This window comes from Variovorax paradoxus (assembly GCF_902712855.1).
GTDB lineage: Bacteria > Pseudomonadota > Gammaproteobacteria > Burkholderiales > Burkholderiaceae_C > Variovorax > Variovorax paradoxus_Q.
This window is the reverse complement of the sequence record NZ_LR743508.1, coordinates 282,725-396,023: the sequence shown is the minus strand read 5'-3', so window position 1 is coordinate 396,023 and position 113,299 is coordinate 282,725. Positions and strand designations below refer to the sequence as shown.

Genomic DNA, 113,299 nt, shown 5'->3' with positions numbered 1-113,299 from the left:
CCTTCCGACTTCAGCAGCATCGGCATGCCCAGCAGGTGGCGGTAGCGCTGGCGTTCGTAGATGTTGGCCTCGCGGAGTGCGGCGATGCGGTCCTCGAGCATCGCGCGCGAGTCGGCGTAGACGATGCCGGCAGGCAGGCCCTCGCGCTCGTTCTCGACATGGGTGATGCGGTAGTGGCAGTCTTCGGTGAAGAAGGCGGGCCACTGCTCGAGCGCATCGCTGTCGATGGCGTCGGCATAGGCGGCGTTGAAGGCGCACAGCGCCAGCAGGTCGATCATGGTGGGTCTCTTCTCTTTTCTGCTCTGGCGGCTCAGGCGCCCATGTGCCGGCGGTAGGCCTTCCAGAAGCCGCGCACCGAGGCCTCGGTGGCTCGCCCCTCGCCCGATGCGGCGCTGTCGCCGCCCATCTCGACGACGGCCTCGTGGTCGGCCGCGCCGGCGATGCCGCGCTGCACGAAGCCGCCGACCGCGCCGTCTTCCATCGAGATGAAGCCGGCCGGCCCCACGAGGTTCGACTGCTTCAGGCGCACCTTGCGCTGCTCGGGGATGTCGTCGGTGTAGCCGATGTAGGTCCAGTTGAGCTCGGTGCGCGCCGTGCCCTTGGGCAGCACCTGCCGGACCGCCAGGCAGTTCTGGATCTGCTGCAGCACGAAGCCGGGGAACACCGACAGGATCTGCAGCGTCACGCCGTCGTCGTACTCCTTGAAGCCCGCGAGCACGCTCGGGTCCTTCAGGCGGTAGCGGTCGTTGTCGGAGCGCAGCGCCTGCTCCTTGTACGAGGCGTCCTTTTCCGCGGCCGCGTCGATCATCGAATAGCTCACGTGATGGCCGCCGGTCTCGTCGACGATCACGCCGCCCTTCTGCGACAGGCGATTGAGCTCGAAGGTGGTGAAGAACAGGTGCAGCAGGCTCGCGTGATAGCTGTCCTTCACGTTCTCCACGTACAGCTTCCAGTTGTTGGGCAGCGCCTGCGTGAAACGGCCGATGACCTCCACCGGCTTGTGCAGCACGCGCTCGATGCGCTGGCAGATCTCGTCGCCCAGGTACTCCTCGATGGAGGGCACGTCCTCGCTGAAGCTGCCGAACACCAGGCCGCAGAACGTGGCGATGCGCAGCTTGCGCGGGCCATGCGCTTCCTTGCAGAAGCTCGCCGGCATGCCGCCCTGGCCCTTCACGCCCTTTTCGAAGGCGACGCCCGTCAGGTCGCCCTGGCGGTTGTAGCTCCACGCGTGGTAGACGCACTGGAAGTTGTCGGTGCGCCCGGACTTCTCGAGTGCGATGAGCGCGCCGCGGTGCGCGCAGCGGTTCTCGAACGCATAGATCTCGCCGTCGTCGTCGCGCACCGCCACCACGGGCGTCTCGCCGGCGAAGGTGGTGCGGTAGCTGCCGCTGTCGGGCAGCTCGGCCTCGAGGCAGAGGTAGTTCCATACCTCGCCGCGGAAGATGCGCGCCTGCTCGTCGCCGGCGAGCTGCGCGTCGCTGTAGACCGCGAACGGGATGCGCGTCAGGCCGGGGCCGGACCAGTGGACCGGGTGGGTGGGGATGTCGTTGTTCGTCATGGCTGTGGCACTTGCTGTCGTGCTTCGATCTGGGTGTGTCGGCGTGGCGTTCACTCGAGCGTGACCTTCGCGCTCTGGATCACCTTGTTCCACTTGACCGTCTCGGCCTGGATGAACTGGCCGGTGCGCGCGCTGTCCCAGCCGCGCGGCTCGGCGCCCTGTTCGGCGAACTTCTGCTTCACGTCAGGCAGTGCGAGCGCGCCTGCCATGGCCTTCTGCGTCGCGTCGACGATGCTGGCGGGCGTGCCGGGCGGTGCCACCACCGCGAACCACGTGACCGCGTTCATGTCGGGCATCTTCTGCTCGGCGAAGGTCGGCACGTTCGGCAACGCCTTCGAGCGCTGCTCGTCGGCCACCGCGAGGATGCGGACCTTGCCGGTGCGCTCGAACTGCAGCGACGAGGAGATGTTGTCGAAGAACACGTCGACCTGCCCGCCGATCAGGTCGACCAGCGCGGGCGCCGTGCCCTTGTACGGCACGTGCGTCATCGTCGTGCCCGTGAGCTGCATGAACAGGCTCGCCGTGAGGTGCGAGGTGGTGCCGTTGCCCTGCGAGGCGAAGCTCACCTTGCCCGGGTTGGCCTTCACGTAGGCGATGAACTCGGCCACGTTGTGCACCGGCAGCTTCGGGTTGACCACCAGCACGTTGGGCACGGTGGCCAGCACCGTCACCGGCACCCAGCGCGCGGGGTCGAAGCCGAGCTTCCTGTAGAGGTGCTGGTTGATCGCAATGGGCGCGGGCGGCGAGGCCAGCAGCGTCTTGCCGTCGGGCTCGGCACGGTAGACCACGTCGGCGCCGATGTTGCCGCCGGCGCCGGTGCGGTTCTCCACCACCACGCCGCCGGGGTAGAGGTCGCGCAGCTTGTCGGCCACCACGCGCGGCAGGATGTCGGCAGTGCCGCCGGCCGGGAAGGGCACGACGAGGCGTGCGATCTTGTTGTCGTTCTGTGCCTGGGCCGACGTGTGGCCGAGCAGGCAGGCGCAGGCGATCAGCGCCAGCATGCGCCGCGCAGTGTGTGGGAACATGTTCTGTCTCCGGGTTCTTCGTGCTTCGAGGGAACTTCAGTGTCCCTTTGCATGCCGGGCACAACAAGCTAGATTTGCGCAATGCGCAAAAACCGAGACCCCGCTCCCAGTGAAGAGGCTGCCGTTCCCGACAAGAATTTCGTGGCCTCGCTGCAGAAGGGCCTCGACGTGCTGACCTGCTTCGGCCGGCAGCACAGCCGCGTCACCGTGTCGGAGGTCGCGCGGATCACGCAGAGTTCGCCCGCGTCGGCGCGGCGATCCCTGCTCACGCTGCAGGCGCTGGGCTATCTCGACAGCGACGGCAAGCGCTACTGGATGCTGCCCAAGGCGCTGCTGGTCGCGCACGCGTACCTGTCGTCGCGGCCCATGCCGTCGATGGCGCAGCCGCTGCTCGACGCCTTGTCGGAGCGCACGCGCGAGTCGGCCTCGCTGGGCATGCTGCTGGACGACGACGCGATCATCATCGCGCGCTCCACGGCGCGGCGCAGCCTGAGCATCGGGCTGGGCATCGGCTCGCGCCTGCCGGCCTACTGCGCGGCGCTCGGGCGCGTGCTGCTCGCCGGGCTGCCGCCCGACGAGGCCGAGCGCCGCGTGCGCGCGATGCAGCGCCCGAGCCTCACGGCGCGCACCGTTACCGATGCGCGCGAAGTGATCGCGCTGGTCGACCGCTGCCGCGAGGAAGGCCATGCGAGCAGCGACGGCGAGCTCGAACTCGGCGTGCGCTCGATGGCCGTGCCGGTGTTCGACCGCTCGGGCAACGTGATGGCGGCGATGAGCATCGCGGTGCGCGCCGAGCGCATGACGCTGGCCGAAGTGCGCGACACCTTCCTGCCGGCGTTGCGCAAGGCGAGCGGCAGCCTCGCGCGGCTGCAGGCAGGGTGAGGAAGAGGGCGCACAGGGCAGCGCCGGTGCAACGGCGCGTGGCCCGGCCGGCAGCATCGCGGCGCCATCACGGTGCCATAGGCGAGAATCGCGCGATGGCTCAAGGCAAGCGAATCTCCGTGGACATTGGCGAGGACGCCCTTCGCGCAATCAAGGAAATGGGCGCCGCTGCGAAGCAGGCGCGCATGGCCGCCGGCGAAGGGCAGGCCGCTGCCGCGGCGCGTCTCGGCGTCCACGTGCAGACGGTCGGGCGCATCGAGTCGGGCGAGCCCGGCGTGGCCATCGGCCATGTGATCGGCATGCTGGCGCTCTACGGCATCGCGACCGAACTGCGGCGCCCCGGCACATAGCAGCAGGAGCAGCAGGCTGCGCCGGCACCGCGGCTGCGGTGCGCGCCGCGCCCCGCGCCTGCGCTGTCGAATGGCGGCAACCTAGCCTTGCGCTGGGTGTCGTCCTACCCGCTTCGCGTTCCCGCCTCCCTACATTGAGTGCCATGGAGACGCGCGGTGCGGCTCCTCCATCATCCGATTCGAAAAGAGAGGCTTCTCATGAAACAACATCTTCTGGTTCTCGCCATTGCATCCAGCTGCTTCGCCATGAGCGCGGCCAACGCCATGACCAAGGACGAATACAAGGTTGCCAAGGAAAAGATCTCGGCCGACTACAAGGTCGCCAAGGCCAAGTGCGACACCATGAAGGACAACGCGAAGGACGTGTGCGAGAAGGAAGCCAAGGGCGTGGAGAACGTCGCCAAGGCCCAGCTCGAACAGGACTACAAGCCCTCGGCCGGCCACGCCAAGAAGGTTGCCGAAGAGACCGCCACCATGAACTACGAAGTCGCCAAGGAAAAGTGCGACGACCAGTCGGGCGATGCCAAGAGCGCCTGCGTGAACCAGGCCAAGGCCGACCACGACAAGGCCAAGGCCGACATCAAGGCCATGAAGGGTTGAGCCCCTGGGCTCGAGGAAAAGCGCCGCAAGGCGCTTTTTTTTCGCCCCGCCGCAGCCGCCGGCTGCGTGACGGCGAAATCCCGCCTCCTCATGTCAAAAGACAGGGCGCTGCGGGCCAAGTTGTGGCAAGGATGACGCCCTCGGAGGATTTGTGGGAGACGGCCTACGTCAAAAAGCGCCGTTCGGCATTTGCGGCGTGCCTTCGCCGGTGCATGGCACGGCTACGATCCCCGGGTAAGCACAGCGCGCGGCCAGGCCTTGCCGATTTGTTCGCGTCGCCTCGTCGCTCACATGAACGACTCCAAAAAACCGAAGAGGAATCCAATGAGCAACGACTACCAGGCCCTGCTGGCCACGCTGCGTGAAGAGGAAAGTCGCGTCGTCGACGGCTGGCTGGACGAAGCACACGTCAGCGAGCCCGGCGCGCGGCGCAGCGCCCAGGTCGAGGCGGCCGAAGTGGTGCGCCAGCTGGGCGACGGGCTGCGTGCCGACGCCGACCCGTCACGCCTCGACGCCCCGGTGTGGGCTCCGCTGCGCGAGACCTTGGCCAACCTCTCGCGCACGCGAGCGGCCAAGGGCCAATCCGCAGCCGACACGAGCGTGTTCGTGCTGTCCCTGAAGAGGCCGTTGTTCGAGGCCATCCAGCGCCGCCTGGGCAGCGACCCCGCTGCCATGGGCAGCGCGATGTGGGCGCTGTCGACCCTGGTCGACAAGCTGGCGCAGCACACGGTCGGCATCTACCAGCTCGCGCGCGAGGAAATCATCCGCCGCCAGCAGGAGGAGCTGCTCGAGCTGTCCACCCCGGTCGTGAAGCTGTGGGACGGCGTGCTCGCGGTGCCGATGATCGGCGTGCTCGACAGCGGCCGCACGCAGATGGTCATGGAGGCACTGCTGCAGAAGATCGTGGAAACCGGCTCGGAGCTCGCGATCATCGACATCACCGGCGTGCCGACCGTCGACACCCTGGTGGCACAGCACCTGCTGAAGACGGTCACGGCCATCCGCCTCATGGGCGCGGACTGCATCATCAGCGGCATCCGCCCGCAGATTGCGCAGACCATCGTGCACCTGGGCATCGACCTGCAGGGTGTGCGCACCAAGGCCACGCTGGCCGACGCCCTGGCCCTGGCGCTGCAGCAGACCGGCTGGCGCGTGACGCGCGGCCCCGTCGCCACGGCCGAAAAGTAAGCGCGACGCCATGGACCGCATTCCCATTCTTCGCATGGGCGAGACCCTGCTGGTGACCATCCAGGTCGACATGCAGGACCAGACCGCCCTCACGTTGCAGGACGACCTGGCCAACCGCATCGCCGCCACGGGCGCCTCGGGCGTGATGATCGACATCTCGGCGCTCGAGATCGTCGACTCCTTCGTCGGCCGCATGCTCACCAGCATCTCGGGCATCGCGCGCATCCTCTCGGCCACCACGGTGGTGGTCGGCATGCAGCCCGCAGTGGCCATCACGCTGGTCGAACTCGGGCTCTCGCTGGAAGGCGTGCAGACTGCGCTCAACGTCGAACGCGGCATGGAACTCCTGCGGCGCGCCCGCCAGGAGAACATCCTTGGCCGTTGAACAAACCGGCGTGCTGCCGCTGCTCAACGAGCAGAACATCGTCGCGAGCCGGCAGATGGTGCGTGCGCTGTGCCAGGACCTGAAGCTGTCGCTGGTCGACCAGACGAAGATGATCACGGCCGCCAGCGAGCTGTCGCGCAACACGCTGATCCACGGCGGGGGCGGTCGCATGCGCTGGGAGTTCGCCGAACGCAACGGGCGGCGCGGCCTGGTGCTGCACTTCGAGGACGAAGGCCCCGGCATCGCCGACCTCGCGCTCGCGCTCACGGACGGCTGGACCAGCGGCTCCGGCATGGGCCTCGGCTTGCCGGGCAGCAAGCGGCTCGTCAACGAGTTCGACATCTCGTCGAGCCCGGGCGCGGGCACCCGAGTGAGCATCACCAAGTGGAAATGACCACCTTCACGGGCTGGACTCACAAGGCCTTCGCGATGGACGACGCCAGCCGCGTCGGCGAGGCGCGCCGGCATGCGGCGCAGGCGGTGGCCGAAATGGGCTGGAGCGAGGTCGATGCCGGCCGGCTGGCGCTGGTGGTGACCGAACTGGGCACCAACCTGCAGCGTCATGCGCGGGGCGGCCGCCTGCTGATCGCCGTGCGCCCGCAGTCGAGCGAGGTCGAGGTGCTTTCCATCGACGACGGTCCCGGCATCCCCGACCTGGCGCTGGCGATGCAGGACGGCCATTCGTCCGGCAGCACGCCCGGCACCGGGCTGGGGGCGGTGCGCCGGCTGGCCGACGACTTCGATGTCCATTCATCGATGCCGGACGGCACGGTGGGCGTGGCGCGCGTGCGCGCGAAGAACGCCGCCGCGCAGCCGGCTTCCATCTTCCAGGTGGGCGCCGTCTGCCTGCCGGCGCCCCACGAGTCGGTGAGCGGCGACGGCTGGGCCTATGCCTTCCACGGCGACCTGGCCACCGTGCTGCTGGCCGATGGCCTGGGCCACGGGCCCGACGCGGCCAAGGCAGCGGATGCCGCGATCGGCGCGTTTGTCCGGGCGCCGGAAGACGACGTGCGCGAGACGGTGCAGCGGGTGCACCGCGAACTGCAGACCACGCGCGGTGCGGCGGTGTGCGCGCTGCGCATCGATGCGGCGGGCGCGACCGTCAGCTACAGCGGCGCTGGCAACATCGTGGGACGCGTGGTGTCGGGCGTGTTCGACAAGTCGATCATCACCCAGCACGGCACCGCAGGCATGCAGATCCGCAAGCCCGAGAGCGCTTCGCTCGAGTGGCCGGACCACGCGCTGGTGGTGCTGCACAGCGACGGCATCGAGACCCGCTGGACGCTCGATCGCATCCGCCCGCTGCTGCAGCGGGATCCCACGCTGGTAGCCGCCGTGCTTTTGCGCGACCATACGCGGCACCGCGACGATGCGACCGTCGTGGTGATCCGCCGAAAGGAATAACCGATGAACAGTCCCGTCGCCATGACCGACCGGGAAGACGCGCTGGCCGCAAGCCGACGCGAGGTGGAGGAACTGCGCGCGGAGCTCGAGGAAACGAACCGCGGCGTGGTCGCGCTGTATGCCGAACTCGATGCCCAGGCCGAGCAGCTCAGGAAGGCCACCGAACTCAAGAGCCGCTTCCTGGCCTACATGAGCCACGAGTTCCGCACGCCCATCAGCGCGATCCGCAGTGTGGCCCGGCTGCTCAGCGACCGCGTGGACGGCCCGCTGACGCCCGAGCAGTCAAAGCAGGTGGGCTTCGTCGACACCACGGCGACCGAACTGGCCGACATGGTCGACGACCTGCTCGACCTCGCCAAGATCGAGGCGGGGCGCGTCGAGATCTCCCCGGCCTGGTTCGAGATGGTCGACCTGTTCTCGGCACTGCGCGGCATGTTCCGTCCGGTGCTGCACAACCCGTCCACCGCGCTGATCTTCGAGGAGCCCGAAGGGCTGCCCAAGCTCTACACGGACGACCGCAAGCTGTCGCAGATCCTGCGCAACTTCGTCTCCAACGCGCTCAAGTTCACGCCGCAGGGCGAAGTCCGCGTCTCCGCCACGCGCAGCGGCGAGCATGCGGTGAGGTTCTCGGTGTCGGACACCGGCATCGGCATCGCCCCCGAGCACCACGCCGCGGTGTTCGACGACTTCTCCCAGGTCGATTCGCCGGTGCAGAAGCGCCTTCGCGGCACCGGCCTCGGCCTGTCGCTGAGCCGCCAGCTCGCGACGCTGCTCGGCGGGCACGTGGAGGTGGCGAGCGAACTGGGCAAGGGTTCGGTGTTTTCCGTGACGCTGCCCGTTCTGGTTCCGACGCAGGACCCGGCCGGGCCGGAGTGACCATGCCGACCGAGCCGCTGATCAGCACCACGATCGACCGGTCGCGCCACACCGTGCTGGTGGTGGACGACAACCCGACCACGCGATACACCACGGCGCGCGTGATCCGCGCGGCGGGCTTCGAGACCTGCGAGGCCGCGACCGGCGGCGAAGCGCTGGCGCTCGCCTCGCGCCAGGTCTCTGCGGTGGTGCTCGACGTGCACCTGCCCGACTTCAGCGGCTTCGAGGTGTGCCGCGAACTGCGCCTGAAACCCGAGACCGCCACGCTGCCCGTGGTGCACCTGTCGGCCACCTTCGTGCGCAACGAGGACAAGGTGGCCGGCCTCAATGCCGGCGCCGACGCCTACCTGGTCCATCCGGTCGAGCCGCCGGTTCTCGTCGCCACGTTGCAGGCGCTGATCCGCGCGCGCATGGCCGAGGAGAAGCAGCGCAACAGCGAAGCGCGCTTCCGCGCCATCTACGACCACGCACCCACCGGCATGGCGCTGATCGACGCCGAGGGCCGCTTCGCCGACGTCAACCCCGCCATGGTCGCCATGCTGGGCCAGTCGCGCGACGCGCTGATCGGCCAGCCGGTGAGCGCATTCGCACCCGACGAGTGGACGGCCTTCGTGCTGAGCCACACCTCCGGGGCGCAGCCGCCGGCTTCTTCATGGAAGGGCGAGTTCCCGCTGCTGCGGCAGGACGGCTCCTGGATCCGGCTCGAGTGGACCATGTCGGCGCACATCGAGCCGGGTCTGCGCGTGGGCATCGCGCTCGACGTGTCCGAGCGCTTCGAGCTCGAGGCGCGCCGGCGCGAGGTGCTGGAGCGCGAGCAGGCGGCGCGCGCCGCGGCCGAGCGCCTGAGCCGCACCAAGGACGACTTCGTGGCCGTGCTCTCGCACGAGCTGCGCAACCCGCTCAATGCCATCGGCGGGTGGGTGCATGTGCTCAAGGTCGGCAACCGCACGCCGGAGCAGATGGAGAAGGGCCTGAACGCCATCGACCGCAGCGTGAAGGCGCAGACACGGCTCATCGCCGACATCCTGGACGTGTCGCGCATCAGCTCGGGCAAGCTGCGGCTGCACCGCGAGTGGAGCGAGCCGCGCGCGCTGGTGAGCGCCGCCATCGAGGCGCTGGCGGCGCCGGCGGCTGCGAAGCGGCTGAGCATCGTGTTCGACCAGGGCCAGGTCGATCCGCCCGCCTGGCTCGACGCCACGCGCTTCCAGCAGATCGTGTGGAACCTGCTGTCGAACGCCATCAAGTTCTCCAGCGAGGCGGGGCGCATCCTCGTCGAGCTGCACCGCGAGGGCGACCTGCTCGACCTGACCGTGCAGGACTTCGGGCGTGGCATCAGCTCCGACTTCCTGCAGCACCTGTTCGACCGTTTCTCGCAGAGCGACTCGCCCGACAACCGCTTCCATGGCGGCCTGGGGCTGGGCCTGTCGATCGTCAGGAACCTGGCCGAGCTGCACGGCGGCAGCGTGTCGGCGCACAGCGCGGGCGAAGGGCACGGTGCCACGCTGCGCGTGGTGCTCGGCGTGGTGCCTTCGGGCGAAGCGCCCCTCGTGCTGCTCGACACGGACGATGCACGCCCCGCGGGGGCCTTGCTGTCGTCTTCGGCGTCCGCCGACCGTGTGCTGGCCGGGCTCGACGTGATGGTGATCGAGGACAACGCCGATGCGAGCGAGATCATGGCGGTCGTGCTGTCCGACGCCGGCGCCACCGTGCGCCTGGGCGTCGACTACGACGAGGCGCTGCATCTGTTCGAGCAGAAATGGCCCGACGTGCTGATCAGCGACATCGGGCTGCCGGGGCGCGACGGCTACGAACTGATCCGCGAGGTGCGGCAGCGCGAACGCGCGCGGGGCAAGCCGCGGCTGTTCTGCGTGGCGCACACCGCCTTCACGCGGCCGCAGGACCATGCCAGGGCCACCGAGGCCGGCTTCGACGCCCACCTGGGCAAGCCGCTGCAGCCCCATGCGCTGCTCGCACTGATCTGCGGCCGGCCGGCGGCGCCAACGCAAGGCTGACCTTCGCTTCACCGCGACTCGCGCGCGGCCGCTCACACCGGCTCCGTAGGCGCCCCGTGGCCGTCACGCGAGTCCGTCGACCTCGCGTCGCAAGGCGCGGGCATGCCCCGGCCGCAAAGGCCGACAGACCCTGCGGGCTTGTCTTTTTCCCGAAGATCCCAACGTTCGACACTCCCTCCACCGGTTCAAAAGGAGAAAACCGCATGCCCGACTACCGCAAGACGCCCGAAGCCATTGCCGCACTGTCCCGGGAACAGTTCCTCGTGACGCAGGAAGGCGCAACCGAGCGCCCCGGAACCGGCGAGTACCTCGACAACGAGGAGCCCGGCATCTACGTCGACATCGTCTCCGGCGAGCCGCTGTTCGCGTCGTCCGACAAGTTCGAATCGGGCTGCGGCTGGCCCAGCTTCACCAAGCCGATCGTGCCGGCGCATGTCAACGAGCTGCGCGACACTTCGCACGGCATGATCCGCACCGAGGTGCGCTCGGCGCACGGCGACAGCCACCTGGGCCACGTCTTCCCCGACGGCCCTTCGGACCGCGGCGGACTGCGCTACTGCATCAACTCCGCATCGCTGCGTTTCATTCACCGCGACGACATGGCCGCGCAAGGCTATGGCGCCTACATCGACCAAGTGGAGGACATCAAGTGACTCAAGAAACCGCAATCCTGGCCGGCGGCTGCTTCTGGGGCATGCAGGACCTCATCCGCAAGTACGACGGCGTGATCTCCACGCGTGTGGGCTACTCGGGCGGCGACGTGCCCAATGCCACCTATCGCAACCACGGCACGCACGCCGAAGCCATCGAGATCGTGTTCGACCCGGCGAAGATCAGCTACCGCAAGCTGCTCGAGTTCTTCTTCCAGATCCATGATCCGAGCACGCGCAACCGCCAGGGCAACGACGTGGGCCTGAGCTACCGCTCGGCCATCTTCTACACGAGCGACGAGCAGAAGCGCGTGGCCGAGGACACCATCGCCGACGTGGACGCCTCGGGCCTCTGGCCCGCCAAGGTGGTCACCGAGCTCGCGCCGGCAGGTGCCTTCTGGCAGGCCGAGCCGGAGCACCAGGACTACCTGGAGCGCATTCCCAACGGCTACACCTGCCACTTCATCCGGCCCGACTGGAAGCTGCCCGTTCGCGCGGGATCGACGCAGTAGGCCGGCTGCGCGAGCAGCGGCCTTGCAGCGCGGCCTTCAGGCGACGGGGCCGCGCTTTCATCGCGAGCGGGCACGGACGGCAGGGGCTGTTACGCGACGGCCGGAGACGTTCCCGAGCCTCGCCGATCGTCGGCGATCCTGCCGGTGCCGGGTCGCCGGAATGAAGCGAAGGAGCGCCGCTACGGCGCCAGCTCGAACATCCGCAGCGGTGCGTCCAGCGACAGCGCGCGGCGCGCCGCCTGCTCGCCGGCGGCGTCGAGCGTCACGAGCAATGCGATCTCGCCTGCGATGCTGGTCGCGATCGGCAGGCCGTCGCGGTAGAGCACACGCGAGCCCGCCACGCGCGGCACCCTGGGGCCGTGCACGATGGTGCCGAGCAGGTTGGCCGGGTCACTGGCCGCCAGCGTGACCAGCGCGCCGTCGCCCGGCTGCCGGCGCACCTGCCGCATCGACGCGACCGCCTCCGGCAGCGCGAACTGCTCGCCCGATACACCCGCAATGAAGCGGCCGCCGCGGATCTCGCCGCGCGCCTCGAGCCGCCGGCATATGCGCACCAGGTCGCGCCACGGTGGCAGCCATGCGGCCTCGCGCTCCAGCAAGCGCCAGCAGATCACGCCGTAGCGGCGCAGCAGCACATGCACGACCTGTTCGATGGTGTCGGGCGTATCCGCCGGTTTCGCCGCGGCCGAAGCCGGCGGTCGCACCAGCGTCCAGCGGCCCGCGTCCTCGATGCCGAAGAGCGGGGTGCGACGGCGGCGCCGCGTGTCGGCCGAGGCGCGCTTCGATGCCGGTACCAGCAGCGCGCGCAGTCCGGCATAGCTGTCGCAGCGGGCGCGGCCCTTGGCCACGAGTTCGGTCAGTGCCTCCTCGATCTCGACCGGCAGCAGGCGCGTGCCCTGCGCGATCTCGTCGAAGAAGCAGGCGCCGTGCTGCGCCAGGTGCGCGGCCACGCGCCCGGCGCGCGAGCCGAGGCTGTCGTCGTCGGCCGGCGGCGGCGCTAGCGCGGTCCACAGCGCGGCACTGCGGCGCGGCAGCAGCACGACCGGCGTGGCACGCAGCGACAGGCTGCCCGCGCCCTTGCGTCCCTCGGCGGCATGGGGCCGCAGCCGGGTCCACAGCACGCGTCCCGCGGTGCACAGGTCGTCGAGCCAGGCGCCGGCGTAGTCGGTCACGCGCGCGGGCAGCAGTTCGGCCTCCCACAGCGGCGCCGGCGCCTCGTAGCCTTCGAGCTGCGACAGGATGCCCGCAAGCGCCTCGGGCCCGCGCACGCGCGCGGCCGGGCCGATGTGCTGCCACTCGAAGAGAAAGCGCACGAAGTCGCGCGGCTCGACCGGCTCGATCTCGTGCCGCAGCCGCTTGAGCGTGTAGCGGTGGATGCGCGCCAGCAAGTGGCGCTCGCACCATTCGATCTCTGCCGTGCCGGGCGTGAAGCGTCCGCGCAGCACGCTGCCTTCGGTCTGCAAGGCGACCAGCGCGCCCTCGGCATCGGCAACGGACAGGCGCAGCGGCGCGGCCAGTTGCGCCACGGTGACCGGGCCGAGGCCGCCCAGCCGGGAGCGCAGCAGTTCGCGCAGCGCGGCGTCGCGGTCGGCCGGGCGCTCGGCATCGGCAGGTGCGGCGACGACCGGCTGCAGCGGCGTGTCGGGAAAGACGGCCTGCAGCAGCGGCAACCGTTCGGCGGCCACCCACAGGCCGCCTGCGGCCTTGCGGCCCCGGGCCCGGTCATCGAGCGGCAGTCGCGTGGCGCGCCCGGCCTTCGCCAAAGCCGCGAGCCATTTCTTCCAGTCGGGCTGCGGCGCAACCTCCTCGTCGCTCACCGCGCCGAGCATGCCCAGCGCCTCGTGCATCTCGTCGGCGCTGCGCGGCTGCGGCCAGGCTTCCTCGCGCACGCTGGCAATGGCGTCGGCATCGAGTTGCCCGATGTCGTCCGCGCTCTCGGGGTCGGTGTAACGGCGGTTCTGCACGGCCTGCGTGCGGCGCTCTTCCAGCGGCGCATCGTCGAGGAACGCATAGGGGCGCGCGCTGAGCGCCTCCATGGCGAGCGGCGACGGCGCGGGAAGATCGCGCGCGATCACCTTCACCTCGCCGGCCTCCATGCGCCGCAGCAGCGCGAGCCAGCCGTCGGCGTCCATCGCGTCGTGCAGGCAGTCGTCGAGCGTCTGCGCCACCAGCGGATGTTCCGGCACCTCGCGCTCGCCGGCGATGTTCTCGGCGCACGCCACCTGGTCGGGGAACACCGCCGCGAGCAGGTCTTCGGAGCGCATGCGCTGCAGTTGCGGTGCCACCTTGCGCCCGCCGCTGAAGCGCGGCAGCGCGAGCGCGGTGGTGGCATTCCAGCGCCAGCGCACGCCGAACAGCGGCGCATCGAGCAGGGCCTGCACCAGCACGTGCAGCGCCGAGGCCGAATGCAGGTAGCGCGCCACTTCGTCGAGCGCGAAGCTGTGGCTGGTGGACAGCGACAGCACGATCGCATCTTCGGTGGCCGCCGCCTGCAGCTCGAAGTTGAAGGTGCGGCAGAAGCGCTTGCGCAGCGCCAGGCCCCACGCGCGGTTGAGCCGGCTGCCGAAGGGCGAATGGATCACCAGCTGCATGCCGCCCGAGGCGTCGAAGAAGCGCTCCATGACCAGCGTGCGCTGCGTCGGCAGCGCGCCGAGCACCGCGTGCGCATGCGCGAGATGCTCGACGATCTGGCGCGCGGCCTCGGCGTCGAGACCGATGCCTGCCGTGAGCAGCGCCGTCGCGGCATCGCGGCCGCCCTCCTTCAGCGCCTGCGCCACGTCCTCGCGCAGGCGTGCCACGCCGGACGACAGCTCGTCGCTGCGGCCCGGCGCCTCGCCGAGCCAGAACGGGATGTTGGGAGCCGCACCGTGCGCGTCTTCCACGCGCACGCGGCCCGGCTCGATCTTCAGGATGCGGTAGCTGGTGTTGCCCAGCTGGAACACGTCGCCGGCCAGGCTCTCCACCGCGAAGTCCTCGTTGACCGTGCCGATCCTGTCCGCCTGCGGCTCGAGCATCACGGTGTAGTCGCCGGTTTCGGGAATGGTGCCGCCGGAGGTCAGCGCCGTCATGCGCGCGCCCTTGCGTTCGCGCAGCAGGTGGTTCACCGCGTCGCGGTGCACGTAGCCTGCGCGCTGGCCCTGGCGCGTGGTGAAGCCTTCGGCCACCATGCGCACCACTTCCATGAAGCGCTCGTGCGTGAGTTGCGCATAGGGCCAGGCGCGGCGCACCAGCGCGAAGAGTTCGTCTTCATGCCATTCGCGGCAGGCCGTCTCGGCCACGATCTGCTGCGCCAGCACGTCCAGCGGCGCGGGCAGAACGCGAAGCGCGTCGAGTTCGCCGCGCCGGATGCAGTCGAGCAGGGCCGCGCACTCGACCAGCTCGTCGCGCGACTGCGCGAAGAGCCGTGCCTTCGGCACGCCGCCCACGGCATGCCCCGAGCGGCCTGCGCGCTGCAGGAAGGTGGCGATGGCGCGCGGCGATCCGAGCTGGCACACCAGGTCGACGTCGCCGATGTCGAGGCCGAGTTCCAGCGAGGCGGTGGCCACCAGCACCTTGAGTTCGCCGCGCTTGAGCCGCTGCTCGGCGTCGAGCCGGGTTTCCTTCGACAGGCTGCCGTGGTGCGCGGCCACCGCCTCCTTGCCGAGGATGTCGCCCAGGTGCCGCGCCGCGCGCTCCGCCATGCGGCGGGTGTTGACGAACACCAGCGTGGTCTTGTGCAGCCACACCAGCTCCGCCACGCGCGCGTACACCTGCGTCCACTGGTCGTTCGACATCACCGCTTCGAGCGGCGTCGGCGGAAGCTCGAGCGCCAGGTCGCGCTGCTTGGCGTAGCCGATGTCGACGATGGCGCACTCGGCCGTGCCGTCGGACCGCAGCGCCCCCGCACCCACCAGGAAGCGCGCCACTTCGTCGATGGGCTTCTGGGTGGCCGACAGGCCGATGCGCACCGGCCGCGTGCCGCCATGCACCTCGCACAGCGCCTGCAGCCGCTCCAGCGACAGCGCCAGGTGGCTGCCGCGCTTGCTCGCGGCGATCGCGTGGATCTCGTCGACGATCACGCTGCGCACGGTCGAGAGCATCTTGCGGCCCGACGCCGAACCCAGCAGCACGTAGAGCGACTCCGGCGTGGTCACCAGGATGTGCGGCGGGCGCCGCAGGCTCTGCTGGCGCTCGCGCTGCGGCGTGTCGCCGGTGCGCACGGCGGTGCGGATCTCGACGTCCGGCAGACCGAGCGTCGCAAGCTCGGCGCGGATGCCGGCGAGCGGCGCATCGAGGTTGAGCCGGATGTCGTTCGACAGCGCCTTCAGCGGCGACACATACACCACGACCGTTTCATCCGGTAACCCTTCCGGCGAAAGGCCGCGACGGAACAGGTCGTCCAGCGCCGCCATGAAGGCGGTGAGCGTCTTGCCCGAACCGGTGGGTGCGGCCACCAGCGTGTCGCGCCCGCTGCGGACCGCCGGCCAGGCTTCTGCCTGGGCGGACGTGGGCCCGGCGAAGGTCCGGGAGAACCAGTGCGCCACGGCGGGGTGGAAGAGGGCGAGGGGGTGGGGGCGCTGACGTGCACGGCTTCATCAGATCGGGATTCGTCGGGCAATGTCAAGCCTGCGCGAGCGCCTTGCCGACGCTGCCTCGGCCTACACGAACTTCATGCGTGGCCCGACAGTGCAACGCAGGCTTGTTTTCGCCAATGGTCGCTTCATGATCAGTTGTTTATTTTTTTGAAGGACCTTGATGGCAGACGACGCAGAAATCTCCAACCATCCCTCCCGGCCGACCGCTGGCGCCGACGAGGCTGCAGCCGACGACGCGAACGCGGACAAGGCTTATGCACGCAATGCGGTCAACCAGACCGGCCGGAAGATCATGAGCTTCGAGGACCGGGCCGCCGAGTGGCATGCCGCCTGCTCGAAACGCATTGCGGCCGACCCGGTGAAGTCGGTGTTGCTGGCTGCTGCCGGCGGTGCCCTGCTGGCGGGCCTGCTGCTGGCGTTCGACCGCTCCGGGTGCCGCTGGCCATGACGGATGTCCCCAGCCCGGAGGAAAGGCTGGCACTGTCGCGCGCTGCGCTGCTGGCGGCGATGGGCTACCGCAGCACCGGCGCGCCATCCGGCCCGCAGCTCGTTCGCATTGCGAAGGCACGCAGCCGCAGCGCCGCGCATGCCGACGCCCCCGCTTCCGAAGGCCTCGGCAGCTTTGTCGGGAAAGTGGAAGCCAAGGTCGAACGCAGCGTGCTGGGGCGCTGGTGGCGCCGCAGCCATCTCAGTACCGCTGTGGAGCTGGGCACGCCCTTCCTGCAGGAATACGCCGCCAGGCACCCGGCCAAGCTGATGGCCGGCGCCGCGGGCGTGGGCTCGCTGGTGGTTCTGGTGAAGCCATGGCGGCTGCTGTCGGTGGGCATGGTCGTCGGCCTGCTCGTGCGCAGCACCAACCTGGCCGGCATCCTGACGGACTACCTGGTGCCGCAGCTCGGGGACACCGACGGGCCGCGGGACGATTTCCTCGACCGGCCGCCCGCCTGAGGTGTTGAGGCGCGGTACCGGCCTGGCGCTGTGCGTCGCGCTCGCAGCGGGCGCCTGGGCCGTCCACACCGGCGCGATCGGGATTTCCGAACGCTGGAACCCCTGGGCGCCGCTCGATGCTGCAGCGCCGCCCGATTGGCTGACGGGCTTCAGGCTCGCACGGGCGCGCCGCGAGCCGGCACTGTGCCTGGCGGCACTCGCGCGCACCGGCATGCAGTACGACCGGCTGCCCGACCGTGCGACCGGCGAGGGCTGCGGCTTCGAGAACGCGGTGCGGCTGCGCGACGCCGGCGTGCGCCTGAGCCCGGCGCCTTCGCTGAGCTGCCCGATGGCGCTGTCGTTCTTCATGTGGGAGACGCATTCGCTACAGCCGGCCGCCCGGCAACGCTTCGGCCAGCCGGTGGCCGCGGTCGAGCACCTGGGCAGCTACGCGTGCCGCAACATCAATCGCGGCGAGGGCGCGACACCGGGCGCGTCGCGAAGCCGGCATGCGACCGCCGACGCACTCGACGTGTCGGGCCTCGTGCTGGCAGACGGCCGGCGCATCACCGTGTCGCGCGACTGGCCGCGCGCCGATGCCCCGACGCCAGGCGGCGAGGCCGCCGGATTGCTGCGCGATGCGCATGCCGGCGCCTGCCGATTCTTCGACGGGGTGCTGGGTCCGGACTACAACGCCGCACACCGCGACCACTTTCATCTGGAGACCGGCGGATACAGCATGTGCCGCTAGCCTGCCGACGGGACGGGACAGCGGTTACCGGGTCAGCGGCTCGGCCGGCTCGACGTGCCCGTGCTGGCCGCAGCCTTCATCGCATGACGCGTGACGGCCCGCGGTGTCGCCGTCGAGCAGATCGCGTGGCGGATTCGTTGAGGGATTGGCAGTGAAGCGGTGCGCAAAGCGATCTTTCAGCAGACCGATTGCGCGCTCGTAGTAAAGCAGTGTCGGCTCGAACTTTCCAGCGACAGGTCGAGCCTGCGGGTGACGCAGGCGAAAGCAGGCGATCCCGCCGATATCGAAACGCCAGAGAGCCCTTGGTACCAGTCGCAGGCTGTCGCTGCGCACCGGGAAAGCCGCCTTGATGGCGCGGTCGTACCCGTGCCCGCTGCCGAACAGGATGACGTCGGGCTTGAGAAGATCGACCTCGTAGCGCAGGACCCTGCAGGAGAACTCGCGCAACTGCGCGGAATGGTCGATCGAGTTGCGGCTGTCGCTGCGGCCCCGAGGCCAGTCCATCTTCATCAGGTTCGCCCAGACAATCGACTTCCGCGTTCCTCCTGCCAGTTCGAGCGCGATGTGGTCGAGCGACTTGAGGAACGCGCCTTGCCCGCCCGTCACGTCCATTTGCTGTCGATAGCGTCCCAGCAGGTCGGCGATGGTTGCCTTGCCTGCGTAGTAATCGCGCAGGCGCCCGTACCAGCCGTTCGTTTCCTTGCCGACGAACATCACCTTCAGCGGTGCGTCCAGATATTCCTGCGAGATGCAGAGCAGGTGCGGCAGGGAGAGTTGCTCGAGATGCTCCGGAAGAAATCCGGCCTCGGCCAGCGCGGATTCGTAGAAGGCATTCAGCTGGCGTTGGATGTTTTCAAGCGGGCTCAAGGGAGGCTCTCGTGGTGCGAGGCAGTATTGTGGGCGGTCGGCGTGGCGCCACGGCCGGCAGGTGCCGGGCGCACACCTGGCGTCGGACAGGCCGGCAAGGCGAGGCATGCGCGACGTCTTCTGCTATTTCGACAACGACATGAATGTGCACGCGCCACGCGATGCAGCGCGCCTTGCAGTACGACTGGGCGGTGCGGCGCGGCCCGTTCCTACAGCGCAGGACGCACGACGGACTTAAGGTGGCAGCCGCCCGATGTCCATCCACGCACCACGCTCCACATCGCCATGAAGCGCACCGCCCGTCTTTCTCTGCGCCGCATCGCCGTCCACGTGGACGAGCCGCGGCCCGGCAAGTTCGAGTGGGTGCTGAACGAGGCACTGTCGCCATCGTCCGAGTCGTGGACCCCGCTGGACCGCGCGAAACGGCCCGTGGACAGTTACCGGAAGGCCATGGCCTTGGGGCTTCTGGCGCTGCAGGCGCTGGTCGACGACCTCGATGCGGGCCCGCGCGCGGCGCAGGAGGACGGGTTGCAGCACGAGGACGAGGACAACGACGATGCGCCGGCCGCACGCGGCAGCCGGCGCGCACAGGACGGCAAGGCCGCGACCCCTGGCCGACGCACCGCATTCGGCTTCGGGCTGATCGGTTGAACGGCGGCTAGGCACCCGTACGGCAACGCAAACCACATACGAAGGAGCCGCTCATGGCTGCAGGCAGGACACTCTGGAAAGGCGCGATCACCTTCGGGCTGGTGCACATCCCGGTCGGGCTGCACACCGCGAGCATCGAGCAGGGCGTGGATTTCGACTGGCTCGACAAGCGCAGCATGGACCCGGTGGGCTACAAGCGCATCAACAAGCGCACCGGCAAGGAGATCGACAAGGACAACATCGTGAAGGGCGTCGAGTACGAGGACGGCAAGTACGTCGTCATCTCGCCCGACGAGATCGAGGCCGTCTACCCGCGCACAACGCAGACGATCGAGATCCAGCGCTTCATCGATGCCGACGAGATCCCGTTCGTCTACCTCGAGCGGCCTTACTATGTGGCGCCGATCAACAAGGGCCAGAAGGTCTACGCGCTGCTGCGCGAGGTGCTGGTCAAGACCGGCAAGGTCGGCCTGGCCAAGGTGGTGATCGCGACCAAGCAGCACCTGGCGGTGCTGGTGCCTTCCGGGCAGGCGCTGGTGCTCAACCTCATGCGATGGGGCGACGAGGTGAAGCCGCTCGAGGGGCTCGACCTTCCCGCGGCCGGTGTGAAGGGCGCCCGCATCACGAGCGCCGAGATGAAGATGGCCGAGCAGCTGGTGAAGGACATGTCGGGCAAGTGGTCGCCCGGCGACTTCAAGGACGAATTCAAGCACGCGGTGATGAAGATCGTCGACAGGAAGGTGAAGGCCGGCGACACCGAGACCGTGATCGAGCCCGAGGAAGAAGCACCGAGCGAAAGCGCCGAGGTGATCGACCTGACCGAACTGCTCAAGCGCAGCCTGAAGGGCGGAGGCGCTTCGAAGGCGGGCGCCAAGAAGAAGGCGCCCGCGCGCAAGGCGGCGGCAAAGTCCGCAACCCGGTCCGCACGCAAGACCACGGCCGCCGACAAGGAAAGAAAGGCCGCCTGAGCGCAGCCGGCACTGCTGGCAAGCTGTGCATCACCCCCTGCAAGGTCGAACGACATGCGTGCACGGCCATCACCACCGAACGAGAGCGAAGCGCATCGCGATCTCCACCGCTACACGCTTGAAAGCGTGAACCGCCTGCTCGGACTGTCGCGCCATGCGGTGCGCAGGCTGGTGCAGCTCGGCTTCGTCACGCCGGCGCGGGGCGCGCGCAATGCCTACCTGTTCTCCTTCCAGGACATGGTGGTGCTGCGTTCGGCACACAACCTGCACGCAGCGCGCATTCCGGTGCGGCAGATCCTGAGGTCGCTGTCGGCCCTGCGGCGCACGCTGCCGCGGACGCCGCCATCCGACGGGTTGCGCGTCGTTGCCGCGGGCAGCCGGGTCGCGGTCCAGCAGGGCGAGCGCCGGTGGGAGCCGGACACCGGGCAGATGGTGCTCGACCTTGCCATCGGCACGCCGCAAGGAGGCGTTCGTCTCCTGTCTCCGGCCAGTGCGCAGGAGCGCTTCTCGCTGGCTGAGTCGCTCGAGCAGGACCAGCCGGCAGCGGCGGAGGCTGCCTATCGCGAGGCGATCCGCCTGGACGACCGCTTCGCGCCCGCTTACCTGAACCTCGGATTCCTGCTGTGTGAATCGGACAGGTGCGACGATGCGGCCGCGCTGTACGACCAAGGGGTGCGGCGGTGCCCCGACGAGCCGCTCATGCACTACAACCATGCGGTCGCGCTCGACAACCTGGGCCGCTCGCACGAGGCGTTGGCGGCCTACGAACGCAGCATGGCGCTCGATCCGGCCCTGGCCGACGCGCACCAGAACGCCGCGCTGCTCTATGCGGAGGTCGGCGAGAAGCAGTTGGCCATCAGGCACTTCAATGCGTACCGGCGCCTGCGCGGGCGTCATCCGGCTGCATGAGCTGGCGCCGATGGGGCACTCGCGGTACCTGTCGGGGCTTCGCGCAACGCCTGCAACGGTTGCAGGAAGGCTTGCTTCATGCATCGGGTGTGTGGGCTGGCCCGCGGCGTGCGCGTGAGATGGGCCCGACAGCGGCTGCGTGCCCGTTCCGACATCGGTGATGTACCCCGCGGCCGGCAGCCTTCATGCCGGCGGGCTGCACGCCACGCGCAGGCTGCAGCGCGCCATCGGCGTGATCTACCGGCCGCAGACCGAACGCCAGAGCCATTGCTTTCATGTGGACCTGCCGCGCGCCAGTTCGACGCGCCGGAGACCTTTCCTTCGGGCACCTGAGCCGGGGCTTGCCGATTGCAGCGGAATCCGCAGGAATGAATTGCGCGGCACGCCGGTTCACACCGCGCCGGTGCGCTTCCATAGTCGGGGCTTCGAAACGAACGCGGAGCGCACGATGCTGCCGTCACCTTTCTACGACGAGGTTCCTCAGGACATCGGTGGCAACGAAGTGTGGGCGCGGGCCCATGCGTCCGGCCACGAAGAAGCCGGCAACGCGGCGCGCGCGCTGCTGGAACGCCTGCTGTCGCTGCTGTCGCTGCTTCGTGCCGGTGGGGCGCGCGTTACTGCAGGTTGGGGTCGTCCCGCAACGCTTCGACAGCCATGTCGATGAAGGCACGCACCCTGTGCGTCGCATGGCGGCCTTCGCGGTGCACCACGTGGATGGGCATGGCGGTGCGCTCGAAGTCTTCCAGCAGCAGCACGAGGGTGCCTTCGCGCACAGCCTGCGCAACCTGGTAGAGCGGCAGACGCGTGATGCCCAAGCCGGCGGCGGCGGACTCGGCCGCGGCCTCGTTCGTCGTGGTGCTGAGCCGGGGCTGCAGGCGGATCGTCACGGGCTTGCCGCCGTCGCGAAAACGCCAGTCGGGTGCCGGCGTGATGCCGGTGGCGAAGATGGTGACGTGCTGCAAGAGATCCTCGGGGCGCTGCGGCGCGCCGTGCTGCCGCAGGTAGTCCGGCGACGCGCACAGCACTTGCCGCACCCGACCGACCCGGACCGCCTGCAGTGAGGAGTCGGGCAGTTCGCCGAGCCGAACCGCCACGTCCACGCCTTCGTCCACGAGGTTGACCATGCGGTCGATGAACCAGCAGTTGACGTCGACCTTGGGGAACTGCGCCAGGTAGCGGCGCACGATCGGCGCGACGTACATGCGGCCGAAATTCGACGACGAGGTCACGGTGAGCAGGCCCTTGGGCGCGGCATGCGCGCCCGCCGCCGTGCCCTCAGCCTCCTCGATGTCGGCCAGGATGCGGCGGCAGTTGTCCGCATAGGTCGTTCCCGCCTCGGTGACCCGGACGAAGCGCGTGGTGCGCGTGAGCAGGCGCACGCCCAGGCGTTCCTCGAGCTCGCCGACGGCGCGCGTGACGACCGAGGGCGAGACGTTGAGCCGGCGCGCGGCGGACGCGAAGCCGCCGGTCTCGACGACCGCCAGGAATGCCGCCATGGCCTGTATCCGATCCATCGATGAGCCTCTTGCGCCGTTGCGGGCCGCGGCGCCTGCATGCCCGGTCCGGTGTGTTTGTTGATGTTTCGAGAATGGTGACTTGCAGCCGGCAGGGATTCTAGAGGCGGGCGATACGAGGGAGCATCGGCTCCACGGACGGGGCATCACCCGTCCGGCACACCATCAAGGAATCTTTCATGAAGCTCTACCACCATCCTCTTTCCGGCCACTCGCACCGCGCACGCCTGTTCCTCAGCCTTGCCGGCGTGAAGCACGACCTGGTCGAGGTCGACCTCGCCGCCGGCGCGCACAAGAAGCCCGAGTTCCTCGCGCTGAACCCCTTCGGGCAGGTGCCGGTGCTCGACGACGACGGCACCATCGTGACCGACTCGAACGCCATCCTCGTCTACCTCGCGAAGAAGCTGGGCCGGGACGACTGGCTGCCGCAGGACCCGGTCGCCTCGGCGGCGGTGCAGAAGTGGCTGAGCGTGGCCGCCGGGCAGATCGCCTACGGGCCTGCCGCCGCGCGGCTCATCACCGTGTTCGGCGCCGGCTTCAGGCCGGAGGAAGTCATCGGCCGTGCGCACGCGATCCTGGCGGTGATCGAGGCGCAGCTCGCGGGCCGCAGCTTCATCGTCGCCGAGAAGCCCACCGTGGCGGACGTGGCGCTGTACAGCTACATCGCCCGCGCGCCCGAAGGCAACGTCGACCTGCAGGCCTATCCGAACGTGCGCGCCTGGCTCGCACGGATCGAGGCCCTGCCCGGCTTCGTCGAGTTCGGCAGGACACCGGTCGGCCTGGCGGCCTGACCGCATCCACGGCCCCGAGGGGCCGATGAACGACAACCCTTGCGCGCGAGAGCCCCATGAACACCCTGTCCAACGACACCGCGGATTCGCCCTGGCACGCCGGCGAGCTCGCCATCCAGGAAAGCATCGGCGTGGTGCGCGTCATGGACAAGCCGGGGCGCATGTACGTCAGGAAGTTCCTGCTCGACCAGCACCGCACGTTCTACCCGCTGCTGCACTTCATCGTGCTCGGCGCGGTCGACCCGCAGGGCGATGCGTGGGCCACGGTGCGCGCGGGCGAACCGGGGTTCCTGCAGTCGCCCGACCCGGCGACGCTCAGCGTCGGCACGCCGCGCGATGCGGCCGACCCGGCCGAGCGCGGCATGGAGGACGGCGACGCGATCGGCGTGCTCGGCATCGACCTGATGACGCGCCGGCGCAACCGGATGAACGGCAACCTGAGCCGCAGCGGCGACGGTGCGTTCGACATCGGCGTGGTGCAGAGCTTCGGCAACTGCCCGCGCTACATCCAGAACCGGAACTTCTCGTTCGCACGCGAACCGGCCCTGCCTTCGAGCGTGCCTGCGATCGAGCTCGATGCGCTCGACGCGCGGGCACGCGAACTGATCGAGCGGGCCGACACCTTCTATGTGGCGTCGTACGTGGATGGCGAGGACGGCACGCGGCAGGTCGACGTGTCGCACCGCGGCGGCAAGCCGGGCTTCGTGCGCATCGGCAGCGACGGCGTGCTGACCATTCCCGATTTCTCGGGCAACCTGTTCTTCATGACGCTGGGCAATTTCCTGCTCAACCCGAAGGCGGGCATGCTGTTCATCGACTCGGAGACGGGCGACATGCTGCAGATGACCGGCGAGGCGAAGGTCATCCTCGATTCGCCGGAGATCGCGGCCTTCGAAGGCGCGGAGCGGCTGTGGACATTCAAGCCGCGCCGCGTGGTGCATCGCCCCGACGGGCTGCCGCTGCGCTGGCGCATGACGCCCGACGGCTGGGCGCCCAACCTGCTCATGACCGGCAGCTGGGACGACGCCGAACGGCGCCTCGCGGCGAAGGCGCTGGCACAGCGCTGGCGGCCTTTCCGGGTGACGCGCACGGTGGAAGAGAGCAGTTCGGTGCGCTCGCTCTACCTGTCGCCCGACGACGGCGTCGCGACGATTCCGCCGCTCGCGGGCCAGCACCTGCCGGTCCGCATGACGCTGCCCGACAGCGTGGAGGCGCTGACCCGCACCTACACGCTGTCGCTGGCACCGTCGGACGGCGAGTACCGCATCAGCGTGAAGAAGGACGGCAAGGCCTCGCAGCACCTGCACACCCTGGCCGAGGGAGACATGCTCGAGGTGCGGGCACCGGCCGGCAGCTTCACGGTGGACGCCTCGCAGCGTCGGCCGGTGGTGCTGCTTGCCGCGGGCATCGGCATCACGCCGATGCTGGCCATGCTGCGTCACCTGGTGCATGAGGGAAAGCGCACACGGATCTTGCGGCCGATCTGGCTGTTCCAGTCGGCGCGCACCCTCGCGGAGCGCCCGTTCGACAAGGAGATCGCCTCGCTGGTCGAGGCCGGCAACGGCGGCGTGCGGTGGGTGCGCACGCTCAGCCAGCCCGGCACGGCGGAGATCGGCCGCGACTACGACAAGGAAGGCCGCATCGACATCGAGCTGCTCAAGGCCACGCTGCCGTTCGGCGACCACGATTTCTATCTCTGCGGTCCTCAGGCTTTCATGCAGGCGACCTACGATGGCCTGCGCGAACTGAACGTTGCCGACGGGCGCATCCATGCCGAGGCCTTCGGCCCTTCGTCGCTCCAGCGTTCGGCCGGTGCCGGTACCGGTGAGGCCGCAGAGGTCGCGCTGGCGCCCGTGGCGACCGAGTCGGTGCGCGTCGTGTTCACCGAGTCGGGCAAGGAAGGGCGCTGGAACCCCGGCGACGGCTCGCTGCTCGAGGTGGCGGAGGCGCGCGGCCTGTCGCCTTCGTTCGGCTGCCGGGGCGGAAGTTGCGGCAGCTGCAGGACGCGTGTGCTCGAGGGCGAGGTGACCTATGCGACGAAGCCGTCGTTCACGGTGGAGGCCGGCGAGGCGCTGATCTGCTGCGCGATGCCGGCCCAGGGGCCGCTGCAGCTGGCGCTCTAGCTTTGCTCGCCCTGCGCCCATTCCCTCGCGATGTCGTCGAGGCTGTGCTGTCCCAGCGCCGGCGCGGGCGCGCGGATGCTGCCGGGGGTGCGCGAGAAGCCGGTCGGTATGCCCAGCATCCGCAGCGCGCCTTCGGTCGGATGCGCATGCGGCTGCACCAGCCCGCTCTCTCGCAGGTGCGGGTCGGCCACCACGGCTTCCATCGACAGCACCTCGGAATGCGGGATGTCGGCATCGGCCAGCAGGGCGAGCCACTGCGCGGTGGTGCGCTGACGCACCAGGTCGGCGAGCATGCCGTAGAGCGCATGGATGTTGCGGCTGCGTTGCGCCGGTTCCATGTATCGCGGGTCTTCGGCCACCTCGGGCCGGCCCGCGAGCCGGAAGAAGCGTTGCCACTGCGCGGTGGTGTAGGGCAGCAGCGCGATGAAGCCGTCCTGCGTGCGGTAGGGACGCCTTGCGCTCGAGAGCAGGCGTTCGTAGCCCATCGGTCCCTCGGGCGGCTCGAACGTGTGGCCGGCGAGGTGCTCGACCAGGGTGAAGGCGGCGAGAGTCTCGAACATCGGCACCTCGATGGCCTGCCCGAGGCCCGAGCGCTCGCGCTCGTACAGCGCCATCGCCACCGCATAGGCCACCGTGAGGCCTGCGGTCTTGTCGGCCACGATGGTGTTCACGTAGGCGGGGTGGCCGGTGTCCGGATGGGCCTGCACGGCTGCGAGGCCGCTCATGGCCTGGATGATGTCGTCGAACGCAGGCCGGCCCGCATAGCGGCCCTTTTCGGAGAAGCCGACCGCTGCGCAATAGACGAGGCGGGGGTTGAGCGGACGCAGCGTGGCGTCGTCGAGGCCGAGGCGCGCCATCGACTTCGGCCGCACGTTCGACACGAACACGTCGGCATGTCGCACCAGGCCGCGCAGCCGCTCGGCGTCGGCCGGCGACTTCAGGTCGAGCACCACGCTGCGCTTGTTGCGGTTGAGGTTCAAGAAGGGCGCCCCCATGCCCGGGTGCCGCGCCGGCGCGACGTGGCGGAACACGTCGCCGTCCTTCGGCTCGATCTTGATCACGTCGGCGCCCATGTCGCCCATGATCTGCGTGGCGTACGGACCCATCGCGACCGAGGTCAGGTCGATCACGCGGATGCCTTGCAGCGGGCCGCTCATTGCACGTTCTCGCCGGCCGGCGCCGAGAGCACGCGCACCGCGCGTTCCACGCCAGGGCCGTAGGCGATGCCGCTGGCGCTCATCGCAGCCTCCATGCCCGCCAGGCAGCCGAGCACCATCGGCGCGTTGAGGTCGCCGAGGTGGCCGATGCGGAAGATCCGGCCCGCGAGGTTGCCGAGACCGCCCGCGATGCCCACCTGGAAGCGCTCGCGCGCCAGCGTGCGCAACGCTTCGGGGTCGATGCCTTCGCGCACCGCGATGGTGGTGACTGAGACCGAGCGCGACTTCGCATCGCGCACATGGAAGGCCACGTCGCCGCGCTCGCTCCAGCCCTCCACCGCGGCCTGCACCGCAGCGGCAAGACGGCGGTGGCGTGCGATGACCTGCGCAAGCCCTTCTTCGAACACCAGGTCGAGCGCCGCCTTCAGGCCCATCAGCAGGCTTTGCGGCGGCGTGCCGCAGAACTTGCGGTAGCTCAGGTCGCTCCTGCGGCGCAGCCAGTCCCAGTAGACGCGCGGCGTCGTGTTGGCTTCGGCGACGCGCATGGCCTTCTCGTTCACGGCCACGAAGCTCAGGCCCGGCGGCACCATCAGCGCCTTCTGCGAAGCGCCGATGGCCACGTCCACGCGCAATGCATCCATGTCGAACGGCGCCGCCGCCAGCGAGGCCACCACGTCGACCACGAGCAGCGCGGGATGCGATGCGGCGTCGATCGCGTCGCGGAAGGCCTGCATGTCGCTGGTCACGCCGCTGCCGGTGTCGGTGTGCACCGCGAACACCGCGGCGATCTCGTGTGCGGTGTCGGCACGCAGCAGCGCTTCCACCGCGCCGGCGTCGGCCGCGCGGCCCACCTCGCAGGCGGTGCGCAGCACGCGCACGCCCAGCCCTTCGGCATGCAGCGCCCAGGCTTCCGAGAAGGTGCCGCTGCCGGCGACCACCACGCACCCGCCCGGCGCCACCAGGTTGCACACGGTGGCCTCCCAGGCCCCATGGCCGTTGGCCGCATACATGAAGACATCGGAATGCCGCGCGCCGAACACGCGCCGCAGGCCGTTCTCGCAATCGGCGATGAGGGTGTCGAGCGCAGGGTCGCCGAGTTCGAGCGGCTGGATGCCCATGGCGTTGACCACCTGGGCCGGAAGCCGCGTCGGGCCGGGGGCATGGAGGAATGGCGTGCCGGGTATGCGAAGTGAGGAGGAGGAAGAGGGGTTCAAGGCGATCGTCCCGAAAAGGTCGCGGCGGTGCCGCGGAAAAGAAGAAGTGCTTCGCGCGCATCTGCGCACGAAGCTTGCTTAAATAAATCGAATGGCAATTTTCATGTATCGCTAAAAGATACTTATCGCGGATGATGCACCAGAATGAAGCCGCACGACGACGGGTTTCTACTGATGAAGTTCGCATTGCTCCGCCCGAACAAAAATGGGAATATATCTGAATGCAATATTTAAAGATCGCAATGCAATACTCAAACAACGAGAGCCGAGCATGAGCAGCATCGAGCCGAACGATTACGACAAGCTCGACGGTGTGGCCATGGCCCAGTTGCTGGCCGATGGCGAAACCACGTCGCAAGCGCTGATGGCCTGCGCCATCGACGCCGCACGCCGCAACGCCGATCTCAACGCCCTGACCTACGAGCGCTGCGACGAATCGCTGGCGCTGGCGCGCGACTGGCAGCCGCGCGGCGTGTTCCGCGGCATTCCGTTCCTGCTGAAGGACTCGGGCCTCGCGTCGACGCGCTTTCCGTCGAGCATCGGCTCGCGGCTGCTCGACGACACCACCTACACCGTCGACGCCACGCTGACCGGCCGCTTCGAGCAGGCCGGGCTGATTTCCTTCGCGCGCTCGACCGTCTCCGAGCTCTGCATGGGTCCTTCGACCGAGGCGGTGCGCAACGGCGGACCCACCTTCAACCCGTGGGACCGCAGCCGTTCGGTCGGCGGTTCGAGCGGCGGCGCGGCCGTGGCCGTGGCCGCGGGCATCGTGCCGGTGGCGCACGGCAGCGACGGCGGCGGCTCGATCCGCCTGCCGGCCGCCTGCTGCGGGGTGTACGGCCTGAAGCCCTCGCGCGGCCGCGTGCCTATGGGCCCCTTCCGCAACGAGGGCTGGGGTGGCATGGCCGTCGACGGCGTATTGACGCGCACGGTGCGCGACACCGCTGCCGCCATGGACGCCATCAGCGGCTACGAGCCGGGTGCGCCCTACGGCGCGCCGCCCAAGGCCGGCAGCTATCTGGAGCTGATCGGCCGCGCGCCCGAGCGTCCGCTGCGCATCGGCGTGTGGCGACAGGCGTGGAACGGCATCGCCATCGCGCCCGAATGCCTGGCGGCCGTCGACCGCACCGTGGCGCTGTGCCGCGACCTGGGCCACGAGATCGTCGAGGTGCCGCTGCCCGACATCGACTACGAAGCCTTCGTGCGCGCACACGGCACCGTGCTGGCCTCGAACATCGTGCTGGCGGTCGACACGCGCGTGAAGCTGCGGGGCAGGGCGCTCGCGGCCGACGACATCGAAGAGGTCATTCGCGACGGCTACGCGGTGGGCAAGGGCATTGCCGCCACCCAGTACGTGGAAGCCATCCAGCGCTTCCATGCCATCGGCCGCGCCTTCGAGGCCGCCATGCGCGGCTGCGACATCGCGATCAGCACCACGCTCACGCAACTGCCCGTGATGCTCGGCGAACTCGCGCTCACCGGCGGCTTCTGGGACTTCCGCACCAAGGTGTCGCGCTACGCCACCTTCCTGGCCGTCATCAACGCCTCCGGCCAGCCGGCAGCGACGCTGCCGATGAACCGCACCGCCGAGGGCGTGCCCATCGGCACGCAGCTCATCGGGCACTTCGGCCGCGAAGACCAGGTGCTGGCGCTGTCCGCCCAGCTCGAGCGCGCGGCGCCGTGGGCTTCGGTGCGCCCGGCCGCGCGCGGCTGAACCCTTCACCTCCCGATTCATTCACCTCGACACCCCAAGGAACCACATGAAGAAGAACCTGTTTCTCGCAGCGATCGCCCTGTGCGCGGCCATGGCCTTGCCGGCCGTGCCGTCCTTCGCCAAGGACGTCAAGGACGACGTGACCGTGAAGGTCGTCATGCATGCGCCGCTGCGCGTGCTCGACCCCATCTTCACCAACGCCTACATCACCCGCAACCACGGCTACCTGGTGTTCGACACGCTTTTCTCGCTGGACAGCGAAGGCAAGCCGCAGCCGCAGATGGTCAACACCTTCAAGCTGTCGCCTGACAAGCTCACCTACACCTTCACGCTGCGCCCCGGCCTGAAGTTCCACGACGGCTCGCCCGTCACCTCGGACGACGTGATCGCCTCGCTGCAGCGCTGGGCCGCGCGCGACGCGCTCGGCACGCGCCTGATGGCCGTCACCGAGAAGATGGCCGCGGTCGATGCGAACACCTTCACGCTGCAGCTGAAGAAGCCCTACGGCCTGGTGCTCGACTCGCTGGCCAAGCCCGGCTCGCCGGTGCCTTTCATCATGCCCAAGCGGCTGGCCGCCACCTCGCCGAACGAGGCCATCACCGAGATGGTCGGCTCGGGCCCGTACAAGTTCGTGCAGGGCGACTTCCAGCCCGGCGTGAAGGCCACCTACGTGAAGTTCGCCGACTACGTGCCGCGCAACGAGCCGGCGAGCAACTTCGCCGGCGGCAAGGTCGTGAACATCGACCGCCTCGAGGTGGTGAACATCGCCGACGGCCAGACGGCAGTGAACGCGATGCGCAACGGCGAGATCGACTTCATCGAGAACGTCGCGCCCGACCTGCTCTCGCAGCTCGACGGCGCGAAGGGCGTCATGACGGCCCCCAAGAGCCGCGAGACCAACATGTACACGCTGCGCATGAACTGGATGCAGCCGCCGTTCGACAACGTGAAGGTGCGCCGCGCCGCCATGGCCGCGCTCTACCAGCTCGACTACCTCGACGCTTCCATCGGCGATCCCAAGCGCTACCGCGTGTGCGGCGCGGTGCTCACCTGCTCGTCGCCCTACAAGTCGGACGAAGGCGCCACGCAGATCCACAAGCCCGACCTCGCCAAGGCGAAGCAGATGCTCAAGGAGAGCGGCTACAAGGGCGAGAAGGTGGTGGTGCTGCACTCGACCGACGTGCGCAGCCTGGTCAACATCGCGCCCATCACCGCGCAGGCGCTGCGCAGCATCGGCATGAACGTCGACATGCAGGCCATGGACTTCACCACGCTGCTGGCGCGCCGCACCAAGAAGGACCCGGTCGACAAGGGTGGCTGGAGCATCTTCCAGTCGAGCATCGTGGTGCTCGACCTGATCAACCCGGTGGTCAATCCGAACCTCGACGGCCGCGGCGAAGCGGGCTACCCCGGCTGGACCAAGGACGACACCATGGAAGGCCTGCGCGACCAGTTCGCCAGCGAGACCGACGCGGCCAAGCGCGCGCAGATCGCGCAGGCCATCCAGAAGCGCGCCTACGACCAGGTGTTCTACGTGCCGCTGGGTGAAATCATCGAGTACAAGGCCTTCGACGCGAAGATGGGCAAGCTGGTGGACGCGCAGCTGCCCCTGTTCTGGTCGAGCAAGTGACGTGCTGAGCCTCGTCTTCAAGCGCCTGCTCGCCGCCGTGCCGGTGGTGCTGATCGTGGCCACGGTGGTGTTCCTGCTGCTGCGCATGGCGCCCGGCGACCCGGCACGGGTCATCGCCGGCGACATGGCCAGCGAGGAAACCATCGCGCAGATCCGCACCAACCTCGGCCTCGACAGGCCGCTGCCCACGCAGTACGCACTGGCCATGGGCGCTATGGCGCAGGGCGACCTCGGCACCTCGATCGTGTCGAAGAAGCCGGTGTCCGCGCTCATCGGCGCGCGCATCGGCCCCACGGCGGCGCTCGCGCTCACCTCGCTGCTGCTCACGGTGCTGCTGGCCATTCCGCTGGGCGTGCTGTCGGCGTGGTGGCATCGCCGCGCGTTCGACCGCGCGACCATGGCGCTGACCGTGCTCGCCTTCTCGGTGCCCGCCTTCGTGGTGGGCTACCTGCTGATCCTGGTGTTCTCGGTCACGCTCAACTGGTTCCCGGTGCAGGGCTACGCGCCGCTGGCCGACGGCGTCGGCGGCTTCCTGTACCGGCTCGTGCTGCCGAGCCTCACGCTGGCCACGGTGTTCGTCGCGCTCATCACGCGCATCACGCGCGCCAGCATGCTCGACGTGCTGGGCGAGGACTTCGTGCGCACCGCGCGCGCCAAGGGCGCGCCCGAGCGCTACGTGCTGTTCCGCCATGCGCTGCGCAACGCGGCCGCGCCCATCGTCACGGTGGTCGGCGTGGCCGTCACCACGCTGATCAGCGGCGTGGTGGTCACCGAGACCATCTTCAACATCCCCGGCGTGGGCAGCCTCATCGTCGACGCCGTGCTCGCGCGCGACTACCCCGTGGTGCAGGGAACGATCCTGTTCTTCTCCTTCATCTACGTGTTCGTGAACCTTGCCATCGACCTGATCTATGTGCTGCTCGACCCCCGCATCCGCTACTGACACGGAACGACCATGCCGGCCGCTGTGACGAATCCTCCTTCCTCCCCCTCTTCACCGGCGCCCGCGCCTTCGCGGCTGCGCGCCGCGGCGCGGGTGCTGCTGCACGACCGCGTGATGCTGGTGTCGCTGCTCCTGTTGCTGCTGCTGATCGCGGTGTCGGTGTTCGCGCCGGTGCTGGCCTCGCACGACCCGGCGGCGATCGCGCCGCGCGACCGCCTGCAGGGCGCGTCGGCCGCGCACTGGCTCGGCACCGACTCGCTCGGGCGCGACCTGTTCTCGCGCATCGTCTACGGTGGGCGGCTGTCGATCTCGCTGGCCCTGCTGGTCAGCGTGAGCTCGGTGGCGGTGGGCCTGCTGTTCGGCATCGTGGCGGGCTTCTTCCGCCGGCTCGACGCCTTCATCATGCGGCTCATGGACGGCGTCATGGCCATCCCGGGGCTGCTGCTGGCCATCGCCATGGTGGCGCTGGGCGGCGCGCAGATCTCGACCATGGTGCTGGCCATTGCCATTCCCGAGGTGCCGCGCATCGCGCGCCTGGTGCGCAGCGTGGTGCTGTCGGTGCGCGAGGAGCCCTATGTGGAAGCCTCGTTCGGCATGGGCTCGTCGACCTTGCGCGTGCTCGTGTGGCACATATTGCCGAGCACCATCAACCCGCTCGTGGTGCAGGCCACCTTCGTGTGCGCGGCGGCCATCCTCACCGAGGCGGTGCTGGGCTTCCTGGGCCTGGGCTTTCCGCCCGAGGTGCCGAGCCTGGGCAGCATCATTGCCGAGGGCCGGCCGTACTTCCAGCGCGCGCCCTGGATCATTCTCTTTCCCGGCGCGTTCCTCGCGCTGCTGATCCTGGCCATCAACATGTTCGGCGACGCCCTGCGCGACCGGCTCGACCCGCGCCTCGCGCGCAAAGGCAGGAACTGATGCCCGACCACACACCCAACCCTTCCGCGCCCATCCTGGAAGTGCGCAACCTGCACGTGCGCCTGCCGGGCACCAGCGACCGCATCTACGCGGCGCAGGACATCAGCCTCACCGTGGCGCGCAAGGAGATCGTCTGCATCGTCGGCGAGTCCGGCTCGGGCAAGTCGGTGACCGCCGGCGCCGTGATGGGCCTGCTGCCCGAGGAAGTGCTCACGCTGGAGCGCGGGCAGATCCTGCTCGAAGGCAAGGACATCACGCACACCTCGCGTGCCGGGCTGCGCGCGCTGCGCGGCGACCGCATGGCGATGATCTTCCAGGAGCCCATGACCGCGCTGAACCCGCTGATGCGCGTGGGCGACCAGGTCGCCGAGGTCTTCGAGTTCCACCAGCCTTCGCTCGGCGCGGCCGAGGTGGCGAAGCGCGTGCTGGCCTTGCTCGTCGACGTGAAGCTGCCGTCGCCCGAGACGCTTCGCAGCGCCTACCCGCACCAGCTCTCGGGCGGCCAGCGCCAGCGCGTGATGATCGCCATGGCGCTGGCCATGAAGCCCGCGCTGATCATTGCCGACGAGCCCACCACCGCGCTCGACGTGACCTCGCAGGCACAGGTGCTGCGCCTGCTCAACGAGCTGCGCGACAGGCACGACAACGGCGTGCTGTTCATCACGCACGATTTCGACGTGGTCGCCGAAATCGCCGACCGCGTGATCGTGATGCAGCACGGCCGCATCGTCGAAAGCGGCACCGCGCGGGAAGTGCTGCGCAACCCGCAGCAGCCGTACACGCGCAAGCTGCTGGCCGCGGTACCGCGCGGCGAGTTCGGTGCCGACGCGCACGAGAAGGGCGCCGGCACCGTGCTCGAGGTGAAGGACCTTGCCCTGCGCTACGAGACCGCGAGCTTCTTCGCCTCGCGCCGCCGCGTGGTGAATGCGCTCGACGGCGTCTCGCTCTCGCTCGCGCGCGGCGAGACGCTCGGCGTGGTGGGCGAGTCGGGCTCGGGCAAGACCACGCTGGGCCGCTGCCTGGCGCACATGGCCGCGCCCACCGGCGGACAGGTGCTGCTCGACGGCATCGACGTGACGCACCTCTCGCGCTCGCAATGGCGTGCCCACTGCAAGCGGGTGCAGATGATCTTCCAGGACCCGTTCCGCTCGTTCAACCCGCGCATGAGGATCGGCAGCTCGCTCGCCGAAGGACCGATGAACTACGGCGAGACCCGCGCCGAGGTCGAGGCCCGCATGCTGCGAATGCTCGCGCTGGTGCAGCTCGACGCGAGCGCGCTGCAGCGCTTTCCGCACGAGTTCTCGGGCGGCCAGCGGCAGCGCCTGTCGATCGCGCGCGCGCTCATGATGGAGCCCGAGGTTCTGATCGCCGACGAGGCGGTATCGGCGCTCGACGTATCGGTGCAGGCGCAGATTCTCGACCTGCTGGAGGAGATCCGCGCGCGGCTCGGCCTGAGCATCGTCTTCATCACGCACGACCTGCGCGTGGCCGCGCGCCTGTGCCACCGCATCGCGGTGATGCAGCGCGGCAAGGTGGTCGAACTGGGCACGGCCCGCCAGGTGTTCGGGCAGCCCACTGCCGCCTACACCCGCGAGCTGCTGTCGGCGATCCCCGGGCAGAAGCCGCAGGTGGCCGAGGAGGCGCTGGCATGACGCGCATTGCACTCATCAGCCAGTCGGCCAATCTCGCGTACTTCGCGCCGCTGGTGCAGGCCGCCGCGCCCGAACTCGACGTGGTGGTGTGGCCCGACCCGGCCTTTCGCGAGGCCGAGGTCGCGATGTGCTGGAACGCGCCGCCCGGCGTGTACGCGCAGATGCCGAGGCTGCGGCTGGTGCACAGCATCGCCGCCGGCGTGGACAACGTGGTGGCCGGGCAGGACCTTCGCGGCCTTCCCGTGTGCCGCGTGGTCGACCCCAAACTGGCCGACGGCATGGTGCAGTACGTGCTGTGGTCCGTGCTGCACTTCCATCGCAGGATCGACGTGGCCATGGCCAACCAGCGCAACCGCGTCTGGCAACGCCCGCTGCAGACGCCGGCCGCCGATTGCCGCGTCGGCCTCATGGGGCTCGGCAAGCTGGGCGGCGCCATTGCGCGCAGCCTGCTGGGCCTGGGCTACGCGGTGAACGGCTGGTCGCGCAGCGCGCACGACATCGAAGGCGCGGCGATGTTCAGCGGCGCCGAGGCCTTCGACGACTTTCTCGGCAAGACCGACGTGCTGGTCTGCGTGCTGCCGCTCACCGACGCCACGCGCGGCATCCTCGGCAAGCGCACCTTCGACGCACTGCCGCGCGGCGCGGCCGTCGTCAATTGCGGGCGCGGCGAGCACCTGGTCGCGTCCGACCTGCTCGCGGCGCTCGACAGCGGCCAGCTGCGCGGCGCGGTGCTCGATGTGTTCGCGAGCGAGCCGCTGCCGCAGGACGACCCGCTGTGGCAGGCCCCCGGCGTGGTCGTCACGCCGCACATGGCGACCATGGCGTCGTCCGCCGTGGTGGCGCAGCAGGTGGCGGACAACGTGCGCCGGCTCGAGGCCGGCCAGCCTCTTCACAACGCGGTCGACATGAGCCGCGGCTACTGAACCCTTTCATCCTTTTTCCCCTGATTCCGCTGGAGACCCCATGAGTTTCGAAGACCCCGCCATTTCCGTTCCCATTCCGACCCGTTCGCCACTGGACCCGCAGGTCGAGCAGTTCGTGCGCGCCATGGACGCCGACGCCGGCAAGTTCGGCCGCCGCGAGACGCTGTCGATCGCCGAAGCGCGCGAGATCGCCGAGACGGTGCGCAAGCGTTGGGTCGCCGGAGGCCCGGAGATGGCCCGCAGCGTGGAGCACTCGGTGCCCACCCGCCATGGCGACGTGCGCGTGCGCGCCCACTACCCCGCGCAACGTGACTTGAAGGGCGTGTTCGTCTACCTGCACGGCGGCGGCTTCGTGCTCGGCAGCCTCGACACGCACGACCGCGTGATGCGCGAGTACGCGCAGCGCGCGGGCATCGTGGTCATCGGCGTGCACTACACCCGCGCGCCCGACGCCAAGTTCCCGCGCCCGATGCAGGAGTGCGCAGACGTGCTGCGCTGGGTGGCCGCCAACGGCGCGCTGCTCGACGTCGATGCCACGCAGCTGTTCGTGGGCGGCGACTCGGCCGGTGCCAATTTCTCGATGGGCGCGAGCATCGAGCTGCGCGACCGCGGCGAGAAGATCCTGAAGGGCATCGTGCTGAACTACGGCAGCGTCAGCAGCAACCTGTACCGCAATTCGGTCATCCAGTACGGCGGCGGCGACTACGGCCTCTCGCTCATGAGCATGATGTGGTTCCGCGCGATGCACGTGGCCACCGGCGCCGACCTGACCGACCCGCGCGTCGACATCCTGCGCGCCGACCTGCGCAGCCTGCCGCCCACGTGGATGGTGGTGGCCGAGTGCGACCCGGTGCACGACGACATGGTCGAGCTCGGCGAGATGATGCGCGCGGTCGGCAACGACGTGCGCATGAAGGTCTACCGCGGTGCCGCGCACAGCTTCCTGGAAGCGGTGTCCATCTCCGACCTGGCGGTCGAGGCCTTCGAGGACACCGCGCGCTGGCTGCGCGAGCGTTCGGCCGCCGTCGCGAACTGAGGGCGCGCCATGTTCGTACAACCGGCCTACGCCGAGACCGACATCGCCGCGCTGCATGCCGGCATGCGCGCCTGGAGCTTCGCCACGCTGGTCACGCAGGGCGCGAGCGGCATCCAGTCGTCGCTGCTGCCGTTCCTGGTCGACACCGCGACGACGGAGCACGCGCCCTTCGGCACGCTCGTCACGCACCTGCCGCGCCACGACCCGCTCTACCAGGACCTGCTGCAAGCCGCCGAAGTGCTGGTGATCTTCCAGGGCCCGCACGCCTTCGTGTCGCCGAGCTGGTACTGCAACCAGATGACCTTCCCGACCTGGAACTACACGCTGGTGCAGGCGCGCGGCAAGCCCGTCGTGACCGAGGACCAGGACAAGGTGATGGCCGTGCTGCGCCGCACCGTCGCGCACTACGACACGCCGCTGGGCGGCAGCTGGGACTTCGAGAAGATTCCCATGTCGCATACCGGCTCGCGCCTGCGCGTCATTGCCACGCTCGAGATCCCGATCACCTCGCTGACGGGGAAAATGAAGCTCAACCAGGACAAGTCCGTCGAAGACCGTCTCGGCGTCATCGCCGCGCTCGAGGCGCAGGGCGATGCACAAAGCATCGACATGGCCCGCCTGATCCGCGCGCAGAGCGACATGCGCGAGGCCCTCGCAGCCCTTGCAGCCCCATCGCTGGAAAGCACCTCATGAACCTTGCCGACATCCCTCTCCAGAGCACGACCGACGCCGTCCAGGCCGCAGCCGCAGCGCCCGCATCCACCGAAGCCCAGGTGCGCGAAGACCTCGCTGCGCTCTACAGGCTGGTGGCGCACTTCAAAATGACCGACCTCATCGACACCCACATCAGCGCGCGCGTGCCGGGGCCGGAGAACCATTTCCTCATCAACCGCTACGGCGTGCTCTTCCACGAGATGCGCCCGCAGGACCTGGTGAAGATCGACATCGACGGCAGGCCCGTGGACCCCGGCGATCCCGAGACCACCAACCGCGTGAACGCGGCGGGCTTCACCATCCATTCCGCGGTGCACATGGCGCGCCACGACCTGGCCTGCGTGATCCACACGCACACCGCCGACGGCATCGCGGTGGCCTGCCGCGCCAAGGGCCTGCTGCCGATCACGCAGCATGCGCTGCGCTTCTACGACCGGCTCGGCTACCACGACTACGAGGGCATCGCCGTCGACCTGCAGGAGCGCGAAAGGCTGGTGGCCGACCTCGGACCGCACAAGGCGATGATCCTGCGCAACCACGGCCTGCTGGCCGCCGGCACGACCATTCCCGAGGCCTTCGTGAACATCTACTTCCTGGAGCGCGCGTGCCAGGCGCAGGTCAAGGCGACCTCGGGCGGCGACGAGCTGGTCTATCCGTCGGCAGAGGTGTGCGAGCGCACCGCGCGCCAGTTCGAGCGGCCCACCGCCATGGCCTACTGCAACCGCGTGTGGGCGGCTGCATTGCGTCTGCTCTGAGGCAGGCGCATCGCGCTCAGGACAGGCCGGCCTTGCCGCTGAGCGCCTTGGTGGCGCTCATCAGCATCGGTGCGAAGCGCTTGGCGAAGGCGTCGGCGCTCCAGTCGGCGAGCGAGCCCGAGATGTCGATGGCGGCGATCGGGCGGTTCTCGTTGTCGAGCACCGCACTCGCCAGGCTGATCTCGCCGAGCATGCTTTCTTCCGACGCGATGGCATAGCCGTCGATCGCGCTCTTCGCGATCATTTCGCGGATCTGCGCATGGTCGGTCACGGTGCGCGAGGTGAGCGGCGTGGCGGTCGTCCGCGCGAGGATGCCGTCGACCTCCTCGGCGGGCAGGTGCGACATGATCGACCGGCCGCTCGCGGTGTGGATGGTGGCCAGCCGGCGGCCGATGAGCGTGGTGGTGTAGGTCTGGCGCTTGGTCTGGCGGCGCAGCGCGAAGATGATGGTGAGGTCGTCGAAAAGGCTCAGTTCCACGCGCTCGCCCGATTCGCGCTGCACGTCGACGATGAGCGGCGTGGCGCGCTCCAGCAGCGGCACGCTGCGCAGGTAGTCGAAGGTGCGCTCCAGGATCTTCTTGCCCAGCACGAAACCGCGCCCGTTGATGCCGCGCTCTAGATAGCCCAGCGTGACCAGCGTGTAGGCCATGCGCTGCGCCGCGCTGCGGTCCATCTCGCAGTGCTCGGCGATGTCGTTGAGGCTGAGCGGCGACGGGTGGTCGGCGAAGCACTCGAGCACCTTCATGCCCTTGGCGAGAGACTGGATGTAGAGCGTGTCGGAGCGGGCTGTCATTGCGTTGGCATTGGCGGGGGCGCCGTGGGAAGCGGAAGGCAAAGGATAGCGTAAAAGTATTGCATCGCAATGCTTGTAGTGCGACTAACGATATGTATTTTGCCTTGGTCCACGCCGGAGCCCCCTGGGCCGGTCACGCCCCTTCGACGAACCGCAGGTCCCGCTCGGCGCCGTCGCCCAGCGCCTCGAGCGCGGCCTGGTAGTCGGGGCTGTCGTGGGCGGCCTTGGCCTGCTCGAGGCTGTCGAACTCGATCAGCACCACGCGCTGCAGCACCCCGGCTTCATAGACCTCGGCAGGCATGCCCCGCGCCAGGAAGCGCCCGCCGCCGGAGGTGATGGCCGGGCCGGCGAGCTTGGCGTAGGCGGCGAGTTTTTCCGGGTCGTGGATGGCGCGGTACGCACTGACCCAATAGGCTTTTGCCATGGTGATTTCCTTCAGTCTGGTGGATGAACAAAGCGCTTGCAACGGCTCGGGGCAGGCAATGAAATGCCGCCACCGGGCGGCCGCTTCGCCCGGATTCTGCCGGACCGCGCGATCGGCTGCACGAGCCCGCTGGTGCGGCTTTCCAGCCCCGGCGGCCACCCGCCGCACCGGCGTTCCGGTGCGGTGCCAGCCGGCAGCGAGCTGCTCAGTCGATCAACCGGAGCGCCGACTCCCAGGCCATCTGCGCGTGCGCCAGCCCTTCCTCGCGGTTGAACTGCGCGGCGGTGCGCTCGCACACGGCCGCGGATGGCAGGCTCAGCTTGCGTCCGCCGCTCAGGGCCTTCACCTGCGCCTGGCAGGCGCGCTCCAGGAAGTAGATGTTCATGAAAGCCTCGGCGATGGTGCGTCCCGCGGCCAGCAGGCCGTGGTTGCGCAGGATCATCGCGCGGTGGCTGCCCAGGCTCGCCACCAGCCGGTCGCGTTCGTCGAGGTCGAGCGCGATGCCTTCGTAGTCGTGGTAGCCGAGGTGGCCGTAGAACTTCAGCGCGTGCTGGCTGATGGGCAGCAGCCCTTCTTCCATGCACGACACCGCAATGCCGTCGGCGGTGTGCGTATGGATGACGCACGCGAGGTCGTGGCGCGCCATGTGCACGGCGGAGTGGATGGTGAAGCCGGCGGCGTTCACGCGCTCCGATGCGTCGGACGCGTTCACGGCCTTGCCGCTCGGATCGATCTTCACCAGGTCGCCCGGCTGCATCTCGTGGAAGAGCACGCCGTAGCGGTTGATCAGGAAATGGTCGGGCGTGCCCGGCAGGCGCGCGCTGATGTGCGTGTCGACCAGGTCCGTCATGCGGAAGTGCGCGATCAGGCGGTAGAGCGCCGCCAGGTCGTGCCGCGTGCGCGCTTCGGCCTCGGCGATGGCTTCGGGGGACATTGTCTCGTTGGTGTTCGTCATGCGTGTGGTGCGGCCTCGAGGCCGGGTTGTTGCCGGATCAGTTCCGCCACGGCCAGGCTCTGCGCATCGCCCTGGCGCTCCAGCGCCGCGATCACGCCGAGCCGGTCGGCCACGGACTTGTCCTGGTTGAGCTTCATCTTTCCCTCGATGCGCGCGATGGGAATGCGCACCGCTGCAATCGCCTTCAGGCGCAGCGCGGTGTAGTCGGCCGGCACGCCGGGCAACGACCACTCGCCGCCCAGCGGCGTGTCGTAGGTGGCCACCGTGCGCTGCAGCACCGCGTGGATCGCATCGGCGTCCTCCACGACCTGCGGCGCGCCGTGCACGTGGATGGCCGTGTAGTTCCAGGTGGGAAAGGTCATGCGGTTCTCGTACCAGCTCGGCGAGATGAAAGCATGCGGACCCTGGAAGATCACCAGCGCGGGCGCGCCCGCCTTCAGGTCGCGGAACTGCGCGTTGCCGCGTGCCAGGTGCGTGGTCAGAAGCCCGTGCGGGCCCTCGTCGTCGACCAGGAAGGGCAGGTGCGTGGCGTTGATGCCGTTCTCGCCGTGCGTCACGAGCGTGGCGAAGCTCCATTCGCGCATGCGCGCGCGCAGAAGCGCCTCGTCCTGCTCGGCGTAGGCCGGTGGCGTGTACATCGGTGCGGTCCTCAGGCGTGGCGCTGCAGCCAGGCCACGGTGTCGTCGAAGGCCTCGCCGGCCACGTCCGCGATGGCCACGGCTTCGAGAAAGCTGTGCACCGTGCCCTTGTAGACCTTGGATTCGAGGTCGACGCCGGCGGCCTTCATCTTCCCGACCATGTCGATGTTGTCGTCGTACAGCACGTCGCATTCGGTGATGACCATGAAGACCGGCGGAATGCCGCGCAGTTCGGCGGCCAGCAGGTTCATGCGCGGATCGGTGAAGTCTTCGGCGCGGCGCAGGTAGTTGCGATAGAACCAGACCATCATGTGCAGCGACAGGCCGTAGTCGCCCGCGCCGTAGCGCACCACGGAATCGCGGTACAGGTTGGTGCTGAATCCGGTGTAGTTGAGCACCATGCCCTTGATCGGGCTCGCGCCGTGGTCGCGGAAGTGCAGGCAGGTGTTCAGCGAGAGGTTGCCGCCCGCCGAGTCGCCGCCGATGAAGAACTGCGCCGGATCGAAGCCGATCTCGGCCGCGTTCGCTTGCAGCCAGTTCACGGCGTCCACGCATTCCTCGATCGGCTGCGGGAAGCGGGCCTCCGGCGCGCGCGTGTAGTTGATGCCGACCACCACGATGCCGGCGCGCCCGGCGTACTCGCGCATGATCCGGTCGTGCGTGTCCGTGCTGAACAGCACGAAGCCCCCGCCGTGGATGTACAGGAAGGCCCCCGGCATCCTGATTTCGGCCGGGTAGTGGATGCGCATCTCGATCTCGCCGTGACGCGTGGGAATCCTGCGGTTCACGGTGCGCGCCATCTTCGGTCCGCCTTCGGTCCAGGGGGCGCGCACCTTCTCGGCGATGTCGCGGCCCTGGCTCATCGGGACGGTGTCGCGGCGCGGATACTGCGAGGCGTCGGCCGCCATGCGCTGCACGAACTCGCGGACCTGCGGGTCCAGCGGCGCGGGCGCGGCGCCTTCCAGCGAGGCGGCGAAGAGGGGATCGATCTGGGTCATGGTGCGTGGCCTGTTGGTCATGAAGAAGAAGGAGGCGAAGAGGGGAGTGGAGCAGCGCGCGCTCAGTAGCCGCGTGCCATGTCCACCTGGTTGAAGAGCGGCTCACCGGTGCGAAGCTGCGCCACGTTGCGTGCGATCTGCGAGGCCACCACGTCGAAGGCGGCCATGGTTGCCATGTGGGGCGTCACGACCACGCCGGGCGCGTTCCACAAGGGGTTGTCGGGTGGCAGCGGCTCCTGCTCGAACACGTCGATCACCGCGCCGCGCAGCCGGCCGCTGTCGATCGCCGCCAGCAGGTCGGCCTCGACCAGGTGTTCGCCGCGTCCGCAGTGGATGAGCGCGCCGCCCTCCGGCATGGCGGCGAAGGTGCGTGCGTTCAGGATGCCGCGCGTCTGCGGTGTCAGCGGCAGCAGGCACACCAGCACGTCGACCTGGGAAAGGAAGGGCTCGAAACCTTCCTCGCCGCTGAACACTTCCACGTCGGGAATCTCGCGGGCCGAGCGCGCCCATCCGCTCACCGTGTAGCCCAGCCGCGGCAGGAACGAGGCGATGTGCCCGCCGAGCTCGCCGAGGCCCATCAGCCCCACGTTGCATGACGAGGCGGGTGTCTGCAGCGGGCGCTTCCACTCGCGTGCGCGCTGGCTGGCCATGGCCTGGTCGATCTTGCGGTGGAAGTGCAGCACGCCCCACAGCACGAACTGCAGCATGCCGTCAGCCAGCAGCGGGTCGACCACGCGGCACACCGGCAGGCCGCGCAGGTCCTGCCCGGCCACCACGTTGTCGACGCCGGCCGCGATGCTGTGCACCAGCCTCAGGTTGGGCATGCGTTCGTAGATGCCGGGCGGCGACTGCCAGCAGGCGGCCACCTCGGCGTCGAGGCAGCGCGGGTCGGGCCAGGTGGCGATGTCGAGCGTCGGGTCCGCGGCCAGAAGCAGCGGGCGCAGGAAGTCCAGGTTGGCGGAACGGCTCAGGAGGGCGACAGTGGTCATGACTCGGCGAGAAGGTGCAGCGCCAGCGCGTGGTACGCCGGAAGGGTGGTCGGGTCGAGGCCGGCATTGCCGGCCCTGGGGTGGGAGGCGAAGCGTGCGATGGTCATCTCCGCCACGGGATCGATGTAGATCCCCTGGCCGTGGATGCCGCGCGCGCAATACGCGCCGTGGGCGTTGTGCGTGACCCACCACATGTGCCGGTAGCTCCAGCCCGGCAGCAGCGCGTAGCCCGCGTGCGCGAAGTGCGCAGGGCTGCCGCCGCGGCGGATGTCCTCGATGGCGGCCTCGGGCACGATGCGCCGTCCGTTGTAGAAGCCGTTGCAGCGCATTACCTCGCCGAAGCGCGCCATGTCGCGCAGCGTGCCGTTGAAGGCGCCGCCCGCGCCCGCGAGGCGCTTGCCGTCCACGCCGAAGTAGGCGTCGTGCTCGGCGCCCATCGGGCCCCAGAGGCGTTCCTCGACCAGCCTTTCCAGCGGCTGGCCGGTCACGTTGCACAGGATCCAGGCCAGCACCTCGGTGTTGACCGTCTTGTAGGCGAAGGCTTCGCCGTGCCAGTCGTTGCGCTGCACGGTGCAGACGAACGCCCGGATGCCGGCGGGGTCGATCACGCCGGGTTCGCGCGGCAGCTGTCCCGCCGCGCGCAGGTACGACCAGACCTCGGCGCCGGGGCGCGTGTAGTCCTCGTCGTATTCGAGCGCGGTGGTCATGTCCATGGTCTGGCGCACGGTGGCGTTGCCCCAGGCGCTGGCCTCGAGCTCGGGCACGTAGGCCGTCACCAGCGCGTCGGGGTCGATGCGCCCGGCCACCATCTCCGCCGCGGCCAGCGTGCCGACCAGCGACTTGGTGACCGACATGCACACATGCGGCGTGTGCGCGCGCAGCGGGCCGTCGTAGTGCTCGTAGACGATGCGGCCCTTGTGCAGCACCACGATGCCGTCGGTGTGGTTGGCCGAGAGCGACTGGCGCCAGCTCATGGGCGCGGAGCCGCCCAGCGGCGTGAAGGCGACCGTGTCGATGTCGTCGCGCAGCGCGCGCGGCAGAGCGCTCGGCGGGCCCTCGCCGCGCCACACCTGCGTGGTGGGCACGCCGGTGCGCAAGGCGCAGAAGCGTTCGCGCACGCGGGCTTCAGACCAGGCCTCGGGGTCTTCGACGCGTCGTGGCGCACCCATGCGCCAGCCGAGTTCGGGATGGCCTGGCGTCATGCTGCGAACTTGTGTTCGAAGAAATCGAGGCCCGGCATCGCGCCGAGCAGCTGGCGCGTGTATTCGTGCTGCGGGGCGCTGAAGAGCTGCCCCGGCGCGCCGCGCTCCACGATCTGGCCCTTGCGCATCACCACCACCGAGTTCGAGATCTCGGCCGCCACGCGCAGGTCGTGCGTGATGAACATCATGGTCAGGCCCAGCTCGGCCTTCAGTTCGGCCAGCAGCGCCAGCACCTGCGCCTGGATCGACACGTCGAGCGCGGACACCGCCTCGTCGGCGATCAGCAGGCGCGGCTTCAGCGCCAGCGCCCGCGCGATCGAGATGCGCTGGCGCTGGCCGCCCGAGAACTCGTGCGGAAAGCGGTTGACGGCCGAAGCCCCCAGGCCTACGCGGTCGAGCAGCGCTGCCGCGGACTTCAGCGCATCGGCGCGCGGCGTGCCGAAGATCATCGGGCCGCGCGCGATGGCGTCGCCCACCTTCTGGCGCGGGTTCAGCGAGGCGAACGGGTCTTGGAAGATGATCTGCACCTGCCGGCGGTACTCGCGCAGCGCGGCTGCGTTCTGCGTGAGCACCGGCTGGCCGGCGAACGTGATGGCGCCGCTGTCGGGCTCGATCAGCCGCATCACCATGCGCCCGAGCGTGGACTTGCCGGAGCCCGACTCGCCCACCACCGACACCGTCTCGCCTTCCTCGATGGCGAGATCGATGCCGTCGGCGGCCACCACCGTGCGCGGCGGCGCGAACATGCCCGACTTCGACACGAAGGTCTTGCGCAGCTGCTCGATCTTCAGCAGCGGCTCGGTCTTCGCCGCGCTGCGGGGCGTGCTGCGTGCATGGCGGCCCGGCACCGCGTTGATGAGCGCGCGCGTGTACTCGTGCTGCGGGTTGCGCAGCACCTCGTCGCGCGTGCCTTGCTCGACCACGCGGCCGTGGCGCATCACCACCACGCGGTTGGCGATGTCCGCGACCACGCCGAAGTCGTGCGTGATGAAGAGCACGCCCATGCGGCGCTCGGCCTGCAGCGACTGCATCAGGTCGAGGATCTGCCGCTGCGTGGTCACGTCCAGCGCGGTGGTCGGCTCGTCGGCGAGCAGCAGGCGCGGATTGTTCAGCAGTGCCATCGCGATCATCACGCGCTGGCGCTGGCCGCCCGAAAGCTGGAACGGGTAGCTGCGAACGATCTGCCGCGGCGCGGGCAGGCCGACCGCCCCGATGATCGCGATGCAGCGTTCCTCGATGGCCGAGGCCGTGAGGCCCGCCGTGTTGTGCAGCTGCAGCGCCTCGGCCACCTGCGCGCCGATGCGCTGCAGCGGATTGAGCGCGCTCATCGGCTCCTGGAACACCATCGCGATGCGCTCGCCGCGCAGCTTGCGCATGCCTGCGGCGTCGAGCCTGGTGAGATCGGTGCCCTCGAGCAGCACGCGGCTCTGCGCATCGAGCTTCACGCGCGGCGGCAGCAGGCCGAGGATGGCGTGCGCCGTCATGGACTTGCCGGAGCCGGACTCGCCGACCAGGCAGACGATCTCGTTCTCGGCGATGTCGAGGCAGAGGCGGTCCACCGCATGGCTGCGATCGCCCGAGCTGGGCAGAACGATCGACAGATCCTGGATCGACAGCAGGGGAGCGCCCGGCTTGGAGGGCGTGGAAGGAGGCATCGTCGTCATTGGCGCGAGATCCGTGGGTTGAGCACGTCGTTCAGGCCTTCGCCCACGAGGTTGATGGCCAGCACCGTCAGCAGGATGGCGAGGCCGGGAAAGAAGCTCATCCACCAGGCCTGGCGCAGCATGGTGCGCGCGGCGCCGATCATGAAGCCCCAGCTCATGAGGTTGGGATCGCCCAGGCCCATGAAGCTCAATGCGCTCTCGATGAGGATGGCGCTGGCGATGCTCAGAGAGCCCGCCACGATGATGGGCGACAGCGCGTTCGGCAGGATGTAGCGCACGATCAGCGACAGCGGCGACTCGCCCTGGCAGCGCGCAGCCTGCACGAACTCGCGCTCCTTCAGGCTCAGGAACTCGCCGCGCGTGAGCCGCGCCACCTGCGGCCAGCTCACCAGCGCGATGGCCACCACCACGGTGCGGATCGACGGCTCCAGGATGGCCACCAGCAGGATGCACAGCATGAACGCCGGAATGGTCTGGAAGAGCTCGGTGAAGCGCATCAGCGCCTCGCCGATGCGCCCGCCCAGGTAGCCCGAGAGTGCGCCGACCACCACGCCGATGATCAGCGCCACCAGGGTGGAGGCCAGGCCGATCATGAGCGACACGCGCGTGCCGTGCGCGATGCCCGAGGCGATGTCGCGCCCCAGGCTGTCGCTGCCCAGCAGCATGCCGTCGGTGCCCGGCGGGGTGAAGGGCGCCGCGATGGTGTCCCACGGGTCGCCGGGAAAGAAGATGGGCGCGGTGACGGCCAGCGCGATCACCGCCAGCAATATCACCAGCCCGAGCATGCCGCTCGGGTGGCGCAGGAAGGAACGAAGGGTGGCTTTCATGGGGGCTTGTGTGGCGCTCAGGCGGCCTTGATTCGGGGGTCGATCACGCGGTAGAGCAGATCGGTCAGCCAGTTGAAGGCAATGACGAGCACGGAGAGCACCAGGAAGATGCCCAGCATCACCTGGTAGTCGCGCTGCAGCACCGCGTCGTAGGTGAGGCGGCCCAGGCCGGGCCACGCGAAGACGGTCTCGATGACCACCGAGCCGCCGATCAGCGTGCCGGCCTGCACGCCGGCCATGGTCACCACCGGCAGCAGCGCGTTGCGCAGCATGTGGCGCCAGAGGATTCGGCTGTCCGATGCGCCCTTGGCGCGCGCGGTCTTCACGTAGTCCTGGTGGCTGACCTCGATGATCGACGAGCGCATCAGCCGCGCGTAGATCGCCAGGTACAGCATGCCGAGCGTGAACGCCGGCAGCGCCAGGTGCTTGAGCTTGTCGAGCATCGCGCCCCAGGCGCTCATCGGCATGCCGATGGTCTCGTAGCCGAAGGCCGGCAGCCAGCCGAGCTGTACCGAGAACAGCAGCACCAGCATCAGCCCGAGCCAGAACACCGGCGTGGCGTAGATCACCAGTGCCAGCAGGCTGATGAGCGTGTCCGACGGCTTGCCCGCGCGCACGCCCGCGAGGCTGCCGAGCACCACGCCCCCCACCAGCGAGATGGCGAAGGCAGACAGCGTGAGCAGCAGCGTGGCCGGCAGGCGCTCGGCGATGGCGCTGGCCACCGTGCGCTGCTGCCGGTGCGAGTAGCCGAGGTCGAGCGTGACCACCTTGCCCAGGTAGGTGGCAAGCTGCGTGGTCACGGGCTTGTCGAGCCCGTAGTCCTTGCGCACCCGGGCCAGGAAGGCCTCGTCGGTGGCGCCGGACTGCCCGGCGATCACCAGCGCGGGGTCGCCGGGTGCGGCGCGCACCAGCATGAAATTGAAGATGGCGATCAGCAGGATGACCGCCGCCATCTTGACGAGCCGGGCTCCCAGAAGCCCCAGCCCGCCGAGCCATTGCAGCTTCATGGATGCGTCAGCCCTTGAACGACACCGTGTCGAAGCTCTCGTGCACGCCGATGGCCGTGGTCACGAGGTTCTGGATGCGCTTGTCGTAGATGGTCGGGAACTCCATTTCCACCAGCCAGGCGATCGGGACGTCTTCGACGATGAGCTTCTGCATCTGGCTGTAGAGCGCGCCGCGCTTGGCCTCGTCGACCTCGGTGGCGGCCGCGTCGGCCAGCTTGTCGACCTCGGCGTTGGAGTAGCCCACCGTGTTGGTGAACAGGATCTTGCGGATGTTCGAGGTCACGTAGTTGCGCGTGACGCCCAGTGCCGGGTCGCCGAACTGGTAGAGCCACGACAGGTTCAGGTCGTAGTCCCAGTTGCTGATGCGCTGCGTGTAGCTGCCCGGGTCGGTCGACTCCAGCACCACCGCGATGCCCACCTTGGCCAGGCTCTGGCGGATGTATTCGCAGGTGCGCTGCACCATCTCGCCGTAGGGCGACACCGGGAACTTGACCGTCACGCGCGTGCCCTTGGCGTCGGGCTTCAGGCCCATCTCGTCGAGCAGCGCCTTGGCCTTCTCGATGGAGAAGTCGTACTTGCGCACATTGGGTTCGTAGAACTTGGTCTTCGAGTTGACCGGGCCGGTCGCGACCTTGCCGAAGCCGTACAGGATCTTGTCCTTGATGAAGTTGCGGTCGATCGCATGCATCACCGCCTGGCGGAAGCGCTTGTCGTTCAGCGGCGCGGTGCGGTTGTTGATCTCCAGCCACATGATGGGCGCGAAGTATTCGTAGCCCTTGGTGGTCACGGCCAGGTTCGACTTCTTGCCAAGGCGCTGTGCATCGAAGAGCTCCAGGTCGGTCCATTGCGTGAGCTGTACCGTGCCGTTCTCCAGCGCCAGCGCGCGCGACGCGCCATCGGGCACCACGCGGTAGATGATCGCGTCCAGGTAGGGCAGGTTGGGCTTGAAGTAGTTTTCGTTGCGCACCAGGTGGATGTGCGAGCCGCGCACCCATTCCTTCAGCTTGAACGGGCCCGAGCCGATCGGGCTCAGGTTGGCCGGGTTCTTCACCACGTCGGTGCCTGCGTAGATGTGCTTTGGCATCACCGGCAGGTTCGAGATGTCGAACGCACCGATGAAGGGACCGAAGGGTTCGGCGAGCTTGAAGACCACCGTCTGCGCGTCGGGCGCGGTGATCGATTCGCAGCGCCCGAAGATGGCCTTGGCGCGCGGATGCGTGACGGGCAGGAACTCCTTCACCGTGTACACCACGTCTTCCGAAGTGAGCGGCTTGCCGTCGTGCCACTTGGCGTTGGGCTCGAGCTTGAAGGTGTAGGTCTTGCCGTCGGGCGAGATGGTCCAGCTCCTGGCGAGGCTGGGCATCGGCTTCAGGTTGACGTCGTAGGTCAGCAGGCTCAGGAAGATCTTGCCGGCCACCATCTGCGTGGGCGTGAGCTGGCTGATCGCCAGGTTCAGGATGGGCGGCTCGGGCTGCACGATCGAGTTGAGCGTGCCGCCACGCGTCTGTCCGTGCGCCCGGGTGATGCCCAGGTTGAGCTCGAGCATGCCCATGGCGCCGGCGGCCATGAGGAACTTGTTGAAGTCGCGTTTGTGCATGAAGGTCCTCGAAGGATGGTTGGAATCTGTGGGGTGGCAAACCGCGTGGCGGTGCATCCCGATCGCGAAATTCAGTTTAGGGAAGGGGCCCGCGCGGTATTGCAGGGATCGAGCCGAGTTCTGTTCCGTGCGGGCCATCCGGACCGCCACGACCTCCGGGCCGGTTTCGCGAGGGCATCGCGGATGCGCCGCCGTGGCACACGTCTTGCATGCTTCGTGGCCCTGCCATCGGGGAACCCCGATGGTCAAGCCCATCGGAGGAAGCCAACATTCCGTGCCTTCTCCAGCCGGCCAGGAACTGCATGATTCGAAGCAACACCTTTCACGCCTACCAGTCCATCCCCCGACCGGTATCGATGATCGTGGTAGAGCATGACCCCGAGCCTTCGCTGATCGTGCCCTCTCACTCCCACCCGCGCGCCCAGCTCGCCTATGCGGTGAAGGGCACCTTCACACTGCACACGCCCACGGGCGCGTGGCTGGTGCCGCCCAACCGCGCCGTGTGGGTGCCGGGCGGCGTGGTGCACGAGATGCACGCGCGGGGGCAGGCGGTGTCGAACCGCTCGCTCTACATCCAGCCCGACGCCTCGCCGAACCTGCCCACCGAGTGCTGCGTGATCGAGGTATCGCCGCTGATGCGCCAGCTGGTCATCGACGCCATCGGCATTCCGCTGCTGTACGACGAGGCCGGCCGCGACGGCCGCGTGATGCGGCTGATCCTCGACGAGATCTGTGCCGCGCCGCGCGTGCCGCTGCATGTGCCCATGCCGCAGGATGCACGCCTGCTGCGCATCTGCCGTGCATTGCTCGACGACCCCGGCAACGACGGCGACCTGGAATACTGGGCACGCCACGGTGCGCTCGGCCGGCGCACGCTCACCCGCCTGTTCCGCGACGAGACCGGCATCACCTTCACCACCTGGCGCCAGCAGCTGAGGCTCATGGAAGCGCTGCGGCGGCTCGCGATGGACACGCCCGTGACCACCGTGGCGATGGACCTGGGCTACGAGAGCCCGAGCGCCTTCACCGCCATGTTCCGCCGCGTGATGGGCAAGACGCCCAGGCACTACCTGGGGCGCTGCGACTCCGACATGGCCTGAGAAGGCCCGGCGCGAAGCAGCGCCAGCGTGGCGTCGTCACGCACGCCGCCGTAGCACTGCCGCAGCACCTCGGCGAACACCGCTTCGCCCGGCGCCGCCGCCTCGAACAGCGTCATGCAGGAGCACAGCTTCAGGTCGTCGGGCGAGCCGAAGATCTGGTGCACGCTGCGGCCGCGCACGGCGAGCACGAGTTGCGCGCACTCGTGCAGCCGGCTTCCCAGCATCGGGTGTTGCCAGTAGGCCGCGGCTTCGTCGAGGCCTTCGAGACCGAAGAGCCTGGCGGTCGGACTGCGGCCGAGCGCACGCAGCTGCGGAAAGACGAACCACATCCAGTGGCTGCCCTTGCGGCCGGCCACGAGTTCCTCGCGCACCGTGTCGTACACGGGCGCCTGCGCGGTCACGAAGCGTTCGAGGTCGAAGGGCATGGTCGCAGCGGCATCCGGCGGTCGGAGGAAGAGGGACGATGGCGCAATCTACTCCGTGAAGTTGTCCTTGAGCAGGTCGACCACGTCCGACGACCTGCCGCTGAGCACCGCCTTGGCCGAATACAGCATCGTGCCCGCGACCTGGCTGAACTCCACCTTCGGCGGCATCACGAGCTCGGTGCGATTCACCTTCACGTCGAGCAGGGCCGGCCCCGGATGCGCGAGAAAGGCGCGCACGGCATCGGGCAGTTCCTCGGCGCGCTCGACCTTCCGGCCGTGGAAGCCGATCACTTCCGCCAACCGGGCGAAGTCGGGGTTGAGCAACTCGGTGTAGTTGTCGAGCAGGCCTTCGACCTTCTGCTCGAGCTCGACGAAGTTCAGGCTCGCGTTGTTGTAGACCACCACCTTGATCGGCAGCTTCTCCTGCACCGCGGTCATGAGGTCGCCCAGCAGCATCGCGATGCCGCCGTCGCCCGACAGCGAGACGACCTGGCGTCCGGGGTAGGCCTTCTGCGCGCCCAGCGCCTGTGGCATGGCGTTGGCCATGGTGCCGTGCAGCAGGCTCACCAGCGTGCGGCGGCGCCCATTCATGCTCAGGTGGCGCAGAGACCACACCATCGGGCTGCCGCCGTCGGCAGTGAAGATGGCATCGTCCGCTGCGAGTTCGTCGATCACCCGCGTCAGGTGCTGCGGATGGATCAGTCCCTCCTTGCCCGGCCGCTCGTCGCGCCGCAGCGTTTCCACCGCGTCCTTGCGATGGCGAAGGCATTCGTCGAGAAACTGCCGGTCGCTGCGTTCCTCCAGCAGCGGAATGAGCGCCTCGATGGTGTGCGCGACGTCGCCGACCAGCCCGAGCGCCACCGGATGCCGGCGGCCCAGGTGGCTGCCGTCGGTGTCGATCTGCAGGATCGTGGCCTTGCCCGGATAGAACTGGCTCCATGCGAAGTCGGCGCCGAGCAGCAACAGCGTGTCGCACTCCTGCAGCGCGCGGTAGCCCGACTCCACGCCGAAGATGCCGGTCATGCCCATGTTGAAGGGGTTGTCGTACTCTACGAAGTCCTTGGCGCGCGAGGTGTGGGCAATGGGGGCCTTCAGGCACTGGCCCAGTGCCAGCAGCATCTCGTGCGCGCCTTCGCAGCCGTGGCCGGCATAGATGGCGATCTTCTTTCCCTGGCCGAGCAACGCGGCAAGCTGCGCCAGTTCAGCGTCGTTCGGCCGCACCACGGGTGCGGTCCGATGCACTGCGTAGGTCAGGCCTTCCTTCACTTCGGTCTGCGCGATGTCGCTCGGCAGGATGATCACCGCCACGCCCTTGCGCGACAGCGCGGCCTGCGCAGCGAGCGCGGTGAGCCGCTGCGCCTGCTGCGCCGAATGCACCTGCTCGCAGAACACGGTGCAGTGCGCGTAGAGCGACTTGAAGTCGACCTCCTGCGGAAATTCCATGCCGAGTTCGGTCGTGACCACCTGGCTGGCGATGAGCACCACCGGCGCGCGATTGCGGTTGGCCTCGAACACGCCGTTGATGAAGTGCACCCCGCCCGGGCCGCACGAGCCGGCACAGGCCGTGAGCCCGCCCGTCAGGTAGGACTCGGCACCGGCCGCGAATGCCGCAGCCTCTTCGTGCCGAACATGCACCCACTCGATGTCGCTGCGATGGATGGCGTCGGTGACATGGTTCAGCGTGTCGCCGACGATGCCGTAGCAGCGCTTGACGCCGGCCTGCTGGAGCGTTTCGATGATGAGTTCGGCGACTTTGCGTTGGGCCATCGGGGGCGTCCTGGATTCGTTGCGCTGCTGCGGTCCGAAAAGCCTACGGCCGCGCGGGCGGCAGGCCGTGGGCACGCGTCGGCTGCCTCGGTAGGATTTCGCCGCATCGGATCTCGCCCGCATGCAAGGATGCAGGCCCGTCTCGATTCACAGCGCAAGCCGCGTCAACGACCACGCGACCGTGCCGAGTTGCACCACGTTGAGCATCATCCCCGCGATGTGGAGCCGCCGGAAGCGTGGAATCGAAGTGCCCGTGCCGGGCAGCGTGCTGCGCAGCGCATCCATGCGCGGGACGATGATCCAGCGCCGCAGCGCGAAGGCCAGTGCCGCAATGAAGGCCATGCCGATGGCAAAGGCCGGCTTGGCAGACCACGCGAAGCTGAGGGCCGCCACGCTCGCGGTCAGCATCACCGCGATGTAGTAGACGTTGAACAGGCCGCGGATGAAGCGCGAATCGAGCGCGGTGTCGTGCTTGAGGATCAGCAGCGGCAGCGAGCCCATCATGAAGAAGCCCATCCACACGAGCAGGACGACAGTGGCCATGAGCGCGACGATGGTGGGGAGCATCGGGTGAATCCTCCGCGGGGGGTCGAAGCATACCCCCGCCGGGCGGCGGTCGCTTCGCCCCGTAACGGGCCGCACTTCGCGCTGCCTGCGGGCCACGGCGATGCGCGACCGGCACCGGCGCGGCTGCCCCGCTGCGCTCAGGCCGGACGCCGGGACGCAAGCACCACGAAGACCGCCGCAGCCAGCCCGGCGCTGTGGTCGTGAACGTCACGCAGAACAAGGTCCGGGGATCGCTGCCCTCGGCAAGAAGAGGCCGGATACCGCCGATGGTCGGTGCCAGCGCGCAGCCGATCGATCCCGTCGTGAAAATCGCCACCGCAGCCAGCACCACATAATCGAGAACCGATGAAACCATTCGACCGTGTTCCAAGCCTTCGCGCAGCGCCGGCGCGCGCCCGAAGAAGCACACCATGAGGCCGGCAGGCGCGGGTGGCGGACGCATCGGCCGGTGGTTTGCGCTGGTGCTCCCGGTCGTCCTGCTGGCCTGCCTGACGAACCTTCACGCGAGCGAACCACCGGCATCGAGTGAGCCGCCCCGGGCCGGGGGCTCCCAAGGCACGGTCCACATCACCCGGGCCGATCTGCTGTCCGTTCCCGGCACAGGCTATTCGGCTCCGCCGCTGCGCATCGACGACGCGATGCTGCCGCGCGAAGGCTGGAAGACGGTGGACCTGCCGTACACCGCGGCGCGCGAACTGGTGCCCACGCCCGAAGGCGGCATCAGGACTCTGACCGACTGGTACCGCATCGACCTCGGCGCACTGTCGCTGCCGGCGCAGCAGCGCCTGCTGTACCTTCCGCGCTGGAAGACGCTGGGTCACATCGCGGTGTATGGCGACGGCGTGCTGCTCTACCAGTCGCACGGCAGCCCTGTGCACAACGGCTACAACCATCCGCTGCTGCTGCCGCTCAACGCCACGGCCGGCGCGCCGGCGCCCACGTCGGTGCTGATCCGCGTGGACCGCCTGCGCAGCAGCGGCAGCGGCTTCTCGACCGTGTGGGTCGGCGACGAGGATGCGCTGGTCTGGCGCTACCAGGTCCGCCAGCTGCTGGAGGTGCAGTTGCCGTTCATGGGCAGTGCCGCGTTCCTGGCGGTCGGCGCCTTCGCGTTCGCGGTATGGCTGGGCAGGCGGCGCGAGTCGCTGTACCTGCTGTTCTCCGCGATCTCCGCGCTCGCCTTCCTGCGCATGCTGCACTACTACGTGGGCGGCAGCTACATCCCGTTGTCGGACGAGTGGTTCGAGTGGCTGACCGTGGCCAGCCTGCTGTGGCTGATCATGCTCATCCACCTGTTCCTGCAGCGCCTGCACCAGAACCCCTCGCCCTGGCTGACCCGCACCGCGCTCACCCTGACGGTGGCGTGCAGCGTGGCGACCATGCCGCATGTGTCGACCTCGATCGGCAGCCTCTACCTGTTCACGCCGCTGCTCAACCTGATGGTGCTTCCGGTCGCGGTGCTGATCTTCGCGGTCAATTTGCGCAAGGCGCTGCGCGCGCAGCTGCCCGAAGGCCGGCTGGTGGCCGGGTGGACCGTCTTCGCCGTGGTGTTCACGTCGTACGACGGGCTGCTGCAGAACAACCTGGTGAGCCCCGAGAGCGTCTACACCTCGCCCTACGCGATCATCGGCCTGTTCTTCGTCTTCTCGTTCATCATGTTCCAGCGCTACACCGACGCCTTCGCCGAGGTGGGCAGGCTCAACACCGGGCTGGCGCGGCGGCTGCAGGAGCGCGAGGCCGAACTGGAGCAAAGCTACCAGCGGCTGCGCGTGGTGGAGAACCAGCACATGCTCAACGCAGAGCGCAAGCGGCTCATGCAGGACATGCACGACGGCCTGGGCTCCACGCTCATCAGCGCGATCCGCTCGGTGGAGCGCGGCGCCATGAGCGACGCCGAGATCTCGAGCCTGCTCAAGGGCTGCATGGAAGACCTGAAGCTGGTGATCGACTCCATGGAAAGCGTCGATGCCGACCTGCTGCTGCTGCTCGCGACCCTGCGCTTTCGCCTGGCGCCGCGCATCGAGGGCGCGGGCGTCACGCTGCGCTGGGAGGTACAGCCCGTGCCCGCGCTGACCTGGCTCGACCCGGACAGCGCGCTGCACATCCTGCGCATCGTGCAGGAGTGCGTGGCCAACGTGCTGCGCCACACGCAGGCCACCACCATCGGCGTCAGCACCTCGACCGTGGACGACGGCGTGTCGGTGGTGATCGAGGACAACGGCGCCGGCTTTCCGGTGGAAGAGGCTTTGCGCCGCAGCGGCCGGGGCCTGCGCAACCAGCAGCGGCGCGCGGCGGCCATCGGCGGCAACGTGCAGTGGGAGTCGGGCAGCGCGGGTACGCGCTTCACGCTGTGGCTGCCGCTTCGCCGCGATGCCAATGCCAACGCCGATGCCGGCAAGGTGCATCAGTTCTTTCCGGTCTCGCCCTCGCCTGCGGCGGGCGTCAGGGTGCAGGCGCCTTCGCAATGAAGGCCTGCTTCCCGTCGCGGCTGAATCCGGCCGACTCGTAGAACCGGAAGGTCGCCTCGTCCTTGCGGCCGGTCATCAGCATGGCCTTGTAGCAGCCCTGCGACCATGCGAAGGCCAGGGCCCTGGCCAGCACCGCCTTGCCGAGGCCCTGCTGGCGGTGGTCCGCGTGGGTCACCACGTTCTCGATCACCCCATAGGGCCTGCAGCCGCGCGTGAGGTTCGCGACGACGGTGACCGTGCAGCTCGCAACGAGTTCCCCGCCCGCGCGGATGCCGTAGTACCTGCAGCGCGGGTTGCCGAGCAGCTCGCGCCACACGGCGTCCACCGTGGCGGCATCGGGCAGGGGGTCGTCTGCTTCGTGCAGATGCCGGTACAGCGCCAGCAGATCACCGAGTTCCGACGGGGCCAGTTCATGGACGTCCACGCGCGCTCCTTTGAAGTGGTCCGCATTCTGCCGCGTGCTCGCGTCACGCCGCCGGCGCGGCTCAGCGCGCTGCCATCGGCGTCAGCCGATCCTGTTGACCCCGCACCATCTCGCCATGAAGACCGCGAGCACGGAGATCACCTGCATCATGCTGTCGATCGACACCCACTCGTCGATGCCGTGGATGTTCTCGCCGCCCGACGGGCCGTAGCAGATGGCCGGCGTCTCGCCGTAGAGGTTGAAGAACTTCGTGTCGGTCGTGCCGGTGAAGGCGGTGGGCTTGAGCTCCCTGCCGACGATGTCCTGGTGGCACTTCGCCAGCGCGGCGACGATGGGCGCGTCCGACGGCACCTCGCAGCCGTCGGCCTGGAAGCCTTCGTACACGATCTTGTAGCTCAGCGCGTCGTGCGCGGGATGCGCCTCGTAGGCCGCGGCCAGCAGGGCCTCGACCTCGGCCTTCACCTTCTCGACCTTCATGTCGGGGTAGAAGCCCAGCCGCACGTCGGCGCGGCAGGCCGAAGGCACCGACGAGGCCCATTCGCCGCCGTTGATCTTGCCCAGGTTGAAATTCACCGGATGGTTGTGGTGCGCGAACGTGCGGTAGCGCGCGCTCGGCGCATTCCACTTGTCCTCGAGCTTCTTCAGCTCGTTGAAGAGGTACATCGTGAAATCGATGGCGCCCACGCCGGTCTGCGCGACCGAGGCATGCACCGGCTTGCCCAGCACCTCGATGGCCAGCCACAGCACGCCCATCTGGCAGGTCATGACGCCGTCGGCCGCCACCGGCTCGGTGATCACGGCCGCATCGGCCCGGTAGCCTTCAACCAGGCAGGCCAGCGCGCCGTTGCCGGTGCATTCCTCCTCGATCACCGACTGGAAGTACACCGGCGAGGCCGGTTCCAGCCCGAGCCGCTTGAGCGCCTTGTAGGCCATGGTGTAGGCAATGATGCCGGCCTTCATGTCCGCCGAGCCGCGCCCGTACAGCCGGTCGCCCTCGACCTTGCCGGAGAACGGGGGATGCGTCCAGAGCACCTCCGCTCCGGTGGGCACCACGTCGATGTGGCCGTTGAAGATCAGCGAGTTGCCCTTGAACGGCCCGGTGGGGCGGTGGATGCCCACCACGTTCGTGCGGCCCTCGTAGGAGACGATCGACGGCGAGTAGCCCGGGTGGGCGCGCAGTTTCTCCTCGTCGATCTGGAACTCGTCCACCTGCAGACCGAGCGCACCGAAGGCGTCCGCCATGAAGCGTTGCGCGCTCTGCTCGTGCCCGAGCAGGGAAGGGTGCGTGACCAGTTCGCTCAGCATGGCGACGGCTTCGTCGCGCAGGGCATGCGCAGCGGCAACGATGGCGGCTTCGTCCGCCTGGATGGGGGTGGCTTCTTTCATGAACCCATTCTTTCAGCGGGGCGCGCGGCGCACCGTTGGAAACGGGCCTTGGACTGTCGCGGATGCGCCGTTCTGGCGGCTGGCGCATCCGCGACGGCGGCGCAGGCTCAGGCGGCCATGGCGGTGCGGCCCACGAAAGTGTTCGTTGCGGCCGGGGCGGCGGCGTCGAGCTGCTTCGCCAGCGCCACCCACCGCACCCGCGCCGACACCACGCTTTCTTCCTTCACATGCCCGAAGCCTCGGATCTGTTCGGGCAGCCGCGCGAGCGACAGCGCCGCGTCGAAGTCGATGCGGTCGCTGCGCCCGAGCCGCGCGAGCAGGTCCTCGACCATCGCGCGGTAGTCCTCGATCAGCTGCCGTTCCATGCGGCGCTCGGCCGTGCGGCCGAACACGTCGAAGGCCGTGCCGCGCAGGCCCCGGAACTTCGCGAGCAGCCGGAACGCGCCCAGCATCCACGGGCCGAAGCTCGTCTTCACCGCGCGCCCTTCTGCATCGCGGCGGCCCAGCACCGGCGGCGCCAGATGAAAGCGCAGCACAGGCTTGCCTTCGAACTGCTCGCCGAGCTTTTCCATGAAGCGCCTGTCGGCGTACAGGCGTGCCACCTCGTATTCGTCCTTGTACGCCATGAGCTTGAAGAGGCCCGACGCGACGGCCTTCGCCAGCACGTTGCTGCCGCGCTCGCGCTGCTCGACCACGCGCACGCGTTCCACCAGTTCGGCGTAGCGCTGCGCATAGGCCGCGTTCTGGTAGGAGGCGAGGAACTCGGTGCGGTCCTTCACCAGGGCCTCGAAGCTCTGCGGCCGCTGCAATGCAACCACCTTCTGCGGCGCGGCCTCGCGCGTCACCGCCGCCAGGTCCAGCGCCGCCTTGCGGCCCCAACGGAAGGCCGACTGGTTCGCCTTCACCGCCACGCCGTTGATCTCGATGGCCTTGTCCAGCGCTTCGGCGGACACCGGCACGAAGCCCTTCTGGAACGCGAAGCCCAGCAGGAACAGGTTGGCCGCGATCGCATCGCCCATGAGGCGCGTGGCCAGTTGCGTCGCGTCGATGAAGTCGGCGCGGCCTTCGACCGACTCCTCGATCAGCGCGCGCACCTGCGTCGCCGGAAATTCCCAGTCGGGCTGCTGCGCGAAATGCCCGGTCGGCTGTTCGAAGGTGTTGACCAGCGCATAGGTGCGCCCCGGCCGCATGCGCGCGATGGCATCGGGCGCGCCGGCCGTGAGCATGTCGCAGCCGAGGATCAGGTCGGCCTCGCCGGTGGGAATGCGCTGTGCCTTCAGTTGCGCCGCGTCGCGCGCGATGCGCACGTGCGACGTCACCGAGCCGTTCTTCTGCGACATGCCCGTCATGTCGAGCACGCTCACGCCCTTGCCCTCCAGGTGCGCCGCCATGCCGATCAGCGCGCCGATGGTGATGACGCCCGTGCCGCCGATGCCGGTGATCAGGATGTTGTGCATGCCTTCGAGCGCGAGCTGCTTCGGCTCGGGCAGCGGAGCCTCTTCGGCCGCGGCCGTCGCGGCGACCGGCGCCTGCCTGCGCGGCTTCACGCCTTCCACCGTCACGAAGCTCGGGCAGAAGCCCTTGATGCACGACTCGTCGGCGTTGCACGCGCTCTGGTCCACGGCGCGCTTCAGGCCGAGTTCCGTCTGCTTCGGCAGCAGCGCGGTGCAGTTCGACTGCTCGCCGCAGTCGCCGCAGCCTTCGCACACCGCGTCGTTGATGAACACGCGCCGCGCGGCCTGCGGAAACTCGCCCTTCTTGCGTCGGCGGCGCTTCTCTGCGGCGCACACCTGGTCATAGATGAGCACCGACACGCCCTCGAACTCCCGCAGCTCGCGCTGCACCGCGTCCATGTCGTCGCGGTGGTGCACCGTCAGCACGAAGCCCTCGCGCTCGGGCGGCAGCACACTGCGGTCGGCCCAGCGGGTCGGGTCCTCCGCCACCAGTGCGAGCCGCTTAACCCCCTCGGCCGCCATCTGGTGCGCGATGCGCGGCACGGTGATGGGGCCGTCCACCGGCTGCCCGCCGGTCATGGCGACCGCGTCGTTGTAGAGGATCTTGTAGGTGATGTTCACGCCCGCCGCCACCGCCGCGCGGATCGCCATCGAGCCCGAGTGGTAGTAGGTGCCGTCGCCGAGGTTCGCGAACACGTGCCTGCGCTTGGAGAACCAGGCCTGCCCGAGCCACGGCGCGCCTTCGCCGCCCATGTGGGTGGTCGTCTTGTTGTGCTCTGGATAGATGGCCGTGGCCATCACGTGGCAGCCGATGCCCGCCAGCGCCAGGCTGCCTTCGGGCACCCTGGTCGAGGTGTTGTGCGGGCAGCCCGAACAGTACCAGGCCGGGCGCGACGGCGTGGCCACGGCCTTGCCGAGCACCACGTCCTTCGCGTCGAGGATCGCCAGCCGCATGCGGATGCGGTCGCTGGTGTGAAAGCGTGCCACGCGCCCCGCGATCACGCGCGCGATCTGCGCCACCGAAAAATCGGCCGTGGCCGGCAGCAGCCACTTTCCGCGCGGATGCGCGCCCCATTCGCCCTGTTCGTCGAACTTGCCGATCACGCGCGGACGCACGTTCTCGCGCCAGTTGTAGAGATGCTCCTTGAGCTGGTACTCGACGATCTGGCGCTTTTCCTCGACCACCAGGATTTCTTCGAGCCCGTCGGCGAACTCGCGGATCGAATCGGGCTCCAGCGGCCACGGCATCGACACCTTGAACAGGCGGATGCCGATGCGCGCGGCCTCGTCGGCGTCGATGCCCAGCTCTTCCAGCGCCTCGAGCACGTCGCGGTACGACTTGCCCGAGGCCACAATGCCCAGCCGCGCCTTCGGCGAATCGATGGTCACGCGGTTGAGCCGGTTGGCACGTGCATAGGCGATGGCTGCGTAGATCTTGTAGTCCTGCATCAGCGCTTCCTGCTTGCGCGCCTGCACGCCGAGCGTGTCGGTCGACAGCCGCGCATGCACGCCGCCGGGCGGGAACTCGAAGTCGGCAGGCAGGCGCGTGTGCACGTCGAGCGCACCGGCCGCGATGGAGCCCGACGACTCCACCGTGTCCGCCAGCGCCTTGAAGCCCACCGGCAAGCCGGCAAAGCGCGACATCGCGAAGCCGTGCAGGCCGAGCTCGATGTACTCCTCCACGCTCTGCGGATAGAGCATCGGGATCATCGACGCGGCGAACAGGTGGTCGCTCTGGTTGGGCAGCGTGGACGAAGACGCGCCGTGGTCGTCGCCCGCCACCAGCAGCACGCCGCCGTGGGGCGAGGTGCCCGCATGGCTCATGTGCTTGAACACGTCGCCGCAGCGGTCCACGCCTGGCGCCTTGCCGTACCACATGGCGAACACGCCGTCGACGGCGGACTCGCCCGTCAGGTGCACCTGCTGCGTGCCCCACACCGCGGTGGCGGCCAGCTCCTCGTTCACGCCGGGCAGGAACTTGACCGCGTTGGCTTCGAGCTGGGGCTGCGCCTTCCACAGCGCTTCGTCGAGGCCGCCGAGCGGCGAGCCGCGGTAGCCCGAGACGAAGCCCGCGGTGTTCAGGCCCGCCTGCTGGTCGCGCCATTTCTGCACCAGCATGAGGCGCACCAGCGCCTGGATGCCGCTGAGGTAGATCCGGCCTTCGGTGGCCGTGTATTTGTCGTCCAGCGCAACGCTGGCCAGTTCGTGGGATGCCATGACTGAAAAGACTCCGGGTAGGACTCGTGGAATGCAGGCTTGGCCCCGGTAAGGGGCCGGCCCGCTGGGCGCCTCGCCGGGGTAGACGGCGAGGCAGCAACGATTCTTCAGCGATGCGGCCAGAAAGTGCTTCTTCTTTTTGGCGATGCAACGCGCTGCGCAGAAGATTTGTCTGTCGAGTGCCTCATGTGCCGAAAAGGTTTCGGCGCAGGCGAGTCCAGGCGCTGGCCCGACAATGGCGGCCCCGCAGAACGCAAGGACCTCATGAGACCCGACCTCGATTCACTGGCGCTGTTCCTGCGTGCCATCGAGCACGGCAGTCTGTCGAAGGCGGCCGCCGAGAGCCACATGGTGCTGTCGGCCGCGAGCCGGCGCCTGGCGATCCTCGAAGGGCACCTGGGCGTGTCGCTGCTCAACCGCACATCGAAGGGCGTCACGCCGACCGGCGCCGGCGAATCGCTCGCCGTGCATGCGCGGCAGATCTTGCGCGACGTCGACCGCATGCGCGCCGACCTGTCCGACTATGCGCAGGGCGCCACCGGCCGCGTGCGGCTGCATGCCAACGCGTCGGCCATGGGCCAGTTCCTGCCCGACGACGTGGCCAGCTTCCGCCAGCGCTACCCCGAGATCCGCGTCAGCGTGGAAGAGCACCGCAGCGTCTACATCGTGCAGGCGATTCGCGACCGCCAGGCCGACGTGGGCGTCATCACCAGCGAGGCCGCCGACCCCGCGCTGCATTTCATTCCCTACCGGACCGACCGCCTCGTGGCGATCGTGCGGCAGAAGCATCCGTGGCGCGGGCGCGAGGTGTCGTTCGAGGAGCTGCTCGACTTCGACTTCGTCGGCCTCGAGGACGACTCCGCCATTTCCCGCACCATGGAAGACGCGGCCATGAGCGCGCGCAAGGTGCTGCGCCTGCGTGTGCGCGTGAAGAGCTTTGAAGCCGTGTGCCGCATGATCGAGGCGGGCATGGGCGTGGGCATCCTGCCCGAAGGCGCGGCGGTGGCCTACCGCAAGGAGATGAAGCTGCGCTTCATCAATCTCACCGATGCGTGGGCTTCGCGCCGCATGTACCTGTGCACGCGGCAGGAGGCGTTGAGCTTTCCGCAGCGGCGGCTCGTCGACCATCTGCTGGCGCGCGGCATGAGCTAGCGGCAGCGGCTTCGGTGCGCGCGCCGGCACAGGACGGTGCGGCGCATCTACCAGGCGCGACCCGGGCGTGCCTGGGGTGTCTCGGGGATTACACACAAGAACCCTAAAAAAGGCCGCGGCCCGTTCGACGGCCCGACAACAAATAGGGACCCCCAATGACACATCGAGGACGAGGATCGAGGCCCGCGTGGCCGTTCAAGACACTGGCGCTGACGCTTGCCATCGTGCTGACCGCCTGCGGCGGCGGTGGCGGCGGCGCTTCCTTTCCACTGATTCCGCCGTCATCGGGCGGTACGCCACCAGGCTCGCAGCCACCAGCGGCGCAGCCTGAAAACCCCGCGCCCGTCACGCCCCCACCCACGTGCGCCGCAGCCGTTCCGGCCGGTGCGCCGCTCGCGGCCATCTCGTCCGTGCAGGGCACGGGCGACATCAGCCCCATGGCCTCGCAGGCCGTCACCGTGCGCGGCGTGGTCGTGGGCGACTTCCAGAGCACCGGCCCCACGTCGGTGAAGCTGAACGGGTTCTTCGTGCAGCAGCTCGTGCCCGATGCCGACCCGATGACCTCGGAAGGCGTCTTCGTCCATGCGCCGAACAACGCCGCACGCGTGGCTGTCGGCGACTACGTGCAGGTCACCGGCGTGGTCGCCGAGTTCGGCCAGACGGCCGGCGTGGGCGCCAAGCCCGACAGCATCACGCAGATTGCCGGCACCACCCCGACCCCGCTCGCCATCAGCGTCTGCGGCAGCGGCGTGGTCGTCGAGCCCACGCAGATCACGCTGCCGGTGGCCGACGAGTCCGCGCTCGAGCGTTACGAGGGCATGCTCGTCGAGATCGCGCAGCCCCTGGCCGTGACCGAACTCTTCGAGCTGGGCCGCTACGGCCAGATGGTGCTGTCGCTCAACGGCCGCCAGTTCAATCCCACCAACGGCAACGCAACGGCAACCCATGCGCAGAACCTGCTCGCGCGCATCGTGCTGGACGATGGCGCTTCGGTGTCCAACCCGAACCCCATTCCGTACCTGAGCGCGGCCGGCACCGACGGCACCCGGCGCATGGGCGACACCACGCAAAAGGTCACCGGCATCCTGAGCCACAACTTCGGCGCCTACCGCATCCAGCCGACGGTGGCGCCGGTGTTCGCGCAGGCCAATCCGCGCCAGCCCACGGCGCCGGTGGTCGGCGGCTCGCTCAAGGTGGCCAGCCTCAACGTGCTCAACTACTTCACCACCTTCGTGGACGGCACCAACGCCGCCGGGCAGACCGGGCAGGTCTGCCTGCTCGGCACAGGCGTTGCAACGGACTGCCGCGGCGCGAACAACCTGAACGAGTTCAAGCGGCAGCAGGCCAAGATCGTCGCTGCCATCGCGGGGCTCGACGCCGACGTGATCGGCCTGATGGAAATCCAGAACACCGACGTTGCCACGAACGACCTGCTGGCCGCCCTCAACGCCAAGCTTGGTGCGAACACCTACGCGGCCGTCAACAGCGGTGTGTTCGGCACGGATGCGATCAAGGTCGACATCCTCTACAAGCCCGCGAAGGTCCAGCGCGTCGGCAATGTCGTGCTGCCGACCGGCACCGATCTGGCGGACTACACCGCCGCCAGCGGCCGGCCACCGCTGGCCCAGCGCTTCAGCGCGGTCGGCAACAACGGCGGCTTCTGGTTCGTGGTCAATCACCTGAAGAGCAAGGGCAGCTGCCCCGCCACGGGCGACACCGACCAGGGCCAGGGCTGCTGGAACCTGGCGCGCACCCAGCAGGCCACCGCACTCAACAGCTTCGTGAGCAAGCTCAAGGCCAGGGGCACGACCGGCGAGAACGACGTGCTGATGATGGGTGACTTCAACAGCTATCTGCTGGAAGACCCGACCAAGGTGCTGGAAGGCGCGGCCAACGAAAGCCTGCTCAAGCGCATGCCCGCCAGCGACCGCTACACCTACGTGTTCGGCGGCGAGACGGGCGCGCTCGACCATGCCTATGCCTCTGCTTCCCTGGCTTCGCAGGTCAGCGGCGTGAACGTGTGGCACATCAACTCCGACGAGCCGACTGCGCTCGACTACAACACCGACTTCACCACCGACGACCGCTACGCGCCCACGCCGTTCCGCGCGTCGGACCACGATCCGGTGCTCGTGGGCCTGAACCTCGCGGCCGACACCGCCGTGGTCGAGCCCATCGTCAGCGCCACGATCGCGGCTTCGGCGAAGACCGGCGACACCTACAGCGTGGACATCACCGAAGCCACGCCCGGCGGCGCGACCACCATGACGTCCCTTACAGTCGACTGGGGCGACGGCACCACCGCCACCACCGCGGCGGGCACGGGCCCCGTGACGCATACCTACGCGGCCGCCGGCACCTTCACCGTGGTGGTCACGCTGACCAACTCCGCCGGCCAGACCGCGACGAAGGCGGGCAATGTGAATGTCACCACCACGGTCGTGGTGCTGCCGCCCGGCCCGCCCGATCTGTTCTTCAGCGAGTACGTGGAAGGTTCGTCGAACAACAAGGCGATCGAGCTCTACAACCCGACCGCCTCGGCGATCGACCTGAGTCTCTATGCCGTCAAGCTGTATTCGAACGGCGCGACGGCGCCCACGAGCACGCAGGCGCTGAGCGGCTCCCTGCCGCCCGGCGGCACGATCGTGCTGGCGAACGCCGGCGCCACGGCTGCCTTCAAGCCTGCCGGCACGCAGGACAGCGGCGTTGCCAACTTCAACGGCGACGATGCCCTGACGCTGGAGAAGTCGGGCACGGTCATCGACCGCATCGGCCAGGTCGGGTTCGACCCCGGCACCGAGTGGAAGAGCGCCAACGGCGCCAGCACGCTGAACCAGACGTTGCGCCGCAAGCCGACCATCACATCGGGCGATCCCAATCCGGGCATCGCTTTCGATACGGCGGCGCAGTGGGACAGCTTGCCCATCGACACTTCTGCGGGCCTGGGCTCGCACACGGTCGACTGAGCTTGGCCGGTGGGCGCTCGAACAGGGGCGCCCCGAAAGTCTTGGAGGCGTTGCGCTTGCCTGGCGCAACGCCTGGGGGCATTCAGGGCGACGCTCACGCCGACGGGGTACCTCGCTCCGCGAATGTCCCCCGGCCTTCGGCCTCCTCCTCTATTTCGCTGCGCAAGGCACCCCATCGACGTGAGCGTTTGGGCACCGCTTCGGATCGGCACGGCACGGGCGCGTGGGGTGCGCGCGCGGCTCTTTGCAGAAGCTGCATTTGTTGGCGGTCGTCGGGACTTCGTGTCGCACGAAGCCGTCATCGCGCCGCGCTCTTCTTTAAAGTGATTGCCCCTGTCACTCGATACCCCACAAGGGAACAAGGAAGGCGCAACACACACCACCACCGAAATGATTGAAGGCTGCTTGCCTCGCGGCAGGTTGTCGGTGCGAAAGCAGCGATGCGTATGCGAGGTATCAAAGGCGACGGCCGGGGTGTTATCAGCACCCCGACCGTCTAACCAAGTTCGTGCAACACCCTAGAAAGGAACGCACAAAAATGGCTACCAAGACTATAGCCCGGCCAACTACGCCGGTCGCTTCCGAAGATCACGCCCAAGACCCGGCGGATCTTCTTGAAAACACCCTCTCCCAACTCGAAGCTCTGCTGTGGGTCTGCCATGGGGAAGACATCGACTGGTGCAGCGGTGATGGGCCTCGGCAACTGGACAACCTGCTCTGGCTTGCGGCTGAACTGGCACGCAAGGCTGGGGCGTTGTTCCAGATGAGCGAGAAGGCGCGATGTGGGACGCCTACGACTGGCGGTTAGCGGCTGGTCTGCGGGCCGCAGGTTCGCGGCCCGCCTGGGAAATTGGGACTTCGGGATGAAACGGAGGAAGCCCTCGCGATCCAGGGAGCTCGGTCCGGTAGCGGTTTGTGGGGCATGCTCCCGGCAGCGATGTGTTCCAGGCTGATCGTCGGCTGAAGATGCGAGCATCCGCTTTGCAGCGATGCCGGCATCCCTCGGCCTCGCGCGAATGGGTACTATCCGCCACGAGCAGAACCAGACGACACCTTCACACACAGAGACGGGATGATCCACAAATTCAGAGAGGCGATCGCAAGCAGCGGGGTGCTCACCGATGTCGAGGTGCGCGACGACATCGTCGTTGGCCGCGCTCGAGTGCTGGCAGCGCAAGCCGACGTTTGGGTCAACGTCGATCCTGAACTCGAGGACGGGGGAGTACCGGACGCTGCGGTTCTGCTGCCCCGCATCGTCCAGATACTCATCGTCTCGCCAACGCAGTGGGGCGTGATCATCGACCAGATCGTTGGCGAAATCGAAGAGGCAATCGGTGACGAGCCGGTGAAGGAATCCACCAGCCTGCGATCCGACTTGATCTTGAAGTCAGTTGTTGTGTTCGCCGGAGCGACACTTCTGCGCTTCGAGGCGCCACGCCAGTTTCCTGACAGCTGGATCCATGCTCAGCTTGACGAGCAACTTGCTCTCGACGACCTTGAGGTCGCTGCGCGGGATGTGGATGCAGAAACGATGTCATTCAATACCGTTGATGATCTGCCAGACCACGTCAGCAAGGACAACACGTCGCGAGAACCATAAAAAAGAAGGCCGTCTCCGAAGGCGATCCGGCAGTCTCCGGTCCCATGCACCGAGCCATGAATGCTCGACAGGAAGAGACGCTCCGCGGCTCGATGGGCAGCACGACAGTGGGGCCCGCATGCCGGTGATCGATGCACACAGCGCTCTTCAACGAAGCAGACCGCAGCAGCATTCTTCATGCAGGCCGCTTGCGGCCAGAGGCGAACGTTACTGCCCTGATTTTTTGATTGAACGGAGAACATCCTTGAATTGCACCGTACGGCTTCAGCGTCACTACGAGCGGGTATGGTCTCGACCCACGGAAGTGTGTCCTTTCGACGCAGGCCCCGTTCACGAGCTTCCGCCTGGCTTCAGGGTGCTGTGTACGCCCCCCGACGCGAAGCGAGTGCTCTGGACATACGCAACCGCGGGACTTTCGAGCAGTAAGCGTGTCCCTGCAATCGAACTTCACCTGTTCAGCCCCAGGAAATCGCTCGGTTTGGTCGAGTTGCTGTACGCGGTGGCCCACTATCACTGCAACGGGCCTGGTCTCGATTGGGCTCACACGGTGAATCTCGGTCGGCCTTGGCTCGACTCTTCGAAATGCGAGTACGGCTTGGTTTCACGGCCTTATCTGGACGGGCCTGACCTTGAAAACTACTCGGACGAAGAAGGTGGCGTGAAGTGCTATTGGCTTGTGCCGATCACCGCCGATGAAGTTCGCCTCAAAGTGAAACAAGGCATCGACAGCCTGGAAGACGAATTCGAACGGCAGCAATTCAACTATGCCGATCCAGGGCGCAAGTCTGTTGCAGGCGCGTCTGACGGCGAGGGGGCTTGACCTCCACTGTGCGCGGCGGATTCAACCGGTCAACGGCCTGGCTCTGCTTTCTGCATCCGGTGCTCACCTGCACGCAGGTGAGTGCCGGATCACTGGACGGAGATGGATTGCCTGCTGGGCGTCGCGTCGAAGATCAGCGTTGCAGGCCAGGCAGGCCAGACAACGTCCAGGCTCGCATCGTTTGGATCGCCGGTGCGCGCGAAGGCACCGATGCTGCGCATCATGCTGTTCGACAAGGCGAGCCGACCCGGCTCGTTGGCCTTGGTGAACATGATGCCGGCGTACAGCGAAGGGCTGAAGTTGCCGAATGCGAAGGGCAGGTCGAAGGCATGCGCCGCGCCGTAGATCTTGTCGAAGGGCGCGGGTTCTTCGTCCCAGTCGAAGCGGTAGGCCCAGAGGTTGCTCTGCTGCGACGCGAGTGCGTCCGCAACGCTGGCGCGGCTCGCGCCGAAGAAGATCTGGGTCAGCCGCGAAGCGACGGCGTCGAAGCCGGTGCCCGGGGTGTTCACAGGTAAGTAGCCCGACGGGATCCACTGTTCGAGCGTGCTTTGGGGCGCTGCGTCGGGCTGGTAGCCAAATGCAGTGGAGAAGACCTGCGCATCGCTCAGCAGCCGCGCGCTGCCGGTGCCTCCAGCGAGCGGGAACAGCGTCGGGAAGAGCTTGCCTTCGTCTCGCGCATTGCCGATCAGCACAGGCACCTTGGCGTACTTGCCGGCCTTGATCGCCGCAATCGGGCTCGTCGGCACGACGTTGCCATCGGGGATCGGCCCCGATCCCGATGCGCCGAGCGGGGCGAGTCGCGTGAGTACCGTGTGCAGCACGAAGTCGGCGCTTTTGCTGCGCATGTAGGCGGCAATCTGCTCGCTGCTTTGCGTCGAGAGATAGGCCTGTGCAGAAGGTATGTCGGTCGCAAGCCCATCATCGATCACCATGTAGACAATGAGAAGCCCCCATTGCCCTGCATAGTCCGATGCGCGTGCGAGCGTAGCCACACTGCCGGCTGGCAGTTCACTGGCCAGCGAGATGCCGCCGCTGATCGGCAACGCCCGATGGATCAGAGCCGGTTTCGCGTTGGCCACGAGCGGCGACGTCATGGCCGCGTAGACATTGACGGCACCTGCCGACTGGCCCATCAGCGTGACGTTGCCAGGGTCGCCGCCGAAGCTGCCGATGTTGGCCTGGACGAACTGCAGCCCTTTCACGATGTCCAGGATGGCGAAGTTCCCCGAGTCGTTGAGGGGGTCGCCATTCTTGAGTGAGCTCGCATTCATGAACCCGAACATGCCGAGCCGGTAGTTCACCGAGACCACCACAGCGTTGGCGGTGCGCGCAAGGTTCGCGCCGTCGTAGACAGGGTCGGCCGTGTAGCCGGTGATGTTGCTTCCACCGTGCACCCACACGATCACCGGCAGCTTTCCGGTGTCGTTGGCCGGCCGCCAGACATTCAGGTAGAGGCAGTCTTCCGAGCCGACCGTCTGGCCGAGCGTGGTGCCGATGGTGGCGTCGTACCTGTTGTTGAGGCCCGGTCCGTACAGACGGCCGGTGGACACGCAGGCGTTGCCGAACTGTTGTGCGTCCCGTGGCGAGGTCCACGCTTGCGGGTCGACGGGAGGCTTCCAACGCAGATCTCCCACGGGGGCCTTGGCAAAGGGGACGCCCTTCCAGGCGAACGTGCCGCTGGTGGCGGAGTTGTCGGTCCCGACGACCGGGCCAAAGGCGGTCTGGCGCTGCATGGAAGGTGCCGATGCCGGCGGCGGCGACGGTGGGTCGGCAGGCGCAGCTGGCGGTGGCGCCTGCGTACCGAGGCCGCTCAGGTCGATGGCGCCGCTGCTGCCTCCACTGCCGCCACCGCAGCCGGCCAGCACCAGCAGCGTCAAGAGCATTGCGGGCAGGCGCCGATCGATCTTCAAGCCGATCGCAGTTCTTGTTCTCTTCATCTTGTCTCCTGATTTTTTGAGTCCCGCTGCGGCATTGGCCGAACGGACGCCGCGCGCACAGGCTGTGCGCCCCCTCAAGTCTCGCGAACTGCCATCGGTGTTCAATGGCAGCGAAGCACACTGCCGGCCAGGGCAGGGTGTGCGCAGGATCTACCGGAGAAACCCTCGAAGCCCGGGAGCGGCAGCGCGACGCTGCGGCTCGCAGAAGGGCCTGTGGACACTGTCACTCGTCCAGGAAACCAGGCGGTGCGCTGTCCGTGCTGAGGCTCCACAGACGCAGCGCCATGTGGATCTCCAACGCCCGGCTGGCGCTTCCCCAATGGCCCAGCAACTCCTCCACGTTCGCCAGGCGCTGGCGGACCGTGTTGACGTGGATGCCCATGCGCGATGCCGTTGCCTTTGCGTTCTGGTTGCTGTCGAAGTACGTCAGCAGCGTGGATGTGAGTTCGGAGCCGCGCTTGCTGTCGTGCGATGTGACGGGGCCGATGGTCGCATCGAGGAATGCGGCGAGGCTGGACCGGTCGTGCGTTTCGAACAGCACCGAGTACAAGGCCATCTCGTTCTGTGCGATGACGACCCCGCGCATGCCCAGCCGTGCCAGCACGGACAGCCCGCGCCGCAGCGCTGCATAGAGTGCCGGAAGCTCCGCAGGCGCCTGTGCCGGCCTCGACATCACACCGCGGTAGGCTTGACCGAGTTCGCGCCGGGCAAAGGCACCGAACTGTTCGAGCACGCCGTGCGCCCTCGAGGCGTTGCACGCCAGCACCATCACACCATCGACTTCGTCGAGCACCTGCCCGCCCAGCACCGGGTCCGAGTGCAGACGCCGAGACCAGAACCCTGCCGTCGACTGGTCCGTTTCCATGACCAGCAGCGACAACGGCAGCGACAGGTCGAGGCCGAAGCGCTCGGCGCGGTCCTGCGTCAGCGCAGGCTCGCCCTGGCGCGGCGAGATGAGTGTTCGCAGCAGCGCAGACACGTCGCGGCTCTTCTCCGCATCCATGCGTTCCTGCGAGAGCAGCATGACCCCGATGACGCTGGAACTCCGCTCGAACGTTCGCAGCGAAATCCCGTGCAAGTCTTCGTGCCTGAAGAGCAGCACGGCGCCGAGCATGTCGTTGCCGCCGATCACCGCGATGGCCCGGCAGAGTTCGCCATCGTGTGCGAAGGCCGCGACGGATCGGCCGGCCTGCCGGCTCTCGCGCAGCGCGCGCGCCAGCTCGGCGCTGTGCGGTCCATTCGGCGAATAGGCCTGCGCTGCCGTGCCGTCGTAGCCGGGCGCCCGGGAACTGGCAATGACGTGGCCGGCTTCGTCGAGCACCAGGACGCTGCCATTGAGCAGTTGCGCGACCGATTCGGACAACGCACCGAGCGAAGCGCCTCTGGCGAGCAGCGACGTGAGCTCCTCGTGCGCTTCGGCCGCGCCCTGCACGTCGCGCGCATGGCGCTCCAGCTCGGCGCGCGCGAGGTCTGCGTTCGCCAGTGCAGTCTTCGCTTCTGCGAACGCTTTGGCGTTGTTGATGGCCACTGCCGCGTGTGTGGCCAGCGTGCACAGGATCGACACGTTGAGCGCGGTGTGCGTGCGGTGGTAGCGGTCGGCCACGAACAGCAGCCCGATCACGTTGTCTTCGCAGATCAGCGGCGCGCCCACCAGCGCGGCCACACCTTCGTCGCGGAAGGTGTCGTCCAGCGCGGGGTCGTGCACGAAGCGCTTGTCGTGAAGGTAGTCGGGCGTGAAGAAGGGCAGGCGTGTCGACATCACCACCCCTGCGACGCCGAGGTTGCGCCCTGCAGTCATCTTGCCGGTGCGCTGAGAGATGGCGCCATCCGCGACGACCACCTGGAACTCGCCGGTCTTCGCATCGACCACCGTGAGCCAGCACAGGTGCGAGCCCATCAGGTTGCGCGCGCGGTTCGCAATGGCCTTCAGCAGTCCCTGCAGATCGAGGTGGCTCGACAGATCCTGTGCCGACTCGATGACCGCAAGCATGCCGCGTTCGCGTTGCTCATGCAGCTCGAGCCGATTGCGCAAGGCCATGGCCATGCGCACGAGTTCGACCAGGCCCGACTTGCCGCGCAACGCGTCGGGCAGGGCCTCGACGCTGGACAGGCGCGCCGCGAACTCTTCAGCGGACGCGCTGCGGTGCAGCAGCCCGACAAGGTCGGCAGCAATTTCCTCGGGAGCAAGACCGGAAGCCGGCGCCTGAGGGCGCTTTCTGTCGAGGGGCAGTGAAGACATAGGGCTGCGAAGGCTAGCAGAACGAAGCGCGACGGGCATGGGCGCAAGCCCTGAGCTGCTGCACGCGTTTTCCCGGAGGACGGCGCGCACATCGAGACGGTGCCGCGTGTGTGTGCGGCTCACATAGCCATTGGCGGTGGCCTTCCGGACACTCGATGCATCCACTCGTTCACCGTCACACACACAGTTTCTACAGGCATTCATGAGCATCATCGACTCACTCCGGCCCGCTCCAGGCTTGCGCGTGCTGGTCACGGCGGGAGCGTCGGGCATCGGCGCAGCGGTTGCGCGCGCGTTCTGCGAAGCGGGGGCGCGCGTGCATGTGTGCGACATCGACCGCGCTGCGCTTGACCGGCTGGGCTCGGAGGTCCCGGAGATCACGTCCAGCATGGCCGACGCGTCGGTTCCTGAGGATGTCGACCTTGTCTTCGACGACGTGCAGGGTGCCCTGGGCGGCCTGGACGTGCTCGTCAGCAACGCAGGCATCGCCGGCCCCACCGGCGCCGTTCAGGACCTGAGGCGCAGCGACTGGGAGCGCACCGTGTCGGTCAACCTGAACAGCCAGTTCTACTTCGCGCAGCGCGCGGTGCCGTTGCTCAGGCAGTCGGCGCACAACCCTTCGCTGATCGCGATGAGCTCGGTCGCGGGCCGGCTCGGCTACCCGCTTCGCACCCCCTACGCCGCGACCAAGTGGGCGATCGTCGGTCTTGTGAAGTCGTTGGCGATCGAGCTCGGCCCGCACGGCGTGCGCGTCAACGCGATCCTCCCCGGCACCGTGGAAGGTGAGCGCATGAACGGCGTGATCGGCGCGCGTGCAGCCACTGAGGGTGTGTCGGTGGAGGCCATGCGCGCCCAGTACCTGCAGAAGATTTCGCTGCGCCGCATGGTCACGCTGGACGACGTGGCGGCCATGGCGCTGTTCCTGTGTTCGCCCGCCGCGCGCAACGTCACCGGCCAGGCCATCAGCGTCGACGGAAACATGGAATACCTCTGACGTTCGCCTTCTTCTCCGTATCCCGCATTCCCGCATTCCCGCATACCGATACCCCCGCCTTCGCGCCGCCGGCGCATTCCGAATTCCAAGACAAGGAGACACTCATGCAAGAACATAAATCCCGCGGCTTTCGCTTCGCCCTGGTTCCCGCGCTGGGGCTGCTGCTTTCCACAGCGGCATCGGCCGCGCCGGTGAAGATCGGTGTGCTCGAAACCCTCTCGGGTCCGCAGGCATCGTCGGGGCAGGCCTACCGCAGCGCGGTGCGCTACGCCATCGACCAGATCAATGCTGCAGGTGGCTGGAACGGCGAGCCGGTGCAGTTGCTGGAGTATGACAACCAGGGCGGTCCTGCGGGCGCGGCCGACAAGCTCAAGGCCGCGGCGGCCGATGGCGTGCAGATGATCGTGCAGGGCGCATCGTCGGCCATCGGCGGGCAGATCACCGAGGACGTTCGCAAGTACAACCTGCGCAATCCCGGCAAGGAGATCGTCTACATCAACGTCGGCGCCGAGGCGCTCGAGCTGACCGGCGAGAAGTGCAATTTCCATCACTTCCGCTTCAGCGGCGATGCGCAGATCCGCACCAAGGCGCTGGTGAGCGCCATGAAGCAGGCCAATGCGCTCGGCACTCGGGTGTATTCGATCAACCAGAACTATTCCTGGGGCCAGGACATGGAGCGCGCGATCTCCGACAACGCGGCCGCCGGCGGTTACCAGGTGGTCGAGAAGACGCTGCACGATGTCAACAAGGTACAGGACTTCGCACCCTACGTCGCCAAGATCGCGGCGTCCAAGGCCGACTCGGTACTCACCGGCAACTGGTCGAACGACCTGCTGCTCCTGATGAAGGCATCGAAGTCGGCAGGGCTGAAGGTGCGCTTCGGCACCGTGTTCCTCGACCAGCCCGGCAATCTCGCCAATGCGGGCGACCTGGCCATCGGCCACTTCGTGGTGCATACCTTCAATGCGGAGGCGGGTGGCGCAGACGGCGAGCGCTTCGTGAACGACTACAAGGCCAAGACCGGGCACGCGCCTGCATTCATCGAGCCGCAGACCGTGTTCGGCATGGCCATGGTCGCGGATGCGTTGAAGCGCACGCCAGCCGAGGGCGGCAAGCTCAACGTGAACGCCTTCGCGAAAGCGCTGGAGATTGCGAAGATCAAGTCGCCCATGGGCGAGATGAGCATGCGCGCCGCAGACCACCAGGTGCAGATGCCCATGGTGGTGTCATCCGTGAGCAAGGATGCCCGCTACAAGGCCAACGACACAGACATGGGCTTCAAGCCCGTCAAGCGCTTCTCGGCAGAGGAAGCGTCCGCACCGGCCCAGGCCGCGTGCGTCATGAAGCGCCCGGGCTGACAGGGCGGCGGCATGGACCAGTTCCTCGTCTCGCTCATGAACGGCGTCATCTACGGCCTGCTGCTGTTCATGGTGTCCGCCGGTCTCACGCTCATCTTCGGAATGATGGGCGTGCTCAACTTCGCGCACGCCTCGTTCTACATGCTGGGTGCCTACTTCGCGTACACCCTGCAGGACCTCATCGGCTTCTGGGGCGCGGTGCTGGTGTCGCCCGTGCTGGTGGGTCTGGTGGGTGTCGCGGTAGAGCGCTTCTTCCTGCGGCGCGTGCACCAGTACGGACACGCCCACGAACTGCTGCTGACGTTCGGGCTGTCGTTCATCGTGGCGGAATCGATCAAGCTGTTCTTCGGCAACTTTCCGGTCGACTACCGCATTCCGGCCGCGCTCGACGTTCCAGCGTTCGCCATCGGCGGCGCGCAGTATCCGGTCTACCGGCTGCTGATGGGAGGCATCGCCATCGCGATGTTCATCGTGATCTACCTGCTCCTGACGCGCACACGCGTGGGCATCGTGGTGCGTTCCGCAATCTACAAGCCGCGGATGGCAGAAGCGCTCGGTCACAACGTGCCGCTGGTGTTCATGGGCGTCTTCGGCGTCGGGGCTGCGCTGGCAGGACTGGCCGGCGCGGTGGCGGGGGCCTTCTACACGACCAACCCCAACATGGCGCTGGAACTGGGCGTGATGGTGTTCGTGGTGGTGGTCGTCGGCGGCCTCGGTTCGCTGGGTGGTGCAATGCTCGCGTCGCTGCTCATCGGCGTGGTCACGTCGCTGGCGGTGAGCGTCGACCGCAGCCTTGCCGATCTGTTCGCGCTGGTCGGCGCGGGCGCGTGGGCGCGCGACGTGGGCGGCCTGCTGACGCTGAAGATTTCCAGCCTCTCGGCTACCATTCCTTTCGCATTGATGCTGCTGATCCTGCTGGTACGCCCGGGCGGGCTCATGGGCGAGAAGGTCTGATGCGATGAGGGCAGTTTCGATTTCTGTCTTCGCGGTTGCCGCTGTGGGTGTGGCGACGCTGTTCGCGTTGCCGTTCCTGCTGTCGCAGGGTCTGCTGAACGCTGCGGTGCAGATGCTGATCGCAGCCTTGTTCGCAAGCGCCTACAACCTGTTGTGCGGCCAGGCCGGGATGCTCTCGTTCGGCCACGCAGCGTACTTCGGCGTCGGGGCGTTCGGTACCGTGCACGCCATGAATGCCATAGGCGGTGCAGGCTTGCTCCCGACGCCGCTGCTCCCACTGGTCGGAGCAGCCTTCGGGCTGGTCTTCGGTGCCGTCGCGGGCTGGTTCGCGACCCAGCGAACAGGCACGTACTTCGCGATGATCACACTGGCCATTGCCGAGCTGGTGCATTCGCTCGCGCCGCACCTGAAGGGGCTTTTCGGTGGGGAGGCCGGGGTGTCCACCATGCGCATGCCGGCATGGGGGTTCGACTTCGGCTCCACCACGCAGGTCTACTACCTCACGCTCGGCTGGGCGCTGCTGTGCGTCGGGCTGCTGTACTTCTTCACGCACACGCCGCTCGGGCGGCTGGTCTACGGGTTGCGCGAGAACAGCCACCGGCTGCGCTTCCTCGGCTACAACGTGCACGGGCTGGGCATCGCGGTGTTCGCGATCTCGGCCATGTTCTCCGGCGTTGCCGGCGCACTGCAGGTCATGTCGAACGAGTCGGCGAACTACGTGGTGTTCGACCCCGGCCTGTCGGCGGCGGTGATCCTCAACAGCTACATCGGGGGCGTGAAGATGTTCCTGGGGCCGGCGCTCGGCGCAGCGCTCATGACCTTCTTCGGGTATGCGGTCTCGGATCTGACGCAATCGTGGCTCCTCTACCAGGGCATCCTGTTCGTGCTGGTGATGATGTTCATGCCGGCCGGGCTGGCGGGCCTGCCCGGCACGCTGAGCCGGTTGCGCCAACGCTTCGGGCTCGCACGCGCGATGCCGCTGGTGTTGCTGTCGATGGGAGCGGCAATCCTGCTGAGCCTGGGCGGTGCTTTCGCGATCGAGCTGCTGCAGCGCCTCTTCTCGCAAGACTACCGATCGGCGGTGCGGCTGCATCCGGGCGAGGCATGGCCGCCGGTGATGCTGCTGTCGCGCGAATGGTCTCCGGCTTCGATGGCGACATGGTCCGTGCCTCTGCTGCTGTTCGCCGCCGGACTGCTTCTCGCGTGGCTCGCGCGTCGACGCGGCGCCGCGCTCGAAGGCGGCCAGGCCGAGAGTCTGCCGCCCGGCCTCGCGGTGCCCCGCACGGAGGGTGCCGCATGAGCGAACCGATTCTCAGCATTCGCGGCCTGCGCAAATCGTTCGGCGCGACCGAGATCATGCGCGGCGTCGATCTCGACCTGCGCCATGCCGAACGGCACGCCTTGATCGGGCCCAACGGCGCAGGCAAGTCGACGTTGTTCCACCTGTTGTCGGGTCACCTCGCGCCGAGCGCCGGCGAGATCCGCTTCGATGGGCACGACATCGGGGGACGCTCGCCGCAAGCCATCAACCGGCTCGGCCTGGCGCGCTCCTTTCAGATCACCAACATCTTCCCGAAGCTGAGCGTGTTCGAGAACATCCGCCTGGCTGTCATGCGTCCGCACGGCGTGCAGTACACCTTCTGGAAGGTCATGGCGCGCGACCAGGCGATCCGCCGCGAGACGCAGCGGCTGCTCGAACTGGTCCGCCTGACAGCAAGAGCATCGACGCTTGCGGGCGAGATGGCGTACTCCGAGCAGCGCTCGCTGGAGATCGCCATGACGCTCGCGTGCGATCCCAAGCTGATCCTGCTGGACGAGCCGATGGCCGGCATGGCCACCGAGGAAACCCATTACACGGCGCAGCTGATCCGTGAGGTCACCCAGGGGCGCACGCTGGTGATCGTGGAGCACGACATGGACGTGGTGTTCTCGCTGAGCGACCGCATCAGCGTGCTGGTCTACGGTCAGGTGATCGCGACCGGCACGCCCGAAGAGATCCGGAACGACCCACGCGTCAAGGAAGCCTACTTGGGCGAAGAGGTGAGCGCATGAACGCCGTTGCCGAAGACAGCCTGCTCGACATTGCCGAACTGCATGCGCATTACGGCAAGAGCCACATCCTTCACGGCGTCAATCTGCGCGTGGCGCACAACGAAGTGGTCAGCTTGCTGGGTCGCAACGGCTCTGGCCGGTCCACGACGATGAAGGCGATCATGGGACTGGTGGCACCGTCGGCCGGCCGGATCCGGCTGCAGGGCCGCGAGCTCGCGGGGCAGCGGCCCTATGCCATCTGCCGCGCCGGCATCGCCTACGTGCCCGAGGAGCGCGAGGTGTTCGCCAACCTGACCGTCGACGAGAACCTTCGCATGGGCGAGCAGGCCGCGCCGCCAGGTGCGCACCGCTGGAGCGTGCAGGACATGTTCGACTACTTTCCTCGATTGAAGGAGCGCCGGAACACGCGCGCGGGCAGCATGTCCGGCGGCGAGCAGCAGATGCTCACGATGTGCCGCTCGCTGCTTGGAAACCCGCGCGTGATGCTGATCGACGAGCCCACGGAAGGGCTCGCGCCGAAGATCGTGGCCCAGGTCGGCGAGTGCATCCGCGACATGCATCGCAAGGGCGTGTCCGTGCTGCTGGTGGAGCAGAAGCTCGCCATTGCGCTGAAGGTTTCCACGCGCGTGTGCGTGATGGGGCATGGGCGCATCGTGTTCGAAGGCACGCCGCAGGCGCTGGCATCGAACGAGGAGCTCGTGGCGCAGTGGCTGGCGGTGTAGGGCTGCGGTCCGCCGCTCCAGCGTTTCATCTTTTCATCGAGAGGCCTTCATGGCAATCACACAAGACAAGGTCATCATCTCCTGCGCGGTCACAGGCTCGGTCCATACGCCGACCATGTCGGAGCACCTGGCGCTCACGCCCGACCAGATTGCAGAGCAATCGATCGAGGCTGCCGAGGCCGGCGCCGCCATCCTGCACCTGCACGCGCGCGACCCGCTCGACGGACGGCCTTCGGCAGACCCCAAGGTGTTCGACCAGTTCGTGCCGCGCATCCGCGATGCGACCGATGCGGTCATCAACATCACGACCGGCGGCAGCACGCGCATGACGCTCGAAGAGCGCCTGGCCTATCCGCTGAAGGCGAAGCCGGAGATGTGCTCGCTGAACATGGGGTCGATGAACTTCTCCATCCATCCGGCGGCGCGGCGTATCTCGCAGTGGAAGCACGACTGGGAGCAACCGTACGTGGAGGGGATGGAGGACCTGATCTTTCGCAATACCTTCCGCGACATCAAGCACATCCTGAAGGTGCTGGGCGACGACTGCGGCACGCGCTTCGAGTTCGAGTGCTACGACGTGGGCCACCTCTACAACCTGGCGCATTTCGTTGACGAGGGTCTGGTGAAGGGGCCGCTGTTCATCCAGAGCATCTACGGCATCCTCGGCGGCCTGGGGCCGGACCCCGAGAACCTGGTGACGATGCGCACGACGGCCGACCGGCTGTTCGGCCGCGGCGGCTACCGGTTTTCCATCCTCGGGGCGGGGCGTCACCAGATGCCGCTGCTGACGATGGGCGCCGTGATGGGCGGCAACGTGCGCGTGGGGCTGGAAGACAGCCTCTACCTGGGCAAGGGGCAACTAGCGAAATCGTGCGCCGAACAGGTCCGCAAGATCCGCCGCATTCTCGAGGAACTGTCGCTGGAGATCGCGACGCCCGATGAGGCACGGGCCATGCTGGGTCTGAAGGGCCGTGATGCCGTGGCATTTTGAGAGCACCCGGTCTTTCGAGCATCCGGCTGCGCTTCGTATCTCTCTTTCAAATCCCGAGGAACATCGATGAAGAAATTTCTGGACGGCCGGGTGGCCATCGTCACCGGCGCCGGCAGCGGGCTGGGCAAGGCCCATGCGCTGGCGCTCGCGAGCCATGGTGCGCGCGTGGTGGTGAACGACGTCGCCGGGGCGCAGCCGGGCTCGCCAGGGCGCGCCGTGGCCGATGAGATCGTGCGCGCCGGTGGGTCCGCCATGGCCGACGGCGGCGACGTGACCGACTTCGCGCAGATGCAGGCGATGGTGGCGCGCGTTGCCGGCGAATGGGGCCGTGTCGACATTCTCGTCAACAACGCGGGCGTGCTGCGCGACCGCACGTTCGCCAAGATGTCGCTCGACGACTTCCGCCTGGTGATGGAGGTGCACCTGATGGGCTCGGTGAACTGCGTCAAGGCGGTGTGGGAGCTCATGCGCACGCAGAAGTACGGCCGCATCGTGATGACGACGTCTTCGTCGGGCCTGTACGGCAACTTCGGGCAGTCGAACTACAGCGCCGCGAAGATGGCGCTGGTGGGGCTGATGCAGACGCTGGCGCTCGAAGGCGAGCGGCAGGACATTCGCGTGAACTGCCTCGCGCCGACCGCAGCAACGGCGATGACCGAAGGCGTGCTGGCACCGGATGCGCTCGCGCGGCTGCAGCCCGCCTCCGTGAGTCCGGGGCTGATCGCGCTCGTGGGCGAAGACGCGCCGACGCGCACCATCCTGCTGGCAGGCGCGGGAAGCTTCGAAAGCGCGAACATCACCATGACGCGCGGCGTGTTCATCGGCGGGGTGCAAGACGCGCAGGACACGGAAGAGGTCGCCGCCCAGGTCCGTGCCCGCATGGAGGACATCCGCAATCGCGAGGGCGAATCCGTGCCCGGCACTGGTTTCGAGCAGTACAGGCTCGAACTCGCGAAGGCCGGTATCGAGGTCGCATTGCCCGGCTGATCAGGGTTTACGCGGCATCTGCGCCGCACATCGCATGCGCCGATCCGGTGTGCGTCCCGCACATTGGTTTCGGTGCGCCACGGCGGGAGACTTCGCCGGCGACGACACAATATTGGAGACATATGAAAAGCAGATCCGGAAGACTGGCGCTGGTCGCCACGGCCTGTGTGGCCGCAAGCGTGGCATTGCTTGCATGCGGTGGTGGAGGAGGCGGCGGCGCGGGGTTCCCGCTGATCGTGCCGCCGGGAGCCAACCCGCCGCCCTCTGGCCAACCGGCCGGGCCTGGAGGACCCGCAGGCCCCTCGGGTCCCGCAGCATTGAGCTGCGAGCAGTTGCAAGGCATGGCCATTCCTGCGGCGTCCATCGGCCTGCCCACTTCAGGCGCAAGTGTCACGTCCGCCAGGTCGGTGGCCGCGAGCGGCACCGGTGCGGCAGCCGTGCCGGCTTACTGCGAGGTGTCCGGAAAGATCGCGCCGGTCGACCCGGGCGCACCGAACATCCTGTTCCAGGTTGGCCTGCCGGAGAGCTGGAACCAGAAGATCGTCATGTTCGGTGGCGGTGGCTTTGACGGAACCATACCCAACGTGAAGGCCAACGTGCCGAACGGGCCTGTCGACAAGCCGACACCGCTGGGCCGTGGCTACGCCACGTTCGCCAGCGACTCGGGTCACCAGGCCAACGCACTCGGCTCGCAGGACGGCCGGTTCGGGCTGAACGACGAGGCGGTGCGCAACTTTGGCGGCGACGTGTTGAAGAAGACGCGCGATACGGCCCTCGCGATCATCAAGGCGCGCTACGCCGCTGCGCCGGTCAAATCGTACTTTGCAGGCGGGTCGACTGGCGGCCGCGAGGCGCTGGCCGCGATCCAGCGCTGGCCTGCGGATTGGGACGGCGCCATCGCGTGGTACCCGGCATGGAACGATGCGGCAGCGCTGCTCGGCGGCCACCGCATGAGCCGCGCGCTGGCGCAGCCCGGGGCGTATCCCAACGCCGCGAAGCGCTTGGTGCTGTACGAGGCGGCCATGGAAACCTGCGATGCGCTCGACGGTGTCGTGGATGGCCTGATCAGCAACCAGACCCTGTGCAACGCGCGCTTCGATCCCTCGACTGCCACTCTGAGAGGCGTGGCGGTACGCTGCCCCGGCGGTGCCGACACAGGCAACACGTGCCTGTCGGACGCGCAGATCGGCGCGATGAACAGCATCAACACGGCCACCAGCTTCCGCTTTCCGCTGGCGAGCGGCGAGACCCAATACCCGGGCTACAACATCTGGGGTGCCGACACAGGCATCAGCAGCTGGACGTCGCCGCTCGAGCCTACGGTGACCTTCCTGGCCTTCGGTGCGTCCCAGCCGGCGCGGCCCATGCCGGCGAATGCGCCCTACATCAGCGTGCTCACCGATCAATGGATCAAGTACTTCGTCACGCGCGATGCGGCGTACGACTCGCTGTCGCTCGACCCTGAAAATCCGGGACCATGGGCCGGTCGCATCAGCGCGCTGAGCACGCAACTGGACACGAGCACCGACATTTCGGCCTTCCAGGCGAAGGGCGGCAAGCTGCTGCTGGCCCATGGCCTGGCCGACGTGCTGGTGAGCACGCGCGCCACCGAGCAGTACTACCAGCGACTGCAATCCAGCATGGGGCCGTCGCAGGTCGACACCTTCGTCCGGTACTACGAGGTCCCAGGCCTCGGCCATGCGGTCAGCAGCGTGTTCAATGCGACCTGGGATTCGCTCACCGCGCTCGACCAGTGGTCTGTGAACGGCACGGCGCCGGTCGGGCAGGTCACCACCGATACGGCGGGGGTGCCCGGGCGCACGCGGCCTTTGTGCGACTACCCGAAGTGGCCTCAGTACAAAGGAGCCGGAGACGTCAACGTCGCGAGCTCGTTCACGTGTGTCAACTAGCCTGATGGTTGTGCCCCATTGAGCGTTGCCCTCGCGGACAACTCGACATACTCGGCAGGTGTTGTGGTACGCGGCTCGATGTTCTGCGAGACGATCCATGCGTTGAGCGCGAGATCGGCGACTGCGCAGCGGATGGCGGAGCTGAGCTTGGCGAGCACGGGAGCCGGCGTATTTCCCGGCGCCGCGATACCGTGTCAGCCTGCAGGCTGAAAGCCCGGAAACCCCGATTGGGCCACGGGCGGCACGTCGCGGTCATGCTCCAACCCGTCGCTGACTTGCGCTGGGTGGCTGGCTGATGCCCCGCACCCTCATGAACAACGAAGTCAAATGGGTTCCCGAGGGCGCGCTGGCCGACCCGCTGCAAGCCTCGGCGGGTGTCGAACATGGGTGCAGACGCAAGGTCATCTCGGTCCGAAGGCAAAGGCCCGCCGCCGCACACTGCCTTCACCGTCACCGGATACTGTTCGCACCAGCCACCACCGCGCGAACCATGCAATTCCCGAAGTCCGCCCTCATTCCCTGCCTGCTCCTCGGTGCAACGCACGTTGCTGCGCAGATCAACGCCGGGGCCCTGCCTCCGACGCCATCGCCGCCGTTCAAGCTCACGAAGATCGCGCAGTTCGACCTGCCGTGGCGCATCGCCTTCCTGCCGGACGGGCGCATGCTGGTTACCGAGAAAACCGGCAAGCTCTATCTGGCAACTCAGTCGGGGCAGAAGCTTGAGGTCAAGGGCGTGCCGCAGGTGCTGTATGAAAGCCAAAACGGCCTGCTTGGCGTCTACCTGGCGCCGTCGTTTTCGAGCGATGCAGGCATCTACCTGACCTACTCGGAGCCCGGACAGGAGCCAGGCACCTCGAGCTTGGCGTTGGCCCGCGCGACGCTCAAGCTGGACGCGGGCAATGCCTCGCTGGAAGACCTGAAGGTCGTCTGGCGCGACCCGATCAAGGGCAAGGGTGGGCAGGTCGGCGCTGCCGTTGCCTTTTCGCCGGATCAGAAGTTCCTGTTCCTCACGGCCGGCGACCGTCAACGCTTCACACCGGCCCAAGACCCAAATCAGCCGGCTGGCAAGATCCTTCGGCTGACGCTCGATGGCAAGCCGGCGCCCGGCAACCCGATGGCGGGCAAGATGGGTGCGGGGTCGGTCGCGGTGATCGATCCGCCCAGAGACACGGAGGCTGCCAAGACCGCGCCCGTGGTGCGCACGCATGTCTTCGACGGCCCCAACCTCACGCCGTCCGAGACATGGAGCTCGGGGCATCGCACGCCCTATGGCATCGCGTTCGCACCCGATGGTCGGCTGTGGGAGCTGGAGCATGGGCCGCGCGGCGGCGACGAGCTCAATCTGATCGAGCCGGGCAAGAATTACGGCTGGCCGCTGGTCTCTTATGCGGTGAACTACAACGGGGTGCCCATCGCCAGTCCCGACACGCGGCCCGACCTCGCCAAGCCGGTCATCTACTGGACGCCCGTGCTGGCGCCGGGCAACCTGATGTTCTACAGCGGGTCGATGTTTCCGAAGTGGAAGGGCTCGGCCTTCGCGACCGGCCTCGTCAGTCACGCACTTCACCGGATCGAGGTGAACGGCGCGGTAGCGAAGCCCGCGGAGCATTGGACGCTCGGCTTTCGCGCTCGCGCCGTCGAGCAGGCGCCCGATGGCGCGTTGTGGTTGATCGAGGACGGGCACGACGGCGGCTTGTATCGCCTCACTTCGAAGTAGTCGGTCAGGGTCGATCGCATCGAGGCACTGACACCGAGCTGGGCCGATCGCGCATGCTCAGCGAGAAGCTGGTGCGCCGCCTGTTCTTCACGCACGGGCCGCGTGCTTGGCACCAATCGGCTGTTCTGGATGTCGGTGCTCGTGGACGACCTGCTACGCGCAGGCACCCGCAAGGCAGGTCGCGGCGATGTTCGAAGCCTGGCTCACGCGCAGTGAATGGCGGAGTTGAGCGTTCGTACGCGAACCGACTGCAGGCCTCGCGTGTGGCCATCATTCAGCATCAGCTCCAACCCTGGCGCGAGCGTGTCGTCTCCTTCGTGGAACACGACGCGATCGGCGCACACCTTGCGCAGGAGCTACGGTCTACTCCCGGATCTGAAGCGCTTCGTACCAGTCCTTGTACGAGGTAGCGGTCACCATGCGGCGGTTCAGGTCGGGTTCGCCGTCAGTCCACCAGACAGGACCTCGCTCACCCAGCGCGCGTTTGGCCACATCCACTGCCGATCGCGCGGCTTCGACGGCCGGCCCGTCGCCCGATCTCGACGCGACTCCCACCCGGCGACGCGCGCTCATCAACTCGGCAACCCAATACGTCCGGAAGTCCTCGGTGAGACCCGGATTCGTCTTTCGCCAGAGGCGCCCGTTGACCACGAAATACCTTCCGTCGGGCGTCACCGGATAGGTCTTTGCTGCCGCCATCGAGCACCTGCATTCGAGCGCCGGCTCCATCAATGGGAAGACACGCGACCCAAAGCCTTGGCGACGGCTTGGAGCAACGCGCCAGGTTGCACCGGTTTGACGAGATGTGCGTCGAACCCCGCATTGCGCGTGCGCTCCTGGTCTCTGCTCGCACCCCAACCCGTCAGTGCCATGACAGCCATGCGCGGTTCCGGATGGCGCTCCCGCAAAGCCTGGACCACGGCATACCCGTCCATGCCGGGGAGCCCGAGGTCGAGCAACACGACCTCGGGCCTGAACTGGCCGGCCACTTGCAATGCGCGTGTGCCTTCGCTGGCGGCCTCCACCTGCACACCGAAGCTTTGCAACAGTGCGACCAATGCCTCGCGTCCGTCGTCGTTGTCCTCGACGACCAGCACACGCGCGCCCCTCAATGCGAGTTCAAGGCCGCCAGCCGCAGCACCGTCGAGCGTCTCGCTTGCTCGTACGTGCGCGACGCCGCCTGCCGGTGATTCGGGCAACTGTTCCGCGAGGGCGAGCTTCAGCGTGAAAGTGCTTCCACGCCCGATGCCCGGACTGCTCACCTCTACCGTGCCACCGTGCAGTTCCATCAGCTTGCGCACCAATGACAGGCCTAGTCCGAGGCCCCCCTGCGCGTGCGCTTTGGTATGCGGCAGTTGGGTGAACATCTCGAAGACTTTGCTCGCGTCCGCACGCGCCATCCCGTAGCCTGAATCGGTGATCCTGATGGTGGCCACGCTTCCTTCCACTTCGCCTTCGACAACGATGTGGCCGCCCATGGGGGTGTATTTCGCAGCGTTGGTCAGTAGATTGCCGATCACCTGGACCATTCTGGCGGGGTCGACGAAAACATCGATGCCGGGCGCAACGCGCAGCTCGACATGGTGGCCTTTCAGGTCCAGCGACGCCTGTGTTGCTTCGAGCGCACTGAAAATCAGTGAGTCGAGCGCGGCGAACTGCCGTCGCAGTTCGATCACGCCCCGGTTGATCCGCGATATGTCCAGAAGGTCGTCGATCAGCCGGGCCATGAGACTGGCTTGACGATCTATCACCGCCAGCTTCGAGGTCATCATCTCGTCGGTCTGCTGGCGCTGCGCGATGGCGACCGCGTACTTGATCGGGGCCAGGGGATTGCGCAGTTCGTGGGCCAAGGTGGCGATGAATTCATCTTTCCTGGCGTCTTGCTCCCGAAGGATGGCGGCATCGCGCGTGCGCTCGATGTGGGCCCAGCACCTGTCGACCACTTCAGAAACGATAAGGATGTCCGCGTCGGTCCACCGGCGTGGCGTTGCCTGATGCACAGCCATCATCGCCACCAGCCGTCCTTCCTTCACTAGGCCTGCGCAAATGATGGCCTTGATTCCGATCGCGTTGAACATCCGGCCGCCGCCCTCGTCACCGAGTTCGGCGTCCACGTCGTTCACGATGAGATGCAGGCCTTGGCGAAGGTTGGAAGTAGCCTGCGCGCCGAACAGCTCCAGCGAATAGACGCCCGCACTGCTGGGAACTCCATCCACCGCCCAATCATTGCGAATGGTGAAGCGATCGCTGTCGCTGTCGACGTCTGCATAGGCACACCGGGTGGCACCGAGCGCATTGCCGAGAAGGCGGGCTGTTGCAGCCATGATCTCGTCCGCGTTCTGCAGGTGACGAGTGGCCTGCCCAATGTCGTCGAGCACCCGCAGACGCTCTTCGCTCGCCTGGCGCGCAGCTTGAGCGCGCACTCTCTCGGTCGAATCGATGACAAAGCCGACCCACTGTTTCAGGACGCCGGAGTGGTGGACAGGCGCGCCATGAGCGACGACGTGTCTGTATTCGCCATCTTCGCGTTTCAGCCGGTAGTTCAAGGTCAGCGGGGTGGCTGCCTCCAAGGATTGCGTCCACCGCTGACGCACCATCGACTTGTCGTCTTCATGGACGGCTTCGAGCCAGCCCCAACCTTCGTAGTCCCTGAAATGCTGCCCGGTGAACGCTTGCCACTGCGGATTTGGCGTGTCGATGGACCCATCGGCGTTCGCGTACCACACCAGCGTGTTCTGGACCTCGGCCATGGTCGGGTTCATTGAGCTCTTCCGAAAACTAGTCAAATATGCTGCGATGCTAGCGTCGTGCCGATGCTCAAATGTGAGTGAGCGACGCGGCGAGGCGTAGGTCGCGTCATACCTGCTTCCACGCAGAGCACATGGCTTGTGGCACTGCGGATCGTTTTTTTATCGCGCCGGCCCGCATCCCGTCGGCGCGACGCGGTCACTGCGCCAGAGGACCCAGCCGGTGGGTGAGGAAGAAGCGGATCATTTCCCCGCTCGCATCCACACCGTGAGGCGCGGTGTAGCTTCCCTGCGTGCTGCCGCCTGACCATGCGTGGCCAAGCCCATGAACACGCCAATGCTCCGCATCGCCTCGACCGGGGGACGCTGCGTACAGCGTCCTGGTATAGCGAGTGCCGCCCGGCGTACGACCTTCGATGGCCTCGCACGGCTGCGCGCCTGCCAGGATGGCGATTCCGTTGCTCGCGTGGACTGTGGTGTCCGCGTCGCCATGGAAAACGATGACCGGCGGTGAAACGGATCCGGGATCGGGCAGAGGCGCCGACGCGCCTGCGCGCATGGCCGACAGCGCGCTCATCATGTCGTTGGCCGCACGGTGCGGCAGGCCCGAATGCACGCCGACGGCGGCAAAGATGTCCGGGTAGCAATTTCCGAGGACGTGCGCCATGGCGCCTCCTGCAGAAAGGCCCGCCACGTAGATGCGCGAGCGATCGGCCTGGTAGCGGACCGCAATGTCCAGTGTGAGCGCGGCCAGCACAGCCGGCTCACCCCGGCCGCGTTGTTGATGCTGGGACTTGAACCAGTTCCAGCACTTCTGTCCGTTTGCCCGCTGCGCCTGTTCGGGGTAAAGCACCAACGCGCCGCATTCGCGCGCGTGCTCGTTCATGCGCGTACCGGCCGCGAAGTCTTCCGGGTCTTGCGTGCATCCGTGCAGCATCACGATCAGCGGGCGCGGCATGGCCGACTGACTTGCCCCGCCAGCAGGCACGAAAAGCTTGTAATCGACCGTGCGCCCCTGGTGCGTGAACGAGCCTTTGGTCCACTGCTCGGCGGTGTGGGGTCCGGTCGGCTTTGCTGTTTCGACGTCGACCACGCGTGCTTCGATGTCGATCACGTCAGCCGCTGGAGACGAAAGCACCGGCACATCGGGAGAGGCGGGCTGCAGGTCGGTTCCCTGCCGCAAGGCGCGCTGTATCGCTGCGGTCGCATCGGCCAGCCGGCCGTTGCGTGTGAGGTGGGCTGCCTCTTTCATCAGCCCGGCGAAGAGTGGATTCATGTGTGGGACCTTGAGGTGGGGCTAGCGGATGCGCGCGGCCAAGGCGGTCTTGACCGCTGGCGAGGCGTGAAGTGCACCGAGTACGGTGAGTGAATCGATCGTTGCGACGGCGAGTTCAGCGGGCACGTCCGAGGCGATGACCGCGAGGCCAAGGACGCGTATCTGCAACTTTTCGCCGGTTGCGCGCACGGCCTCGAGGTCTGCAACCGAAAAGGTCTGCAGGCCCAGCACCAGCATCTTCCGGGACACGGCCTGTCGCAGCGCGTCGGAGTGCGTCGCCAGGTGGCTGCGAATGGCAGTGCGGATGAAGTCGGTACGGTTCGAGTAGAAGCCCTCGGACACGAGAAGGTCGATGTGCCCGAGGTCGACGAAGCCCATGTTGATGGTGATCTTCTCGGACTCCGGGGCGTCCGATGCGATGGCTCTCGCTGTCGTTTTGGTTGGCATGGGCCATCCTAACACCATCTGTATGGATGGTGTGAGGATGGTTTGTAAAGCGGCTTGCCCAAGCCAACCTGCAAGTTGATGGCTGCGTTACTCGTTTGCCCGTTCAAGCCAGACGCTGTCCGGCGTCTTTGCGCGCAGGATCACACGGCGCGAAATCAGGCCGCGGCGGCCGCGACGAGAGGAAGCCGCACGGTGAATTCACTGCCTTGACCCTTCCCGTCGCAGCGCACTTCCACGAATCCGCCGTGGGCGTAGACCAGGTCCTTCACCAGCGACAGCCCCACGCCGAACCCTCCACCGGACTCGTCGGGGTTTTCTTGCGTGAACAGGTCGAAGATCACAGGAAGCAGGGCCGCATCGATGCCGATTCCTGTGTCCTCCACCCTGATGACTGCGTGGCTCACTTCAACAGTGCAGCGAATCCATATCCGCCCTCTCGCCGGCGTGTACTTGATGGCGTTGTGGAGCAGGTTGAACACGATCTGATGGACGCGCTGGCGATCAGCCTGGATGAGAACAGGCGCTGGCGGCACGAGCACATCGATGGTCTGATGCTTGGCCTCGACGTCGGATTCCACCACGTTCGCAATATCGACGATCTCGGCGCCGAGGTCGAACTCCGTCCTTGAAAGGGTGAGCTTTCCTACGCCGAGCCGCACGACATCGGCCAGGTCGGCCATCATGCGCTCCACCTGTGTTACCTGCCTTGTGACCACGCTCATGGGTTTCGCCAGTTCGTCGACAACCAGCGCTTTTTTCTCCATGATCTGCGCAGCGAGACGCATCGGGCCGAGCGCGTTGCGAACCTCGTGCACGAGCCGGCCGAAGAATGCGTCGCGCGCCTGAATCTGCTGTTGCGCGCTCTGCAGTCGATTGTCGGAAGTCTCGATGCGCGCGCGAAGGTTGGTTCGATCCGCCATCACTTTCACGAACCCCACGTGCCTTCCATCTTGCTGAAGGGCGATGAGGCTTCCAGTCACCCAGATACGCGCACCGTCCTTGCGCATATGCCACCGATCGTCTTCCGAGCGCTGCGCGGAGACAGCGACCCATCGCTCCAGCAGCGGCAACCCCAGGTCTCTGTCTTCATCCACGAAGAGGACGTCGATGGCCTTGCCTACGATCTCGCCCTCGGCGTACCCGAAGAGGCCTTCGGCGGCACCTCGCCATGCGGTGATTACACCCGCGGTGTCGAGCACGACGAACGCGATGTCGGGCGCCTGTTCCCACAGCAGCGCTGCAGCCGTTTCAGGGCTGACCCCAACCGCAGGCGCAATGAAGCTTGCCGGTTGATCCGAGGGATGCGCTGCGTGGTCTGGTGGCGTCATGGCTCCATCCTAGGCTCATTGACTTGCGCGGGACAGTGCGCTTGTCCGCGGTAACGACCGCTTGCGACCCCTTGCAACGACCTGTGCCGATGATCGCTGGACGGAACTGGTCCTACGCAGCCTCGCGCCACGCACGTGCGGGCCGGCAGAGCATTGCCTTCTAAATTAGATGCAAACCATCAACTCCTGCGCCATGCCGACCTCCCTCGCTTCGCCCTCGGGCAGTCGCTTCGCGTGTTTCCGCAAATGGCCTTTGTCCTGGCAGGCAAGGTGAGTCGACTAATTGATGCCCTGAAGCGTTTGTGGCATGCCCTGTTGGGCATACCCGGGCTGCGGGTCATCGTGCGCGCCATCCAAAATTACATCGTCCACCAGAGTGGCAACCAGGCGGGGAGCCTGGCGTTCTCCGCGGTTCTGGCGATGTTCCCGCTCTTGATCCTCCTGTCCGCCGCCGCCGGCTTCTTGGGGCAGCCCGGCGATGCGGCAGCGCTCGCGAATCGGGTCATGAGCTATGCGCCGCAGGTGGTGCGCGATGCAGTGCAGCCCGTGATCAACCAGGTGCTTGCGCATCGCAACCAGACGCTTCTGACGGCTGGACTTGTCGCCACCTTGTGGGCGGCCTCGTCGGGCATGCAGGCCGTGCGCACCGCACTGAACCGCGCATACGGCGTCGAGCGCGGTTTGCCGTTCTGGAAGGCACGTATCAAGTCGACCCTGGCGACGGTGATCGTTGGCGGTGGCATCCTGGTTGCCTTCAGCTCGGTCATCATCCTGCCCTATGTCTGGCAGTTCCTTCGAGAAACGGCCGGGGTAGGGCAGGAGGCGCTCTGGCTGCAAAACAGCGTGCGTTACGGAACAGCCTTTCTGGCGTTGTTCGTGCTCTACGGGCTGTTGTACGGCTGGCTTCCTGACGTGCGGCAGAGGCTGTACACGGTGCTGCCCGGCGCATTCGTGGGAGCTGCTCTCTGGGTTGGTGCTGCGGCCACGCTGTCGTACACGCTGCGCACTGCCGGAAAGCTCGCACTCGTCTACGGGAGCTTTGCAGGCGTGGTCGCGACCCTGGTGTTTCTCTACATCAGCGCCACGACCTTGATCTATGGCGCAGAAATCAATGGCGTGTTGCGCGAGAAGGCGTCGGAGCCTGCGGGCCCGGGCATGCAGACCGCATAGCCGCCTGGCCCTGGCTTTCTGCGGTGGTCGAAGCGGACGCCGCGCTACCCGATCTCTGTCCGCCGAGACCGGGTGTGTGATCGTCATGTCGCATATCCGCAAAGCGTTCAGACATCCGTCACCGCTGGTGTGAGGCTCCACCCGCAGCAAGACGGATGGGAAACCCGAACAGCCTGGCAGGCGACGCGGCAACATCAACCTGCGTATTTGAGGGTGTGAGGGACTACAGGGGTTAGGAACCCTGTGCAAAGCGAGCCCACACGTTGTTGGATTCGCCCGCTCTTTGACCGTAGGGGGTCAATTTTCTGCGGCAATCAACACCGGCCCTTCGGTGCCCTGTGCTCACTCCCCGAACAACATCGGCGGCGCACCGGGCAAGAGCGGGCAAAGAATCAGCGCAGCGCTTCAACCAGATCGAGCACCATCCGGTCGCCACCGAACTTCTCGACCCCATGCGTCAGCAGCGCATCCACGGCCTGCGCAATGCCATGGCTGGAAGAAGACTGCTCCGCCATGTCGTTGTAGTACCCCAGGTCCTTCTTCGCATTCGCCATCGAGAACTTCAGCGAATCGGTGCTGCCCGTCAGCAGCTTGGGCTTGACGCGTTCCAGCGCCACGCCGTTGCCGCCGCCCTTGGCGAGCACGTCGACGAACACGTCGGGCTTCACGCCGGCGCGCTCCGCGCAGGCTGCAGCCTCGCACAGCAGCGCCACGGTGCCCAGCGACACGAAGTTGTGCAGCAGCTTCATCGCATGGCCGGCACCGATGCCGCCCACGTGCGTGACGTTCTCGGCGAAGCAGCGCAGCAGCGGCAGGCACGAAGCCAGCACCTGCTCGTCGCCGCCCACCAGCAGGTTCAGCCGGCCTTCGGCGGCTTCCTTGGCGGTGCGCGTCATGGGGGCGTCGATGAACTTGCCGCCCTTGGCGCTCACGGCCTCGGCCACCTTGGCGGTGGAAGCGGGAACGGCCGTGGAGCAATCGATCACCACCGTGCCGGCGCGCAGGGTGCTCAGCGCGCCCTTGTCGCCCAGCATCACGGCCTCGACCTGCGGCGTGCCGGTGACGCACAGGATCAGCACGTCGACCTGCGCGGCCAGCGCGGCCACGTCCTTCACCGACGTGGCACCGGCCTTCAGCAGGTCGTCGATCGGCTGGTTGCCCGCGTGCTCCAGCACCGTCAGCTTGTGGCCGTGCTTGACGATGTTGCTGGCAATGCCGTGGCCCATCAGGCCGACGCCGACGAGGCCGACGTTGCGCGGGGTCTGTTGTTCAGTGGTGGTCATGTGGTGTCATCCGTGCTTGATTGCGATGGTCTTGAGGGTCGTGAAGCCGAGCAGGGCCTCGAAGCCCTTCTCGCGGCCGAAGCCGCTCGATTTCACGCCGCCGAAGGGCAGCTCCACGCCGCCCGCCGCACCGTAATTGTTCACGAAGACCTGGCCGCAGTGCAGCTTGTGCGCCATGCGCAGCTGGCGGCCGCCGTCGCGCGTCCACACACCGGCCACCAGGCCGAAGTCCGTGCCGTTGGCCAGGCGCACCGCCTCGGCCTCGTCCTTGAACGGCATCACCGCCAGCACCGGGCCGAAAACCTCGCGCTGCGCGAAGTCGCTGTCGTGCGGCACGTCGCGGAACAGCACCGCCTCCTGGTAGAAGCCGGTGGACGAGGCGTTGGGCGACACCGTGCCGCGCGCCGCCACCTTCATGCCGCTGGCCTCCGCCGTCGCGACCATGTCGCGCACCTGGCGGAACTGCTTCTCGTTGATGAGCGGACCCATGTCCAGGTCTTCCGCCGGGGTGCCCGCCTTCACGGCCATGAAGCGCTTGGCGAGCCGCTGCACCACCTCTTCGTAGATCGACTGTTCCACCAGCACGCGGCTGCCGGCCGAGCAGGTCTGCCCGGCGTTCTGGATGATGGCGTTGACCAGCACCGGCTCGGCCGCGTCCAGGTCGGCGTCGGCGAAAACGATCTGCGGCGACTTGCCGCCCAGCTCCAGCGTCACCGGGCAGTGGCGCTCGGCCGCGGCCAGGCCCACGCTGCGCCCGGTCATGGTCGAGCCGGTGAACGAGATGTGGTCGATGCCGGGGTGCGCGCACAGCGCTGCGCCGGCTTCCTTGCCGTAGCCGGTCACCACGTTGAGCGCGCCCGCCGGGAAGCCCACTTCCGTGGCGATCTCGGCCAGCCGCAGCAGCGAGAGGCTGGCGTCTTCGGCCGGCTTCACCACGCAGGCGTTGCCCGCGGCCAGCGCGGCGCCCACGCTGCGCCCGGCGATCTGCATCGGGTAGTTCCAGGGCACGATGTGGCCCGTCACACCGTGCGGGTTGCGCACCGTCAGCACGGTGTAGCCGCGCTCGTAGGGCAGGGTGTCGCCGTGCAGCTTGTCGCAGGCGCCGGCGTAGTACTCCATGTAGCGCGCCAGCGCGGTGGCGTCGTTGCGCGCCACGCGCAGCGCCTTGCCGGTGTCGCGCGCCTCGAGCTGGGCCAGCTCTTCGTGGTGCTCCATGACGGCCGCGCCGAGCTTGGCGAGCAGCCGGCCGCGCTGCAGCGCGGTCATCGCGCCCCAGGGGCCGTCGAAGTTGTCGCCGATGGCCTGGCGCGCGGCGCGCACGGCGGTGTCGATGTCGGCGGCCGTGCCGCGCGCGATCTCGCCGAATTTCTGGCCGTCGCTCGGATCGATCACGTCGATGGTGGCGTTGCCTTCGGACGGCACGCGGCGGCCGTCGATGTAGTGGGATGCGTTGGTCATGTGCGTTGTCTCCTTGCGAACGGCGTCATTGGACGCCGACCTGTCATTTCGGTTCCGGCCAGGGTCTTTGCGCTTCGCGGATCTGCTCGAACGCGCGGCTGAACTGCAGCACGCCCAGGTCGTCGAAGCGCCGTCCCGCGATCTGAAGGCCGATGGGCAGGCCCTCGGCCGAGTAGCCGCAGTTGATCGACGCGGCGGGCTGCTCCGACATGTTGTACGGTACCGTGAAGCCGATGTGCTCCAGCGGGCGCATCGGGTCGTTGGTGGGCGAGGCGTGGTCAGCGGGCGCGGGCAGGTTCGGCGACACCGGCGAGAGCACGAAGTCGTAGGCCTTGGTGGCCGCCACCGTGGCGATGCGCGTGGCGATGAACTGGCTGTAGGCGTCGAAGATGTGCGCGCCCGAGAAGCCGGACGCGCTCTCGGCCCACGCGCGGATGTACGGCAGGATCTTCGCGCGCTGCGCTTCGGTCATGGCCTGCATGTCCAGGCACGAGCGCATGCGCCAGAAATGGTCCATGCCCTGCAGCATCTGCGGCGTCATGAAGGCGCCGATTTCCTCCACCTGCGCGCCGGCCGCCTCGATGCGCTTCGCGGCTCGGCGGACGGCCTCGCCGATCTGCGGATCGAGCGGGAGGCCGCAGCCTGCGTCCATGTGCAGCGCCACGCGCTTGCCCTTGATGAACGACGGGTCGACCTCGAAGGCGTTCCAGTCGATGGAGGGCGCGGGCAGTTCGGAGTAGTCGCGGTCGTCGGGCTGGGCCACCGAGGCCATCATCAGCGCGGAATCGGCCACGGTGCGCGTCATCGGGCCGGCGCAGCGGCCCATGTAGGGCGAGCTCAGCGGAATGCGGCCGAAGCTGGGCTTCAGCGTGTAGATGCCGCACCAGCTCGCCGGCAGGCGCAGCGAGCCGCCGATGTCGGTACCCACGTGCAGCGGGCCGTAGCCGCCTGCGGCGGCCGAGCCCGCTCCCGAGCTGGAGCCGCCGGGCGTGCGCGACAGGTCCCACGGGTTGCGCGAGAGTTCGTGAAAGCTCGACAGCCCCGACGACAGCATGCCCAGGTCGGGCATGGTGGTCTTGGCAACCATCACCGCGCCGTCTTCCTTCAGGCGCGCGGCGGGCGGCGAGTCGTACGTCATCGGCACCAGCTCGTAGGCGGCGGTGCCCAGCGGCATCGGATCGCCCTCGGTCGCGAGGTTGTCCTTGATGGTCACCGGCACGCCGTCGAGCGTGCCGCGCGGCTTGCCGGCCAGCCAGCGGGCCTCGGAGGCCTTCGCCTGTTCGAGCGCCAGTTCGGGGCGGAACAGCCAGGTGGCGTGCAGCTCGGGCTCGTAGGCGGCAATGCGATCGTTGACCGAGCGCGCCACTTCCACCGGCGACAGTTCCTTGGCGGCGTAGGCGGCGTGCAGTTCCTGCACACCCAGTGCGTAGAGTGGCTTGCTCATGGCTTCAACCCCAGGAGATGGCGGCCAGGTCGTTCACCACGATCGGCATGCTCGGCCACAGGCCCTTGACTTCCTTGCGCGCGATCGTCGGAAACACCGCCTGGTACAGGAAGCCGTTGACCGCGTCGTTGGCCAGCTGGCGCTGCGCCTCGGCCAGCAGGTCGGCGCGGCGCTTCTTGTTCTCCTCGCCCTGGATGGTGACGAACAGGTCGCGGAACTTCTTCGAGTCGTAGCCCCAGTAGTAGTCCGTCTCCGTGTACTTCACCAGGTCGAACGGCTCCACATGCGCGACCATCGTCAGGTCGAAGTCGTGCGCGCCGCCGAAGGTGCCGCTGAGCCACTGCGCCCACTCGACGTTCTGGATCTTCACGTTGATGCCGATCTGCGCGAGCTGCGCCGCGATGACCTCGCCGCCCTGGCGTGCGTACGAGGGCGGGGGCAGCTGCAGGCGCAATTCGAGCGGCGTCTTCACGCCGGCCTCGGCCAGCAGCTTCTTCGCCTTCTCGATGTCGAAGGGGTTGATGCTGGTGGTGTCCACGAAGCCGGGCGCGCCCATGGCGTAGTGGCTGCCGATGGGCTTGCCGAAGCCGTCGGCCGCGCCCTGGATGATGGCGTTGCGGTCGATGGCCGCCAGGATGGCGCGGCGCACGCGCACGTCGTCCAGCGGCTTCTTGCGGTTGTTGATGGTCAGGATCACCTTGCCGCGCGTGCCCACCTCGATCACCTGGAAGCGCGAGTTGCCCTTGAACTGGCTCACCGAGCGCGTGCCCGCGCGCGGGAAGATGTCAATGTCGTTCGACAGCAGCGCGGCGGTCTGCGCGGCCGTGTCGGACATGAAGCGGAAGACGAACTTCTCGATCTTCGCCAGGCCCGGGTCGCGGTACGTGGCCGACTTCACGAGCGTGCACGAGGCGCCGCGCTGCCAGGCGCTGAGCTTGTACGGGCCGGTGCCCACCGGCGCGGTTGCATTGGTGTCGGCGCTCTTGGGCTCGACCAGGCAGGCGGTCGACTGGCCCAGCATGAAGGGCAGGTCGGGGTTGGGCAGCGTGCTGTTCACGCCCACCGTGTGCTCGTCGAGCACCACGGTGCCGATCTCGCTGAAGAAGCGCTTGTCCTTGTTGGTGCTCTTGGCGCCACCGGCGCGGTCGAACGAGAACTTCACCACCGAGGCGTTGAAAGGCTCGCCGTTCTGGAAGCGCACGTTCTTGCGCAGCTTGAATACGAAGGTCTTCATGTCGGGCGACGACGACCAGCTCTCGGCCAGCATCGGCGTGACCGAGCCGTCCGCATTCACCTTGGTGAGCGTCTCGAAGATGTTGTATTGCGTGATTTCCGCGATGGCCGATGCGGCGCCTGTCGTCGGGTCCAGGCCCGGCGGTTCGAGCGGCATGCCGATCGTCAGCGTGTTCTTGCCGGCCTGGGCGCGGGCCTGGGGCAGGAAGACACCCGGGATTGCCGCCGCCATGGCGGAAGTCATGAGTGTGCGTCGCTTCAACATTCGATTGTTCCCTGGAGGTTGGTGAAAGAAGATTGGAAAGAGGTGCGCCCGTCTAGCGGGAAGGCGTGTGCAGGACCGCGGAGAGCAGCGTGCGCGTGTACTCGTGCTGCGCATGCGCGAAGAGGTCGGCCGGGCGGCCCCGCTCCACGATGCGGCCCTTGAAGACCACGCAGACTTCGTCGCACAGGTGGTTGACCACCGCGAGGTCGTGGCTGATGAGCAGGTAGCTCACGCCGAACTGCTGCTGCAGGTCCTGCATGAGGTTGAGCACCTGCGCCTGCACCGACACGTCGAGTGCGCTCACCGGCTCGTCGGCCACGATGAGCTTGGGGCGCGTGATGAGCGCGCGCGCGATGGCGATGCGCTGGCGCTGGCCGCCCGAGAACTCGTGCGGATACTTGTCCATGTCGGTGGTGCGCAGGCCCACTGCGGCGAGCGCCTCGGACGCGCGCTCGCGCTGCTCGGCGCGGCTGGTCTCGGCCAGTGCCTCCAGCGGCTCGGCCACGATGCGCGCGACGGTCTGGCGCGGATCGAGCGAGCCGTAGGGGTCCTGGAACACCATCTGGAAGTCGCGCCGCGCGGTGCGCAGCTCGGACTTCGAGAGCGCATGCAGGTCGCGGCCCTCGAGCGAGACGGTGCCCGAGGTGGGCGTGTCGAGCGCCATCACGAGACGCGCGATGGTCGACTTGCCCGAGCCCGATTCGCCGACGATGCCCACGCTCTGGCCGGCCTGTACCTCGAAGCTCACGCCGTTGAGGGCCTTCACGGTGGGCGGCGGACCGAAGAGTTTCTCGCGCGGCAGCGCGTAGTGGCGATACAGGTTGTTCACGGCCAGCAGGGGCTGACCGGCGGTGGTGGGCTGGCTCATGCGGAGACGACCGGCACTGCGGTCGTGCGGGTGTTCAAGGCGGCGATCTCGGCGAGGCGCAGGCAGCGCACCGTGTGGTCGTTCGGAAGCATCGTGGCCTGCGGGCGGGTGCTGTGGCACAGGTCGATGGTGTGGGCGCAGCGGCCCGCGAAGGCGCAGCCGCGCGGCATGTCGACCAGCTCCGGCACGCTGCCGCGGATGGTCGGCAGGCGGCCGGCACGCACCGCGCCGATGGCGGGCCGCGCTGCGAACAGGCCGCGCGTGTAAGGGTGGGCACGGCCGGCGAAGACGGTCTCGGTCGGGCCGCTCTCCACCGCGCTGCCGCCGTACATCACGAGCATGCGCTGCACGCTGTTGGCGATCACGCCGAGGTCGTGCGAGATCAGGATCAGCGCCATGCCCATTTCCTTGACGAGGCCCTGGATCAGGTCGAGCACCTGCTTCTGGATGGTCACGTCGAGCGCGGTGGTGGGCTCGTCGGCAATCAGCAGGTCGGGGCCGCAGGCGAGCGCCATGGCAATGCCGATGCGCTGGCGCTGGCCGCCGGAGAACTGGTGCGGATACGCGTCGAGCCGCGAGGCCGCATCGGGAATACCCACGCGCTCGAGCAGTTCCAGCGCTTCCTTGCGGGCCTGCGCCTTGGTCAGGCCGCGGTGCAGCCGCAGCGGCTCGCCCACCTGCCGCGCGATGGTGTGCACCGGATTCAGCGCCGTCATCGGCTCCTGGAAGATCATGCCGATGCGGTTGCCGCGCACCTCGCACATCTGCTTCTCGGGCAGGCCGACGAGTTCCTGGCCGTCGAGCTTGATGCTGCCCGAGACCTTGGCGCTCGAGGGCAGCAGGCCCATGAGCGACATCACGGTGATCGATTTGCCGCAGCCCGATTCGCCGACGATGCCCAGCGTTTCGCCGCGTTCCAGCGAGAACGAGATGCCGCGCACGGCCTGTGCCGGGCCGCGCTGGGTCTGCAGGCCGATCTGGAGGTTGTTGACTTCGAGGAGGGGCATCGTGTTCTCAGCGTGCACGCGCCAGGCGCGGGTCGAGCAGGTCGCGCAGGCCATCGCCCAGCAGGTTCAGGCCCAGCACCGCCAGCGCGATGGCCATGCCGGGGAAGACGGCCAGCAGCGGCTGCTGGAACATGAGCGTCTGCGCCTCGCTGAGCATGCGGCCCCACGAAGGCTGCGGCGGCTGCGTGCCCAAGCCAAGGTAGGAGAGGGCGGCCTCGGCCAGGATGGCGATGGCGAAGCGGATGGTGATCTGCACGATCAGCACGGCCGAGATGTTCGGCAGCACATGCTGCATGGTGATGGCGAACGAACCCTTGCCGCAGGCGCGAGAGGCGGCCACGTACTCGCGCGACCAGATCGCGTTGGCCGACGCGCGCGTGATGCGTGCGAACGTGGGAATGTTGTAGATGCCGATGGCCACGATGGCATTCACGATGCCGGCGCCGAACACCGCAGTCATCATGATGGCCGAGAGAATCGCGGGAAATGCGAGCGTGAAGTCCGACAGCCGCATGACGGCTTCCTCGACCCAGCCGCGCCTGGCGGCGGCCAGCAGGCCCAGCGCGGTGCCCACCACGAGGCCGATGCCCACGGCGATCACACCCACCAGGATCGATGCGCGCGCGCCCACGAGCAGCAGCGACGCCACATCGCGTCCGAAGGCGTCGGTGCCGAGCCAGTGCGACGCCGAGGGCGCCTGCATCTTGTTGGCCATGTCCATCGCGTAGGGCGACCAGGGCGTCCACACGAAGGACACCAGCGCCGCCAGCAGCAGCAGGGCGGCGAGCACCCCTCCGATGACGAAGCTGCGGTGCTTCACCGCACGTTGCCAGAAACCGGGGAGCTTGAGCGCCGCAGCGCTCGGAGCCATGATCGCGTTCATATGTCGCTGGCCTTGATGCGCGGGTCGATCACGGCATACAGCACGTCGACCACGAAGTTCACGATGACCACCATGGCCGCCAGCAGCATCACGCAGTTGCGCACCACGATCAGGTCGCGGTTGCTGATGGCCTGGAAGATGAGGCGGCCCAGCCCTGGCAGGTAGAACACGTTCTCCACCACGATGGTGCCGGCCAGCAGCTCGGAGAACTGCATGCCCATGACCGTGATGACCGGAATCATCGCGTTGCGCAGCACGTGGGTCCACAGCACCATGCGCTGCGACACGCCCTTGGCGCGCGCGGTGCGAACGAAGTCCTCGCGCATCACCTCGAGCACCGCCGAGCGCGTGATGCGCGCGAGGATCGCGGCCTGCACCACGGCCAGCGACAGGGCCGGCAGCAGCAGCGACTTGATGCCCGCGAAGACGCCGTCGCCCCAGCCCTCGAAGCCGCCGGCGGAGAACCACTGCAGCTGCACCGAGAACACCAGGATCAGAAGGATCGCGAACCAGAAGTTCGGAATGGCGATGCCGACCTGGGCCATGCCCATCAGCCCGACGTCGCCGAGCTTGTTGTGGCGCGCCGCGGCCGTCACGCCGACCAGCAGCGCGATGACGACGGTGAGCGCCATCGCCATCATGGCCAGGGGTACGGTGAGCGCGAGGCGCTCCAGGATCAGGTCGAGCACCGGCGAGCTGTAGGCGTAGCTGTCGCCGAGGTTGCCGGTGAGCAGGCCGCCGATCCAGTGCCAGTAGCGCGTCCAGGCGGGCAGGTCGAGGCCGAGCTTGGTGGCCAGCGCCGCCACGGCTTCGGGCGAGGCGTCGGGGCCCATGAGCATCTGCGCGGCGTTGCCGGGCAGGATCTCCAGGACGAGAAACACGATGATCGACGCGCCGACCAGCGTGCCGATCAGCGTCAGCGTGCGCTTCAGAAGGAACAGGCCCATCTCAGTCTCCCGGGCCGCGAAGGGAGGGGCGGGACGTCATGCGGAGATGCAGTCGGCAATCGCGCGGCCCACGTCCACCGTGTTGGCCGTGCCGCCCATGTCGCGGGTGCGCGGGCCTTCGCTCAGCACCGTCTCGATGGCCGAGACCACGGCGGCCGAAGCCTCCGCGTACACGGGGTCGTTGTTGCCGAGGTGGTCGAGCATCAGCGCGGCCGACCAGATCTGGCCGATCGGGTTGGCGATGCCCTTGCCCGCGATGTCGGGCGCGGAACCGTGCACCGGCTCGAACAGCGAAGGGAACTTGCGCTCCGGGTTCAGGTTGGCCGAGGGCGCGATGCCGATCGTGCCGGTGCAGGCCGGGCCCAGGTCCGACAGGATGTCGCCGAACAGGTTGGAGGCCACCACCACGTCGAACCAGTCGGGATGCTGCACGAAGTGCGCGCACAGGATGTCGATGTGGAACTTGTTCGTTGCCACGTCGGGGTAGCGCTTGGCGATCTCGGCCAGGCGCTCGTCCCAATAGGGCATGGTGATCGAGATGCCGTTCGACTTGGTGGCGGCCGTCAGGCTCTTGCGCTTGCGGCGGTTGGCGAGCGTGAACGCGTAGTCGATGATGCGGTCCACGCCGGTGCGGGTGAACACCGCTTCCTGGATGGCCATCTCGCGCGGTGTGCCTTCGAACAGGCGGCCGCCCACCGAGGTGTATTCGCCTTCGGTGTTCTCGCGCACCACCAGGAAGTCGATGTCGCCGGGCTTGCGGTGCGCCAGCGGGCCGGGCACGCCGGGCATCAGGCGCACGGGGCGCAGGTTGACGTACTGATCGAAGTCGCGGCGGATCTTGATGAGCAGGCCCCACACGGCGATGTGGTCGGGCACCTTGTCGGGTGCACCCACCGCGCCGAAGTAGATGGCGTCATGACCCTGGATCTTGTCGGCCCAGTCGGCCGGCATCATCAGGCCGGTGCGCACGTAGTGGTCGGAACCCCAGTCGAAATGGTCGTAGGAGAAGTCGATGCCGAAGCGGCGTCCGACCGCGTCGAGCACGCGCAAACCTTCGGGCATGACCTCGACGCCGATGCCGTCTCCGGGAATGACGGCAATCCTGTGCTTTTTCTGCATTGACTCAACCTGTTGTTCAAAAATCGTTTCGGTGTGGCGCCTGCACTCGTGACGCAAGTGCCTCACAAAAATTCTAGGAGCACGAGCCGTGCCACGGGTCGGGGTTGGCACCCACTCAGTGTTGACAAAATCAGAAGGCGGCGCGCGACCATTTCGCTAGGTCGCACACTGATTTTGTTGTCATGGAAGTGCCTTCGACTTCAGGAAATTAGAAGGCTGGAGGCGGCGGGCGGTGATCCTGATGTCGCGTGAAGTGCCGCCGTTTCATGACGGCTTGCGAAGCCTGTCTCCGGCGGCCGACCGGCCGATGGGGGTTGCGTGTGCACTGGCCGTCCGTACCATGGTCCGATGCGAACACTCCAACTCCCCACCGGCGGCGAGATGCCGGTAATCGGCCTGGGCACTTGGCGCATGGGTGAAGACGAACGCAGCCGCGCGGCCGAGGTGAAAGCGGTGCGCGAAGCCATCGCGCTCGGCTACCGGCTCTTCGACACTGCGGAGATGTACGGTGAAGGCGGCGCGGAAACCGTGCTCGGCCAGGCCATCGGGGAGGCGCTGCGTTCGGGCGACGTGCGGCGCGAGGCACTGTTCGTCGTCAGCAAGGTCTATCCGCACAACGCCAGCCGGCGCGGCACGCGCGAGGCGTGCGAACGCAGCCTGCAGCGGCTCGGGCTGGAGACCATCGACCTCTACCTGCTGCATTGGCGCGGCAACCATCCGCTGCACGACACCGTGGCAGCCATGCAGTCGCTGGTGGCCGACGGGCGCATTGCGCACTGGGGCGTGAGCAACTTCGACACCGACGACATGGAGGAGCTCATGCAGTGCGTGGGCAACGGCCCGCCTTGCGCGGCGAACCAGGTCTACCTGTCGCTCGGCGAGCGGGGTCCGGAGTTCAGCCTGCTGCCGTGGCAGTGCGAACGCGGCATCCCGCTGATGGCCTACAGCCCCATCGACCAAGGCGCGCTGGCCCACGACCACGGATTGGCCGAGCTTGCCCGCCAACTGGGCGTGACCGCCGCACAACTCGCACTCGCCGCAGTGATCGCACGGCCCGGCGTCGTGGCGATCCCGAAGGCGGTGCGCAGCGCACACCTGAAGGAGAACCTCGCCGCCGCCGCCCTGCAACTCGATGCGACGACCCTGGCCGAACTGGATCGCCTGCATTCGCTGCCGACGCGAAAGATGCCCCTCGCGATGATCTGAAAACGGAATCTTTCGTGAAGCACCGAGGAACCGGCTCGGGCCTCAGATATTGCCCCTAGAGGGGAAGGCGAAGCGGACACGAAGTGCGCGAAGCCTGGGGCGAGTCCAGAAACACCGAGGAACCGGCTTTGCCGGGCCTCCGGTGTTGCCCCCGGTAGGGGGAAGGAGAAGCGACACGAAGTGCGCGCATCCTGGGGGCGAGCTCAGGAACACCGAGGAACCGGCTCTGCCGGGCCTCAGGTGTTGCCCCCGGTAGGGGGAAGGAGAAGCGACACGAAGTGCGCGCATCCTGGGGGCGAGCTCATCTAATGCGCCTCGGCCTGCTTGGCCGCCGCGATCACCGCCTGCTCGTCGTGCTTTGCACCGTTCAGGAACAGATTCAGCAGCACCGCGGTGATCGACGCGAGCAGGATGCCCGATTCGATCAGCGAGTGGATCGCATGCGGCATCCATTGCTTGAAGTTCGGTGCGATCAGCGGAATCATGCCGATGCCGATCGACACCGCGACGATCATCGCGTTGTGGCGGTTGGTCTTGAAGTCCACACCCGAGAGGATGCGGATGCCGGTGGCAGCCACCATGCCGAACATCACGAGACCTGCGCCGCCGAGCACCACGGTGGGCAGCGATTCGATCAGCGCCGCCATCTTCGGCAGCAGGCCCAGAACGATCAGGATGAGGCCGCCGGCGACGCACACGTAGCGGCTCTTGATGCCGGTAACGGCCACCAGGCCCACGTTCTGCGAGAAGCTGGTGTACGGAAAGGTGTTGAAGACACCGCCGATGAGCGTGCCCAGTCCGTCGGTGCGCAGGCCGCGCGCCAGGTCTTTCTGGGTGATGCGGCGGTCGGTCATCTCGCCGAGCGCGAGGAACATGCCGGTCGATTCGATCATCACCACGATCATGATGAGCGTCATCGTGAGGATCAGGATCGGATCGAACTGCGGCATGCCGAAATGGAACGGCAGCACGATGTCGACCCATGCGGCCTTGCCCACCTTCTCGTAGGTCATGAGGCCGGTGATGGACGCGACCACCGCGCCGATCACGATGCCCAGCAGCACCGAGATGTTGGCGACAAAGCCTCTGGCGTACTTCACGATCAGCAGGATCGATGCCAGCACCAGTGCCGCCACGGCGAAGCCGGAAAGGTCGGCGTACTTGGGGTTGGGCACGGTCGGCATGATCGCAAAGCCCTTGGGCACGGCGGGGATGGAGCTTCCCGGCGAGGTGACCTCGGCCAGCCATTTCGCATACACCGGATCGACCAGCGCGGGTGCCGTGGGGCCCACGGGATTGCCGAAGATCCAGTTGATGCCCACGCGCATCAGGCTGATTCCGATGACCGCGATGATGGTGCCGGTGACCACCGGTGGGAAGAAGCGCAGCATGCGGCTCACGAGCGGCGCGATCAGTATCGACACCACGCCCGCGCCGATGATCGAGCCGAAGAGCAACTGCGCGCCGTTCTGCCCTGGGTTGGCGTTGGCGATGGCGACCATCGGTGCGACCGATGCGAAGGTCACACCCATCATCACCGGCAGCTTGATGCCGAAGAACTGCGTGGCGCCCAGCGCTTGGATCAGCGTGGCGATGCCGCAGCAGAAAAGGTCCGCGGAGATCAGCAGGGCGACCTCGTCGGGCGACAGCTTGAGCGCGCGCCCGACGATCAGGGGCACCGCGACGGCGCCCGCGTACATCACCAGCACATGCTGAAGTCCGAGGGCCGCGAGCTTGCCCGAGGGCAAACGTTGGTCCACGGGATGGACTTTGGAGAGGGTGTTGTCGGCCGTCATCGTTGAGCTCCTGCTGCGGCGTGAAGGGAGGCAGGCGGCACGGCTTAGCATGCGCACACCCCGTTTGTGTACGCGAAACTGTATACAATTAATGCGACAATCCGGACTCAGGAAAACCCGTATCAGGCCAGAGGCCTTGTAACGAATTCCCGCTCGGCTGCAACGGCTGCAACGGCTGCAACGGCTGCAACGGCTGTGCGTGGCGCGGAGAAGGTGCTCCCGCTGGTCGATCCATCGTTGCGAAGAGGGCTCCGGACGATGGTCACAAAAAGGCTTGGCCAGCCCGAACAGCCTCTCCCGTTTCCTGCAATCCGCCGCCATGGCGGCGGCGCTGCGGAGCGTGCCGTCAGGCCAGCAGCGCCTTCACGAGGTCGAGCTGCCGGTCGGGCCTGCCGGTGCCGAGCTCGAGGCTGGCTTCGATGCGTTCGAGGTGCTCGATCATGCTCGTCACCGCGGCTTCCGCATCGCCGGTGCGGCACAGGCGAAGGAATTCCGAGTGCTCGTCCGACGAGCAGTGCGGATCGTTCGACGAGTGATAAAGCATCGCGATCAGCGAGCTGCGCGCCACGAGTTCCCGCACCAGTTCGGCGAGCGTGCCGTTGCCCGTGGCTTCGGCCAGCGCGACGTGGAAGTCGCCCAAGAGCTTCTCGCGCGCGGTGCCCATCGTCGTGGCCTGGCGCAGCGTGGTGCGCTCGAACTTGATGTGCTGCTCGAGCACCTGGTAGTCGCGCGGCCTTGCCCTGGCGATGAAGAGGCGCACCACTTCGCTTTCGAGGATGCGGCGCACCGCGAACACTTCGCGCGCTTCCTCCACGCTGGGTTGGCTCACGAACGCGCCCTTGTCGGGAATCATCTCGATGAGCTTGTCCTTCGACAGCATCAGGAGCGCAGCGCGCACCTTGGTGCGGCTCACCGAATAGACACGGCCCAGCGCTTCCTCGCGCAGCCAGGTGCCGGGAGGAAGCCGCTTCTCGACGATGGCGGTGGCGATGTCCTGGGCGATGCTCTCGATGGAGCTGCCCTTGTCGAGCTTGTCGGTGGAAGAGCCTTCTTCGGCCGTGAGCGAAGCCGCGGCATCGGCTGGCGCGGCGGGAGACTTGGCAGTGGTGGAGCGGGCGCGGGGCATCGGTGGATTGTCGCTTGGCCAACGCACGTGCCGCGCGCACGCCCCGCTATGGCCTCGCGAGCGTGAAGCCCTCGAGCGCGCCCACCATCGTCTTGGGCAACGGCCGCGCGAGTTCGCCGCGCTTGCTGGTGCGCAGCTTCAGCTTGACCAGCGATTCGATGAGCTTGGTGCCGGCCGCCACGCCGTCGATCACCGGCACGCCCAGCACCTGCTCGATGTGGGCGCACAGGTCGGTCATGCCGGCGCATCCGAGCACGATGCAGTCGGAGCCGTCTTCCTCGAGCGCGCGCCGGCACTCCTCGACGATGCGCTCGCGGGCGTTCGAGCCGGGCTCCTCGAGCTCGAGCACCGGCAGCTCGCAGGCGCGCACGTTGGCGCAGAAGCGCTCCATGCCGTAGATCTCGGCGAGGTGCCAGGCCTGGCCGATGGTGCGGCCCAGCGTGGTGACCACGCTGAAGCGGCTGCCGATCATGCTGGCCAGGTGCATGGCCGCCTCGGCGATGCCCACCACCGGGCCGCGGGCCAGTTCGCGCGCGGCCTTCAGGCCGGGGTCGCCGAAGCAGGCGATCACGTAGCCGTCGACGCCGTCGCGCTCGCCCGCCGCGATCTCCTGCAGCAGGCCGGGCACGGCCAACGCCTCGTCGTAGTGGCTCTCGATGGAGACCGGCCCCATGGCCGGGCTCACCGCGATGATCTCGGTGCCGGCGTGCGCCACCTCGCGGGCGCAGGTGCCGATCTTCTCGGTCATGCTCCAGGTGGTGTTGGGGTTGATGATCTTGATGCGCACGGCGCGGTCCTTTCTTTCTCTTCTGTTCAGGTCTTGCGGTTGCGGTTCAGCAGCGCGTACAGCACGAAGCCCAGGCCCATGCCGATGAACCATGCATAGTTGGCGGCGCCGCGCAGCGTCGGCACCATCACGCACAGGATGGGCACCATGGCCGACGGCACCAGCGCGTGGATCGCCTTCGGGTTGTAGCCGCCGCTGTACCAGTACTCGCCCTTGGGGCTCATCGTGTAGAGCGCGTCGACGTCGATGCGCTGTTTGCGCACGATGTAGTAGTCGGCAATCAGGATGCCGAACAGCGGGCCGATGAACGAGCCCAGCACGTCGAGCGTGTAGTGGATGACTTCGGGGCTGTTGTAGAGGTTCCACGGCGTCAGAAACACCGAACCCACTGCAGCAATCATGCCGCCCGTGCGCCAGCTGATGTGCTGCGGCGCCACGTTGGAGAAGTCGAAGGCCGGAGAGACGAAGTTGGCCACGATGTTGATGCCGATGGTGGCGATCATGAAGGTCAGCGCGCCCAGCACGACGGCGGTGGTGCTGTCGATCTTGCCCACCGTATGCACCGGATCGGTGATGAGTTCACCAAACACGGGCAGCGTGGCGGCCGTGGTAATGACCGTAAGCAGCGAGAAGAACACGAAGTTCACCGGCAGGCCCCAGAAATTGCCCTTCTTCACCGCGTCGAAACTCTTGCCGTAGCGCGAGAAGTCGCCGAAGTTGAGCATCGGGCCGCTGAAGTAGCTCACCACCAGCGCGATGGCCGAGAGCATCACAGGCAGCGCGTCCCAGCCCTGGAACTTGATGCCGCCCAGGTTCAGGTCGATGCGGCTCCAGCCGGCCTTCCACACCAGCCAGCCGCACAGCACGGCCATGACCACGTACACCGCCGGTCCGGCCCAGTCGATGAACTTGCGGATCGCTTCCATGCCGTGCCAGAACACGAAGGCCTGCAGCACCCACATCACCATGAACGCGACCCATCCCAGCGTCGACAGGCCTACGAAACCGTGCCGTGCCACGTCGGCGTAGGGCGCGAGGCTCGGGAACATGTGAAGCGCCAGCACCATGAATGCCGCCGATGCGAGGTATGTCTGCACGCCGTACCAGGCCACCGCGATCAGCCCGCGGATGATGGCCGGGATGTTCGCGCCCAGCACGCCGAAGGGTGCGCGGCACACCACCGGGTAGGGCACGCCGGTCACCTGGCTGGGCTTGGCCACCAGGTTGCAGAAGAACTGCACGATCACGATGCCCACCAGCAGCGACACCAGCACCTGCCAGCTCGACAGCCCCAGTGCGAACAGGCTGCCTGCGGTGATGTAGCCGCCCACGCTGTGCACGTCGGACATCCAGAACGCGAAGATGTTGTATTGGCCCCAGGTGTGGTTCTTCAGCGGCGCGAGGTCTTCGTTGGTCAGCCGTGGGTGGTAGCCAGGCTTGATGAGAGCGTTGGATGGCGCGTGCGGCGCAATGCCGGCTTCGCTTGCCCCCGTGGAGGCGTGGCTGACGACTGTGCTCATGGTCTTTCCTCGTGCGAGTGAGTGAATGGACGGCCCCGTCGCGACGCAAACTTCGCGCTGTCGTTTCGAGTGCGTTATTTGTATACAAAAAATGCACGCAATCAAGTCCATTCGAGAAGTCATATATCCGTAGATTCCCTGATGCGAGGTTGGCCGGGTGCAAGAGCGCAATGTCGGGATGCCGGCCTCAACCACCTTCGAACGTCTGTCGCTCGACACTGAACCCGGTGGACTTGTCGTTCACCTCAGACGCCCGCAACGGGCTCTGCGCGTGACAGCTCGTTGCTGCCGCTTCACACAGACTGCGCAGCGTCGGCCGCATCGCGCCGACTGGTCCGCAGCAGTACAAGGAACAGCAGCAGCCCGGCAAGCGTGAGCGCAAACCCTGCCCAGGCTGCTGAAAGCAGCCCGTACCCCTGCGCAATCGCCTGTCCGCCAGCCCAGGCGCCGATGGCATTCGCGATATTCAGGGCCGCAAGATTCAGCGCGCCCATCAGCGTGGGAGCATCCGGCGCGGCTTGCGTCAGCCGCACCTGGATGGCCGGAATGGCCACCATCATCGTTGCACCCACAGCGAAGAGCCCGGACAGCAGGACCCACGCATGTTCCCCGCCCATGGCCAGGCTTGCCAGCGCGACCAGGGCGCTGGAGAAGCCCACGACGAGGCCGCGAGAAGGTCGGCGGTCCGCCATGCGGCCGCCGATGATGTTGCCGACGGTCATCCCGACGCCGAAGATTCCCAGCGCGATGGGCGTCCAGGCGGCAGAAAGCGAGGCCGCTTCGGTCACGAAGAGACCGATGAACGTGTAGACCGCAAAGATGCTCGCCACCCCCAGCGCGGCGACGACGACAGTGGCCCACACCGAGGGATTGTTCAACGCGCGAATCTCCTGCAGCACGGGGCCGCCAGCAAGCGCATCCGAGCGCGGCACCCACAGCCAGAGTGCCAGAAATGAAAGCGCGCCGAGCCCGGTCACAGCGAAATAGGCGTTGCGCCACCCCATGTTCTGCCCCAGCCATGTTGCGAGCGGCGAGCCGAAGATCGTCGCGACGGTCAGGCCCGTCATGACCATCGCGAAGGCCCGGCCGCCCTGGCCCGGTCCCACGATGTAGGAGGCGACAACCGCGGCTGCGCCGAAGTAGGCGCCTTGCGGGACGCCGCTGACGAAGCGGGCGAGCGTGAACATCCCCAATCCGGCTGCAACGGCCGACAGCAGGTTTCCGATAAGGAAAACCGACATCAGCAGCAGAAGCAAAGTCTTTCTATTCAGCTTCGCGGCCAGCATGGTGACTGCCGGGCCGCCGAGGACGACCCCGAACGCGTAGGCCTCGATGGCATGCGTGGCGGTGGAGATGTCCAGCTTCAGGCTGGAAGCGAACAGCTGGAGGATGCCCATGCTCGCAAACTCCGAAGTACCGATCGAAAAGGTCCCGAGCGCGAGCGTCAGGAGTGTCAGCGTGCGGCGATCGAGCTGCCGCTGGTTGGTGCAATGCGTCGTCACTGACTTGCACTGCGATTCGTAGGCTTGGTTCAGCATGTCGGCTCCTTGTTGGGTCGGACCTGATGGTCTGCCGAAGCCGATCGCACGACAAAAGGAACGTTCTCAGCCACGCCTGAGCTATATTCATCCGTCATGTCGGAGCGATTGCCTCACCTGTCGGCCTTGCGTGCTTTCGAAGCGGCTGCGCGTCGCCTGAGCTTTCGCGATGCCGCCGAGGAACTGGGCATCACCGCCTCGGCCATCAGCCACCAGATCCGTACGCTTGAGGCCTACCTGGATGTCCGCCTGTTCGATCGGCTGACGCGCGCGGTCGCGCTGACCGAGGCCGGATCGGCGCTTTACCCTAAGCTCGACGTCGGATTTCGGCTCGTTGAGAGCGCCGTGCGCGAAGTGCGCAGCCTGCGAACCGCTTCTGCGCTGGTCGTGACCGCAGGCCCTGCCATCGCCGCCAAGTGGCTGGTCCCCAAACTCTATCGGTTCCAGGAACAGTACCCGGGCATCGAGTTGAGGGTCTTGACGAGCAGCCGCCCTGTCGACCTCGACCGGGAAGACGTCGACGTGGCGTTCCGGCATGGCCGCGGCGACTATCCCGGACTGGAGAGCGTGCGCTTGTTCGGCGAGGCCTACACGCCCATGTGCGCGCCGCGCCTGACCGAGGACGCGAGACACCCCTTGCGTGTTCCCGCAGACCTGCGCCATCAGCGGCTGCTGCATGACGATGCCGCGGCTTTGCCGGGCAAGGGCGCTGCGGGTTGGGCCCAATGGCTGCGCTCAGCCAAGGTGAGACAGGTGGATGCCCAGGCCGGCGCACATTTCGGTCAGACAGACCATGCCATCCAGGCCGCCATCGATGGTGGAGGTGTGTTGCTGGGACGCGTATCCATCGCGGCCTTCGACCTGAGCGCCGGGCGGCTCGTGAGACCCTTCGAGCTGACCTTGCCGTCGCCCTTCGGCTACTACTTCGTCACCAGGCAAGGGCGGCAGCGCGAGAGCGCCGTCGCAGCCTTTCTGTCGTGGATCCAGGCGGAGGCGGCTGCGACACCCGGCTTGCCGCCTTGACCGCGAGCGTCTTCGGTCAGCTGCGCAGCCATCCGGCAACACGAGCCTCTTGTCCTTCGGTACGCCGCTCGAGGCGCGCCGAGGGAGCGACCGACGCCGCACGGTTCTCTGTGCCGAGGACTCGCATCGGATCGTCGAACCATGGGGTCATGGTCAGAGCACCTTCTAGCGGCTGATCGGCAGCGGCGCGTCGGGATGCACCAGTCCGGCCTTGCGCAGGTCCATCCAGAATGCGCTCGGAACGGTTTCCGACAGCGCCGCGCGATCCTCGGCGATGCGCGCCGGTCGGCTGGCACCCGGGATCACCGCCGCGACTGCGGGGTTTGCCAGCGCGAACTGCAGCCCGGCTGCCTTCATGCTGGTGCCGTGCATGTCCGCGATCGCCTGTATCGCCTTGACCTTCGCAAGAATTTCGGGCGAAGCAGGTGCGTACTCGAAGTTGGGGCCGCCCACGAGCGCGCCCGAGCTGTAGGGTCCGCCGACGACAATGCCCAGTCCCCTGGCCGCGACCTGTGGCATGACGCGCTGCAGTGCACGTTCGTGGTCCAGCAGCGTGTATCGGCCGGCAAGCAGGAACCCGTCCGGATCCTGTTCCTCGAGTCCCAGCAACAGTTCGACCGGTTCCACCCGATTGACGCCAAGTCCCCAGGCCTTGATGACGCCCTCGTTGCGGAGCCGCCCCAGCGCCTTGAATGCGCCTTTGCGCGCAGTCTCGAAGACGCAGAGCCATTCGTCGCCGTAGAAATCCTGCGCAACGTCATGTACCCAGACGATTTCCAGGTGATCCGTCCTGAGTCTCTTGAGGCTGTCTTCGATGGACCGCAGCGTGGCATCCTCGCTGTAGTCGTTCACGATCCGGTTCGGTCGGCCGTGTCTGAAGACGTCTCCCTTTTCCCCGAGATCACGTGCGCTGACGTCCTCCACTTCATCCAGGATGAGCCGTCCGACCTTGGTGCTCAACACGTAGTCGCTTCGCGCACGAGCCGCCAGCGTCTCGCCCAGGCGAATCTCCGCCAGTCCGGCGCCGTAGAACGGGGCCGTGTCGAAGTAGCGAACGCCGTCGTTCCATGCTGCATCGACGGTTGTTCGCGCCTCGTCGTCGGGAATCGCCCGGAACATGTTGCCCAAGGGGGCGCTGCCGAAGCCGAGCCTGCCCGGAAGGAGGTCTTTGAATGCCATACACATCTCCAGTAGAAAAAGATGTGCCGATGATGGCGACGCTCCGTTGCGCGGACAACGGGTCATTTCTCATCGACGGATGAGCAACCTTCATCTGTCGATCCGCTGGCCTGCCGTCGGCATTGAGCTGATGGAAAGGCAAGTCCGCGCATACCCGCGCATGCGTTGATCTGGGCAGGCGCGAACGTGCGACGTGTTCGTGCCGCTGCCTCTCGGTCGGAGCAAGTTGCTCGTGCTCAGAGCCTCGGGGGATTGAACTCTGCGGTCGGCTGCGAGCGGTCCAGCATCTTCATCGACGAGTTCTTCGTTGTGGCCCCAACCGTAGAAGTCGGCCGCATCGATGACGTTCACGCCGCGGTCGGTCGCGCGCCGGATGACCTGCAGCGATTCGGCGTCGGTGCGGGCGCCGTAGGCATTGCTCATGGAGTAGCAACCGAGCGCCATGGCGTTCGCGAGCAGGCCGGTCCGGCCGAGCTCCCGCTGTGGAAGGCCGTCGTTCTTGCCGGATTCCTCGTGCGCGCGGCTCACTTCACCGTCCGATCCTTGAAGTCCGACACGCGCGGCGAAATTTAGGCCGGCATGGGGAGCGGTCGTTTCCGCACATGGTCCTCGATGCCACTCGATGCGGCGCATCCGATACCTGGGGACCATGTTCCGCACACGGTCCGCCGACGAAGTCGACGCGATCCAGCAGCAGGTCCGGGCCGACCGCTGGCCGGCGCTCGAGGCAGGGCGTCTCGGCGTGCCGATCGATGCGGTGTTTCCCATCTCGCAAGCGAGCGAGGCCTTCAACCTCATGAAGGCCAACGGGCACTTCGGAAAGATCGTACTGACCCACGCATGACACCCGGAACGGGTCACCTGGCCGCGGCCGCCCGGTGTCCCACGCATACACACATAAGACCAGAAGACACCCCATGAAAGTATTCGCCAGACTCGGACTCGTCGTCGCACTGTCGACATTCGAATCCTGGGTGGTGCTGGTCACCGGCGGATCTGGCGGCATCGGCGCTGCCGCTGCCCATCTGTTCGCCGAGCGCGGGGCCACGGTCATCGCCGCCGATCTTCGTGACGCGGCGCAGCGTCCGGCAGGCGTGGCCTTTCTTCCGCTCGACGTCACCTCGGAAGAGAACTGGGCATCCGCGGTGGCGCACATCGTCGAGCGGCATGGCCGGCTGGACGTGCTGGTGAACGCGGCGGGCATCGTTGGCGACGTGGTGTCCGGCACGCTGGAGCACACCAGCCTCGCCGAATGGCGAAGGGTGATGGCGGTCAACCTCGACGGGATCTTCCTGGGATGCCGAGAAGCGATGGCGGCGATGTCCCGGCAGAGCCGCGGCGCGATCGTCAACGTCTCGTCGGTGGGGTCCTATTGCCCAACCACGCAGAGCGTGGCCTACGGTGCGAGCAAAGGCGGCGTCACGCAGTTGACGAAGTCCGTGGCGCTGTTCGGCACCCAGGGTGGCAAGCGCATCCGCTGCAACTCCGTGCATCCCGGCCGCACCGACACCGCGATGCTGCAAAGCATCGTTGCCCAGCGCGCGCAACGCGCGGCCGATACGGGCAGCAGCGAAGCGAAAGCTTCTGCCGCGCGCATTCCGCTCGGCGCCGCCGGCACGCCGCAGGACGTTGCGAACCTGATCGCGTTCCTGGCGTCCGACGAGGCTGGCTACATCACCGGGGGCGAGTTCGTCGTCGACGGCGGCTGGAAACTGCTGCGCTGACTCTCAGTCGACGCCCAGCAGGTCGTAGATGCGGCGCACGTAGCTGCTGAATTCCGGACTGGTCTTGACGTGCAACTTGCGCGGTTCGGGCAGCTCGATCGGGAAGAAGTCGGCCATGCGGGCCGGTCCGGCCGTGAGCACGGCGCAATGGGAGCCGAGGAACACCGCCTCCTGGATGCTGTGCGTGACCACGATGAAGGTCTTGCGGCTCTGCGTCCAGATGCGCAGCATCTCCAGGTTCATCTTCTCGCGCGTGAGGGCGTCGAGCGCGCCGAAGGGCTCGTCCATCAGCACCAGCTTCGGGTCGTGGATGAGCGCACGCGCGATGGCCGCGCGCTGCTGCATGCCGCCGGAAAGCTCGTAGGGCAGCTTGTCGGCGAAGCCGGCGAGGCCCACCATCTCGAGCAGCTCGTGCGCGCGCGCCGTGGCCGCGCGCCGCTCGAGCCCGAGGATGTCG

Annotated in this window: 99 protein-coding genes and 1 pseudogene (2 of these 100 cut by a window edge); 51 read left to right on the top strand and 49 right to left on the bottom strand. The window is 67.6% G+C overall.

Translation table 11 applies throughout. The features are described 5' to 3' along the window. The 3 genes in view from AACL56_RS28270 to AACL56_RS28260 are tightly spaced (at most 50 nt apart) and all read right to left on the bottom strand, a layout consistent with a single transcriptional unit that may run on beyond the window. Window positions 1-278 carry the 5' portion of an aromatic-ring-hydroxylating dioxygenase subunit beta gene (locus tag AACL56_RS28270; RefSeq protein ID WP_339093312.1) on the bottom strand. The gene continues 187 nt to the left of window position 1, outside the view, so 278 of the gene's 465 nt are visible here — the first part of the coding sequence; its start codon is at window positions 276-278; its stop codon lies off the left edge, out of view. A 32-nt stretch (window positions 279-310) separates the two neighbouring features. Then, window positions 311-1,558, bottom strand: a complete 1,248-nt coding sequence (locus AACL56_RS28265) for an aromatic ring-hydroxylating dioxygenase subunit alpha (RefSeq protein WP_339093311.1) — start codon at window positions 1,556-1,558, stop codon at window positions 311-313. 50 nt (window positions 1,559-1,608) lie between these two features. After that, a complete protein-coding gene (locus AACL56_RS28260) occupies window positions 1,609-2,583 on the bottom strand; it encodes a Bug family tripartite tricarboxylate transporter substrate binding protein (RefSeq protein WP_339093309.1) in 975 nt (324 codons plus the stop codon). Between the two features lie 81 nt (window positions 2,584-2,664). Here AACL56_RS28260 and AACL56_RS28255 point away from each other — a divergent pair, with 81 nt between their 5' ends. From AACL56_RS28255 to msrA, 11 genes are all read left to right on the top strand, one after another. Then, window positions 2,665-3,465 (top strand): IclR family transcriptional regulator domain-containing protein, encoded by an 801-nt coding sequence (locus AACL56_RS28255; RefSeq protein WP_339093308.1) that lies wholly within the window; start codon window positions 2,665-2,667, stop codon window positions 3,463-3,465. A 119-nt stretch (window positions 3,466-3,584) separates the two neighbouring features. Continuing rightward, window positions 3,585-3,815 carry a helix-turn-helix domain-containing protein gene (locus AACL56_RS28250; protein ID WP_339093307.1) on the top strand — a complete coding sequence of 77 codons (231 nt, stop codon included), beginning with the start codon at window positions 3,585-3,587 and terminating at the stop codon, window positions 3,813-3,815. A gap of 198 nt (window positions 3,816-4,013) precedes the next feature. Beyond that, window positions 4,014-4,415, top strand: coding sequence for a hypothetical protein (locus AACL56_RS28245; protein ID WP_339093306.1), 402 nt, complete (start codon window positions 4,014-4,016; stop codon window positions 4,413-4,415). 324 nt (window positions 4,416-4,739) lie between these two features. Next, window positions 4,740-5,603 carry an STAS domain-containing protein gene (locus tag AACL56_RS28240; RefSeq protein WP_339093305.1) on the top strand — a complete coding sequence of 288 codons (864 nt, stop codon included), beginning with the start codon at window positions 4,740-4,742 and terminating at the stop codon, window positions 5,601-5,603. Window positions 5,604-5,613: 10 nt separating this feature from the next. After that, a complete protein-coding gene (locus AACL56_RS28235) occupies window positions 5,614-5,988 on the top strand; it encodes an STAS domain-containing protein (RefSeq protein ID WP_339093304.1) in 375 nt (124 codons plus the stop codon). After that, window positions 5,978-6,382, top strand: a complete 405-nt coding sequence (locus AACL56_RS28230; RefSeq protein ID WP_339093302.1) for an anti-sigma regulatory factor — start codon at window positions 5,978-5,980, stop codon at window positions 6,380-6,382. The genes AACL56_RS28235 and AACL56_RS28230 overlap by 11 nt, the downstream gene beginning before the upstream one ends. Beyond that, on the top strand, window positions 6,379-7,392 hold the full coding sequence (locus AACL56_RS28225) for an ATP-binding SpoIIE family protein phosphatase (protein ID WP_339093301.1): 1,014 nt from the start codon (window positions 6,379-6,381) through the stop codon (window positions 7,390-7,392). Before AACL56_RS28230 ends, AACL56_RS28225 begins: the two co-directional genes overlap by 4 nt. A 3-nt stretch (window positions 7,393-7,395) precedes the next feature. Continuing rightward, window positions 7,396-8,268, top strand: coding sequence for a sensor histidine kinase (locus tag AACL56_RS28220; protein WP_339093300.1), 873 nt, complete (start codon window positions 7,396-7,398; stop codon window positions 8,266-8,268). Window positions 8,269-8,270: 2 nt separating this feature from the next. Continuing rightward, complete coding sequence (locus tag AACL56_RS28215) at window positions 8,271-10,280, top strand: hybrid sensor histidine kinase/response regulator (RefSeq protein WP_339093299.1); 2,010 nt, start codon at window positions 8,271-8,273, stop codon at window positions 10,278-10,280. 203 nt (window positions 10,281-10,483) lie between these two features. Continuing rightward, the gene (gene msrB, locus AACL56_RS28210) at window positions 10,484-10,933 is read left to right on the top strand and encodes a peptide-methionine (R)-S-oxide reductase MsrB (protein WP_339093298.1); all 450 of its coding nucleotides are present in this window, start codon (window positions 10,484-10,486) and stop codon (window positions 10,931-10,933) included. Beyond that, on the top strand, window positions 10,930-11,442 hold the full coding sequence (gene msrA, locus AACL56_RS28205; RefSeq protein ID WP_339093296.1) for a peptide-methionine (S)-S-oxide reductase MsrA: 513 nt from the start codon (window positions 10,930-10,932) through the stop codon (window positions 11,440-11,442). Before msrB ends, msrA begins: the two co-directional genes overlap by 4 nt. 179 nt (window positions 11,443-11,621) lie before the next feature. On the opposite strand, the gene AACL56_RS28200 is transcribed toward msrA, so the two are convergent. Further along, window positions 11,622-15,965 (bottom strand): DEAD/DEAH box helicase, encoded by a 4,344-nt coding sequence (locus AACL56_RS28200; RefSeq protein WP_339093294.1) that lies wholly within the window; start codon window positions 15,963-15,965, stop codon window positions 11,622-11,624. 211 nt (window positions 15,966-16,176) lie between these two features. On the opposite strand from AACL56_RS28200, the gene AACL56_RS28195 reads away from it, so the two are divergent. From AACL56_RS28195 to AACL56_RS28185, 3 genes are read left to right on the top strand one after another with little or no spacing between them, the layout of a single operon-like run. Further along, entirely contained in the window at window positions 16,177-16,464 is a 288-nt protein-coding gene (locus AACL56_RS28195) for a hypothetical protein (RefSeq protein WP_339093293.1), read from the top strand. Next, window positions 16,461-16,964 (top strand): hypothetical protein, encoded by a 504-nt coding sequence (locus tag AACL56_RS28190; protein WP_339093292.1) that lies wholly within the window; start codon window positions 16,461-16,463, stop codon window positions 16,962-16,964. Before AACL56_RS28195 ends, AACL56_RS28190 begins: the two co-directional genes overlap by 4 nt. A gap of 1 nt (window position 16,965) precedes the next feature. Beyond that, window positions 16,966-17,694 carry an extensin family protein gene (locus AACL56_RS28185; protein WP_425337086.1) on the top strand — a complete coding sequence of 243 codons (729 nt, stop codon included), beginning with the start codon at window positions 16,966-16,968 and terminating at the stop codon, window positions 17,692-17,694. Between the two features lie 24 nt (window positions 17,695-17,718). Here the strand turns inward: AACL56_RS28185 and AACL56_RS28180 are convergent, their stop codons facing one another. Then, window positions 17,719-18,561: a hypothetical protein gene (locus tag AACL56_RS28180; protein ID WP_339093290.1), complete on the bottom strand. Its 843-nt coding sequence runs from the start codon at window positions 18,559-18,561 to the stop codon at window positions 17,719-17,721. Window positions 18,562-18,846: 285 nt separating this feature from the next. Between AACL56_RS28180 and AACL56_RS28175 the strand changes: the two genes are divergently transcribed. From AACL56_RS28175 to AACL56_RS28160, 4 genes are all read left to right on the top strand, one after another. Continuing rightward, window positions 18,847-19,212 (top strand): hypothetical protein, encoded by a 366-nt coding sequence (locus tag AACL56_RS28175; protein ID WP_339093289.1) that lies wholly within the window; start codon window positions 18,847-18,849, stop codon window positions 19,210-19,212. Window positions 19,213-19,265: 53 nt separating this feature from the next. Then, on the top strand, window positions 19,266-20,180 hold the full coding sequence (locus AACL56_RS28170) for a Ku protein (RefSeq protein WP_339093288.1): 915 nt from the start codon (window positions 19,266-19,268) through the stop codon (window positions 20,178-20,180). A gap of 54 nt (window positions 20,181-20,234) precedes the next feature. Beyond that, window positions 20,235-21,089, top strand: a complete 855-nt coding sequence (locus AACL56_RS28165) for a tetratricopeptide repeat protein (RefSeq protein ID WP_339093287.1) — start codon at window positions 20,235-20,237, stop codon at window positions 21,087-21,089. 160 nt (window positions 21,090-21,249) lie between these two features. Continuing rightward, window positions 21,250-21,753: a hypothetical protein gene (locus AACL56_RS28160; protein WP_339093286.1), complete on the top strand. Its 504-nt coding sequence runs from the start codon at window positions 21,250-21,252 to the stop codon at window positions 21,751-21,753. On the opposite strand, the gene AACL56_RS28155 is transcribed toward AACL56_RS28160, so the two are convergent. Further along, the gene (locus tag AACL56_RS28155; protein WP_339093285.1) at window positions 21,704-22,603 is read right to left on the bottom strand and encodes a LysR family transcriptional regulator; all 900 of its coding nucleotides are present in this window, start codon (window positions 22,601-22,603) and stop codon (window positions 21,704-21,706) included. The two genes, AACL56_RS28160 and AACL56_RS28155, sit on opposite strands and share 50 nt — an antisense overlap. A 179-nt stretch (window positions 22,604-22,782) precedes the next feature. On the opposite strand from AACL56_RS28155, the gene AACL56_RS28150 reads away from it, so the two are divergent. Both AACL56_RS28150 and AACL56_RS28145 read left to right on the top strand, forming a co-directional pair. Further along, a complete protein-coding gene (locus tag AACL56_RS28150) occupies window positions 22,783-23,394 on the top strand; it encodes a glutathione S-transferase family protein (protein WP_339093284.1) in 612 nt (203 codons plus the stop codon). Window positions 23,395-23,450: 56 nt separating this feature from the next. After that, window positions 23,451-25,517 (top strand): pyridoxamine 5'-phosphate oxidase family protein, encoded by a 2,067-nt coding sequence (locus AACL56_RS28145; protein WP_339093283.1) that lies wholly within the window; start codon window positions 23,451-23,453, stop codon window positions 25,515-25,517. Here AACL56_RS28145 and AACL56_RS28140 read toward each other — a convergent pair. Then, window positions 25,514-26,674, bottom strand: a complete 1,161-nt coding sequence (locus AACL56_RS28140) for a CaiB/BaiF CoA transferase family protein (protein ID WP_339093282.1) — start codon at window positions 26,672-26,674, stop codon at window positions 25,514-25,516. The two genes, AACL56_RS28145 and AACL56_RS28140, sit on opposite strands and share 4 nt — an antisense overlap. Continuing rightward, window positions 26,671-27,888 carry a pyridoxal-phosphate-dependent aminotransferase family protein gene (locus tag AACL56_RS28135; RefSeq protein ID WP_339093281.1) on the bottom strand — a complete coding sequence of 406 codons (1,218 nt, stop codon included), beginning with the start codon at window positions 27,886-27,888 and terminating at the stop codon, window positions 26,671-26,673. The genes AACL56_RS28140 and AACL56_RS28135 overlap by 4 nt, the downstream gene beginning before the upstream one ends. Before the next feature lie 271 nt (window positions 27,889-28,159). On the opposite strand from AACL56_RS28135, the gene AACL56_RS28130 reads away from it, so the two are divergent. The 9 genes from AACL56_RS28130 to AACL56_RS28090 are packed head-to-tail and all read left to right on the top strand — an operon-like array spanning window position 28,160 to window position 38,170. Next, window positions 28,160-29,602 carry an amidase gene (locus AACL56_RS28130; protein ID WP_339093280.1) on the top strand — a complete coding sequence of 481 codons (1,443 nt, stop codon included), beginning with the start codon at window positions 28,160-28,162 and terminating at the stop codon, window positions 29,600-29,602. Between the two features lie 46 nt (window positions 29,603-29,648). Beyond that, window positions 29,649-31,232 carry an ABC transporter substrate-binding protein gene (locus AACL56_RS28125; RefSeq protein ID WP_339093279.1) on the top strand — a complete coding sequence of 528 codons (1,584 nt, stop codon included), beginning with the start codon at window positions 29,649-29,651 and terminating at the stop codon, window positions 31,230-31,232. Between the two features lies 1 nt (window position 31,233). Continuing rightward, window positions 31,234-32,175, top strand: a complete 942-nt coding sequence (locus AACL56_RS28120) for an ABC transporter permease (RefSeq protein ID WP_339093278.1) — start codon at window positions 31,234-31,236, stop codon at window positions 32,173-32,175. Window positions 32,176-32,187: 12 nt separating this feature from the next. Next, window positions 32,188-33,090 (top strand): ABC transporter permease, encoded by a 903-nt coding sequence (locus AACL56_RS28115; RefSeq protein WP_339093277.1) that lies wholly within the window; start codon window positions 32,188-32,190, stop codon window positions 33,088-33,090. Then, window positions 33,090-34,742: an ABC transporter ATP-binding protein gene (locus AACL56_RS28110; RefSeq protein WP_339093276.1), complete on the top strand. Its 1,653-nt coding sequence runs from the start codon at window positions 33,090-33,092 to the stop codon at window positions 34,740-34,742. The genes AACL56_RS28115 and AACL56_RS28110 overlap by 1 nt, the downstream gene beginning before the upstream one ends. Then, entirely contained in the window at window positions 34,739-35,665 is a 927-nt protein-coding gene (locus tag AACL56_RS28105) for a 2-hydroxyacid dehydrogenase (protein ID WP_339093275.1), read from the top strand. Before AACL56_RS28110 ends, AACL56_RS28105 begins: the two co-directional genes overlap by 4 nt. A 40-nt stretch (window positions 35,666-35,705) precedes the next feature. Next, entirely contained in the window at window positions 35,706-36,701 is a 996-nt protein-coding gene (locus tag AACL56_RS28100) for an alpha/beta hydrolase fold domain-containing protein (protein ID WP_339093273.1), read from the top strand. A gap of 9 nt (window positions 36,702-36,710) precedes the next feature. After that, complete coding sequence (locus tag AACL56_RS28095; protein ID WP_339093272.1) at window positions 36,711-37,394, top strand: FMN-binding negative transcriptional regulator; 684 nt, start codon at window positions 36,711-36,713, stop codon at window positions 37,392-37,394. Continuing rightward, window positions 37,391-38,170 (top strand): class II aldolase/adducin family protein, encoded by a 780-nt coding sequence (locus AACL56_RS28090; protein WP_339093271.1) that lies wholly within the window; start codon window positions 37,391-37,393, stop codon window positions 38,168-38,170. Before AACL56_RS28095 ends, AACL56_RS28090 begins: the two co-directional genes overlap by 4 nt. Before the next feature lie 16 nt (window positions 38,171-38,186). Here the strand turns inward: AACL56_RS28090 and AACL56_RS28085 are convergent, their stop codons facing one another. The 11 genes from AACL56_RS28085 to AACL56_RS28035 form a co-directional block, all read right to left on the bottom strand. Continuing rightward, the gene (locus tag AACL56_RS28085) at window positions 38,187-38,963 is read right to left on the bottom strand and encodes an IclR family transcriptional regulator (RefSeq protein WP_339093270.1); all 777 of its coding nucleotides are present in this window, start codon (window positions 38,961-38,963) and stop codon (window positions 38,187-38,189) included. A gap of 133 nt (window positions 38,964-39,096) precedes the next feature. Further along, a complete protein-coding gene (locus tag AACL56_RS28080; protein WP_339093269.1) occupies window positions 39,097-39,387 on the bottom strand; it encodes a DUF1330 domain-containing protein in 291 nt (96 codons plus the stop codon). A gap of 205 nt (window positions 39,388-39,592) precedes the next feature. Continuing rightward, window positions 39,593-40,342: a class II aldolase/adducin family protein gene (locus tag AACL56_RS28075; protein WP_339093267.1), complete on the bottom strand. Its 750-nt coding sequence runs from the start codon at window positions 40,340-40,342 to the stop codon at window positions 39,593-39,595. Beyond that, a complete protein-coding gene (locus AACL56_RS28070) occupies window positions 40,339-40,980 on the bottom strand; it encodes an FMN-binding negative transcriptional regulator (RefSeq protein ID WP_339093266.1) in 642 nt (213 codons plus the stop codon). The genes AACL56_RS28075 and AACL56_RS28070 overlap by 4 nt, the downstream gene beginning before the upstream one ends. 11 nt (window positions 40,981-40,991) lie before the next feature. After that, window positions 40,992-41,978, bottom strand: a complete 987-nt coding sequence (locus AACL56_RS28065) for an alpha/beta hydrolase (protein WP_339093265.1) — start codon at window positions 41,976-41,978, stop codon at window positions 40,992-40,994. Window positions 41,979-42,040: 62 nt separating this feature from the next. After that, on the bottom strand, window positions 42,041-42,967 hold the full coding sequence (locus AACL56_RS28060; protein ID WP_339093264.1) for a 2-hydroxyacid dehydrogenase: 927 nt from the start codon (window positions 42,965-42,967) through the stop codon (window positions 42,041-42,043). Continuing rightward, window positions 42,964-44,169, bottom strand: coding sequence for a serine hydrolase domain-containing protein (locus AACL56_RS28055; RefSeq protein WP_339093263.1), 1,206 nt, complete (start codon window positions 44,167-44,169; stop codon window positions 42,964-42,966). The genes AACL56_RS28060 and AACL56_RS28055 overlap by 4 nt, the downstream gene beginning before the upstream one ends. Continuing rightward, window positions 44,166-45,824 carry an ABC transporter ATP-binding protein gene (locus AACL56_RS28050; RefSeq protein ID WP_425337110.1) on the bottom strand — a complete coding sequence of 553 codons (1,659 nt, stop codon included), beginning with the start codon at window positions 45,822-45,824 and terminating at the stop codon, window positions 44,166-44,168. The genes AACL56_RS28055 and AACL56_RS28050 overlap by 4 nt, the downstream gene beginning before the upstream one ends. 5 nt (window positions 45,825-45,829) lie before the next feature. Further along, the gene (locus AACL56_RS28045) at window positions 45,830-46,660 is read right to left on the bottom strand and encodes an ABC transporter permease (protein WP_339093261.1); all 831 of its coding nucleotides are present in this window, start codon (window positions 46,658-46,660) and stop codon (window positions 45,830-45,832) included. Window positions 46,661-46,677: 17 nt separating this feature from the next. Next, window positions 46,678-47,667 carry an ABC transporter permease gene (locus AACL56_RS28040; protein ID WP_339093260.1) on the bottom strand — a complete coding sequence of 330 codons (990 nt, stop codon included), beginning with the start codon at window positions 47,665-47,667 and terminating at the stop codon, window positions 46,678-46,680. Window positions 47,668-47,674: 7 nt separating this feature from the next. After that, window positions 47,675-49,264, bottom strand: coding sequence for an ABC transporter substrate-binding protein (locus AACL56_RS28035; protein ID WP_339093259.1), 1,590 nt, complete (start codon window positions 49,262-49,264; stop codon window positions 47,675-47,677). Between the two features lie 302 nt (window positions 49,265-49,566). On the opposite strand from AACL56_RS28035, the gene AACL56_RS28030 reads away from it, so the two are divergent. After that, window positions 49,567-50,364, top strand: a complete 798-nt coding sequence (locus AACL56_RS28030) for an AraC family transcriptional regulator (protein WP_339093258.1) — start codon at window positions 49,567-49,569, stop codon at window positions 50,362-50,364. Here AACL56_RS28030 and AACL56_RS28025 read toward each other — a convergent pair. The 3 genes from AACL56_RS28025 to AACL56_RS28015 all read right to left on the bottom strand — a co-directional run bounded on the left by AACL56_RS28025 (window position 50,331) and on the right by AACL56_RS28015 (window position 53,123). Continuing rightward, a complete protein-coding gene (locus tag AACL56_RS28025; protein WP_339093257.1) occupies window positions 50,331-50,789 on the bottom strand; it encodes a DUF1810 domain-containing protein in 459 nt (152 codons plus the stop codon). The genes AACL56_RS28030 and AACL56_RS28025 overlap by 34 nt on opposite strands. A 48-nt stretch (window positions 50,790-50,837) precedes the next feature. Further along, a complete protein-coding gene (locus AACL56_RS28020) occupies window positions 50,838-52,556 on the bottom strand; it encodes a thiamine pyrophosphate-dependent enzyme (protein ID WP_339093256.1) in 1,719 nt (572 codons plus the stop codon). A 147-nt stretch (window positions 52,557-52,703) separates the two neighbouring features. Beyond that, on the bottom strand, window positions 52,704-53,123 hold the full coding sequence (locus AACL56_RS28015) for a hypothetical protein (RefSeq protein WP_339093255.1): 420 nt from the start codon (window positions 53,121-53,123) through the stop codon (window positions 52,704-52,706). Window positions 53,124-53,533: 410 nt separating this feature from the next. Here AACL56_RS28015 and AACL56_RS28010 point away from each other — a divergent pair, with 410 nt between their 5' ends. Further along, the gene (locus AACL56_RS28010) at window positions 53,534-55,588 is read left to right on the top strand and encodes a sensor histidine kinase (RefSeq protein WP_339093254.1); all 2,055 of its coding nucleotides are present in this window, start codon (window positions 53,534-53,536) and stop codon (window positions 55,586-55,588) included. On the opposite strand, the pseudogene AACL56_RS28005 reads toward AACL56_RS28010, so the two are convergent. The 3 genes and pseudogenes from AACL56_RS28005 to AACL56_RS27995 all read right to left on the bottom strand — a co-directional run. Next, window positions 55,563-56,057: pseudogene (locus tag AACL56_RS28005) on the bottom strand (GNAT family N-acetyltransferase); the annotation flags it as partial. The gene AACL56_RS28010 and the pseudogene AACL56_RS28005 overlap by 26 nt on opposite strands. A gap of 36 nt (window positions 56,058-56,093) precedes the next feature. Continuing rightward, complete coding sequence (locus AACL56_RS28000; protein ID WP_339093253.1) at window positions 56,094-57,398, bottom strand: ArgE/DapE family deacylase; 1,305 nt, start codon at window positions 57,396-57,398, stop codon at window positions 56,094-56,096. 107 nt (window positions 57,399-57,505) lie between these two features. Next, window positions 57,506-61,069 (bottom strand): indolepyruvate ferredoxin oxidoreductase family protein, encoded by a 3,564-nt coding sequence (locus AACL56_RS27995; protein ID WP_339093252.1) that lies wholly within the window; start codon window positions 61,067-61,069, stop codon window positions 57,506-57,508. 264 nt (window positions 61,070-61,333) lie between these two features. Between AACL56_RS27995 and AACL56_RS27990 the strand changes: the two genes are divergently transcribed. The 5 genes from AACL56_RS27990 to AACL56_RS27970 all read left to right on the top strand — a co-directional run bounded on the left by AACL56_RS27990 (window position 61,334) and on the right by AACL56_RS27970 (window position 67,607). Then, the gene (locus AACL56_RS27990; protein ID WP_339093251.1) at window positions 61,334-62,221 is read left to right on the top strand and encodes a LysR family transcriptional regulator; all 888 of its coding nucleotides are present in this window, start codon (window positions 61,334-61,336) and stop codon (window positions 62,219-62,221) included. Window positions 62,222-62,376: 155 nt separating this feature from the next. Further along, entirely contained in the window at window positions 62,377-65,187 is a 2,811-nt protein-coding gene (locus tag AACL56_RS27985; RefSeq protein WP_339093250.1) for an ExeM/NucH family extracellular endonuclease, read from the top strand. A 538-nt stretch (window positions 65,188-65,725) separates the two neighbouring features. Then, on the top strand, window positions 65,726-65,995 hold the full coding sequence (locus tag AACL56_RS27980) for a hypothetical protein (RefSeq protein WP_339093249.1): 270 nt from the start codon (window positions 65,726-65,728) through the stop codon (window positions 65,993-65,995). A gap of 264 nt (window positions 65,996-66,259) precedes the next feature. Then, on the top strand, window positions 66,260-66,787 hold the full coding sequence (locus AACL56_RS27975; RefSeq protein ID WP_339093248.1) for a hypothetical protein: 528 nt from the start codon (window positions 66,260-66,262) through the stop codon (window positions 66,785-66,787). Then, on the top strand, window positions 66,702-67,607 hold the full coding sequence (locus AACL56_RS27970; protein WP_339095257.1) for a suppressor of fused domain protein: 906 nt from the start codon (window positions 66,702-66,704) through the stop codon (window positions 67,605-67,607). Before AACL56_RS27975 ends, AACL56_RS27970 begins: the two co-directional genes overlap by 86 nt. 89 nt (window positions 67,608-67,696) lie before the next feature. Here AACL56_RS27970 and AACL56_RS27965 read toward each other — a convergent pair whose 3' ends face one another. Continuing rightward, entirely contained in the window at window positions 67,697-69,544 is a 1,848-nt protein-coding gene (locus AACL56_RS27965; protein ID WP_339093247.1) for a carboxylesterase/lipase family protein, read from the bottom strand. A gap of 223 nt (window positions 69,545-69,767) precedes the next feature. After that, window positions 69,768-71,783 (bottom strand): helix-turn-helix domain-containing protein, encoded by a 2,016-nt coding sequence (locus AACL56_RS27960; RefSeq protein WP_339093246.1) that lies wholly within the window; start codon window positions 71,781-71,783, stop codon window positions 69,768-69,770. 202 nt (window positions 71,784-71,985) lie between these two features. On the opposite strand from AACL56_RS27960, the gene AACL56_RS27955 reads away from it, so the two are divergent. From AACL56_RS27955 to AACL56_RS27910, 10 genes are all read left to right on the top strand, one after another. Beyond that, entirely contained in the window at window positions 71,986-72,777 is a 792-nt protein-coding gene (locus tag AACL56_RS27955; protein ID WP_339093245.1) for an SDR family oxidoreductase, read from the top strand. Window positions 72,778-72,881: 104 nt separating this feature from the next. Beyond that, window positions 72,882-74,135, top strand: a complete 1,254-nt coding sequence (locus AACL56_RS27950) for a branched-chain amino acid ABC transporter substrate-binding protein (RefSeq protein ID WP_339093244.1) — start codon at window positions 72,882-72,884, stop codon at window positions 74,133-74,135. Between the two features lie 12 nt (window positions 74,136-74,147). Further along, window positions 74,148-75,089: a branched-chain amino acid ABC transporter permease gene (locus tag AACL56_RS27945; RefSeq protein WP_339093243.1), complete on the top strand. Its 942-nt coding sequence runs from the start codon at window positions 74,148-74,150 to the stop codon at window positions 75,087-75,089. Between the two features lie 4 nt (window positions 75,090-75,093). Next, window positions 75,094-76,389: a branched-chain amino acid ABC transporter permease gene (locus AACL56_RS27940; protein ID WP_339093242.1), complete on the top strand. Its 1,296-nt coding sequence runs from the start codon at window positions 75,094-75,096 to the stop codon at window positions 76,387-76,389. Beyond that, complete coding sequence (locus tag AACL56_RS27935) at window positions 76,386-77,141, top strand: ABC transporter ATP-binding protein (protein ID WP_339093241.1); 756 nt, start codon at window positions 76,386-76,388, stop codon at window positions 77,139-77,141. The genes AACL56_RS27940 and AACL56_RS27935 overlap by 4 nt, the downstream gene beginning before the upstream one ends. Continuing rightward, complete coding sequence (locus AACL56_RS27930) at window positions 77,138-77,863, top strand: ABC transporter ATP-binding protein (RefSeq protein WP_339093240.1); 726 nt, start codon at window positions 77,138-77,140, stop codon at window positions 77,861-77,863. Before AACL56_RS27935 ends, AACL56_RS27930 begins: the two co-directional genes overlap by 4 nt. Before the next feature lie 49 nt (window positions 77,864-77,912). After that, complete coding sequence (locus AACL56_RS27925; protein WP_339093239.1) at window positions 77,913-78,854, top strand: 3-keto-5-aminohexanoate cleavage protein; 942 nt, start codon at window positions 77,913-77,915, stop codon at window positions 78,852-78,854. 66 nt (window positions 78,855-78,920) lie between these two features. Further along, window positions 78,921-79,841 (top strand): SDR family NAD(P)-dependent oxidoreductase, encoded by a 921-nt coding sequence (locus AACL56_RS27920; RefSeq protein WP_339093238.1) that lies wholly within the window; start codon window positions 78,921-78,923, stop codon window positions 79,839-79,841. 341 nt (window positions 79,842-80,182) lie between these two features. Continuing rightward, a complete protein-coding gene (locus tag AACL56_RS27915; protein ID WP_339093237.1) occupies window positions 80,183-81,751 on the top strand; it encodes a tannase/feruloyl esterase family alpha/beta hydrolase in 1,569 nt (522 codons plus the stop codon). A gap of 310 nt (window positions 81,752-82,061) precedes the next feature. After that, window positions 82,062-83,468: a PQQ-dependent sugar dehydrogenase gene (locus AACL56_RS27910; RefSeq protein ID WP_339093236.1), complete on the top strand. Its 1,407-nt coding sequence runs from the start codon at window positions 82,062-82,064 to the stop codon at window positions 83,466-83,468. Between the two features lie 363 nt (window positions 83,469-83,831). Here the strand turns inward: AACL56_RS27910 and AACL56_RS27905 are convergent, their stop codons facing one another. From AACL56_RS27905 to AACL56_RS27885, 5 genes are all read right to left on the bottom strand, one after another. Further along, window positions 83,832-84,167, bottom strand: coding sequence for a hypothetical protein (locus AACL56_RS27905; protein ID WP_339093235.1), 336 nt, complete (start codon window positions 84,165-84,167; stop codon window positions 83,832-83,834). A gap of 29 nt (window positions 84,168-84,196) precedes the next feature. Then, the gene (locus tag AACL56_RS27900; protein WP_339093234.1) at window positions 84,197-86,230 is read right to left on the bottom strand and encodes a hybrid sensor histidine kinase/response regulator; all 2,034 of its coding nucleotides are present in this window, start codon (window positions 86,228-86,230) and stop codon (window positions 84,197-84,199) included. Between the two features lie 184 nt (window positions 86,231-86,414). Beyond that, complete coding sequence (locus AACL56_RS27895; RefSeq protein WP_339093233.1) at window positions 86,415-87,491, bottom strand: extracellular catalytic domain type 1 short-chain-length polyhydroxyalkanoate depolymerase; 1,077 nt, start codon at window positions 87,489-87,491, stop codon at window positions 86,415-86,417. A gap of 21 nt (window positions 87,492-87,512) precedes the next feature. After that, entirely contained in the window at window positions 87,513-87,938 is a 426-nt protein-coding gene (locus AACL56_RS27890; protein ID WP_339093232.1) for a CopG family transcriptional regulator, read from the bottom strand. A 155-nt stretch (window positions 87,939-88,093) separates the two neighbouring features. Further along, on the bottom strand, window positions 88,094-89,266 hold the full coding sequence (locus AACL56_RS27885) for a PAS domain-containing sensor histidine kinase (RefSeq protein ID WP_339093231.1): 1,173 nt from the start codon (window positions 89,264-89,266) through the stop codon (window positions 88,094-88,096). A 246-nt stretch (window positions 89,267-89,512) separates the two neighbouring features. Between AACL56_RS27885 and AACL56_RS27880 the strand changes: the two genes are divergently transcribed. After that, the gene (locus AACL56_RS27880; RefSeq protein WP_339093230.1) at window positions 89,513-90,436 is read left to right on the top strand and encodes a YihY/virulence factor BrkB family protein; all 924 of its coding nucleotides are present in this window, start codon (window positions 89,513-89,515) and stop codon (window positions 90,434-90,436) included. A gap of 392 nt (window positions 90,437-90,828) precedes the next feature. On the opposite strand, the gene AACL56_RS27875 is transcribed toward AACL56_RS27880, so the two are convergent. Genes AACL56_RS27875 through AACL56_RS27835 form a run of 9 tightly spaced genes read right to left on the bottom strand, consistent with a single transcriptional unit; the run spans window position 90,829 to window position 100,943 of the window. Further along, a complete protein-coding gene (locus AACL56_RS27875; RefSeq protein WP_339093229.1) occupies window positions 90,829-91,719 on the bottom strand; it encodes an NAD(P)-dependent oxidoreductase in 891 nt (296 codons plus the stop codon). Between the two features lie 6 nt (window positions 91,720-91,725). Continuing rightward, window positions 91,726-93,177 carry an aldehyde dehydrogenase family protein gene (locus tag AACL56_RS27870; RefSeq protein WP_339093228.1) on the bottom strand — a complete coding sequence of 484 codons (1,452 nt, stop codon included), beginning with the start codon at window positions 93,175-93,177 and terminating at the stop codon, window positions 91,726-91,728. Window positions 93,178-93,220: 43 nt separating this feature from the next. Next, entirely contained in the window at window positions 93,221-94,621 is a 1,401-nt protein-coding gene (locus tag AACL56_RS27865; protein ID WP_339093227.1) for an amidase, read from the bottom strand. A 4-nt stretch (window positions 94,622-94,625) separates the two neighbouring features. After that, entirely contained in the window at window positions 94,626-96,119 is a 1,494-nt protein-coding gene (locus tag AACL56_RS27860; RefSeq protein WP_339093226.1) for an ABC transporter substrate-binding protein, read from the bottom strand. A 52-nt stretch (window positions 96,120-96,171) separates the two neighbouring features. Further along, on the bottom strand, window positions 96,172-96,987 hold the full coding sequence (locus AACL56_RS27855) for an ATP-binding cassette domain-containing protein (RefSeq protein ID WP_339093225.1): 816 nt from the start codon (window positions 96,985-96,987) through the stop codon (window positions 96,172-96,174). Further along, the gene (locus AACL56_RS27850; protein ID WP_339093224.1) at window positions 96,984-97,994 is read right to left on the bottom strand and encodes an ABC transporter ATP-binding protein; all 1,011 of its coding nucleotides are present in this window, start codon (window positions 97,992-97,994) and stop codon (window positions 96,984-96,986) included. The genes AACL56_RS27855 and AACL56_RS27850 overlap by 4 nt, the downstream gene beginning before the upstream one ends. A gap of 7 nt (window positions 97,995-98,001) precedes the next feature. After that, entirely contained in the window at window positions 98,002-98,877 is an 876-nt protein-coding gene (locus AACL56_RS27845; RefSeq protein WP_339093223.1) for an ABC transporter permease, read from the bottom strand. Further along, on the bottom strand, window positions 98,874-99,824 hold the full coding sequence (locus AACL56_RS27840) for an ABC transporter permease (protein WP_339093222.1): 951 nt from the start codon (window positions 99,822-99,824) through the stop codon (window positions 98,874-98,876). Before AACL56_RS27840 ends, AACL56_RS27845 begins: the two co-directional genes overlap by 4 nt. Window positions 99,825-99,860: 36 nt before the next feature. Continuing rightward, complete coding sequence (locus AACL56_RS27835) at window positions 99,861-100,943, bottom strand: tartrate dehydrogenase (protein ID WP_339093221.1); 1,083 nt, start codon at window positions 100,941-100,943, stop codon at window positions 99,861-99,863. Window positions 100,944-101,291: 348 nt separating this feature from the next. Between AACL56_RS27835 and AACL56_RS27830 the strand changes: the two genes are divergently transcribed. Then, entirely contained in the window at window positions 101,292-102,149 is an 858-nt protein-coding gene (locus AACL56_RS27830; RefSeq protein ID WP_339093220.1) for an aldo/keto reductase, read from the top strand. Window positions 102,150-102,454: 305 nt separating this feature from the next. On the opposite strand, the gene AACL56_RS27825 is transcribed toward AACL56_RS27830, so the two are convergent. The 5 genes from AACL56_RS27825 to AACL56_RS27805 all read right to left on the bottom strand — a co-directional run bounded on the left by AACL56_RS27825 (window position 102,455) and on the right by AACL56_RS27805 (window position 108,916). Then, window positions 102,455-103,945, bottom strand: a complete 1,491-nt coding sequence (locus tag AACL56_RS27825; protein ID WP_339093219.1) for a nucleobase:cation symporter-2 family protein — start codon at window positions 103,943-103,945, stop codon at window positions 102,455-102,457. A 346-nt stretch (window positions 103,946-104,291) separates the two neighbouring features. Then, window positions 104,292-105,071 (bottom strand): GntR family transcriptional regulator, encoded by a 780-nt coding sequence (locus AACL56_RS27820; RefSeq protein WP_339093218.1) that lies wholly within the window; start codon window positions 105,069-105,071, stop codon window positions 104,292-104,294. A gap of 46 nt (window positions 105,072-105,117) precedes the next feature. Then, a complete protein-coding gene (locus AACL56_RS27815) occupies window positions 105,118-105,858 on the bottom strand; it encodes an aspartate/glutamate racemase family protein (protein WP_339093217.1) in 741 nt (246 codons plus the stop codon). A gap of 26 nt (window positions 105,859-105,884) precedes the next feature. Next, window positions 105,885-107,378 carry an NCS1 family nucleobase:cation symporter-1 gene (locus tag AACL56_RS27810; protein WP_339093216.1) on the bottom strand — a complete coding sequence of 498 codons (1,494 nt, stop codon included), beginning with the start codon at window positions 107,376-107,378 and terminating at the stop codon, window positions 105,885-105,887. Between the two features lie 293 nt (window positions 107,379-107,671). Next, on the bottom strand, window positions 107,672-108,916 hold the full coding sequence (locus tag AACL56_RS27805; protein WP_339093215.1) for an MFS transporter: 1,245 nt from the start codon (window positions 108,914-108,916) through the stop codon (window positions 107,672-107,674). Between the two features lie 96 nt (window positions 108,917-109,012). On the opposite strand from AACL56_RS27805, the gene gcvA reads away from it, so the two are divergent. Further along, a complete protein-coding gene (gene gcvA / locus AACL56_RS27800) occupies window positions 109,013-109,939 on the top strand; it encodes a transcriptional regulator GcvA (RefSeq protein ID WP_339093214.1) in 927 nt (308 codons plus the stop codon). 165 nt (window positions 109,940-110,104) lie between these two features. Here the strand turns inward: gcvA and AACL56_RS27795 are convergent, their stop codons facing one another. Together AACL56_RS27795 and AACL56_RS27790 are read right to left on the bottom strand one after the other, a co-directional pair. Beyond that, window positions 110,105-111,118 (bottom strand): aldo/keto reductase, encoded by a 1,014-nt coding sequence (locus tag AACL56_RS27795; protein WP_339093213.1) that lies wholly within the window; start codon window positions 111,116-111,118, stop codon window positions 110,105-110,107. 90 nt (window positions 111,119-111,208) lie between these two features. Next, window positions 111,209-111,646 carry an aldo/keto reductase gene (locus tag AACL56_RS27790; protein WP_339093212.1) on the bottom strand — a complete coding sequence of 146 codons (438 nt, stop codon included), beginning with the start codon at window positions 111,644-111,646 and terminating at the stop codon, window positions 111,209-111,211. 94 nt (window positions 111,647-111,740) lie between these two features. Here AACL56_RS27790 and AACL56_RS27785 point away from each other — a divergent pair, with 94 nt between their 5' ends. Both AACL56_RS27785 and AACL56_RS27780 read left to right on the top strand, forming a co-directional pair. After that, window positions 111,741-111,962, top strand: coding sequence for a zinc-binding dehydrogenase (locus AACL56_RS27785; protein ID WP_339093211.1), 222 nt, complete (start codon window positions 111,741-111,743; stop codon window positions 111,960-111,962). A gap of 73 nt (window positions 111,963-112,035) precedes the next feature. Continuing rightward, entirely contained in the window at window positions 112,036-112,842 is an 807-nt protein-coding gene (locus AACL56_RS27780; protein WP_339093210.1) for an SDR family NAD(P)-dependent oxidoreductase, read from the top strand. A 3-nt stretch (window positions 112,843-112,845) separates the two neighbouring features. Here the strand turns inward: AACL56_RS27780 and AACL56_RS27775 are convergent, their stop codons facing one another. Beyond that, a protein-coding gene (locus AACL56_RS27775) for an ABC transporter ATP-binding protein (RefSeq protein ID WP_339093209.1) crosses the window boundary here: on the bottom strand, window positions 112,846-113,299 show its 3' portion. 338 nt of this gene lie beyond the right edge of the window; 454 of the gene's 792 nt are visible here — the last part of the coding sequence; its start codon lies beyond the right edge, outside the window; it ends in the stop codon at window positions 112,846-112,848.

Excerpts from the sequence above, each read along its gene's own strand:
- AACL56_RS28140 (WP_339093282.1), bottom strand. The coding sequence starts at position 26,674 with ATGAGCGGCCCGCTGCAAGGCATCCGCGTGATCGACCTGACCTCGGTC.
- AACL56_RS27920 (WP_339093238.1), top strand. The coding sequence starts at position 78,921 with ATGAAGAAATTTCTGGACGGCCGGGTGGCCATCGTCACCGGCGCCGGC.
- AACL56_RS27820 (WP_339093218.1), bottom strand. The coding sequence starts at position 105,071 with ATGCCCCGCGCCCGCTCCACCACTGCCAAGTCTCCCGCCGCGCCAGCC.
- AACL56_RS27840 (WP_339093222.1), bottom strand. The coding sequence starts at position 99,824 with ATGGGCCTGTTCCTTCTGAAGCGCACGCTGACGCTGATCGGCACGCTG.
- gcvA (WP_339093214.1), top strand. The coding sequence starts at position 109,013 with ATGTCGGAGCGATTGCCTCACCTGTCGGCCTTGCGTGCTTTCGAAGCG.
- AACL56_RS27835 (WP_339093221.1), bottom strand. The coding sequence starts at position 100,943 with ATGCAGAAAAAGCACAGGATTGCCGTCATTCCCGGAGACGGCATCGGC.
- AACL56_RS28130 (WP_339093280.1), top strand. The coding sequence starts at position 28,160 with ATGAGCAGCATCGAGCCGAACGATTACGACAAGCTCGACGGTGTGGCC.
- AACL56_RS28240 (WP_339093305.1), top strand. The coding sequence starts at position 4,740 with ATGAGCAACGACTACCAGGCCCTGCTGGCCACGCTGCGTGAAGAGGAA.
- AACL56_RS28040 (WP_339093260.1), bottom strand. The coding sequence starts at position 47,667 with ATGAAGCTGCAATGGCTCGGCGGGCTGGGGCTTCTGGGAGCCCGGCTC.
- AACL56_RS27975 (WP_339093248.1), top strand. The coding sequence starts at position 66,260 with ATGATCCACAAATTCAGAGAGGCGATCGCAAGCAGCGGGGTGCTCACC.
- AACL56_RS27870 (WP_339093228.1), bottom strand. The coding sequence starts at position 93,177 with ATGACCAACGCATCCCACTACATCGACGGCCGCCGCGTGCCGTCCGAA.
- AACL56_RS27865 (WP_339093227.1), bottom strand. The coding sequence starts at position 94,621 with ATGAGCAAGCCACTCTACGCACTGGGTGTGCAGGAACTGCACGCCGCC.
- AACL56_RS28085 (WP_339093270.1), bottom strand. The coding sequence starts at position 38,963 with ATGACAGCCCGCTCCGACACGCTCTACATCCAGTCTCTCGCCAAGGGC.
- AACL56_RS28155 (WP_339093285.1), bottom strand. The coding sequence starts at position 22,603 with ATGGATCGGATACAGGCCATGGCGGCATTCCTGGCGGTCGTCGAGACC.
- AACL56_RS28030 (WP_339093258.1), top strand. The coding sequence starts at position 49,567 with ATGATTCGAAGCAACACCTTTCACGCCTACCAGTCCATCCCCCGACCG.
- AACL56_RS27880 (WP_339093230.1), top strand. The coding sequence starts at position 89,513 with ATGGCCTTTGTCCTGGCAGGCAAGGTGAGTCGACTAATTGATGCCCTG.
- AACL56_RS27780 (WP_339093210.1), top strand. The coding sequence starts at position 112,036 with ATGAAAGTATTCGCCAGACTCGGACTCGTCGTCGCACTGTCGACATTC.
- AACL56_RS27850 (WP_339093224.1), bottom strand. The coding sequence starts at position 97,994 with ATGCCCCTCCTCGAAGTCAACAACCTCCAGATCGGCCTGCAGACCCAG.
- AACL56_RS28080 (WP_339093269.1), bottom strand. The coding sequence starts at position 39,387 with ATGGCAAAAGCCTATTGGGTCAGTGCGTACCGCGCCATCCACGACCCG.
- AACL56_RS28125 (WP_339093279.1), top strand. The coding sequence starts at position 29,649 with ATGAAGAAGAACCTGTTTCTCGCAGCGATCGCCCTGTGCGCGGCCATG.
- AACL56_RS28260 (WP_339093309.1), bottom strand. The coding sequence starts at position 2,583 with ATGTTCCCACACACTGCGCGGCGCATGCTGGCGCTGATCGCCTGCGCC.
- AACL56_RS28265 (WP_339093311.1), bottom strand. The coding sequence starts at position 1,558 with ATGACGAACAACGACATCCCCACCCACCCGGTCCACTGGTCCGGCCCC.
- AACL56_RS28225 (WP_339093301.1), top strand. The coding sequence starts at position 6,379 with ATGACCACCTTCACGGGCTGGACTCACAAGGCCTTCGCGATGGACGAC.
- AACL56_RS27995 (WP_339093252.1), bottom strand. The coding sequence starts at position 61,069 with ATGGCATCCCACGAACTGGCCAGCGTTGCGCTGGACGACAAATACACG.
- AACL56_RS27980 (WP_339093249.1), top strand. The coding sequence starts at position 65,726 with ATGGCTACCAAGACTATAGCCCGGCCAACTACGCCGGTCGCTTCCGAA.
- AACL56_RS27810 (WP_339093216.1), bottom strand. The coding sequence starts at position 107,378 with ATGAGCACAGTCGTCAGCCACGCCTCCACGGGGGCAAGCGAAGCCGGC.
- AACL56_RS28055 (WP_339093263.1), bottom strand. The coding sequence starts at position 44,169 with ATGACGCCAGGCCATCCCGAACTCGGCTGGCGCATGGGTGCGCCACGA.
- AACL56_RS28000 (WP_339093253.1), bottom strand. The coding sequence starts at position 57,398 with ATGAAAGAAGCCACCCCCATCCAGGCGGACGAAGCCGCCATCGTTGCC.
- AACL56_RS28025 (WP_339093257.1), bottom strand. The coding sequence starts at position 50,789 with ATGCCCTTCGACCTCGAACGCTTCGTGACCGCGCAGGCGCCCGTGTAC.
- AACL56_RS28255 (WP_339093308.1), top strand. The coding sequence starts at position 2,665 with ATGCGCAAAAACCGAGACCCCGCTCCCAGTGAAGAGGCTGCCGTTCCC.
- AACL56_RS28115 (WP_339093277.1), top strand. The coding sequence starts at position 32,188 with ATGCCGGCCGCTGTGACGAATCCTCCTTCCTCCCCCTCTTCACCGGCG.
- AACL56_RS28095 (WP_339093272.1), top strand. The coding sequence starts at position 36,711 with ATGTTCGTACAACCGGCCTACGCCGAGACCGACATCGCCGCGCTGCAT.
- AACL56_RS27875 (WP_339093229.1), bottom strand. The coding sequence starts at position 91,719 with ATGACCACCACTGAACAACAGACCCCGCGCAACGTCGGCCTCGTCGGC.
- AACL56_RS27915 (WP_339093237.1), top strand. The coding sequence starts at position 80,183 with ATGGCCATTCCTGCGGCGTCCATCGGCCTGCCCACTTCAGGCGCAAGT.
- AACL56_RS27885 (WP_339093231.1), bottom strand. The coding sequence starts at position 89,266 with ATGACGCCACCAGACCACGCAGCGCATCCCTCGGATCAACCGGCAAGC.
- AACL56_RS27830 (WP_339093220.1), top strand. The coding sequence starts at position 101,292 with ATGCGAACACTCCAACTCCCCACCGGCGGCGAGATGCCGGTAATCGGC.
- AACL56_RS28060 (WP_339093264.1), bottom strand. The coding sequence starts at position 42,967 with ATGACCACTGTCGCCCTCCTGAGCCGTTCCGCCAACCTGGACTTCCTG.
- AACL56_RS27900 (WP_339093234.1), bottom strand. The coding sequence starts at position 86,230 with ATGAACCCGACCATGGCCGAGGTCCAGAACACGCTGGTGTGGTACGCG.
- AACL56_RS28145 (WP_339093283.1), top strand. The coding sequence starts at position 23,451 with ATGAACACCCTGTCCAACGACACCGCGGATTCGCCCTGGCACGCCGGC.
- AACL56_RS28235 (WP_339093304.1), top strand. The coding sequence starts at position 5,614 with ATGGACCGCATTCCCATTCTTCGCATGGGCGAGACCCTGCTGGTGACC.
- AACL56_RS27805 (WP_339093215.1), bottom strand. The coding sequence starts at position 108,916 with ATGCTGAACCAAGCCTACGAATCGCAGTGCAAGTCAGTGACGACGCAT.
- AACL56_RS28105 (WP_339093275.1), top strand. The coding sequence starts at position 34,739 with ATGACGCGCATTGCACTCATCAGCCAGTCGGCCAATCTCGCGTACTTC.
- AACL56_RS27945 (WP_339093243.1), top strand. The coding sequence starts at position 74,148 with ATGGACCAGTTCCTCGTCTCGCTCATGAACGGCGTCATCTACGGCCTG.
- AACL56_RS28075 (WP_339093267.1), bottom strand. The coding sequence starts at position 40,342 with ATGACGAACACCAACGAGACAATGTCCCCCGAAGCCATCGCCGAGGCC.
- AACL56_RS27990 (WP_339093251.1), top strand. The coding sequence starts at position 61,334 with ATGAGACCCGACCTCGATTCACTGGCGCTGTTCCTGCGTGCCATCGAG.
- AACL56_RS28215 (WP_339093299.1), top strand. The coding sequence starts at position 8,271 with ATGCCGACCGAGCCGCTGATCAGCACCACGATCGACCGGTCGCGCCAC.
- AACL56_RS28020 (WP_339093256.1), bottom strand. The coding sequence starts at position 52,556 with ATGGCCCAACGCAAAGTCGCCGAACTCATCATCGAAACGCTCCAGCAG.
- AACL56_RS28195 (WP_339093293.1), top strand. The coding sequence starts at position 16,177 with ATGGCAGACGACGCAGAAATCTCCAACCATCCCTCCCGGCCGACCGCT.
- AACL56_RS28045 (WP_339093261.1), bottom strand. The coding sequence starts at position 46,660 with ATGAAAGCCACCCTTCGTTCCTTCCTGCGCCACCCGAGCGGCATGCTC.
- AACL56_RS27895 (WP_339093233.1), bottom strand. The coding sequence starts at position 87,491 with ATGAATCCACTCTTCGCCGGGCTGATGAAAGAGGCAGCCCACCTCACA.
- AACL56_RS27965 (WP_339093247.1), bottom strand. The coding sequence starts at position 69,544 with ATGAAGAGAACAAGAACTGCGATCGGCTTGAAGATCGATCGGCGCCTG.
- AACL56_RS27860 (WP_339093226.1), bottom strand. The coding sequence starts at position 96,119 with ATGTTGAAGCGACGCACACTCATGACTTCCGCCATGGCGGCGGCAATC.
- AACL56_RS27935 (WP_339093241.1), top strand. The coding sequence starts at position 76,386 with ATGAGCGAACCGATTCTCAGCATTCGCGGCCTGCGCAAATCGTTCGGC.
- AACL56_RS27845 (WP_339093223.1), bottom strand. The coding sequence starts at position 98,877 with ATGAACGCGATCATGGCTCCGAGCGCTGCGGCGCTCAAGCTCCCCGGT.
- AACL56_RS28170 (WP_339093288.1), top strand. The coding sequence starts at position 19,266 with ATGGCTGCAGGCAGGACACTCTGGAAAGGCGCGATCACCTTCGGGCTG.
- AACL56_RS28220 (WP_339093300.1), top strand. The coding sequence starts at position 7,396 with ATGAACAGTCCCGTCGCCATGACCGACCGGGAAGACGCGCTGGCCGCA.
- AACL56_RS27890 (WP_339093232.1), bottom strand. The coding sequence starts at position 87,938 with ATGCCAACCAAAACGACAGCGAGAGCCATCGCATCGGACGCCCCGGAG.
- AACL56_RS28035 (WP_339093259.1), bottom strand. The coding sequence starts at position 49,264 with ATGCACAAACGCGACTTCAACAAGTTCCTCATGGCCGCCGGCGCCATG.
- AACL56_RS27960 (WP_339093246.1), bottom strand. The coding sequence starts at position 71,783 with ATGTCTTCACTGCCCCTCGACAGAAAGCGCCCTCAGGCGCCGGCTTCC.
- AACL56_RS27940 (WP_339093242.1), top strand. The coding sequence starts at position 75,094 with ATGAGGGCAGTTTCGATTTCTGTCTTCGCGGTTGCCGCTGTGGGTGTG.
- AACL56_RS28175 (WP_339093289.1), top strand. The coding sequence starts at position 18,847 with ATGAAGCGCACCGCCCGTCTTTCTCTGCGCCGCATCGCCGTCCACGTG.
- AACL56_RS27905 (WP_339093235.1), bottom strand. The coding sequence starts at position 84,167 with ATGGCGGCAGCAAAGACCTATCCGGTGACGCCCGACGGAAGGTATTTC.
- AACL56_RS27855 (WP_339093225.1), bottom strand. The coding sequence starts at position 96,987 with ATGAGCCAGCCCACCACCGCCGGTCAGCCCCTGCTGGCCGTGAACAAC.
- AACL56_RS28160 (WP_339093286.1), top strand. The coding sequence starts at position 21,250 with ATGTACCCCGCGGCCGGCAGCCTTCATGCCGGCGGGCTGCACGCCACG.
- AACL56_RS27955 (WP_339093245.1), top strand. The coding sequence starts at position 71,986 with ATGAGCATCATCGACTCACTCCGGCCCGCTCCAGGCTTGCGCGTGCTG.
- AACL56_RS28100 (WP_339093273.1), top strand. The coding sequence starts at position 35,706 with ATGAGTTTCGAAGACCCCGCCATTTCCGTTCCCATTCCGACCCGTTCG.
- AACL56_RS27950 (WP_339093244.1), top strand. The coding sequence starts at position 72,882 with ATGCAAGAACATAAATCCCGCGGCTTTCGCTTCGCCCTGGTTCCCGCG.
- AACL56_RS27930 (WP_339093240.1), top strand. The coding sequence starts at position 77,138 with ATGAACGCCGTTGCCGAAGACAGCCTGCTCGACATTGCCGAACTGCAT.
- AACL56_RS27925 (WP_339093239.1), top strand. The coding sequence starts at position 77,913 with ATGGCAATCACACAAGACAAGGTCATCATCTCCTGCGCGGTCACAGGC.
- AACL56_RS28065 (WP_339093265.1), bottom strand. The coding sequence starts at position 41,978 with ATGACCCAGATCGATCCCCTCTTCGCCGCCTCGCTGGAAGGCGCCGCG.
- AACL56_RS28165 (WP_339093287.1), top strand. The coding sequence starts at position 20,235 with ATGCGTGCACGGCCATCACCACCGAACGAGAGCGAAGCGCATCGCGAT.
- AACL56_RS28110 (WP_339093276.1), top strand. The coding sequence starts at position 33,090 with ATGCCCGACCACACACCCAACCCTTCCGCGCCCATCCTGGAAGTGCGC.
- AACL56_RS27910 (WP_339093236.1), top strand. The coding sequence starts at position 82,062 with ATGAACAACGAAGTCAAATGGGTTCCCGAGGGCGCGCTGGCCGACCCG.
- AACL56_RS28090 (WP_339093271.1), top strand. The coding sequence starts at position 37,391 with ATGAACCTTGCCGACATCCCTCTCCAGAGCACGACCGACGCCGTCCAG.
- AACL56_RS28150 (WP_339093284.1), top strand. The coding sequence starts at position 22,783 with ATGAAGCTCTACCACCATCCTCTTTCCGGCCACTCGCACCGCGCACGC.
- AACL56_RS28050 (WP_425337110.1), bottom strand. The coding sequence starts at position 45,824 with ATGCCTCCTTCCACGCCCTCCAAGCCGGGCGCTCCCCTGCTGTCGATC.
- AACL56_RS28010 (WP_339093254.1), top strand. The coding sequence starts at position 53,534 with ATGAGGCCGGCAGGCGCGGGTGGCGGACGCATCGGCCGGTGGTTTGCG.
- AACL56_RS27985 (WP_339093250.1), top strand. The coding sequence starts at position 62,377 with ATGACACATCGAGGACGAGGATCGAGGCCCGCGTGGCCGTTCAAGACA.
- msrB (WP_339093298.1), top strand. The coding sequence starts at position 10,484 with ATGCCCGACTACCGCAAGACGCCCGAAGCCATTGCCGCACTGTCCCGG.
- AACL56_RS27970 (WP_339095257.1), top strand. The coding sequence starts at position 66,702 with ATGTGGATGCAGAAACGATGTCATTCAATACCGTTGATGATCTGCCAG.
- AACL56_RS28070 (WP_339093266.1), bottom strand. The coding sequence starts at position 40,980 with ATGTACACGCCACCGGCCTACGCCGAGCAGGACGAGGCGCTTCTGCGC.
- AACL56_RS27825 (WP_339093219.1), bottom strand. The coding sequence starts at position 103,945 with ATGACGGCCGACAACACCCTCTCCAAAGTCCATCCCGTGGACCAACGT.
- AACL56_RS27795 (WP_339093213.1), bottom strand. The coding sequence starts at position 111,118 with ATGGCATTCAAAGACCTCCTTCCGGGCAGGCTCGGCTTCGGCAGCGCC.
- AACL56_RS28015 (WP_339093255.1), bottom strand. The coding sequence starts at position 53,123 with ATGCTCCCCACCATCGTCGCGCTCATGGCCACTGTCGTCCTGCTCGTG.
- AACL56_RS27785 (WP_339093211.1), top strand. The coding sequence starts at position 111,741 with ATGCGGCGCATCCGATACCTGGGGACCATGTTCCGCACACGGTCCGCC.
- AACL56_RS28190 (WP_339093292.1), top strand. The coding sequence starts at position 16,461 with ATGACGGATGTCCCCAGCCCGGAGGAAAGGCTGGCACTGTCGCGCGCT.
- AACL56_RS28245 (WP_339093306.1), top strand. The coding sequence starts at position 4,014 with ATGAAACAACATCTTCTGGTTCTCGCCATTGCATCCAGCTGCTTCGCC.